At 71.9% G+C, this 115343-nt stretch carries 97 protein-coding genes and 2 pseudogenes (1 of these 99 running past the window's edge); 59 read left to right on the top strand and 40 right to left on the bottom strand.

What is annotated here, in order from left to right; translation table 11 throughout:
• The 4 genes from ACZ53N_RS19330 to ACZ53N_RS19315 all read left to right on the top strand — a co-directional run.
• Positions 1 to 519 carry the end of a glycoside hydrolase family 3 N-terminal domain-containing protein gene (locus tag ACZ53N_RS19330; RefSeq protein ID WP_469142040.1) on the top strand. Its footprint begins 1830 nt before the window's first position, so only the last 519 of its 2349 coding nucleotides appear in the window; its start codon lies off the left edge, out of view; its stop codon occupies positions 517 to 519.
• Positions 520 to 777: 258 nt separating this feature from the next.
• Positions 778 to 1302, top strand: a complete 525-nt coding sequence (locus tag ACZ53N_RS19325; protein WP_469142039.1) for a Clp protease N-terminal domain-containing protein — start codon at positions 778 to 780, stop codon at positions 1300 to 1302.
• Positions 1303 to 1398: 96 nt separating this feature from the next.
• Complete coding sequence (locus tag ACZ53N_RS19320) at positions 1399 to 2403, top strand: EamA family transporter (RefSeq protein WP_469142038.1); 1005 nt, start codon at positions 1399 to 1401, stop codon at positions 2401 to 2403.
• A gap of 157 nt (positions 2404 to 2560) precedes the next feature.
• Positions 2561 to 3604, top strand: coding sequence for a DMT family transporter (locus tag ACZ53N_RS19315; protein WP_469142037.1), 1044 nt, complete (start codon positions 2561 to 2563; stop codon positions 3602 to 3604).
• Here ACZ53N_RS19315 and ACZ53N_RS19310 read toward each other — a convergent pair.
• The gene (locus tag ACZ53N_RS19310) at positions 3586 to 4272 is read right to left on the bottom strand and encodes a pyridoxamine 5'-phosphate oxidase family protein (RefSeq protein ID WP_469142036.1); all 687 of its coding nucleotides are present in this window, start codon (positions 4270 to 4272) and stop codon (positions 3586 to 3588) included. The genes ACZ53N_RS19315 and ACZ53N_RS19310 overlap by 19 nt on opposite strands.
• Before the next feature lie 35 nt (positions 4273 to 4307).
• On the opposite strand from ACZ53N_RS19310, the gene ACZ53N_RS19305 reads away from it, so the two are divergent.
• The gene (locus ACZ53N_RS19305) at positions 4308 to 5639 is read left to right on the top strand and encodes an aminotransferase class I/II-fold pyridoxal phosphate-dependent enzyme (RefSeq protein WP_469142035.1); all 1332 of its coding nucleotides are present in this window, start codon (positions 4308 to 4310) and stop codon (positions 5637 to 5639) included.
• Between the two features lie 82 nt (positions 5640 to 5721).
• Here ACZ53N_RS19305 and ACZ53N_RS19300 read toward each other — a convergent pair whose 3' ends face one another.
• Entirely contained in the window at positions 5722 to 6801 is a 1080-nt protein-coding gene (locus ACZ53N_RS19300) for a DMT family transporter (RefSeq protein ID WP_469142034.1), read from the bottom strand.
• A 74-nt stretch (positions 6802 to 6875) separates the two neighbouring features.
• On the opposite strand from ACZ53N_RS19300, the gene ACZ53N_RS19295 reads away from it, so the two are divergent.
• Entirely contained in the window at positions 6876 to 7790 is a 915-nt protein-coding gene (locus ACZ53N_RS19295; protein ID WP_469142033.1) for a LysR family transcriptional regulator, read from the top strand.
• 223 nt (positions 7791 to 8013) lie between these two features.
• Here the strand turns inward: ACZ53N_RS19295 and ACZ53N_RS19290 are convergent, their stop codons facing one another.
• Positions 8014 to 8481, bottom strand: a complete 468-nt coding sequence (locus ACZ53N_RS19290; protein WP_469142032.1) for a pyridoxamine 5'-phosphate oxidase family protein — start codon at positions 8479 to 8481, stop codon at positions 8014 to 8016.
• Between the two features lie 147 nt (positions 8482 to 8628).
• Between ACZ53N_RS19290 and ACZ53N_RS19285 the strand changes: the two genes are divergently transcribed.
• Positions 8629 to 9273, top strand: coding sequence for a cysteine hydrolase family protein (locus ACZ53N_RS19285; protein WP_418098442.1), 645 nt, complete (start codon positions 8629 to 8631; stop codon positions 9271 to 9273).
• A gap of 27 nt (positions 9274 to 9300) precedes the next feature.
• Here ACZ53N_RS19285 and ACZ53N_RS19280 read toward each other — a convergent pair whose 3' ends face one another.
• Together ACZ53N_RS19280 and ACZ53N_RS19275 are read right to left on the bottom strand one after the other, a co-directional pair.
• The gene (locus ACZ53N_RS19280; RefSeq protein WP_469142031.1) at positions 9301 to 9801 is read right to left on the bottom strand and encodes a Rieske (2Fe-2S) protein; all 501 of its coding nucleotides are present in this window, start codon (positions 9799 to 9801) and stop codon (positions 9301 to 9303) included.
• A 141-nt stretch (positions 9802 to 9942) separates the two neighbouring features.
• Positions 9943 to 12060 carry a S9 family peptidase gene (locus tag ACZ53N_RS19275; protein ID WP_469142057.1) on the bottom strand — a complete coding sequence of 706 codons (2118 nt, stop codon included), beginning with the start codon at positions 12058 to 12060 and terminating at the stop codon, positions 9943 to 9945.
• Positions 12061 to 12156: 96 nt separating this feature from the next.
• Here ACZ53N_RS19275 and ACZ53N_RS19270 point away from each other — a divergent pair, with 96 nt between their 5' ends.
• The 5 genes from ACZ53N_RS19270 to ung all read left to right on the top strand — a co-directional run bounded on the left by ACZ53N_RS19270 (position 12157) and on the right by ung (position 15869).
• The gene (locus ACZ53N_RS19270; RefSeq protein ID WP_469142030.1) at positions 12157 to 12981 is read left to right on the top strand and encodes a HipA family kinase; all 825 of its coding nucleotides are present in this window, start codon (positions 12157 to 12159) and stop codon (positions 12979 to 12981) included.
• Positions 12978 to 13373 carry a DUF3037 domain-containing protein gene (locus tag ACZ53N_RS19265; protein WP_469142029.1) on the top strand — a complete coding sequence of 132 codons (396 nt, stop codon included), beginning with the start codon at positions 12978 to 12980 and terminating at the stop codon, positions 13371 to 13373. Before ACZ53N_RS19270 ends, ACZ53N_RS19265 begins: the two co-directional genes overlap by 4 nt.
• A gap of 167 nt (positions 13374 to 13540) precedes the next feature.
• A complete protein-coding gene (gene fabG / locus ACZ53N_RS19260) occupies positions 13541 to 14302 on the top strand; it encodes a 3-oxoacyl-ACP reductase FabG (RefSeq protein WP_469142028.1) in 762 nt (253 codons plus the stop codon).
• A gap of 17 nt (positions 14303 to 14319) precedes the next feature.
• On the top strand, positions 14320 to 15072 hold the full coding sequence (locus ACZ53N_RS19255) for an SDR family oxidoreductase (protein WP_469142027.1): 753 nt from the start codon (positions 14320 to 14322) through the stop codon (positions 15070 to 15072).
• 110 nt (positions 15073 to 15182) lie between these two features.
• Positions 15183 to 15869 (top strand): uracil-DNA glycosylase, encoded by a 687-nt coding sequence (gene ung, locus ACZ53N_RS19250; protein WP_469142026.1) that lies wholly within the window; start codon positions 15183 to 15185, stop codon positions 15867 to 15869.
• A gap of 60 nt (positions 15870 to 15929) precedes the next feature.
• Here ung and ACZ53N_RS19245 read toward each other — a convergent pair whose 3' ends face one another.
• The 3 genes from ACZ53N_RS19245 to ACZ53N_RS19235 form a co-directional block, all read right to left on the bottom strand.
• Complete coding sequence (locus tag ACZ53N_RS19245) at positions 15930 to 16589, bottom strand: hypothetical protein (RefSeq protein ID WP_469142025.1); 660 nt, start codon at positions 16587 to 16589, stop codon at positions 15930 to 15932.
• A gap of 97 nt (positions 16590 to 16686) precedes the next feature.
• On the bottom strand, positions 16687 to 17199 hold the full coding sequence (locus ACZ53N_RS19240; protein WP_469142056.1) for a DinB family protein: 513 nt from the start codon (positions 17197 to 17199) through the stop codon (positions 16687 to 16689).
• Positions 17200 to 17243: 44 nt separating this feature from the next.
• Positions 17244 to 17846 carry a TetR/AcrR family transcriptional regulator gene (locus ACZ53N_RS19235; RefSeq protein ID WP_469142024.1) on the bottom strand — a complete coding sequence of 201 codons (603 nt, stop codon included), beginning with the start codon at positions 17844 to 17846 and terminating at the stop codon, positions 17244 to 17246.
• A gap of 80 nt (positions 17847 to 17926) precedes the next feature.
• On the opposite strand from ACZ53N_RS19235, the gene ACZ53N_RS19230 reads away from it, so the two are divergent.
• Positions 17927 to 19117 (top strand): FAD-dependent monooxygenase, encoded by a 1191-nt coding sequence (locus tag ACZ53N_RS19230; protein WP_469142023.1) that lies wholly within the window; start codon positions 17927 to 17929, stop codon positions 19115 to 19117.
• A gap of 17 nt (positions 19118 to 19134) precedes the next feature.
• Positions 19135 to 20040, top strand: coding sequence for a Gfo/Idh/MocA family protein (locus ACZ53N_RS19225; RefSeq protein ID WP_469142022.1), 906 nt, complete (start codon positions 19135 to 19137; stop codon positions 20038 to 20040).
• On the opposite strand, the gene lnt is transcribed toward ACZ53N_RS19225, so the two are convergent.
• A complete protein-coding gene (gene lnt, locus ACZ53N_RS19220) occupies positions 20012 to 21565 on the bottom strand; it encodes an apolipoprotein N-acyltransferase (protein ID WP_469142021.1) in 1554 nt (517 codons plus the stop codon). The genes ACZ53N_RS19225 and lnt overlap by 29 nt on opposite strands.
• A gap of 616 nt (positions 21566 to 22181) precedes the next feature.
• Here lnt and ACZ53N_RS19215 point away from each other — a divergent pair.
• Positions 22182 to 23090 carry an SAM-dependent methyltransferase gene (locus tag ACZ53N_RS19215; protein WP_469142020.1) on the top strand — a complete coding sequence of 303 codons (909 nt, stop codon included), beginning with the start codon at positions 22182 to 22184 and terminating at the stop codon, positions 23088 to 23090.
• Positions 23091 to 23095: 5 nt separating this feature from the next.
• Positions 23096 to 24307 (top strand): terpene synthase family protein, encoded by a 1212-nt coding sequence (locus tag ACZ53N_RS19210; RefSeq protein WP_469142019.1) that lies wholly within the window; start codon positions 23096 to 23098, stop codon positions 24305 to 24307.
• Here ACZ53N_RS19210 and ACZ53N_RS19205 read toward each other — a convergent pair.
• From ACZ53N_RS19205 to ACZ53N_RS19185, 5 genes are read right to left on the bottom strand one after another with little or no spacing between them, the layout of a single operon-like run.
• Positions 24199 to 25653: a cytochrome P450 gene (locus ACZ53N_RS19205; RefSeq protein WP_469142018.1), complete on the bottom strand. Its 1455-nt coding sequence runs from the start codon at positions 25651 to 25653 to the stop codon at positions 24199 to 24201. The genes ACZ53N_RS19210 and ACZ53N_RS19205 overlap by 109 nt on opposite strands.
• Complete coding sequence (locus ACZ53N_RS19200) at positions 25650 to 26273, bottom strand: GTP-binding protein (protein WP_356457611.1); 624 nt, start codon at positions 26271 to 26273, stop codon at positions 25650 to 25652. The genes ACZ53N_RS19205 and ACZ53N_RS19200 overlap by 4 nt, the downstream gene beginning before the upstream one ends.
• A complete protein-coding gene (locus tag ACZ53N_RS19195; RefSeq protein ID WP_469142017.1) occupies positions 26254 to 26613 on the bottom strand; it encodes a DUF742 domain-containing protein in 360 nt (119 codons plus the stop codon). Before ACZ53N_RS19195 ends, ACZ53N_RS19200 begins: the two co-directional genes overlap by 20 nt.
• Positions 26610 to 26996 (bottom strand): roadblock/LC7 domain-containing protein, encoded by a 387-nt coding sequence (locus tag ACZ53N_RS19190; RefSeq protein ID WP_184737155.1) that lies wholly within the window; start codon positions 26994 to 26996, stop codon positions 26610 to 26612. The genes ACZ53N_RS19195 and ACZ53N_RS19190 overlap by 4 nt, the downstream gene beginning before the upstream one ends.
• A 25-nt stretch (positions 26997 to 27021) precedes the next feature.
• Positions 27022 to 28518: an ATP-binding protein gene (locus ACZ53N_RS19185; protein WP_469142016.1), complete on the bottom strand. Its 1497-nt coding sequence runs from the start codon at positions 28516 to 28518 to the stop codon at positions 27022 to 27024.
• Positions 28519 to 28919: 401 nt separating this feature from the next.
• On the opposite strand from ACZ53N_RS19185, the gene ACZ53N_RS19180 reads away from it, so the two are divergent.
• Complete coding sequence (locus ACZ53N_RS19180) at positions 28920 to 31625, top strand: ATP-binding protein (RefSeq protein ID WP_469142015.1); 2706 nt, start codon at positions 28920 to 28922, stop codon at positions 31623 to 31625.
• A gap of 4 nt (positions 31626 to 31629) precedes the next feature.
• Here the strand turns inward: ACZ53N_RS19180 and ku are convergent, their stop codons facing one another.
• Positions 31630 to 32667, bottom strand: a complete 1038-nt coding sequence (gene ku, locus ACZ53N_RS19175) for a non-homologous end joining protein Ku (protein WP_469142014.1) — start codon at positions 32665 to 32667, stop codon at positions 31630 to 31632.
• Between the two features lie 32 nt (positions 32668 to 32699).
• Here ku and ligD (ACZ53N_RS19170) point away from each other — a divergent pair, with 32 nt between their 5' ends.
• Positions 32700 to 33602, top strand: coding sequence for a non-homologous end-joining DNA ligase (gene ligD / locus ACZ53N_RS19170; RefSeq protein WP_469142013.1), 903 nt, complete (start codon positions 32700 to 32702; stop codon positions 33600 to 33602).
• Between the two features lie 222 nt (positions 33603 to 33824).
• On the opposite strand, the gene ligD (ACZ53N_RS19165) is transcribed toward ligD (ACZ53N_RS19170), so the two are convergent.
• Together ligD (ACZ53N_RS19165) and ACZ53N_RS19160 are read right to left on the bottom strand one after the other, a co-directional pair.
• Complete coding sequence (gene ligD / locus ACZ53N_RS19165) at positions 33825 to 34772, bottom strand: non-homologous end-joining DNA ligase (RefSeq protein ID WP_469142012.1); 948 nt, start codon at positions 34770 to 34772, stop codon at positions 33825 to 33827.
• 52 nt (positions 34773 to 34824) lie between these two features.
• Positions 34825 to 35832, bottom strand: coding sequence for a PHP domain-containing protein (locus ACZ53N_RS19160; RefSeq protein ID WP_469142055.1), 1008 nt, complete (start codon positions 35830 to 35832; stop codon positions 34825 to 34827).
• A 178-nt stretch (positions 35833 to 36010) separates the two neighbouring features.
• Between ACZ53N_RS19160 and ACZ53N_RS19155 the strand changes: the two genes are divergently transcribed.
• On the top strand, positions 36011 to 37450 hold the full coding sequence (locus ACZ53N_RS19155) for an NAD(P)/FAD-dependent oxidoreductase (RefSeq protein WP_469142011.1): 1440 nt from the start codon (positions 36011 to 36013) through the stop codon (positions 37448 to 37450).
• Positions 37451 to 37453: 3 nt separating this feature from the next.
• Here ACZ53N_RS19155 and ACZ53N_RS19150 read toward each other — a convergent pair whose 3' ends face one another.
• Complete coding sequence (locus ACZ53N_RS19150) at positions 37454 to 38884, bottom strand: lipase maturation factor family protein (protein ID WP_469142010.1); 1431 nt, start codon at positions 38882 to 38884, stop codon at positions 37454 to 37456.
• A 68-nt stretch (positions 38885 to 38952) separates the two neighbouring features.
• Here ACZ53N_RS19150 and ACZ53N_RS19145 point away from each other — a divergent pair, with 68 nt between their 5' ends.
• The 4 genes from ACZ53N_RS19145 (at position 38953) to meaB (ending at position 46384) form a co-directional block, all read left to right on the top strand.
• Complete coding sequence (locus tag ACZ53N_RS19145) at positions 38953 to 41040, top strand: SpoIIE family protein phosphatase (protein WP_469142009.1); 2088 nt, start codon at positions 38953 to 38955, stop codon at positions 41038 to 41040.
• A gap of 118 nt (positions 41041 to 41158) precedes the next feature.
• Positions 41159 to 43090 (top strand): methylmalonyl-CoA mutase family protein, encoded by a 1932-nt coding sequence (locus ACZ53N_RS19140; protein WP_469142008.1) that lies wholly within the window; start codon positions 41159 to 41161, stop codon positions 43088 to 43090.
• On the top strand, positions 43090 to 45297 hold the full coding sequence (gene scpA, locus ACZ53N_RS19135) for a methylmalonyl-CoA mutase (RefSeq protein WP_469142007.1): 2208 nt from the start codon (positions 43090 to 43092) through the stop codon (positions 45295 to 45297). The genes ACZ53N_RS19140 and scpA overlap by 1 nt, the downstream gene beginning before the upstream one ends.
• Positions 45298 to 45310: 13 nt before the next feature.
• On the top strand, positions 45311 to 46384 hold the full coding sequence (gene meaB, locus ACZ53N_RS19130) for a methylmalonyl Co-A mutase-associated GTPase MeaB (protein ID WP_469142006.1): 1074 nt from the start codon (positions 45311 to 45313) through the stop codon (positions 46382 to 46384).
• Positions 46385 to 46608: 224 nt separating this feature from the next.
• On the opposite strand, the gene ACZ53N_RS19125 is transcribed toward meaB, so the two are convergent.
• Positions 46609 to 47934 carry an aldehyde dehydrogenase family protein gene (locus ACZ53N_RS19125; protein WP_469142005.1) on the bottom strand — a complete coding sequence of 442 codons (1326 nt, stop codon included), beginning with the start codon at positions 47932 to 47934 and terminating at the stop codon, positions 46609 to 46611.
• Positions 47935 to 48221: 287 nt separating this feature from the next.
• Here ACZ53N_RS19125 and ACZ53N_RS19120 point away from each other — a divergent pair, with 287 nt between their 5' ends.
• The 10 genes from ACZ53N_RS19120 to ACZ53N_RS19075 all read left to right on the top strand — a co-directional run bounded on the left by ACZ53N_RS19120 (position 48222) and on the right by ACZ53N_RS19075 (position 70778).
• Positions 48222 to 49169, top strand: a complete 948-nt coding sequence (locus ACZ53N_RS19120; protein ID WP_469142004.1) for an ATP-grasp domain-containing protein — start codon at positions 48222 to 48224, stop codon at positions 49167 to 49169.
• Positions 49166 to 50029 (top strand): ATP-grasp domain-containing protein, encoded by an 864-nt coding sequence (locus tag ACZ53N_RS19115; protein WP_469142003.1) that lies wholly within the window; start codon positions 49166 to 49168, stop codon positions 50027 to 50029. The genes ACZ53N_RS19120 and ACZ53N_RS19115 overlap by 4 nt, the downstream gene beginning before the upstream one ends.
• A 239-nt stretch (positions 50030 to 50268) precedes the next feature.
• Positions 50269 to 54870 carry an acyltransferase domain-containing protein gene (locus ACZ53N_RS19110; RefSeq protein ID WP_469142002.1) on the top strand — a complete coding sequence of 1534 codons (4602 nt, stop codon included), beginning with the start codon at positions 50269 to 50271 and terminating at the stop codon, positions 54868 to 54870.
• 1 nt (position 54871) lies between these two features.
• A complete protein-coding gene (locus ACZ53N_RS19105) occupies positions 54872 to 58210 on the top strand; it encodes a type I polyketide synthase (protein WP_469142001.1) in 3339 nt (1112 codons plus the stop codon).
• Positions 58207 to 66522: a hybrid non-ribosomal peptide synthetase/type I polyketide synthase gene (locus tag ACZ53N_RS19100; protein WP_469142000.1), complete on the top strand. Its 8316-nt coding sequence runs from the start codon at positions 58207 to 58209 to the stop codon at positions 66520 to 66522. The genes ACZ53N_RS19105 and ACZ53N_RS19100 overlap by 4 nt, the downstream gene beginning before the upstream one ends.
• Positions 66523 to 66665: 143 nt before the next feature.
• Positions 66666 to 67229 (top strand): carboxymuconolactone decarboxylase family protein, encoded by a 564-nt coding sequence (locus tag ACZ53N_RS19095; protein ID WP_469141999.1) that lies wholly within the window; start codon positions 66666 to 66668, stop codon positions 67227 to 67229.
• Positions 67230 to 67384: 155 nt separating this feature from the next.
• Complete coding sequence (locus ACZ53N_RS19090; RefSeq protein ID WP_469141998.1) at positions 67385 to 68449, top strand: hypothetical protein; 1065 nt, start codon at positions 67385 to 67387, stop codon at positions 68447 to 68449.
• A gap of 160 nt (positions 68450 to 68609) precedes the next feature.
• The gene (locus ACZ53N_RS19085) at positions 68610 to 69167 is read left to right on the top strand and encodes a glycoside hydrolase family 25 protein (RefSeq protein WP_469141997.1); all 558 of its coding nucleotides are present in this window, start codon (positions 68610 to 68612) and stop codon (positions 69165 to 69167) included.
• A 232-nt stretch (positions 69168 to 69399) separates the two neighbouring features.
• Positions 69400 to 69834, top strand: a complete 435-nt coding sequence (locus ACZ53N_RS19080) for a hypothetical protein (RefSeq protein WP_469141996.1) — start codon at positions 69400 to 69402, stop codon at positions 69832 to 69834.
• 23 nt (positions 69835 to 69857) lie between these two features.
• Positions 69858 to 70778, top strand: a complete 921-nt coding sequence (locus ACZ53N_RS19075; RefSeq protein WP_469141995.1) for a hypothetical protein — start codon at positions 69858 to 69860, stop codon at positions 70776 to 70778.
• Between the two features lie 74 nt (positions 70779 to 70852).
• On the opposite strand, the gene ACZ53N_RS19070 is transcribed toward ACZ53N_RS19075, so the two are convergent.
• Both ACZ53N_RS19070 and ACZ53N_RS19065 read right to left on the bottom strand, forming a co-directional pair.
• On the bottom strand, positions 70853 to 71029 hold the full coding sequence (locus ACZ53N_RS19070) for a hypothetical protein (RefSeq protein WP_469141994.1): 177 nt from the start codon (positions 71027 to 71029) through the stop codon (positions 70853 to 70855).
• A gap of 105 nt (positions 71030 to 71134) precedes the next feature.
• Positions 71135 to 72007, bottom strand: a complete 873-nt coding sequence (locus ACZ53N_RS19065) for an undecaprenyl-diphosphate phosphatase (protein WP_469141993.1) — start codon at positions 72005 to 72007, stop codon at positions 71135 to 71137.
• Between the two features lie 309 nt (positions 72008 to 72316).
• Between ACZ53N_RS19065 and ACZ53N_RS19060 the strand changes: the two genes are divergently transcribed.
• Entirely contained in the window at positions 72317 to 73615 is a 1299-nt protein-coding gene (locus tag ACZ53N_RS19060; protein ID WP_469141992.1) for a helix-turn-helix transcriptional regulator, read from the top strand.
• 264 nt (positions 73616 to 73879) lie between these two features.
• On the opposite strand, the gene ACZ53N_RS19055 is transcribed toward ACZ53N_RS19060, so the two are convergent.
• The 9 genes from ACZ53N_RS19055 to ACZ53N_RS19015 all read right to left on the bottom strand — a co-directional run bounded on the left by ACZ53N_RS19055 (position 73880) and on the right by ACZ53N_RS19015 (position 82909).
• A complete protein-coding gene (locus ACZ53N_RS19055) occupies positions 73880 to 74812 on the bottom strand; it encodes an NADP-dependent oxidoreductase (protein WP_469141991.1) in 933 nt (310 codons plus the stop codon).
• 8 nt (positions 74813 to 74820) lie between these two features.
• Positions 74821 to 75216 (bottom strand): nuclear transport factor 2 family protein, encoded by a 396-nt coding sequence (locus ACZ53N_RS19050; RefSeq protein WP_469141990.1) that lies wholly within the window; start codon positions 75214 to 75216, stop codon positions 74821 to 74823.
• 152 nt (positions 75217 to 75368) lie between these two features.
• Positions 75369 to 76394, bottom strand: a complete 1026-nt coding sequence (locus ACZ53N_RS19045; protein ID WP_469141989.1) for a methyltransferase — start codon at positions 76392 to 76394, stop codon at positions 75369 to 75371.
• A 65-nt stretch (positions 76395 to 76459) separates the two neighbouring features.
• Entirely contained in the window at positions 76460 to 77611 is a 1152-nt protein-coding gene (locus ACZ53N_RS19040; protein WP_469141988.1) for an acyl-CoA dehydrogenase family protein, read from the bottom strand.
• Between the two features lie 44 nt (positions 77612 to 77655).
• Complete coding sequence (locus ACZ53N_RS19035) at positions 77656 to 79575, bottom strand: flavin-containing monooxygenase (protein ID WP_469141987.1); 1920 nt, start codon at positions 79573 to 79575, stop codon at positions 77656 to 77658.
• Positions 79576 to 79597: 22 nt separating this feature from the next.
• Entirely contained in the window at positions 79598 to 80074 is a 477-nt protein-coding gene (locus ACZ53N_RS19030; protein WP_469141986.1) for a flavin reductase family protein, read from the bottom strand.
• A 14-nt stretch (positions 80075 to 80088) separates the two neighbouring features.
• Positions 80089 to 80346 (bottom strand): acyl carrier protein, encoded by a 258-nt coding sequence (locus ACZ53N_RS19025; protein WP_466780731.1) that lies wholly within the window; start codon positions 80344 to 80346, stop codon positions 80089 to 80091.
• A gap of 2 nt (positions 80347 to 80348) precedes the next feature.
• Positions 80349 to 81644 (bottom strand): ketosynthase chain-length factor, encoded by a 1296-nt coding sequence (locus ACZ53N_RS19020; RefSeq protein WP_469141985.1) that lies wholly within the window; start codon positions 81642 to 81644, stop codon positions 80349 to 80351.
• Complete coding sequence (locus ACZ53N_RS19015; RefSeq protein WP_469141984.1) at positions 81641 to 82909, bottom strand: beta-ketoacyl-[acyl-carrier-protein] synthase family protein; 1269 nt, start codon at positions 82907 to 82909, stop codon at positions 81641 to 81643. The genes ACZ53N_RS19020 and ACZ53N_RS19015 overlap by 4 nt, the downstream gene beginning before the upstream one ends.
• Positions 82910 to 83254: 345 nt before the next feature.
• On the opposite strand from ACZ53N_RS19015, the gene ACZ53N_RS19010 reads away from it, so the two are divergent.
• From ACZ53N_RS19010 to ACZ53N_RS18980, 7 genes and pseudogenes are all read left to right on the top strand, one after another.
• Positions 83255 to 84400 carry an acyl-CoA dehydrogenase family protein gene (locus tag ACZ53N_RS19010; protein WP_469141983.1) on the top strand — a complete coding sequence of 382 codons (1146 nt, stop codon included), beginning with the start codon at positions 83255 to 83257 and terminating at the stop codon, positions 84398 to 84400.
• 54 nt (positions 84401 to 84454) lie between these two features.
• On the top strand, positions 84455 to 86170 hold the full coding sequence (gene accD / locus ACZ53N_RS19005; protein WP_469141982.1) for an acetyl-CoA carboxylase, carboxyltransferase subunit beta: 1716 nt from the start codon (positions 84455 to 84457) through the stop codon (positions 86168 to 86170).
• Positions 86171 to 86195: 25 nt separating this feature from the next.
• Positions 86196 to 86805, top strand: a pseudogene (locus ACZ53N_RS19000) (biotin carboxylase N-terminal domain-containing protein); the annotation flags it as partial.
• Between the two features lie 18 nt (positions 86806 to 86823).
• Positions 86824 to 87114 (top strand): annotated as a pseudogene (locus tag ACZ53N_RS18995) (acetyl-CoA carboxylase biotin carboxylase subunit); the annotation flags it as partial.
• A gap of 51 nt (positions 87115 to 87165) precedes the next feature.
• Complete coding sequence (locus ACZ53N_RS18990; protein ID WP_469141981.1) at positions 87166 to 88158, top strand: DUF6081 family protein; 993 nt, start codon at positions 87166 to 87168, stop codon at positions 88156 to 88158.
• Complete coding sequence (locus tag ACZ53N_RS18985) at positions 88155 to 88601, top strand: lipocalin-like domain-containing protein (RefSeq protein ID WP_469141980.1); 447 nt, start codon at positions 88155 to 88157, stop codon at positions 88599 to 88601. Before ACZ53N_RS18990 ends, ACZ53N_RS18985 begins: the two co-directional genes overlap by 4 nt.
• A complete protein-coding gene (locus tag ACZ53N_RS18980) occupies positions 88598 to 89524 on the top strand; it encodes an alpha/beta hydrolase (RefSeq protein ID WP_469141979.1) in 927 nt (308 codons plus the stop codon). The genes ACZ53N_RS18985 and ACZ53N_RS18980 overlap by 4 nt, the downstream gene beginning before the upstream one ends.
• Before the next feature lie 96 nt (positions 89525 to 89620).
• On the opposite strand, the gene ACZ53N_RS18975 is transcribed toward ACZ53N_RS18980, so the two are convergent.
• Entirely contained in the window at positions 89621 to 90199 is a 579-nt protein-coding gene (locus ACZ53N_RS18975) for a flavodoxin family protein (RefSeq protein ID WP_469141978.1), read from the bottom strand.
• Positions 90200 to 90730: 531 nt separating this feature from the next.
• Here ACZ53N_RS18975 and ACZ53N_RS18970 point away from each other — a divergent pair.
• Entirely contained in the window at positions 90731 to 91498 is a 768-nt protein-coding gene (locus ACZ53N_RS18970; RefSeq protein WP_469141977.1) for an AfsR/SARP family transcriptional regulator, read from the top strand.
• A gap of 181 nt (positions 91499 to 91679) precedes the next feature.
• Here the strand turns inward: ACZ53N_RS18970 and ACZ53N_RS18965 are convergent, their stop codons facing one another.
• On the bottom strand, positions 91680 to 92474 hold the full coding sequence (locus ACZ53N_RS18965; protein ID WP_469141976.1) for a cyclase family protein: 795 nt from the start codon (positions 92472 to 92474) through the stop codon (positions 91680 to 91682).
• A gap of 247 nt (positions 92475 to 92721) precedes the next feature.
• Here ACZ53N_RS18965 and ACZ53N_RS18960 point away from each other — a divergent pair, with 247 nt between their 5' ends.
• The gene (locus tag ACZ53N_RS18960) at positions 92722 to 94272 is read left to right on the top strand and encodes an FAD-binding oxidoreductase (protein ID WP_469141975.1); all 1551 of its coding nucleotides are present in this window, start codon (positions 92722 to 92724) and stop codon (positions 94270 to 94272) included.
• A gap of 150 nt (positions 94273 to 94422) precedes the next feature.
• Entirely contained in the window at positions 94423 to 95379 is a 957-nt protein-coding gene (locus ACZ53N_RS18955; protein WP_469141974.1) for an aromatase/cyclase, read from the top strand.
• 48 nt (positions 95380 to 95427) lie between these two features.
• On the opposite strand, the gene ACZ53N_RS18950 is transcribed toward ACZ53N_RS18955, so the two are convergent.
• A complete protein-coding gene (locus tag ACZ53N_RS18950) occupies positions 95428 to 95871 on the bottom strand; it encodes a nuclear transport factor 2 family protein (RefSeq protein WP_469141973.1) in 444 nt (147 codons plus the stop codon).
• Positions 95872 to 96082: 211 nt separating this feature from the next.
• On the opposite strand from ACZ53N_RS18950, the gene ACZ53N_RS18945 reads away from it, so the two are divergent.
• From ACZ53N_RS18945 to ACZ53N_RS18915, 7 genes are all read left to right on the top strand, one after another.
• Entirely contained in the window at positions 96083 to 96868 is a 786-nt protein-coding gene (locus tag ACZ53N_RS18945) for an SDR family NAD(P)-dependent oxidoreductase (protein ID WP_469141972.1), read from the top strand.
• Positions 96869 to 96916: 48 nt separating this feature from the next.
• Entirely contained in the window at positions 96917 to 97684 is a 768-nt protein-coding gene (locus tag ACZ53N_RS18940; protein WP_469141971.1) for an SDR family oxidoreductase, read from the top strand.
• Between the two features lie 270 nt (positions 97685 to 97954).
• Positions 97955 to 98797, top strand: coding sequence for a metallophosphoesterase family protein (locus tag ACZ53N_RS18935; protein WP_469142054.1), 843 nt, complete (start codon positions 97955 to 97957; stop codon positions 98795 to 98797).
• Positions 98794 to 99459 (top strand): 4'-phosphopantetheinyl transferase family protein, encoded by a 666-nt coding sequence (locus ACZ53N_RS18930; protein ID WP_469141970.1) that lies wholly within the window; start codon positions 98794 to 98796, stop codon positions 99457 to 99459. Before ACZ53N_RS18935 ends, ACZ53N_RS18930 begins: the two co-directional genes overlap by 4 nt.
• A gap of 89 nt (positions 99460 to 99548) precedes the next feature.
• A complete protein-coding gene (locus ACZ53N_RS18925; RefSeq protein ID WP_469141969.1) occupies positions 99549 to 99884 on the top strand; it encodes a hypothetical protein in 336 nt (111 codons plus the stop codon).
• Positions 99881 to 100465, top strand: a complete 585-nt coding sequence (locus tag ACZ53N_RS18920; RefSeq protein ID WP_469141968.1) for a hypothetical protein — start codon at positions 99881 to 99883, stop codon at positions 100463 to 100465. Before ACZ53N_RS18925 ends, ACZ53N_RS18920 begins: the two co-directional genes overlap by 4 nt.
• Before the next feature lie 161 nt (positions 100466 to 100626).
• Positions 100627 to 100995 (top strand): nuclear transport factor 2 family protein, encoded by a 369-nt coding sequence (locus ACZ53N_RS18915; RefSeq protein ID WP_469141967.1) that lies wholly within the window; start codon positions 100627 to 100629, stop codon positions 100993 to 100995.
• Between the two features lie 72 nt (positions 100996 to 101067).
• Here ACZ53N_RS18915 and ACZ53N_RS18910 read toward each other — a convergent pair whose 3' ends face one another.
• From ACZ53N_RS18910 to ACZ53N_RS18900, 3 genes are all read right to left on the bottom strand, one after another.
• Positions 101068 to 101412 (bottom strand): DUF1036 domain-containing protein, encoded by a 345-nt coding sequence (locus ACZ53N_RS18910; RefSeq protein ID WP_469141966.1) that lies wholly within the window; start codon positions 101410 to 101412, stop codon positions 101068 to 101070.
• Between the two features lie 11 nt (positions 101413 to 101423).
• Positions 101424 to 101651, bottom strand: a complete 228-nt coding sequence (locus ACZ53N_RS18905) for a hypothetical protein (RefSeq protein WP_469141965.1) — start codon at positions 101649 to 101651, stop codon at positions 101424 to 101426.
• 172 nt (positions 101652 to 101823) lie between these two features.
• A complete protein-coding gene (locus tag ACZ53N_RS18900; RefSeq protein ID WP_469141964.1) occupies positions 101824 to 102534 on the bottom strand; it encodes a TVP38/TMEM64 family protein in 711 nt (236 codons plus the stop codon).
• A gap of 220 nt (positions 102535 to 102754) precedes the next feature.
• Between ACZ53N_RS18900 and ACZ53N_RS18895 the strand changes: the two genes are divergently transcribed.
• Together ACZ53N_RS18895 and ACZ53N_RS18890 are read left to right on the top strand one after the other, a co-directional pair.
• A complete protein-coding gene (locus ACZ53N_RS18895; protein ID WP_469141963.1) occupies positions 102755 to 102970 on the top strand; it encodes a hypothetical protein in 216 nt (71 codons plus the stop codon).
• An 83-nt stretch (positions 102971 to 103053) separates the two neighbouring features.
• Positions 103054 to 103899, top strand: a complete 846-nt coding sequence (locus ACZ53N_RS18890; RefSeq protein ID WP_469141962.1) for a spermidine synthase — start codon at positions 103054 to 103056, stop codon at positions 103897 to 103899.
• Between the two features lie 87 nt (positions 103900 to 103986).
• On the opposite strand, the gene ACZ53N_RS18885 is transcribed toward ACZ53N_RS18890, so the two are convergent.
• Positions 103987 to 105012, bottom strand: a complete 1026-nt coding sequence (locus ACZ53N_RS18885; protein ID WP_469141961.1) for a DUF8017 domain-containing protein — start codon at positions 105010 to 105012, stop codon at positions 103987 to 103989.
• A gap of 83 nt (positions 105013 to 105095) precedes the next feature.
• Between ACZ53N_RS18885 and ACZ53N_RS18880 the strand changes: the two genes are divergently transcribed.
• Positions 105096 to 105548, top strand: a complete 453-nt coding sequence (locus ACZ53N_RS18880) for a DUF4442 domain-containing protein (protein ID WP_469141960.1) — start codon at positions 105096 to 105098, stop codon at positions 105546 to 105548.
• A gap of 372 nt (positions 105549 to 105920) precedes the next feature.
• Positions 105921 to 106604, top strand: a complete 684-nt coding sequence (locus ACZ53N_RS18875) for a DedA family protein (protein ID WP_469141959.1) — start codon at positions 105921 to 105923, stop codon at positions 106602 to 106604.
• Positions 106605 to 106847: 243 nt separating this feature from the next.
• Here the strand turns inward: ACZ53N_RS18875 and ACZ53N_RS18870 are convergent, their stop codons facing one another.
• Both ACZ53N_RS18870 and ACZ53N_RS18865 read right to left on the bottom strand, forming a co-directional pair.
• Positions 106848 to 107390: a gamma carbonic anhydrase family protein gene (locus tag ACZ53N_RS18870; RefSeq protein ID WP_469141958.1), complete on the bottom strand. Its 543-nt coding sequence runs from the start codon at positions 107388 to 107390 to the stop codon at positions 106848 to 106850.
• A gap of 278 nt (positions 107391 to 107668) precedes the next feature.
• Positions 107669 to 108109 carry a gamma-glutamylcyclotransferase family protein gene (locus tag ACZ53N_RS18865; protein ID WP_469141957.1) on the bottom strand — a complete coding sequence of 147 codons (441 nt, stop codon included), beginning with the start codon at positions 108107 to 108109 and terminating at the stop codon, positions 107669 to 107671.
• A gap of 80 nt (positions 108110 to 108189) precedes the next feature.
• Between ACZ53N_RS18865 and ACZ53N_RS18860 the strand changes: the two genes are divergently transcribed.
• Genes ACZ53N_RS18860 through ACZ53N_RS18850 form a run of 3 tightly spaced genes read left to right on the top strand, consistent with a single transcriptional unit; the run spans position 108190 to position 112205 of the window.
• Entirely contained in the window at positions 108190 to 110529 is a 2340-nt protein-coding gene (locus ACZ53N_RS18860) for an ABC transporter ATP-binding protein/permease (protein WP_469141956.1), read from the top strand.
• 15 nt (positions 110530 to 110544) lie between these two features.
• Entirely contained in the window at positions 110545 to 111171 is a 627-nt protein-coding gene (locus ACZ53N_RS18855) for an SH3 domain-containing protein (protein WP_469141955.1), read from the top strand.
• Positions 111171 to 112205 (top strand): serine/threonine-protein kinase, encoded by a 1035-nt coding sequence (locus tag ACZ53N_RS18850; RefSeq protein WP_469141954.1) that lies wholly within the window; start codon positions 111171 to 111173, stop codon positions 112203 to 112205. Before ACZ53N_RS18855 ends, ACZ53N_RS18850 begins: the two co-directional genes overlap by 1 nt.
• A gap of 159 nt (positions 112206 to 112364) precedes the next feature.
• Here the strand turns inward: ACZ53N_RS18850 and ACZ53N_RS18845 are convergent, their stop codons facing one another.
• Positions 112365 to 113645, bottom strand: a complete 1281-nt coding sequence (locus ACZ53N_RS18845) for a streptophobe family protein (protein ID WP_469141953.1) — start codon at positions 113643 to 113645, stop codon at positions 112365 to 112367.
• 315 nt (positions 113646 to 113960) lie between these two features.
• Here ACZ53N_RS18845 and ACZ53N_RS18840 point away from each other — a divergent pair, with 315 nt between their 5' ends.
• Entirely contained in the window at positions 113961 to 115130 is a 1170-nt protein-coding gene (locus ACZ53N_RS18840; protein ID WP_469141952.1) for a DUF6777 domain-containing protein, read from the top strand.
• Positions 115131 to 115343: the final 213 nt, after the last annotated feature.

Raw genomic sequence — 115343 nt, 5'->3', positions numbered from 1 at the left:
GTCGCGGACGTGCTGTTCGGCAAGGTGAACCCGGGCGGACGGCTGCCGGTGTCCTGGCCCCGGAGGACGGGGAACGAGCCGGTGCATTACCAGCAACTGCCCGGGACCAACGCGGGAGCCGAATCCGCGCACGACGTCGCGTACGGCTTCGGCGCCGGGCTCTCCTACACCGCCTACGACTTCGACAGGATCGCACTCGGCTCCTCCTCGGTGCCGGCCGGTGCGGACGTGCGGGTGAGCGTGCGGGTACGCAATACGGGCGCCCGGGACGGGGAGACGGTCGTGCCCGTTCACGTCTCCCGGCCGGTCAGTGCGGTGCTGGCCCCGCCGCGCAGGCTGGTGGCCTTCACCAAGGTATGGCTGGCGGCGGGTGAGGCGCGGACCGTCCGTCTCACGGTCCCGGCACGGGTGCTCGCGGTGACGCCGGGCGACCTCGACGGCTCGGGAAGCCCACGCGTCGAGCGCGGGGAGTACACGTTCACGGCCGGGGGGCGGCGGGCCACGTTGCACGTCACCTGAACGTCCCCCCCCGGCAGTCCCGGCGCGGCGGCCACGCCTGATCGTCCGATGACGGCCGGAGGAGTGAACGGGGCGTGCGGTGTGACGGTGTGCCGGTGCGTACGCGGCGTGCGGAGGGATGCCGTACGCCCCCGAGACGCATCCGGCCCCCTCCTCCTCAAGGATGAGAGCCTGATCGTCCGCACCCAACTGGCGTCGGAGGCGGGAATGCTCCCTTCCGGGGATGCCCCGTCAGGACGGGACTGATGGGGTGGGAGGGTGCAAAGCCGTACACCTGACACCGGACCGGCCGACGCCGCGAGCGAAGGCCCGCTCAGCGCGCAGTTGGCCTTCGCGGTCGTGGGAGCGCGCCGGCGCGCCCAGCGCGACGGCGACCGGCAGGTCGACACCGCCCATCTGCTGCACACCCTGCTGGAAGCCGATCCCGCGACATCCCGCGCCTTCGACGACGGACCGGCCCAGGTCGCCCGGCTGCTCGGCTACCTCGTCCAGCGCACCATCGGCTACGGACTGCGCTGGCGCGGCACCGTCGAGGGCACCTGTCTGCCGCCCGCGACCGGCGACGGGGGCATGCCCCGCTGGTCGCCCGCCGCCGCCACCGCGATGGAGGGCGCACGGGCCCGCGCACGCGCACGGGGAGCGGACCGGGTGGAAGGGCTCGATCTGCTGGCTGCCCTGACCCGCGACCGCCGGTGCCGGGCCGTCCATGTGCTGCGCCGGGCCGGGGTCGACCCCGACACCCTCACCGCACGCCTCGACGACCTTTTCGATCTGGAGCGGTAGCGCAGACCTGGAGGGGCAGCGCAGACCTGGAGCGGTAGCGCATTCGCCAGGAGCCAAAGGGGTGACGCTCCTGACATCGGCTGCCATGATGCAGCGATGCAATCGTCTCAACACAAGAGCACGGGCAGGATCGCGGGCCTCGGGCCCGCTCTGGTGTCCGCGCTCGCGTTCGGCGGCTCCGGCGTCGCGGCCAAACCACTGATCGAGGCGGGCCTGGACCCGCTCCACGTGGTGTGGCTCCGGGTGGCCGGGGCGGCGCTGGTGCTGCTGCCCGTCGCGTGGCGGCACCGCGCCCTGGTGATGCGCCGGCCCGCGCTCCTCGCGGGCTTCGGGCTGCTCGCCGTCGCGGGCGTACAGGCCTGCTACTTCGCGGCCATCGCCCGGATCCCCGTCGGGGTGGCCCTGCTGGTCGAGTACCTCGGGCCCGCCCTGTTGCTCGGCTGGGTGCGGTTCGTCCAGCGACGCTCCGTCAGCCGGGCCGCCGCCGTGGGGGTCGTGCTCGCCGTCGCCGGTCTCGCCTGCGTCGTGGAGGTGTGGGCCGGGCTCGGATTCGACGCCGTGGGCCTGCTGCTGGCCCTCGGCGCGGCCTGCTGCCAGGTCGGCTACTTCGTCCTGTCCGACCATGGCGGCGACGGTGACGAGCCCGTCGACCCGGTCGGGGTCGTCGCCTACGGACTGCTCGTCGGCGCCGGGCTCCTGACGGTGGTCGCGAGCCCCTGGACCATGGACTGGCAGGTGCTCGCCGGAGGGGCCGAGCTGGCCGGGACGGCCGTGCCGGCCGGGCTGCTGCTCGCCTGGATCGTGCTGGTCGCGACCGTGGCGGCGTACCTCACCGGGGTCCTTTCCGTGCGCCGTCTCTCGCCGCAAGTGGCCGGGGTGGTCGCCTGTCTGGAGGCGGTCGTCGCCACGGTGCTGGCCTGGGTGCTGCTCGGCGAGCACCTGTCCACACCGCAGATCGTGGGCGGCGCCGTGGTGCTGCTGGGTGCCTTCATCGCACAGACCTCCACGCCCAAGGCGGCCCCGGCCGCTCCGGTGGCCGGCGGCGGGGGCGCTCCGGTCGGTGCCGAGGGGGAGTTGTCGCGAGCGTCCCGCCCGGCTTAGTGTGCTGATCATGCCGATGACTGTTCTGCCGCCTCCCGCCGCGTAGCGCGGGCGGCCGCTCCCGGAGGGCCGGGCTCGGGGCGATGCCCCGGGCGGATCGCCGCTGCCCGCACAGGGGACCACGCGATCACCTCTTGTCTTCCGCGGGAGAACAGTCATGCAACGCTCCACCCTTTCCCCCTGCCCTGCGACGGGCGTCTCCTCTCCGCTGCCCCCGGGCGACCGGGCGGTCACGTCCGGCCCCTCGGTCGGGCGCGGGCTGCTCTACGTGGCCCTCGCGGCCGCCTCCTGGGGGACCACGGGCCCGACCGCCGCCCTGGTCCTCGACAGCAGCGGGCTCGGTCCCGTCGCGCTCACTTTCTGGCGCACGGCCGGAGGGCTCGTCCTCCTGCTCGCCGCATGGGCCGTGCGCTCGCGCCGAGCGCGGGTGCGCCCCGTGCGGGCGTACGAGCCGAGGCGGCGCCGGGTGCTCCGGACGCTGGTCACCGGCGTGGGGCTCACCGTGTTCCAGACCGCCTACTTCGGGGCGGTGGACGCGACGGGCATCGCGGTCGGCACCGTGGTCACCCTGGGGGCCGCGCCCGTGATGGTGGCGCTCGGCGGCAGGCCGCTGATGGGCGAACGGCTCGGCGCGGGCGGTCGGGTGGCCGTGTGCGGCGCGCTTCTCGGGCTGGCCGTGCTGATGCTGGGCAGCGACGGCACGGGCGCGGTGCGGCCGGTGGGCGTGGCCCTCGGGCTGCTGTCCGCCGCCGGATACGCGCTGCTCACCCTCGCTCAGCGGTTCCTGGGCCGGAAGGGCGCGGGCGGCGACCCGTTCACCACGACGCTGACGTCCTTCGCCGTCGGAACGGTCTGCCTGCTGCCGCTCGCGGCCGCCGAGGGGCTGTGGCCGCAGGCACGTGAGCTGGGCCGCACCCTGTGGCTGATGGGGTATCTGGTGACCGTGCCGACGGCGCTCGCCTACGGGCTGTTCTTCACCGGGTTGCTGGTGGTGCGCGGCACGACGGTCGCGGTCGTCACGCTCATCGAACCGGTCACGGCCGCGGTCATCGCCGTCGCCCTGCTCGGTGAGCACCTCACCGCCGCGACCGTGACGGGCACGGCGGTACTCCTGTGCGCGGTGGCGGCGCTGGCCGTCGTCGAGGCGCGCGGCGCGGCCGCCCCCCGCGGCCGGGGACCCGCTCAGCGAGCGGTGAGGTAGCCGGGCAGGGGGATGCCCGGTGCGAGGTCGTCCGCGGGGACCGGGGCGCCGTAGCCGGTGGTGAGGGGGACGACGCCGCTCCAGAAGGGGAGGGCGAGGTCCGCCTCGGAGTCCATCGGCCCGGCGTCGCGGACCTTGGCGGACACCTCGGTCAGATCGATGCCCAGCACGGCCGTCGCGGCCAGTTCCTTGGGCGACGCCGGGCGGGAGTCGGCCGCGCGGCCCGGCATCACCTGGTCCACGAGGGCGTCGAGGGCGGTCTTCGTCTCTTCCTCGTCCGTCACCGGCCGGGCTGTGCCGTGCACCACGACCGAGCGGTAGTTGAGGGTGTGGCTGAAGGCGGAGCGGGCGAGCACGAGCCCGTCGACGTGGGTGACGGTCACGCACACGGGCAGGCCGACCTCCGTCTGCCCGGCGGCGCGCAGCGGGCGGGAGCCGGTCGAACCGTGCACGTAGAGCCGGTCGCCGACGCGCCCGTAGAGCGTCGGCAGGACGACGGGCGCGCCGTCACGGACGAAGCCGAGGTGGCAGACATAGCCCGCGTCGAGTATCGAGTGGACCAGCTCGCGGTCGTAGTGACCGCGCTCGCGGTGGCGGGTGAGGGTGGTCCGCTCGGTCCGCCCGTACGCGGACGGCTCCTGCGAGGCGGAGGAGACGGGTGCCGGCATTGCGCTCTCCATTGCACTAGTGCATACTTGGCTTTGTGCTAGGAGACTATCGGATCGAAGGCCGCCGCGCAGCGGACATCTCGGCGAACGTGGAGCGTGCCGTCGGATCGGGCAAGCTCGCGCCGGGTGAACTGCTGCCACCCATGCGGGAGTTGGCGGTCGAGCTGGGGGTCAATCCCAATACGGTCGCCGCCGCCTACCGCATCCTGCGCGAGCGGGGGGTGATCGAGACATCGGGCCGCCGGGGCAGCCGGGTGCGTCACCGCCCGGCCAATACGCACCGCGAGCTGATCCGCGTGGAGGCGCCCGAAGGCGTGCGCGACGTCTCGACCGGCAACCCCGACCCGGCGCTGCTGCCCCCGCTCGGCGAGGCGCTCGCCGAGGCCGCCGCGCGCGCCGCCGAGGGCCCGGTGCTCTACGGCTCGTCCGCCGTCGACTCGGAGTTGGAGCGGATGGCCCGCGCCGCCTTCGACGCGGACCGGGTCCCGGCCGGGCCGCTGGCGGTCACCTCCGGGTCGCTCGACGCCATCGAGCGCGTGCTGAGCGCCCATCTGCGGCCCGGGGACGAGGTGGCGGTCGAGGACCCCGGCTGGGGCAGCCTCCTCGACCTGATCTCCGCGCTCGGCCTGCGCGCGGTCCCCGTCGCGCTCGACGACGACGGGCCGCTGCCCGAGGACACCGACCGGGCACTCCGGCAGGGCGCCCGGGCCCTGGTCGTCACCGACCGGGCGCAGAACCCCACCGGCGCGGCCGTCAGCGCGGCGCGCGCCCGCGAGCTGCGGGCCGTGCTCGCCGGCCACCCGCATGTGCTGCTCATCGAGGACGACCACGGCCACGGCATCGTCGACCTCCCCCTGCACCCGCTCGCCGGTGGTACCGATCACTGGGCACTCGTGCGCTCCGTCGCGAAGGCGTACGGGCCGGATCTGCGGCTCGCGGTGCTCACGGGCGACGCCGTCACCGTGGACCGGGTGCGCGGGCGGCAGCGCCTGGGGCCGGGCTGGGTCAGTCATGTCCTGCAGCGGGCCGTGGCGCACCTCTGGCGGACCGGCGTGGTGGACGCGGCGGCGGTCGCCGGCTCGTACGGACACCGCCGTGAGGCGCTTGTCCGGGCGCTGCGGGACCGGGGCGTCGTGGCACACGGGCGCAGCGGGATGAACGTATGGCTTCCGGTGCCGGACGAGACGGGCGCCGTGGCGCGATTGCTGCAGGCGGGGTGGGCGGTGGCGCCGGGTGCGCGCTTTCGGGTCTCCTCCCCGCCCGGTGTGCGGCTGACCGTCTCACCCCTGTCCATGGACGACATAGGGCCGGTCGCGGACGCGCTGGCGTCCGTGACCGGCCCGGATTCCACGGGGCGCTACGACTGAGACGGTTGCCGGATCTTTTGCCGGACCGCGTGCCGGTCAGCGCTGGATCGGTTGCCGGGGCAGTGCCGGGGTCGGTCGACGGTCACTTCCCCGGGCGCTGCGGAGCCGGTCGCCGGGTGGGCTCGGGGACCGCGTCGGCGGCGGGCCGGCGGGAGGCCTTCGCCCGGGACCTGCCCTGGGTGAGCGCCGCTCCGGCCAGCACGATCAGCGCGCCGACCGGGGTGTTCCAGGTGAGCCGCTCGTCGAGGAGGGCGACACCGGCCGCCGTCGCGATAACCGGGATGAAGTACGTGGTCATGGTCGCGGTCGTCGGACCGACCTCCGCGACCAGCCCGTACTGGAAGAGGAAGGCGAGCCCGGTGCCCAGCGCCCCGAGCGCGACTATCGACAGCACGGGCACGACGGGGAAGGAGGTGGGCAGCGGGCTGAACACCGGGGCGACCACGGCGAGCTGGGCTGTGGCGAGGAGCAGCTGGGCGCCCGACATCGACAGATGGGAGTTGCCGGTGTCGGACAGTGTGCGCCGGACGTAGATCCAGCCGACCGCGTAGCTGAGCGAGGCGATCAGGGCCAGCAGCGTGCCGGTGGGGTCCTGCCCGTCGAAGCCCTGCCAGGCGCCGAGGACGGTGAGCACCCCGATGAAGCCCAGGCCGAGACCGGCGAACCGGCGCCGGGTGGGGCGGTCCTCGGAGAGGGCGACGAGCGAGAGGACCATGCCCCACAGCGGGGTCGTGGCGTTGCAGATGCCGGCCAGGGTGGAGGAGATGGTCAGCTCGGCGTAGGCGAAGAGCGAGAAGGGGAGGGCGTTGAGCAGGAGCGCCGCGACGGCCAGGTGCCCCCAGGTGCGGGCGCCGCGCGGCAGCCGCTGCCGCTTGACGGCGAGGATGGCGACGAGCACCAGGGCGCCGAAGAACACGCGCCCCCAGGAGACGTAGAGCGGCGCGAAGCCGTCCGTGCCGAGCTTGATGAAGAGAAAGCTGAAGCCCCAGATGAGCGAGAGCACGCCGAAGCGGATACGCCAGTCCACGGCGGGCCGGGCCGGCCCGGAGTCCCCCGCGGTGCCGGTCGAGGGTCCGGTCGAAAGGCCGGGGGCGGAAGGGGCTGCGGTTGAGGGACGGGTGGTGGCTGTGGCGGAAGGTGATCCTGGTGCGACGACGCTCATGGAGATCACCATGCCGGGCCATACGTATTAGAACAAGCAAATAATTGTGTGTGGCATCGCGTAGCATCCCTTACATGTTGAACCTGGACCGCCTGCGTACCCTCAACGCCGTCGCCCGCCACGGTTCCGTCAGCGGCGCGGCGGACGGACTGCATGTGACGACCTCCGCCGTCTCGCAGCAGCTGGCCAAGCTGGAGCGGGAGACCGGCCAGCAGTTGCTGGCCAAGAACGGCCGGGGGGTGCGGCTCACCGACGCCGGCCGGCTGCTCGCCGAGCACGCCTCGCGCATCCTCTCCCAGGTGGAGCTGGCCCAGGCCGATCTGGAGGCGCAGCGCGGCCAGGCCGTCGGCGAGCTGCTGCTCGGCGCGTTCCCTACGGCGGCCCGCGGGCTGTTCCCGGCCGCGCTCGCGGAATTGCGTGACGCCCACCCGCAACTGCGCGCCCGGCTGGAGGAGATGGAGCCCGACGAGGCCGTGCCGCGCGTGGTGCGCGGCGACATCGATGTCGCGGTCGTCCTCGACTGGTACAACAAGCCGCTGCCGATGCCCGACGGCCTGGCCAAGGCCCCGATCCTCGACGACCCCGCCGACGTGGCGCTGCCCGCCGGCCACCCGCTCGCCGACCGGGGCGAGCTGGATCTCGAGGACCTCGCCGACGACGAATGGGTCTCCTGGCCCCGCGGCGAGTTCTGTCACGACTGGCTGATGCTCACCCTGCGCGGCAAGGGCATCGAGCCCCGCATCTCGCACATGGCCGAGGAGCACCACACCCAGCTCGCCCTCGTCGCCGCCGGGCTCGGGGTCGCCGTCGCCCCCCGCCTCGGCCGGGGCCCGGTGCCGGACGGGGTGCGGGTCGTGCCCGTACGGCACACCATGTGCCGCCATGTCTACGCGGTCTGGCGGGCGGACGCCGATCGCAGGCCGTCGATCCGGGCGGCGGTCGAAGCGCTGCGCACCGCGGGGGAAGCGGTCGGCGGCCGGACCGGCTGAGCGGACCCCCGCAAGACTGCTGCTTCCGCGCCCCCAGGGCCTGTCCGGCGGATCTTCGTGGACAGCGAGCGGCGTCCGGGGCGTGCGATCGCAAGGCGGAGGATCGCCCTCGTACCGGGCGTACTCGGGCGACTCCGACAACGCGGCGAGCTCCCCCAGCTACCGCTGGGAGGTGCCCCCAGTGCCGGGCGTCGGGAGCCCGCGAAGATCCGCCGGACAGGACCTACGCGCTGGGCAGCTTGCGGAAGTCCCAGGAGACGACGGCCTCCGGCGTCAGCCGCAGCCAGGCGTGCCGGCCGTCATGCGGCATCGCGTCCAGGCCGAAGTACTTGGCGGCGAACAGCGCCTCTGCCGCGTCGAGTCCGGGGCAGGGCTCACCGGTACGCGGGGCCTCGCCGACGAACGCGGCGGTGCCGGACAGCTCGGCGCCGCGCAGCTCCCCGTACTCCCGGCCGTCGTCGACGACCACCGCCACCCGCGGGTCCCGGCGCAGATCGGCCCACCGGCGGCTGCGGGTCAGGGAGTACAGCCACAGCGCGGCCCCGTCCCAGACGAACCACAGCGCGCCGACGTGCGGCCGGCCATCAGGGCCGACCGTGGCCACCCGACAGGTGCGCCGCTCGGTGAGGAAGGCGTCCAGTTCGGGTCGCGTCATCATGATCCGGCGGCCCCGCCGCTGTGTGGCGGTCATCTTCCGCATCACCCTCCCGGAACTGACGGTATGTCAGGAAGCATCGGGCAACTTCCCCCGTCGCGCAATGCCCGCTACCCTCACGCGATTCGGGTCCCGGGCCTTCGCGGTCCGCCCGGCCGTACCGAGAAGTCGACGAGGAGCGCCATGGCGCCGCAGGACCAGCCCGGCGAGCGGCTCGACCCGGCGACGACCGTGCTCCTGACCGTGGAGTGCCAGCGAGGCGTCGTCGGCCCCGACAGCGCGCTGCCCGAGCTCGCCGCCGTCGCCCGCGCCTCCGGCGCCCTGGGCAACGTCGCGCGGCTCGTCGAGGGCGCGCACGCGGCGGGCGTCCAGGTCGTGCACGCCATCGCCGAGCGCCGCCCCGACGGCCGCGGCGCGGGCCGCAACGCCCGCCTCTTCCGCGCCGCCGAACGACTGCCCGTACAGCAGCTCACCGGCACGCTGGCCGTTCGCGTCGCCGAGCCGATCCCGGTCGGCGAGGACGACCTCGTCGTACGGCGACTGCACGGGCTCTCACCGCTCGCCGGTACCGGCGTGGACGCGCTGCTGCGCAATCTCGGCTGCCGCACCCTGATCGTCACCGGGGTCTCGGCCAACGTCGCGATCCCCAACGCCGTCTTCGATGCCGTCAACCTCGGTTACACGGCCGTCGTCCCCGCCGACGCCATCGCCGGCGTGCCCGCCGACTACACCGCGGCGATGGTCCGCCACACCCTCGCCCTCGTCGCCACCATGACCACGACCGACGCCGTCCTGCGCGGTTGGCGGCGCCCGGGCGGGCCGCGCTGAACGCGGCCGCGCCCGGCCCCGGTGATCTCAGCCGAGCCCGATGGAGCCGTCCCGCACGGAGATCTTCATCTCCGGCAGCGGGAGCTTCGCCGGCTCGTGCCGGACGCTGCCGTCCTCGACGCTGAATTTACTGCCGTGGCAAGGGCAGTTGATCGTCCCGTCCGACACGTCCTTGACCACGCACTTCTGGTGGGTGCAGATCGCCGAGAACGCCTTGAACTCGCCCTTGGAGGGCTGCGTCACCACCACCCGCCGGTCCGCGAAGACCTTTCCGCCGCCCACCGGGATCTCCGACGTCCGGGCCAGCACCCGGTCTCCCGTGGCCCCGGCGTTCGAGGACTCCTGCCCGGGCCGGGAGGTCTGCTGCGTCGTACCGGACGTGGCATCCGCGTCGGGGTTGCCGGGCGTCGTCGACTTGTCGTCCGAACCGCCGCAGGCCGCGAGCGCGGCGGCGAGGCCGGTGGCCCCGACCGCCGCGACGACGCTGCGGCGGCTCGCGCCGCCCGGGGCGGGTGACATGTGCGTCATGTTCGCTCCTTGGTGCCGTTGTCGTGCTGAACAACGGGCCGGTGCTGCCCGGCCCGCTGCCGTGTGCGACCGGTGCGACGACGTGACGGGCACGCGACGCGACCGGTACAAGGAGATCTACGGGCCCGCCGCCGCCCGCGTTCAGCGCCCGAGTGCCTTTTTCAGGAAGTCCAGCTCGAACAGCAGGAGGTTCTCGGTGGTGCCCTCCGCAGCCATGTGCGTCGACCTCACCAGCGGCAGCACCGAGTGCGGCCGCCCCGCCGCCAGCAGCGCCGCTGACATCCGCAGCGTGTGGGCCACCGCCACGTTGTCGTCCGCCATGCCGTGGACCAGCAGCAGCGGGCGACGCAGCAGGGGTGCGTCGCCGATCGTCGACGAGCGCGCGTAGTTCTCCGGCTCCTCGTCCGGGTGGCCGAGGAAGCGTTCCTTCCAGTGTGTGTCGTACAGCCGCTGATCGGTCGGCGCCGCACCGGAGACCGCCGCGTGGAAGACCTCGGGCCGGCGCAGGACCGCGGCCGCCGCGAGGGTGCCGCCGAACGACCAGCCGCGGATCCCCACCCGCCCCGGGTCCAGGTCCGGGTACCGCTCGCACACCGCCCGCAGCGCGTCGATCTGGTCCTCCAGGACGGGCGTCAGCTGGTCGCCGCGCACCGCCTTCTCCCACGCGGGCCCCCGGCCGGGCGTGCCCCGGCCGTCCACGATCAGCACCGCGAAGCCCTGCTCGGCGAACCACCGTGCCACGCACGTCCACCATCCGCGCTCCCGCACCACGAGCCGCACCCCCGGCCCGCCGTACGGGCAGAGCAGCACCGGCAGCTTCCCCGCCCCCGGCTCGTGCCAGGAGGGCAGGAACAGCATGCCGGGCAGCTCCCGCCGGCCGAGCGTCAGGAACTTTGGCCGCGGCGCGAGCAGGGGGTCGGCGACGAACGAGGCGATCGAACCGGCCGGCTCGCCGTCGCGCAGGACCGTCACCGTGTGCCCGTCCACGGTCCGGCCGTCCAGCACCACCGTGGGGCCGCCCATGACCGCCGTGTGCCTGCCCGGCTCCCGGCTCAGCCGGGTGAGGCCGTGGCCCGGCTCGTACGACCAGACGTGACACGCGGTCGGGTCCTCCCAGGCCGTGAACAACACGCGCTCCCCGTCCGTGCCGAGCACCGCGTCCAGGTGCAGCCCCTCGGGGGTCACCGGACGGCCGTCGATCCCCAGCCGTCTGGTGTCCCGTGATTCGAGGGGCTCCACCAGGGCGCCGGAGCGGGTGCGGGCCGGGGTGCCGGGGACGAGCTCCACCCACGCGGGGTCGTGCCGCTCGCCGGCCACCGCGGTCGCGCCCGTGTCCGGGTCCACCGTCAGCACCCGCAGTTGACGCTGGTCGCGGCTCTGCACACCGATCAGCGGGCCGTGCGCGTCCCAGTCGGCCGTGGCCAGGTACTCGAACGCCGCGCGGTCCCAGGTCACCTCCGTGCGCCGGCCGTCGAGCGTCACGACGAACAGGGTGACGTCGGCGTTGGTGGTGCCCGCCGCCGGGTAGCGGACGGGGCGGGGCGCCTTCGCCGGATCGGCCGGATCGGCCAGGTGCCACAGCGGCACCCGTGCGGGGTCGACCCGGGCGACCAGCAGCGCCCGCCCGTCCGGCGCCCACCAGTAGCCCCGCGAGCGCCCCATCGACTCCATCGCCGTGAACTCCGCCAGACCGTAGGTGACCTCCGCCTCCTCCGGCACCAGTCGCAGCAGCTCCTCGCCCGCCATGGACATCACATGCAGCGCGCCGCCGCTGACGTACGCGACATGACGGCCGTCGGGCGAGGGCCGCGGGTCCACGGCGGGACCGGCCGTCGGCAGCCGGAAGGGCGCGGTGCCGTCCGTGCGGGCCGCCCGGAGCTCGCCGCCCACGGCGAACACGGCCAGCCGCACCTCGCGGTCGGTCGCGTACGACACGATGCCCGCCGACTGCTCGCGGGCCCGCTCCCGCCGTGCCCGCTCCGCGTCCGGTATGCCGGTGCCGTCCGCCGGCCCCGCCGGGTCGGCGAGCAGGCGCTCCCGCCCGTCCTCGTACAGCCACAGCCGGCTCAGCGGGTCCAGCCCGCCGCCCGTGCGCGTGAACAGCACCCGCCGCCCGTCGGGCGAGACCGTGAAGTGACGCGGCGCACCGAGGGAGAAGCGCCGGGAACGGGCGAACCGGCGTGGGAACCCGGCGACGTCCGTGGCGTTTCCGCCGAGGTCGAAGGGGTCGTCCGCGGTGTCGGTTCCCCTGGTGATCATGTTGTCCATGCGCGGCACCCTGACAGGAAAACGACCGTACCGGTACCGGGGACGGTCGTGGCCGGACGGCCCTGTGCGCCGCAGTAGCCTGGGGCAATGCTCCCCGAAGTCACCGCCACCCGCTATGTCACGCCCTTGCGTGAGGGTGGCTCGCTCCCCGGGATCGTCGAGGCCGACGATCTCGGTACGTACGTCATGAAGTTCACCGGTGCCGGCCAGGGCCGCAAGACGCTGGTCGCGGAGGTGATCTGCGGACAGCTGGGCCGTCGGCTCGGGCTGCGCGTCCCGGACCTGGCGGGCATCTGGCTGGACCCGGTGATCGGCCGGGCCGAGCCGGACCAGGAGGTGCAGGGCCTGCTGAAGGCGAGCGGCGGTCTCAACCTGGGGATGGACTTCCTTCCCGGGGCTCTCGGCTTCGACCCGCTCGCCTTCGAGATCGGTGCGGCCGAGGCCGGGCGCGTGATCTGGTTCGACGCGCTCATCAACAACGTCGACCGCTCGTGGCGCAACCCCAATCTGCTGGTCTGGCACGGCGAGCTGTGGCTCATCGACCACGGTGCCACGATGATCTGGCACCACAACTGGCCCACCGCGCGGGCCGCCGCCGACAAGGCCTACGACGCCTCCGACCACGTCCTGGCCACCTTCGGCCCGGCCGTCGTCGCCGCCGGGGCCGAACTCGCGCCGCAGGTCACCGAGGAACTGCTGACCGACGTCACCGCCGACGTGCCGGACGAATGGCTGGTGGACGAACCGGGCTTCGCCGACCCGGACGCGCTGCGGCGCGCCTACGTCGAGACGCTGCTGGCCCGCGCCGCGACCATCGGTGACCGCATCACGCTCGGCGAGCGCAGCAAGGACAAGCCCTCGCAGGCCCCGGAGTGGGTGCGGGTCAGGCTCGACGGAAGGGCCGGAAAATGACCGGGCGCCACAACGGACGCGACGTTTTCGAGTACGCGCTGCTGCGCGTCGTGCCGCGCGTGGAGCGCGGTGAGCTGATCAACGCGGGGGTGGTCGTCTACTGCCAGGCGAAGGCGTTCGTCGCGGCCCGCGTCCACCTGGACGAGGCCCGGCTGCTGGCGCTCGACCCGACGGCCGACGTGGCGGGCGTACGGGCCGCGCTGGGTGCTGTCGAAGGCGTCTGCTCCGGCGGGGAACGGGCCGGTCAGGCCGCCGGGGACGACCCCGGGCGGCGCTTTCGCTGGCTGATCGCGCCGCGCAGCACCATCGTCCAGCCCGGGCCGGTGCACACCGGACTGACCGCGGATCCCGAGCGGGAGTCGGAGCGCTTGCTGGACCTGCTGGTGCGATGAGGCCGGGCGGGCCGCCGGGAAGCGTTGACAGCGGGTGGCGGGGCTTCTAGCGTCTGTCTGCTGAAGCTACTAAGCGGTTGCTCACCCGAGAGGCCGGTCCCCGGACCCGGGGGCCGGACCGCTCGGCGAGCCGCCGTGCCCTGTCGTCCGAGGTGAGGAGAACCCGCATGTCCACCACCGAGCAGCGCGTAGCCGTCGTCACGGGCGCGGCCCGTGGCATCGGCGCCGCGACCGCCGTTCGCCTGGCCGGGGAGGGCCGCGCGGTCGCCGTTCTCGACCTCGACGAGGCGGCCTGCGCGGACACCGTGGAGAACATCACGGCGGCCGGCGGCAAGGCCCTCGCCGTCGGCTGCGACGTCTCCGACGCGGCACAGGTGGAGGCCGCCGTGGCCCGCGTCGCCGCCGAGCTGGGCGCGCCGGTGATCCTCGTCAACAACGCCGGGGTGCTCCGCGACAACCTGCTGTTCAAGATGAGCGAGGACGACTGGGACACCGTCCTCAACGTGCATCTGCGCGGCGCGTTCCTGATGTCGCGGGCCTGCCAGAAGCACATGGTGGACGCCGGGTTCGGCCGGATCGTCAACCTCTCCAGCAGCTCGGCGCTCGGCAACCGCGGCCAGGCCAACTACGCCGCCGCCAAGGCCGGGATGCAGGGCCTCACCAAGACCCTCGCCAAGGAGCTCGGCAAGTTCGGCGTCACCGCCAACTCCGTCGCCCCCGGCTTCATCGCCACCGACATGACCGCGGCCACCGCGGCCCGCGTCGGTATGGGCTTCGAGGACTTCAAGACCGCGGCCGCCTCCCAGATCCCGGTGCAGCGCGTCGGGGAGCCCGCGGACATCGCCAACGCCGTCGCCTTCTTCACCGGCGAGGAGGCCGGCTTCGTCTCCGGCCAGGTCCTGTACGTGGCCGGCGGACCGCTCAACTGACAGGGGTGCAGCACCACATGACCACACAGGACAGCGGAAAGGTCGCCCTCGTCACGGGCGCCAGCCGGGGCATCGGTTACGGCATCGCCGAGGCGCTCGTCGCCCGTGGCGACCGCGTCGTGATCACCGGCCGCACCGAGGAAGCGCTCAAGGAGGCCGTCGAGAGGCTCGGCGCCGACCGGGCGGTCGGCGTCGCCGGCAAGGCCCACGACGAGGCCCACCAGGCCGTCGCCGTCGAGCGGGCCATGGAGGCCTTCGGCCGCGTCGACTACCTGGTCAACAACGCCGGTACCAACCCGGTGTTCGGCCCGATCGCCGAGCTGGACCTCGCGGTCGCCCGGAAGGTCTTCGAGACCAACGTCATCTCGGCGCTCGGCTTCGCCCAGCAGACGTGGAAGGCGTGGCAGAAGGACAACGGCGGGGCGATCGTCAACATCGCCTCCGTCGCGGGCCTCGGGGCGTCCCCGTTCGTCGGTGCCTACGGGATCAGCAAGGCCGCCATGGTCAACCTCACGCTGCAACTCGCGCACGAGCTGGCGCCGGGGGTACGGGTCAACGCCATCGCCCCCGCCGTGGTGAAGACCAAGTTCGCCGCGGCGCTCTACGAAGGGCGCGAGGAGGAGGCCGTGGCGTCCTACCCGCTCGGCCGTCTCGGCGTCCCGGAGGACATCGGCGGCGCGGCGGCGTTCCTGCTCTCCGACGCCGCCGGGTGGGTCACCGGCCAGACGCTCGTCGTGGACGGCGGGCTCTTCCTCAACGCGGCGGTCTGACACGGTCGGCTGCCCGGGCCCCGGGCAGCCGACCGGCTTCGTGGCGGCGTTGTCAGTGGTCGCCGGTAAGTTCTCCGATGAGAACAGAACGAACCCCGGAGGTTGTTGACGTGACCTACACCGACATGCTGCCCGAGTCCTGGCGCGGAGTCCTCGGCGAGGAGCTGGAGAAGCCGTACTTCAAGGAGCTCGTCGACTTCGTCGAGGAGGAGCGGGCGGCCGGGCCGGTGTACCCACCGCGCGAGGAGGTCTTCGCGGCCCTGGAGGCGACCCCTTATGACCAGGTGAAGGTCCTGGTCCTCGGGCAGGACCCCTACCACGGCGCGGGGCAGGGCCACGGCCTGTGCTTCTCGGTCCGCCCCGGGGTGAAGACCCCGCCCTCGCTGCGCAACATCTACAAGGAGATGCACGAGGAGCTCGGCTACCCCGTGCCCGACAACGGCTATCTGATGCCGTGGGCGCAGCAGGGCGTCCTGCTGCTCAACGCGGTGCTGACCGTCAGGGCCGGCGAGGCCAACTCCCACAAGGGCAAGGGTTGGGAGAAGTTCACGGACGCCGTCATCCGCGCCGTCGCCTCCCGGCCGGACCCGGCCGTCTTCGTGCTGTGGGGCAACTACGCCCAGAAGAAGCTGCCCCTGATCGACGAGGAGCGCCATGTCGTCGTCAAGGGCGCGCACCCCTCGCCCCTGTCGGCGCGGAAGTTCTTCGGCAGCCGCCCCTTCACGCAGATCAACGAGGCGATCGCGGCCCAGGACCATCAGCCGATCGACTGGCGGATCCCCGACCTCGGCGCCTGACCGGCTCCACCGGGGCTGACCGTCCCGGCCGGCGCCGAGCGGCGGGGCCGGGGCGGCGGATCAGTGCCCGTACGCCTGGCGACAGATCCGCGACGCGTCGTCGTCCTTCTTCCAGCGCCCGTACGTTTCGCCCAGTGCGCACAGGTTCGAACCCGAGCGGGGCGGGGCCTGCTGGGCGGGGCGCGACTCGGAGCGCTGCGGTGGCGGAGGTGCCTGCTCGACGTGATGCCGGGACGGCGGGTCATAGCGGGGCGGCGGCGCCGGCGCCGATTCCGGCTCCCGGCCCGATGCCGAGCGCGCCGGGGGAGCGGCGCGCGGTGAGCGCACCTCGGAGTGGCCCGGGCCGTCCCACCGGTCCGGATCGGCCGCCCGCGACGAGGAGGGTCGTGAGTCCGCGGCGTCCTCCGCGCGGGCCTCCGCCTCGGTGCTCCGGTCCGGATCCTCATCCCCGTCCCGCTCCTGCCCCGCCCCGGACGCCGACGGCGCCTTCGCATCCGCCGCGGACGGAGACCGTGAGCCGTCCGATCCCTCCGGGCCGTCCGGCCCCACCAGGCCCAGGGATTCCCGGGCGGGGGCCGGTGACATCCTCGGTTCGGTGACGCGGGAGAAGCCGGACCGGTCGGACGCGGGGGAGGCGGCATGGGGGGAGAGGGCGACGCAGCCGACGGCGGCCGACATCGCCACCGCCGCCAGAGCCGCCGCCGCGGGCATTCGATGCATTCGCCCCACCCTGCTGCCTGACCCGGTGGGTTGGGTATTCCCCGCACGGGTGACGCGCGACGACCGGTCGGCCGCCGACGGTCACCGGGGGGGCGGGTCAGTAACCGGCCGCGCCGTCGATCCGTTCACGGACGAGGTCGGCGTGACCGTTGTGCCGCGCGTACTCCTCGATCATGTGGACGTAGATCCAGCGCAGATTGAACGCCTTGCCGCCGTGATGCGCGGCGTGGCCGACGTCGTCGAGCGAGCGCCCCCGCGCCGCCTCGCGTGCCGCCTCGATCTCCGCCTGCCAGGTGGCGTAGGCCTCTTCCCAGGTGTCCTCCGCCGGGGCCAGGAAGTCACCGTCGGGGTTGTCGTCGGTGCAGTAGATCGGCCCGGCCGTCTCCTCCCCGGCGAGCACCCGCCGGAACCAGGAGCGCTCGACCTCCGCCATGTGCCGGACGAGCCCGAGCAGGGAGAGAGCGGAGGGCGGCGCGCTCGCCTCGCGCAGTTGCTTGTCGTCGAGCCCGGCGCACTTGATGGCCAGCGTGGCCCGGTGATACTCGAGCCAACTCTCCAGCGAGGTACGTTCGTCGGCGAGGGTGGGCGTCTCGGGGCGCGCTGGTGTGATCATGCCCGCCATCCTCGCCGGGGGCCGGTTCCGCACGCCACGGGTTATTGCCCGAGCACGCCGCGCAGCAGCTCGCCGATCCTCTCGCGCAGCTCCTCCTGCCCCGGCACCTCCCCGTGGTACGCCCCTGCCGCGCACAAGAACATCAGCCCCTCGCCCCACGCGATCACGGACAGCGCGTGCCGCTCCGGGGTGGCGGACCCGGCGGCGGCCATCAGGGCGATCAGCGGCTCACGGAATGCCCGGCCCTCCTCGTCGTAGATCTTCCGCAGCTCCGGCCGCCGAGTGGTCTCCAGCGCCAACTCGTACCGTGCTACGAGCAGTTCGCGGTGGTCGGTGAGCGTGCGGTGCAGGGCCAGCGCGAGCGCGTCGGCCGGCGCGTCCAGCCCGTCGGCGGGGTCCGGCAGCTCCGTCAGTGTGAGCGCGCGCGCCTCGCGTGCCGCGTGCCGCCGCAGCGCCAGTTCCAGCAGTGCCGCGCGGGTACGGGCGTGATTCGAGGTCGAGCCCGGCGGCAGTCCGGCCGCCTCGTCCACCGCCCGGTGCGTCAGCCCCCGCATGCCGCGCCCAGCGAGCAGGGTGATGGCGGTGTCGGCGATCAGTTCGGCACGGGACACGCCCGTGGTGCGGGCGCTGCGATCGGTGGTCATGGCCCCAACCTAGCAATCCCACTACGGGCGTAGTAACGTCACCGCTGAAAGCACTACGGCTGTAGTAACGGGGAGGAATCATGCGGCAACCACACGCCGTCGTCATCGGAGCGGGGATCGGCGGGCTCACCGCGGCGGTGGCCCTGCGGCGACAGGGCTGGCGCGTCAGCGTTCTCGAACGCGCGGCCACCCTCGAACCCGTGGGCGCGGGCATTTCCCTCGCCCCCAACGGCCAGCGCTCCCTCGACGTCATCGGCCTCGGCGACGAGGTCCGGGCGCTGGCCGCCTGGCAGGGCGACGGCGGTCTGCGCGCCCCGGACGGCCGCTGGCTGTCGCGCACCAACAGTGCGGCCGCCGCCCGCCGCTTCGGCGGACCCCTGGTCCTCCTCCACCGGGCCACCCTCGCCGACCTGCTCGTCGGTCACCTGCCGGACGAAGCCGTCCGTACGGGCGCCGCCGCCACCCTCGCCGACCCCGGCGCCGCCGACCGGCCGGCCCGGGTCGCCACCCCCGACGGCGACATCGAGGCGGACCTCGTCGTGGCCGCCGACGGCATCAACTCGGCGACCCGCGCCGTGCTCTTCCCCACCCACCCCGGGCCCGTGTACTCCGGCTTCACGACCTGGCGCCTCGTCACCGACGCCCCCGGCCGGCCCTTCGCGGCGCACGAGACCTGGGGTCGCGCCGGGCTCTGGGGCACCCATCCGATGAAGGACGGCCGGATCTACGCCTACGCCGCCGCGGCGGCCCCCGCCGGTACCCGCGCCCCCGACGACGAGAAGGCCGAACTGCTGCGTCGCTTCGGCACCTGGCACCACCCGGTGCCCGACATCCTCGCGGCGGCCGTGCCCGACCGGATCCTCCGCCACGACGTCCGTTTCATGGCCGAACCGCTGCCCGCCTACCACCGCGGTCGCGTCGCGCTCCTCGGCGACGCGGCCCACGCGATGGCCCCCACCCTCGGGCAGGGCGGCAACCAGGCCATCGAGGACGCGATCGTCCTCGCCCACCACCTGACTCCCGGCGCGGCGGACCTCTCGCCCGCGCTCGCCGCCTACACCCGGGACCGGCTGCCCCGCACCATGGACGTCGTGCGCCGCTCGGCCCGGACCGCCCGGCTGTTCATGCTCTCCGGCGCCCCCGCCGTCGCCCTGCGGGACACGGCGATCGCCGCCGTCAGCCGGTTCGGCCCCGGGCTCCTGCTGCGCGGCTTCGACGGCATCGCCGACTGGGAGCCACCCGTACGGACGTATGCTTCTCAAACGGGATGACGCACCAGGGAGGCTCAGTGAAGGTCGGTTGCATCGGGCTCGGGGACATCGCACAGAAGGCCTATCTGCCGGTACTGGCCGCCCAGCCGGGACTCGAACCCCACCTCCACACCCGCACCCCGGCCACCCTCCACCGGGTCGCCGACACCTACCGCGTCCCCGAGGCCCAGCGTCACACCGACCTCGACTCCCTGATCGGGGCCGGGCTCGACGCGGCGTTCGTGCACGCGGCGACCGCCGCGCACCCCGAGATCGTCACCCGGCTCCTCGAAGCGGACGTGCCGGTCTACGTCGACAAGCCCCTCGCCTACGACCTCGCCGCGAGCGAGCGCCTGGTCCGCCTCGCCCAGGAACGCGGCGTGAGCCTGATGGTCGGCTTCAACCGCCGTTTCGCACCCGGCTACGCGCAGTGCCTGGGCCACCCGCGCGAGCTGATCCTGATGCAGAAGAACCGCGTCGGCCTCGCCGAGGAAGCGCGCTCCCTGGTCTTCGACGACTTCATCCACGTGGTCGACACCCTGCGCTTCCTCGCGCCCGGCACCATCGACCACGTCGACGTCCGGGCCCGGGTGCGCGACGGCCTGACGCACCACGTCGTCCTCCAGTTGTCGGGCGACGGCTTCACCGCCATCGGCACCATGAACCGGATGAGCGGCTCCACCGAGGAGATCCTCGAGGTCGCCGGCCAGGACACCAAGCGGCAGGTCCTCAACCTCGCCGAGGTGGTGGACCACAAGGGGCAGCCGACCGTCCGCCGACGCGGCGACTGGGTGCCGGTGGCCCGTCAGCGCGGCATCGAGCAGATCGTCCTCTTCTTCCTCGACGCGGTCCGCGCGGGCAAGGTCCTGGACGCCGAGGACGCCCTGCGCACACACGACCTGTGCGAGCGGATCGTCACCGCGGTGACCGAGCAGGCTTCCTGACCGCACGCCGCAGCCCGCGAGCGCCCTCGACGGCACAGAAGACACCGAGGGCGGCGAGCGAGCCGTACACCACCCAGTCCCCGTACCGGACGTACGGGCTGGTGCCCCGAGCGAGCGGCACATCGTAGACGGCGAAGTCGCTGCGGTCGGTGCCCAACTGCCCGCCGACCTGCCGCCCCCGGGCGTCCGCCACCGTGCTCACCCCCGTCAGCGTCGCGTGCGCCATCGGCCGCCAGGTCTCGGCGGCCCGCAGCGCGGCCAATGAGGCGTGCTGTCCGGGCGCCCAACTGTGCTGGAACGACGAGGTCGCGGACTGGGCGACAATCAACTGGGCCCCGTCGCGCACCAATCGGCGGCTCATGTCGGGGAACGCCGTCTCGAAGCACACCAGCGGCCCGATCAGCGGCCCGTCGCCCGGCAGCCGCATCACCACCGGGCCGTCGCCGCGCCGCCGGTCCTCGTCCGCCGCCTTGCCCACAGAGGTGGCCCACCCGAGCAGCGAACGCGCCGGGATGTACTCGCCGAACGGCACGAGCCGCGTCTTGTCGTAGCGGTCACCGGTCGGCCCGTCCGGCCCGATCAGCACCGAACTCTTGAAGATGCCCGGGCGGTCCGAGCGCCGCGCGTCGACGTTGACGAGCAGGGGCGCGCCCACCGCGCGGGACAGCGCGGCCAGCCGTTGCCGCAGGACGGGCCGCGCCCCCAGGTCCTGACCGACACTGCTCTCACCCCACACCACCAGATCCACCCGCCGCCCGGCCAGCCGGCGGGTGAGCAGCTCCTCGCGGTCGAAGCGCCGCTGCGGACTGAGACCGCCGGCGACCACCCCCGGTTGTACGAGCGCGATCCGTACCGTGCCGGCCCGCTCCGGCAGCGGTGCCCCCACCCACACCCCGGCCACCGCCACCGCGCACGCGAGCACCCCCGCCGCCCCGGCCGCCCGGGCCCGGGGAGCCGAAAGCAGCGCGGCCACCGCGGTGTTGACCGCCACCAGCAGGAAGCCCACGAGCCAGACCCCGCCGACCGAGGCGATCCGCAGGGCGGGCGCCACCTGCCACTGGCTCGCACCCAGCAGCCCCCACGGGCCGCCGAGGTACTCCCAGGAGCGGACCAGCTCGACCATCAGCCAACCGGACGGCACCAGGACCAGCGCCGCCGCCACCCGGCCCGGCCCCGGGTCCCCGCCCAGCAGCCGGCGCACCAGCAGCCCCCAGGGAGCCCACAACAGCCCCAGCAGCGCGGCCAGCACGAGGATGAAGACATGCAGGCTCGGCAGCAGCCAGTGGTGCACGGCGAGCAGGAAGCCGGCGCCGCCGAGCCACCCGTCCAGGGCGGCACGCCGGGGCGTGGCGGCCGACGCGACGATCAGCAGCCACGGGACGAGGGCCGCGTAGGCCAGCCACCACAGGGCGGGGGCCGGAAAGGCCAGCGCGGGCAGCGCGCCCGCGAGCAGGGCCGCCACCGCCCGCCACCAGGGCGAGGCGCCGAGCCCGGACCACCGTCGTACCGCCGACATCGCCGCCATGCCGCGCCTCCCTTGTCCCGGCCGGGTCACCAGTGTGCGGGAGCGGGGCGATCAAGGGCAGGGCGCGACGGCCGCGACACGCTGCGCGGCCGAGACCTTCGGGCGCGGGCAGCCGCCGACCGGGCCGGAAGTGTCCCAGATGCCCCCGGGTACGCGCGGCCGCGCTGCTTCCCCAACAGTCCAGGGGCGCATGCGCAGAAGCCGTGCCCCCCTTCGATCGCCCGCGCACCATATGAGTAAGAGGGTTCCGGCCATCCCCGGCCCGTCTGGATACTGGCCTGTCGGAAGGCCAAAACCCCGACAACAGTGCGCAATTTTCAGCCTTTCTGGTCGTGAAGCAAGCCAATGTCAGCTCAATTTGGTCTAAATTGAGCTGAAGTGATCCTGGCGCACTGCGTCAGAAAGGCGCACGACGGTACGTAATGTGGGTTATCGCTGACCCGCCATGGGCAGGTACCGGGCAAAACTGGACAGGCGTGCTGGTTGTGTGTCGCCGGGGGGCGGCGTGACATACATGCGAGACCGAACATGCGATTCAGTCACCAGAGAACGCTCCTCCCGTGGCCCATCTCCCTGTCCGCCTCTTCACCGACAGTCGATGTCTCGGAGGTATCCCATGGAGAACCTTGTCGCCGAAGTGACCGCTGCTCCCGACGCGGTGCGCGACGAGACCCAGGTGCCGCTGTACTACTCGAGGAAGACCGCCGACATTCTGCACAAGTACGGCCCCGGCCCCCGAGTCCACTTCCATGTCGGGCTGTTCGACTCCGGTGCGGCACCGAACACCACCGTCTCCCAGCGCGTCATCCGGCGTCGTCTCTTCGAGTCCCAGGAGGCGGCGCTCGATCACGCCGCCCGCTCCTGGGGGGTGACGGACGACCCGCCGGCCGCGCTCTTCGACATCGGCTGCGGCCTGGGCGGCGGTTCCATCTACTGGGCCCAGGAACACGGTTGCGCGGTCACCGCGATGACCGTGACCGCGAAACACGTACCCGTGATGGCGGACCTCGTCCGGCAGGCGGGCGTGGAGGACCTCGTCACCCCGGTCCTCGGCGACATCCACGACCTGTGCGAGGAGCACAAGTACGACGCCGCCGTGGCCATCGAGAGCTCGGGCTACATGGACCGCGAACGGCTCTTCTCCGTGGTGGCCAAGGCGCTCAAACCCGGCGGCTGGTTCGGGATCCAGGAGCACTTCCTGTGCCGGCCGGAGTGGACCAACTTCATCGACGGGTACTACAAGACCAGGCTGGGCACCCTGTCCGAATACATCGACGCCGCCCACGCGGCCGGCTTCGAACTGGAGCAGGACGAGGACGTCACCGACCAGGTCGCGGAGTTCTGGGTGCAGTCCATGGCCTGGACGACGGCCGAGCTGGACAGGATGGCGCGGACGGACGCCCAGTCCCCGATCGCGGCCGACCGGCTCGTCGAATCGGCCCTCACCCACGGGAAGTTGTTCCGGGTCTGGCGGGACCACGCGGTGGAGACCAGGCTCCTTCTCTTCCGTCTCGGAGGACACTGACCCCCATGACCGAGACCGCGACGCGCGCATCCGCCATCGGCTGGCGGCTGCCCCCCTTCTACTGCCCGATCGACGCCGCCATCCATCCACGGGCGGACCAACTGGAAGAACAAGCCATAGCCTGGCTCGACGCCATGGGCTTCTTCCACGACGGCACCGAGCGGGCCTGGAGCATCGCCACCCACAGCACCGACTTCAGCTGCCGGATGATCCCGTACGGGAGGGACGAACCGCTGCTGCTGTTCATCGAGTGGAATCACTGGGCGTTCGCTCTCGACGACTTCTGGCACGACACGGGCTCCGCGGACATTCGGACCTCCCGCATCGTCGACCTCAACGCCCGGATCTCCCGATGTCTCGAAGCGCCGGGCTCCGCCATGCTCGGCAACACCCCGTTCGCCGCCGCCCTGGAGGACCTCGCGGCCCGCACCCGGGCCCTGGCCACCCCCGTCCAGCTCCGCCGGGTGGCCGAGGGCCTGCGGGACTGGCTGTTCGGCGCCGCATGGCAGGTCAGCAATGTGGAACGCGGCGTCATGCCGACCCTGTCCGACTATGTCGCCTTACGCCCCTCGATCAACGGCACCCGCTTCTCGCTGGCCTGGAGCGAGATCGCGAGCGGCATCGAGATCCCGGACGGGGAGCTGTACTCCGCCCCCGTCCAGGCCCTCACCGACGCCGCGGGGTTCATCGTGAGCTGCGACAACGACCTTTTCTCCTATGCCAAGGAGGACAACCAGGAGACCACCGACCAGAACCTCGTGAACGTCCTGGCCCACCAGGACGGCAGCCCCCCGGACAAGGCCCTCGGCGAGGCCCTGGCCATACGCGACCGGGCCATGACACTCTTCCTGGAGCTGCGCGACCAGATCGCCCGGGACGCCGGCCCCGAGCTGCGCCGCTATCTCGAAGCCCTGGGCCACTACATCGCCGGCTGCATACGGTGGATGAACGCGGCCCCGCGCTACGCCAGCCCCCGCAACCGGCATGAACTCCCGGTGCCAGGGGCGACCTACGGCATAACGTGGCGGGACACGCCCAGCGACCCCGGCACCGGGCCGCTGCCCATAGCGTCGGCGGCCTGGTGGTGGGATCAGCTGGACAGCGTCATTCACCGCCGCCGGAACCACCCGGTCAGCGACTTCCACACGGACGTCCGGGGGCGGGGCGGCTTCGCCGGCGCGGGGATCGCCGGTGACCTGTCCGGCGTGGAGGTCTGAGGCTCCGGGGAAGCCGGCTCCGCCCGGTCCGCCGCGGACGGGACGGACAGCCCCGACTCCTCGGGCGGCTGCGGGCGCTGCGGGGTGAACTGCACCGGCAGCGCCACCAGGTGACGTGACATCAGGGAGGAGACCCAGCTCAGCTCGGACTCCGTGACGGCCAGCCGGATGTCCGGCAGCCGGTTCAGCAGCGCGTCGATACCCGTGTCGGCGATGGCCCGGCCGATGTCCTGGCCGGGGCATTCGTGAGCACCCCCACTGAAGGCCAGGTGGGAGCGGTTGCCGTGGACGGGCGCCGTCGGGTCGGGGCGGATGGCCGTGTCCACATTGGCCGCGGCCAGCCCCAGCACGAGGGCGTCCCCCGCCTTGATCTTCTGGCCGGCGAGCTCGGTGTCCTGGGTGGCCCAGCGGCCGAGGATCGTCGTGAATGGCGGTTCGTCCCACAGGACCTGCTCGACCGCGTCCGGCAGGGTCATATGGCCGCCGGCCAGATTGGCACGGCACCGCGGGTCGGACAGCACCATGCGTACCGTGTTCGCGATCAGGTTCGCCGTGGTCTCGAACGCGGCGATGAGCACCAGCCGCAGATGCTGCTGGACCTCCTCGTCGGAGAGCTTGGCGGGGTGCTCCAGCAGCCAGCTGGTGAAGTCGGGGCCGGGGTCGGCGTGCTTGCGCACCACCAGCTTGCGCAGCGTCTCCTGTACGTAGGCGTTGCTGGCGACGGCGGTCTCGGTGCCCTTGATCATGTCGCGGGCGGCCTTGACCAGCTGCGGCCCGTATTCCTCGGGCATCCCGAGCAATTGGGTCAGCACCAGCATGGGCAGGTGCTCGGCGAACTCGTGCACCAGGTCGGCCTTCCCGGTGGTGCAGAAGCCGTCGACGAGCTGGTTGGCGAAGCGGGTGATGTGACGGCGGACACCTCGCCGGTCGAAGCGGCCCATGGCGTCGTTGATGGCGCCGCGCCACCGCTCGTGCACCTGGCCGTCGGCGAACGCGCAGATGGGCTGCCAGGTGGAGATCGGAGCCAGCGGGTGGTCGGGGGTGAGCTTGCCCTCGCGCATGTCGCGCCAGTTCCGGGAGTCGCGCGAGAACCGCGACGGTGTCCGCGTGACGTCGAGGTTCTCGCGGTAGCCGAGGATCAGCCAGGCCGGGAGATCGCCGTGGAGCAGCACCGGTGCGACCGCGCCGTGCCGGTCGCGGAGCTGTTCGTACAGTCCCATCGGGTCTGCCTCGGCCGCGGGCCCGTACAGCCGCGCGATGCCGCCCTCGCCATAGGCATGGGCGGGGCACTGCGGGGGAGCGACCGTCGCGGAGTCGGCGCGGGAGTGTTCGTCACGGGGGGTCACTGTGGCTCCGGGGATTCGTTCGTGAGGGTGTAGAGGTAGCGCATGAGGGTCATCAGCGCGTCCCGACAGGAGGCGCGCTCACGGGCGTCGCAGGTGAACATGGGCACGGAATCAGGGAGGTCCATGGCCGCCCGCAGCTCCGACATGGCGTGGACGGGCGAGCCGGGGAAGGTGTTGACGGCGACGACGAAGGGCACGCCCCGCTCCTCCAGCAGGCCCATCACGTCGTAACTCACCTCCAGGCGGCGGGTGTCGAGGAGGACCACCGCGCCCAGTGCGCCTTCGAACAATCCGTCCCACAGGAACCAGAAGCGCTCCTGGCCGGGCGTGCCGAACAGATACAGCACCAGCTGTTCGTTGATGCTGATCCGACCGAAGTCCATCGCCACGGTCGTCTCGGTCTTGTGCTCGATGCCGGCCAGATCGTCCACGCCGACCCCGGCCTGGGTCATCGTCTCCTCGGTGGTCAGCGGTCTGATCTCGCTGACCGCGCCGACGAGGGTCGTCTTGCCGACCCCGAATCCACCGACGATCACCACCTTGACGGCCGCCGCGGTCGAGGCCGGGAGGATGTCCTCGGTCCTGGGTCCGGCGTGTGTGTCAAAGGTTCTGTAGTCCATGCATCACCGCCTCCAGGAGTCGCACATCGGGTAGTGCGGCGACCGGGACCGGGGGCCTGGCCTCCACTTGATCGTTCGTGAGCAGATCCGTGAGCAATACGGTCACGGTGCTGACGGGCAGGGTGAGATAGGCCGATATCTCGGCGACGGAGAGCGGGTAGTCACACATCCGCACAATGGCGGCGTGCTCGGGCTGGAGCCCGGGGTCGGGCTCGGCCCGGGCGACGATCAGCGTCACCAGATCGATCTTGAGATCCTGGTCGGTGCTGCTGCGCCCGGTGGTGAGGATGTATAACCGATCCGGATTTCCCTGGTCCCACGGATTTTTGGGCTTACTCACGTGACCGGCCCGCTGACGCGCGGCGGACTGGTGAGATGCTCACCGATCCGGGCCACCAGGTCCCGCATCCGCTGGCCCATGAGCCCGGCGTCGACGTCGTCGTCCGCCAGCACCGCCAGATACGCCCCGGCGCCGGCCGCCATCAGATAGAAGAAGCCGCCGTCGACCTCGATCACGACCAGTCGCATCTGCCCGTCACCGTGCGGGAACTCCGCGGCCACCGCCGTGGACAGGCTCTGCAGTCCCGCACAGGCGGCGGCCAGGCGATCCGCGGCGTCCGTGTCCGAACCGTGCTGCGCCATGCGCAGACCGTCCGAGGACAACACGATCACGTGGCGGGTCTGAGGAACGCTGGATGCCAGGTCCTTGAGCATCCAGTCCATGTTGAACCGCAGCTGCGTCACTTGGCTACTCTTCCTTGTCTGACGATTCATCACTGAACGGTCCCCGTGCGTCGGTCGTCGGCTCCTCACCGTTGACAGCGCTGGTGAAGGCGGCCAGCCACAGGCCCGGTTGCGGGGGAGGCTCGGCCGTCGGGGAGTGCCGCCGGGGGGTGCGGCCCGCCGCGGCGGCCGCTGCCTTCCGGGCGGCCCGCGAGGGGATGCCGGGAGCGCGCCGGCGGCGCTGCGGAAGGCCGCCCGAGCCGTCGGACTCCTCGGTCGGCTGGTCGAGCTCCGGAGGCGGCGGCAGCGGCCGGCCCGGCTTCTTCCTGGGCTTGGGGGGCGGGAGGGTGGCCGCACGGGCGATTTCGCCGCCCGGGGTGGCGCTCGCGGTGATCAGGTTCTCCGGCACGATCAGCACGGCCCGCACACCGCCGTACGCCGACGGCCGCAGCGAGACCCGGAACTGGTAGGTCTTGGCGAGCCGGCTGACGACGGCCAGCCCCAGTCGCGGCGTCTCGCCGAGGTCGTTGAGGTCGAGGCCGCGGTCGGCGAGCTCCAGCACCGCGTCGGTACGGCGGCGGGCCTCGTCGGTGAGGCCGACGCCGGCGTCCTCGATCTCGACCGCCACCCCCGACTGGACCTCCACGGCGGTCAGGTGCACCCGGGTCTGCGGGGGCGAGTAGCGGGTGGCGTTGTCCAGCAGCTCGGCCAGCGCGTGGATCAGCGGCTCCACCCCGGGACCGGTGACCGCGACGTCCGCCACCGAGTGCAGGTCCACCCGGCGGTAGTCCATGATCCGGGACATGGCGCCGCGCAGGACGTTGTAGAGGGGGATCGGGTTCTTCCACTGGCGTCCGGGGCGGGAGCCGCCGAGCACCGCGATGCTGTCCGCGAGCCGGCCGATCAGCGCGGTGCCGTGGTCCAGGTGCAGCAAGTCGCCGAAGACGTCCGGGTCGTTGCCGTGCCGGTCCTCCATCTCCCGGAGGTCGGTGGCCTGTTGGTGCACGATCGCCTGCACCCGGCGGGCGATGTTGACGAAGGCGCGGTGCGCGGAGTCGCGCAGCCCCTCCTCGGCCTGCACCGCCTCCACCACCGAGCGCAGCACCGAGCGGTGCGCGGCCTCGAACGACGGGTCGAGCGGGGTCAGCGGCCTGACCTCGCGGAGCACCTCATCGGCTGATGCCCCCTGCTGCAGCAGGTTCACCGCGGCGGGCAGCAGCTCGCGGGCCAGCCGCCGGGTCTCGATCTCCTGTTGGACGAGCCGGTGACGGAACGCGGCCTCCTGCTCGGCGCAGCGCCGGCGCAGCGTGTCGATGATGCGGCCCCGCCGCACCGCCTCCGACGAGGTGAGGGCCACCGCGACGGTCGCCACGGTCCCGCACCAGGCCACGGGGGAGCGGGCGCCGAGAGGTACGAGGACTGCGGCGGTCACCGTGCAGACCGCCAGCACGACAGGGGGGACCAGCCATATGAGAGCGGAGGCGGGCCGCCTGCCTTGGTGTGACGATCCAGTACCAACCATCGAGATCCTCGGTGCTCTTGGGAAAAGGCTTATGGGGCGCCGCGGGAATGGGCGACGCCGTACGCGGAATGCTGGGTGATGTTCTCCGGCCTGCGGTGGCACGGCGGTTGGGGCAGCGGGCTCGAGTCGCCTCGACCCGCTGCGCGACATGGAGCGTAGCCTGTCACGCGGTGCCGGGACCGCGAAGTTGTCATATTCGCGGATTGGGCTGACGGGCGAATTCGAAAGGCCTCACAATGACCCCGAACTCGGAATATCGAAGAGATTTCCGAGCGCAACGAATAAATGTTCGGCAGCGGGGGAGGGTCACGCGGGTGGGTGGTTCGCTGCGGTGAACCATGCCCCAAGGTCCGCCGACAGGGCTAGGCTCGGCCCACCACATCCCTACAGGAGACACTGCCATGACGGGGCATCAGCGTGATCGACGCCAGTACACCGCCCTGTTCGAGCGCGAGCAGGAGATCGCCGCCGCGGAACAGGCTGTAGACGGCCTGTGCGGCCGTATCGCCGGCGGGGAAGCTGTCCTCGGCGGACTGTTGCTGTACAGCGGGGAGGCGGGGGTCGGCAAGACGGCCCTGCTCGGCGAGCTGCGGAGGGTCGCCGCCGAGCGCGGCTGCACCGTGCTGGCCGGTCGGGGCAGCGAGTCGTCCCAGGCCGTTCCCTTCCACATCGTGCGCCAGCTCCTCCAGCCGGCCCTGGCGCCCATGTCACCGGCCCGGCGACAGGAGTTGCTGGGCGACTGGTACGACGTCGCGCTGCCGGTCCTCGGCATCGCGCCGCCGCTCGGGCCGCCGGCCGACCCGCAGGGCGTGCGCGACAGCCTCGACTGGGTGGTCACCCAATTGGCGATGACCACCTCGCCCTTGGTCGTCGTGATCGACGACGCCCAGTGGGGTGACGCCGAATCCCTGGCCTGGCTGGCCTCCTTCGCCGTGCGACTGCGGGAGCTGCCGCTGCTCGTGGCCGTGGCCTACCGGCCGGACGAACTGCCCGCGCACACCCCGGCGTTCAAGGAGCTGGTCGACGGCCGCGGCACCCGGCCCGTCAGCCTGCACGCCCTCACCCCGGCGGCGGTGACCGATCTCGTGCGGGCCACGCTCAGCAGTGAGGCGGACGACCCCTTCTGCCGTGAGGTCTGGGCCGTCACCGGCGGCAATCCCTACGAGGCCGTCGAGCTCATCGCCAAGGCGCAGGACCGGGGGCTGCGGCCGGCCGAGGAGTCCGCCTGTCTGCTGCGCGAACTCGGCGCCGCCGCCCGGGGCAGCGGCCTGGTCACCCGGCTGGAGCGGCTCGGCACCTCCGTCACCCGGTTCGCCTGGGCGGCGGCCGTCCTCGGTACGGAGATCTCACCGCGCGTCGCCGCGATGCTCGCCGGAATGAGCCCGTCGGAGGCCGCCGACTGCGCGGACCGGCTGCGCGAGGCCCGCATCCTCACCGGCGCCGGCGATCTCGAATTCGTCCACCCGCTGATCGCCACCTCCGTCTACCGGGCCGTGCCGCCCGCCACCCGCACCGCGATGCACGGCCTCGCCGCCTGGGCGATCACCAACGCGGGCCACGGCGCGGCCGCCGCCTCGCGGCACCTGCTGGAGGTCCACCCCGACGACGACCCCGATCTGGTGCGGCAACTGCGCGCCGCCGCCCACGAACACCTCGCCGTGGGCGCCCCCGAGGCCGCCCGCCGCTGTCTGGAGCGCGCGATGGCCGAGCCGCCGCCGGACGAGGACCGGGCCGCGGTGCTCTACGAGCTCGGCTGCGCGGCCCTGCTCACCTCGCCGTCCACCACCATCAACCATCTGCGCGCGGCCCTGGCCCTGCCGAGCCTGCCCAAGGAACTGCAGGTCGAGGCCACCTACCGGCTCTCGCAGGTGTACGCCCACAACGGCCAGCTCGGCGACGCGGCCGAAGTGGTGGCCGCCCGCGCGGCCGAGATGCCGACCGGTTCGGGACGGATGCGGCTGCAGGCCGCCCACTTCCTGTGGAAGGGCATTCAGTACGAAGAGGAGGGAGCCGAACAGCGGTCACGGCAGATCGCCGAGCTCGCCGACGGCCTCGAAGGGCGTAACAACTCCGAGCGTGCCCTGCTCGCGCTCCGCGCGTTCGACGGCATGGTCCGCGGTGAGGACGCCGTACGGGTGGCCGAGCTGAACGACCGCGCGCTCGACGACGGCCGGCTCGCCACGGGCATGTCCTGGACCAACACCGAATGGGGCTTCGAGATCCCCAGCGTCATCGGGATCACCTACGCCTACACCGACCGGCTCGACCGTGCCGAGCGGCTGTTCAGCGAGGCGGTGCGGGCGTTCGAGATCTCCGGCTGGAGCGGTGCCCACCTGGCCTTCGCCCACGACTTCCTCGGGCTCGTTCACCGACGGCGCGGCAATCTCGCCGTCGCCGAGGACTTCCTGCGCGAAGGGCTGCGGCTGGCGGGCCGGCTGGGTCCCGGACTGCCCATCCAGTGGGACGGCACCTGCCTGCTGGTGGAGACCCTGCTGGCCCGTGGTCACTTGGCGGAGGCCGAGGCCGTGGCGGAGAAGTACTCCTTCAGGCCGCCCTATCCTCCGGCGATGGTGATGCCCGACGCCCCCTCCGTGGTCGGTCGGCTGCTGCTCGCCCGTGGCCGCAGGAAGGAGGCCATCGCCGAACTCGAGGCCGTCGGTCGGATCATGGAGGAGCGCGGCCGGAACAACACGCTCTGGGCGCCGTGGGCGCTCGATCTGGCCTCGGCGGTCGCGGAGGACAACCCCGAGCGGGCCCGCGCGCTCGCCGACCAGGCGATCCGGCATGCCGGACGGTTCGGCACCGACACCGCGATGGGTGAGGCGCTGCGGCGGGCGGCGCACTTGACCGAAGGTGACGAAGCCCTGGACATGCTCGGCCGGGCCGTGACGCATCTGCGCAGATCTCCCTGCCGGCACGAGCTGGCGATGGCGCTGGTGGACCACGGCACCGCGCTCCGCGGCGTCGGCCTTGCCCACGAGGGCGTCGAGCTGCTCCGCGAGGGCCTCGCCCTCGCAAAGCGCTGTGGCGCGGACGGGCTCGTCGAGACCGCCCGTGGGGAACTCTCGGCGGCCGAAGGCGAAGGGGCGGCCCCCTCCGGCGGATAGCGGTTCAGGAGGCGCGGCTCGATTTCCGCGCGGCGGCCTTTTTCGTGGTCTTGGCGGCGGTCTTTCCGGCCGCCGCCGACTTCTTGGCGGTCGTGCGTTTGGCCGACCGGGCCTGGGACGAGCCGGCCCGGTCGGTTTTCTTCTCGGCACTCTGTGCCTTCGCCTTCGTCGGCTTGCGTTCCGCCGTCGACTTCTTGGCCGCTGTCTTCTTCGTGGCCCCCCGGGAGCGCCGCCCGGCGGGTTCTTCCTTCTGCTCGTCCGTGTCACCACGCTCGGCGGCCCGGTCGATGGAGGCCTGGAGCGCGGCCATGAGGTCGATGACGTTGTCGGGCGCCGGGGCGGTCTCCATCCTGGGCGCGGGCCTGTCCTCCAGATGGGCGGAGATCAGCTCGGCGAGGGCGACCTCGTACTCGTCCTCCAGGGCGTCGAGGTCGAAGTCCTCGGAGAGGGTGTCCATCAGGCTCGTGGCCATCTTCAACTCCTGCGGCCGCACGGTGACCGAGGAGGGCGGGGCGAGATCGCCGCTGTCGCGGACCTCGTCGGGCCAGTACATGGTGTGCAGGGTCAGCAGCTCGTCGTGGACGCGCAGGAGGGCCAGCGACTCCCGGGTCCGCAGTGCGATCTTGGTGACGGCGACCCGCTCGGTCTGCTTCAAGGTCTCCCGGAGCAGGACGTACGGCTTGTTGGCCGCGGCGCTCTCGGGGGCCAGGTAGTACGCACCGGAGAGCTGGAGCGGGTCGATGCGGTCGGCGTCGACGAAGGCCAGCACGTCGATGAGCCGCTTGCTGGGCAGCGGCAGTCCCGCCATCTCGTCCTTGGTGACGACGGCGACGTGCCCCTCGTCGTCCGCGTAGCCCTTGGCGATGTGTTCGTAGTCGACCTCCTCGGAGCAGACGTCGCAGACGCGCTTGAGGTGGATCCGCCCCCCGTCGGCGTCGTGGACCTGGTGCAGTTTGACGCCGTGCTCCTGTGTGGCGGCGTACAGCCGTACGGGCACGGACACCAGCCCGAAGCCGATCGCGCCTTTCCACATGGTCCGCATACTTTGATCCCTCCACGGGGAATTCCTACCTTATGCCCGCATCTTCGGACCGGCAGGTGGTGGAAGTCGACGGCCACCGGCTGTCCCTGTCCCATCTGGACCGGGTGCTGTTCCCCGCCACGGGCCACACCAAGGCGCAGTTGCTGCGGTATTACGCCGGGATCGCCCCGGTGATGCTGCCGCACGTCACCGGGCGGCCCGCGTCCTTCGTCCGCGCCCCCGAGGGCCCGGCCGGGGAGAGCTGGGTCGCCAAGAATCCGCCGCCCGGGGCACCCGGATGGGTGCCGGTGGTGCCGGTGGAGCACCGCGAGGGGGTCACCGAACAGGTCGTGATCGACTCCACCGCCGCGCTGGTGGCCATGGCGAACCTCGGTGCGTACGAGGTGCACGTCCCGCAGTGGAAGTCCGCCGCCGGGCGGGACGGCCACGACCGGCTGGTCCTCGATCTGGACCCCGGTCCGGGCGCCGACCTGGTGCTCTGCTGCCGCGTCGCCCAGCGGCTGCGCCAGCTCCTCGACGCCGACGGGCTCACCGCCCACGCCGTGGTCTCCGGTTCCAAGGGCCTGCACCTCTATGCGCCCATCCGGCCCGCCTCCGGCCGTGCCACCGCGGACTACGCCAAGGACCTGGCCGGCCGCATGATGGGCGAGCACCCCGGGCTGGTGGTCGTCTCCATGACCCGCTCGGAGCGCCCCGGCAAGGTGTTCATCGACTGGTCGCAGAACGCGAGCGCGAAGACCACCGCGGCCCCCTACACCGTGCGCCTGCGCGAGAGTCCCGGAGTCGCCGCCCCGGTCGGCTGGGACGAGGTCGCCGCCGTCCGTGAACCGGACGACCTCGCCTTCACCCCCGAACAGGTCCTCGACCGCGTTGCCGCGCACGGCGACCTCCTCGCGCCGCTCGCCGCCGACGCGGGACGCGGCGCGCTTCCATGACGGCCTGACCCTCGCCTACCCGGCGGTTCTTCGGCTGCGAGCCGGTTGTGCCGCCTGCGGCGGCGGGCGCCCTGCGGGCGCGTCCTCAATCGCCGGACGGGCTGGTTTCGGCTGAGCTCAGCCAATAGCAGCCCGCTGGGGGTACCTCCCAGCGGTAGCTGGGGGAGATTGAGGACACCGTCGCGCAGCGGTGGTGCGGCCCCATGATCCGCCGGACAGGCGCTAGTCGAGCCGCGTCAGGTCCGGGCGCAGCCGGTGCCAGGTGGGATGTCGCATCCGGCCGGCGGGCGTCCAGCCGGAGAAGGCGACCTCGGCGACCAGCCGGGGCTCGACCCAGTGCGCGCCCGGGACGTCGACCGGGTTCACGAACGGCGAAGCGGCGCGCCGCACCACCTCCAGATAGCGGGCGAGATCCCGGCGCTCGTATTCGGAGAGCCCCGACCCGACGGAGCCGATGTAGCGCAGCCCGGTCGGCTCCCACAGGCCCGCTAGGACCGCCCCGGGCAGCCCGGTGAGCCCGCCGCGGCCCTCCGCCCAGCCGCCGATGACCACATCGAGGGTCGACAGATGCTTGGTCTTGCGCCACTCGGGTGACCGGCCCCCCGGGGTGTAGACGGACGACAGGCGTTTCGCCATCACCCCCTCCAGCCCGTTGCGCGAGGTGGCGTCCCACGCCTCGCGTCCATGTCCCTCCAGATACCCCGGCACCGACCAGCCCGGTCCGCCGAGCCCCATCCCGGACAGCACCGCCCGCCGCTCCCGGTAGGTGGAGCCCAGCAGCGACCAGCCGTCCAGATACATCAGGTCGAACAGCATCAGATGAACCGGGTACTCCATGGCCAGGTGTGCCGCGCGGCGCGGATTGACCACGCCCATCCGACGCTGGAGCAGAGCGAAGTCGGGACGGCCCGAGGCGTCCAGGACCACGACCTCGCCGTCGAGGACCGCGGGCCGGCCGCGCAGTTGCTCCCCGAGCGCGGCGAGCTCGGGATAGGTCGCGGTCGCGTCGTTGTCCGCCCGGGTGGTGAGCCTCAGCGTGCCGTCGCCCGGTGCGCCGACGACGAGGCGCACCCCGTCCCACTTGGCCTCGAACGCCCAGCCCGCGTCCTCCCCCTCGGCCGGCAGCGGGCCGGGGATGGCCAGCATCGGCTGGATCACGGGCAGCGTCATTCTTCGATGATCAGGGGGGCCGCGGACGCTCGCAGGTCGGCCGCCGGCGCCGTCAGCGGGAGCGGGTCCACTTCAGCAGTTCCGGCGCGCTCCAGGTGTTGATGACCCGGTCGGCCGGCACCCCGCACTCCTCGGCGCGGGCGCAGCCGTGGATCTGCCAGTCCAGTTGGCCGGGCGCGTGGGCGTCGCTGTCGATGGAGAACAGCACCCCCGCGTCGAGGGCCTGCCGGAGCAGCCGGCGCGGCGGGTCGAGCCGCTCGGGGCGGCTGTTGATCTCCACGGCGGTACCGAAGCGGGCGCACGCGGCGAAGACCATCGCCGCGTCGAACTCCGACTCCGGGCGGCTGCCCAGCAGCCGCCCCGTGCAGTGCCCGAGGATGTCCGCGAGGGGATTGGCCACGGCCGATACCAGCCGACGGGTCATGCTCTCCGCGTCCATCCGCAGCTTCGAATGCACCGAGACGACCACCACGTCCAGTTGCTCCAGCAGCTCGGGTTCCTGGTCGAGCGAGCCGTCGGCGAGGATGTCGCACTCGATGCCGGTGAGCAGCCGGAAGTCCTTCCCCAGCCGGTCGTCGACCTCGGCGACCACGTCGAGCTGCGCCCGCAGCCGCTTGGGGGTGAGGCCCCGGGCGACCGTCAGCCGGGGGGAGTGGTCGGTGAGCACCGCGTACTCGTGCCCGATCGCCTTGGCCGTGGCGGCCATGACGTCGATCGGGCTGCCGCCGTCCGACCAGTCGGAATGCAGATGGCAGTCGCCGCGCAGGGCGGCCCGCAGCTCCTGCCCGCCCTCGGTCAGCGGGCCACCGGCCTCTTCCTCCAGCCGCTCCAGATATCCCGGCATCCGGCCCGCCGAGGCCTCGGCCACGACCGCCGCGGTCTTCGGTCCAATGCCCTTCTCCCGGGTGAGGGTCCCGTCCGCCGCCCGTCGGCGCACCTCTTCGGCGGGCAGCGCCGAGATCACCTCGGCGGCCGTACGGAACGCCTTCACCCGGTACGTCGGCGCCCCCGTCCGCTCCAACAGGAACGCGATCCGGTCCAGCGCGTCCACCGGTTCCACCACGCCACCGCCTCGCCTCGTCCCACGACCCGGACCCCACCCTCTACCGTGCGGCACCCCCCGGCCGGGCGCACGCCGTCCCGCCGGGCGGGGGTTCAAGGCTCACGCCGGATGGGCAGTGACCTCTCGTCACCGCCCGTCGCGCGCGCCCGCGCCCAGTCCGTCAGGAGAGCCGGTCATGAGCGATCCGAACGGCGTCAGCACCGCCCGACACCCCGGGACCGGCCGGTCCCGCCGGGCGGTGGTGCTCGGTGGCGGGATGGCCGGGATGCTGGCCGCGTCCGTCCTCGCGGACCGGGCCGACGAGGTCGTCGTCGTCGACCGGGACCGGCTGCCGGTCGGGGCCCGGTCGCGCAAGGGGCTGCCGCAGGCCCGCCACGCCCACCTGCTGATGGCCGGTGGCGCCCGGGCCGTCGAGACCCTGCTGCCCGGTACGACCGACCGGTGGGTGGCCGCCGGAGCCCGGCGGATCGCGGTGCCGACGCAGCTGGTGGTGCTGGGGCCGCACGGCTGGTTCCCCCGTCGGCCCGAGACGCACTTCATGATGGCGTGCACCCGCGACCTGCTGGACTCGGTCGTCCGGGAGCAGGTGCTGGCCCGCCCGGGGATCACCCTTCGGGAGGGCACCGAGGCGGTGGCCCTGGCCGGCGACGCCCGGCGGGTCACCGGGGTGCGGGTCCGTGACACCGGTGCGGACGCGGCGGCCGGGACGATCGAGGCCGACCTGGTCGTCGACGCCTGCGGCCGCGGCTCCCAGGCGGCACGCCGGCTCGCGGAGCTGGGGCTGCCCGGCGTCCGCGAGGAGACCGTCGACGCCGGGCTGGTCTACGCCACCCGGATCTTCCGGGCCCCTGCGGGCAGCGAGAACTTCCCCGTCGTCACCGTCCAGGCCGACACGAGCGTCCCCGTGCCCGGCCGGGGCGCGACGCTGGTCCCGATCGAGGGCGGCCGCTGGCTGGTCACCGCCTCCGGTACGCGCGGCGGCGAACCCTTGCGGGAAGCCGAGGCCTTCGAGCCGTTCCTGCGCAGCCTGCGCCACCCACTCGTCGCCGATCTGATCGCGGGCGCCGAGCCGCTCACCGAGGTGTACCTCACCCGCAGCACCGTCAACCGCCGCCGGTACTTCGAGCGGCTGCCCGCCTGGCCCGAGGGGTTCGTGGTGCTGGGCGACGCGCTCGCGCAGTTCAACCCCGTCTACGGGCAGGGCATGTCCGTGGCGGCCCAGAGCGCCGTGGCGTTGCGCGACCTCCTGGGCGAGCGGGAGCTGACCGCCCCCGGGCTGGCCCGGAGCGTGCAGCGGTCGGTCGCCCGGGTGGCGGGCGGCGCCTGGGACCTGGCGACGGGCGAGGACATCAACTACCCCGGAGCCATCGGGGCACGCCCCCCGGTCGCGGCCCGGCTGCTGCGGGGCTACTTCATGCGGCTGATGCGCACCTCGACCGTGAACCCGACGGTGCTGCGGCACCTGATGGCCGTCATGACGCTGTCCGCGCCGATGACCGATCTGGTGAGGCCGCAGGTGGTGCTCGGAGTGCTGCGCGGCCCCGGCCGCGCCGCCCAGGCCGGGCCGACGATCACCCCCGCCGAGCTGGCGCTGTGCGGACCGGGCCCGCGCTGAGGCTCAGGGGGACCGCAGGGCCACCGGTGGCAGGAACTCGCGCTCCAGCGTGCGGTGCCACCAGGCGCCGGTGGCCCGCCGCTCCTGACGGGTGGTGAAGCGGTAGAGGTAGACCCGGGCCCGGACATGGGTGGGCGGGGCGTCGGGGAAGGGGTTGTACCGCAGCAGGCGCAGGGTCGCCGGGTCGCCCTCCAGCAGCCGTTCGACGAACGGGCCGAACCAGGACTGCGCGTAGGTGGGTGAGATGCCGGCGAACCACATCAGCCAGTCGAGCCGCAGATGGTAGGGGGCGAATTGGCGCGGCGTCCGGCGGACGTCGCCGGGCTTCCCCTTGAAGCCGTACTCCTTCCACTTTGTCCCGGGCCCGAGCTGCGCCGCGTCGGTGCCCTCCACCACCACCTCATGCCGACGGCGGTTGATGCTGCCGAACGCCCCGTAGGTGTTGACCAGGTGAAACGCGTTGAAGGACATATTCATCCGCTGGTGCCGCGAGAGCATATTGCGCGCGGGCCACCAGCTCATGACGACCACGAGCACCGTGGCGGCGAGGACGAGGACCTCGTACCAGAGCGGGGGAGCGGGCAGAGCGCCGTGCGCCGGCAGCGACAGCAGCTCCGCTGCCGCCGCCCCGTCGACGGCGGCGAAGGCGAGGATGATCGTCAGCCAGTTGAGCCAGGCGAAATTGCCGGAGACGACGAGCCAGAGCTGAGTGCAGATGATCAGCCCCGCCGCGCAGCTCGCGACGGGTTGCGGGGTGAAGAGGAGGACGGGCACCACCAGCTGGGCGACGTGGTTGGCGGCCACCTCGACCCGGTGCAGGGGCCGCGGCAGTCGGTGGAAGAACCAGCTCAGCGGGCCGGGCATCGGCTGGGTCTCGTGGTGGTAGTACAGGCAGGTCAGATCCCGCCAGCAGCTGTCCCCGCGCATCTTGATCAGGCCCGCCCCGAACTCGACGCGGAAGAGCAGCCAGCGCATCAGCCACAGGATCAGCGCGGGCGGGTCGGTGCGCGCGTTGCCGAGGAAGACGGCGAGGAAGCCCGCCTCCAGCAGCAGGGACTCCCAACCGAACGCGTACCAGGTCTGACCCACGTTGACGATCGACAGATACATCACCCACAGGGCCGCCCACAGCACCATCGACGCCCACAGCGGCACCGCGTCCGCCGCCCCCGCCACCACCGCGCCCGACAACAGGGCACCCGCCCACGCCCAGCCGGCGAAGAAGCGGTCCGAGTAGTGCAACTGGAAGACCCCGGGGGCCCGCAGGAAGGGCACCCCGCGCAGGAACCGCGGCACCGGCAGCATGCCCCGCTCCCCGATGAGCGGGCGGAACTGCAGGGCCGCGCCCAGGAAGGCCACCAGGTAGACCGCGGCGAGCGTCCGCTGAAGCACCAGCCGGCTCAGCCAGTACCCGGACTCCGTGAACCACTCCATGGCGTATCCGTACCACCCGACTGCGCAGTCGCATCGAAGAAACGGATAAAAGATGACAGAGTGGCTCCATGGTTGATCGGGGAGCGACGCCTGCCGCCGGAGCGCAGCCGGACGACTGGCCCGCTCGCCCGGAGCTGAGCCTCGCCCTCAACCGCATCGGCACCTTCGACTGGGACCTCGACAGCGGACGGTTGCATCTGGACCCCGCCGCCCTGGAGATCCTCCATGTGCCGCCGGAGCACTTCGCGGGCCACATCACCGACATCGGCGGCCGGGTGCCGCGGTCCGACGTCGTCATGCTCGACTCCCTGGTGGCCACGGCGATGAAGGACGGCAGCGAGACCTACGGCGCGTACTACCACGTGCGGGACGACGGCGGCGCGCTGCACTGGACCTACACCCAAGGCCGGATCCTCCGCGACGAGCAGGGGCGCCCCTGCCGCATCGTCGGTGTCGTCCGCGACGCCGCCGAGGAGCTCAGCCACGCCGCCGAGCCGCGCGACGGAGCCGAGGAGCACCGCCACCAGACCACCGTCGTGGAGACGACCACCGCCGCCCTCGCCCACGCGAGAACGGTCGAGGACGTCATCGACTTCTTCAAGGACTCCCGGGCCGTGGAACACCTCGGCGCCGACCTCCTGGTCCTCGGGCTCGTCGAATCCGGCCGGATCCATCTCGTCGCCGAGGGCCCGGAGGAGCACTACATCCCCGGCACGCGCTACACCCGGATCGACGACAACTTCCCCATGAGCGAGGTCATCCGCACCCTGACCCCGCGCTTCATCGAATCCCGCGACGAATTCGCCACCTCCTACCCCTGGCTGTGGGAGCGCATCGAGGACATCGGCATCTCCTCCGCCGCCTACCTGCCGCTGATCGCCCAGGCCCGCCCCATCGGTGCCCTCGGCCTGCTCTACCGCGAGGGCCGCGGCTTCACCCAGCAGGAGCGCAACCTCTTCATCGCCCTCGGCAGCAGCCTCGCGCAGAGCCTGGCCCGGGCGATGCTCTTCGACCAGGAGCACGACCTCGCCGAAGGCCTGCAGCAGGCCATGCTGCCGCGCCGCATCCCCGACGTCCCCGGCGCGCAGATCGCCGTGCGCTACCGCTCCGCCCGGATGGGCCGGGACATCGGCGGCGACTGGTACGACGTGATCCCGCTGCCCGGCGGCCGGGTCGGGGCGGTCATCGGGGACGTCCAGGGCCACGACACCCACGCCGCCGCCGTCATGGGCCAGCTGCGGATCGTGCTACGGGCCTACGCCACCGAGGGGCACGCCCCCGCGACGGTGATGGCACGCGCCTCGTCGTTCCTGCACGAGCTGGACACCGACCGCTTCGCCACCTGCTCCTATGTCGAGGCCGACCCCTCCACCGGCATGCTGCAACTCGTCCGCGCCGGCCATATAGACCCCCTGCTGCGGCACCCCGACGGCACCTGCCGGCGGCTGCCGCTCGCGGGCGGGCTGCCGCTCGGGCTCTCCGCCGAGTTCGGCCGGCTCGACTACCCCGTGACGACCGTGGAGCTGGACCCGGGGGAGACCCTGCTGCTGTTCACCGACGGCCTGGTCGAACAGCCCGGTGCCGACCTCGACGACGGCATGCAGATCCTCTCCGGCATCGTCCGCGACGGCCCCTACGACCTCCAGGCCCTGGCCGACAAGCTGTGCGACGTGGTCGAGGACCATGTCGGAGAGGACGACATGGCCATCCTGCTGCTGCGCCGGGAGGGCGTCCCGGCCCGTGGTGGCGGCCGGCTCCAGCAGCACATCGCGCCCGCCGACCCCGAGGCGCTGTCCGCGGCCCGTCATATGATCCGGGCGGCGGTACGGGCCTGGGGCGCGCGGGAGCGTTCGGACGAGATCGAGCTGGTCGCCGACGAGTTGGTGACCAACGCCCTGCTGCACACCGACGGGGCGGCGGTGGTGACGATCCGTATGCTCGGCGGCCCCGAACGCCGGCTGCGACTCGAGGTCGAGGACAAGTCGAGCACGTTGCCGCGCCGCCGGGAGCCCGGCGAGTCGGGTGTCTCGGGCCGGGGCCTGCTGCTGGTGGACCGGCTGGCCGACGTCTGGGGCGTGGAATCGCGTGGCACCGGCAAATCCGTATGGTGTGAATTCGTCGTGCCCGAGCGGCACGAACGCCAGGAAACGGACTGACGCCCGGCGTTCGACGACAACGCCGAAGCAACCGACAGGTGCCCTCGCACCTGGAAGAGGCCAAGGTCACAGCGGTTGCCCCTGCTGCGGAACGCGTCCGCGCCCTAGCCTTCCCCCCATGACGGTCCAGCCTGATGACGGCTTCTCCCTGGCCGCCGAGTTCCCGGACGCGACCCGTGAGCAGTGGCAGCGCCTTGTCGAGGGCGTACTACGCAAAGCGGGCACGGTGGCCGAGGGCCCGGCGGCCGAGGAAGCGTTGTCCACCGCGCTCCTGGACGGGCTCACGACCCGCCCGCTCTACACCGCCGAGGACGCCGCGGCGGCCGGCCCCGACGGGGATCAGCCCATCGGCCCCGCCGGGCCCGGCTACCCCGGCTTCCCGCCGTTCGTCCGCGGCGGACGCGTGGCGGGCACCGCCGTCTCGGGGTGGGACGTCCGCCAGCGCCACGCCCACCCGGACCCCCGGCGCGCCAACGACGCCGTACTCGCCGACCTCGAGAACGGCGTCACCTCCCTCTGGCTGACCGTCGGCCCGGCGGGCCTGCCCACGGACGGCCTCGCGACCGCCCTGGAGGGCGTCTACCTGGACCTCGCGCCCGTCGTACTCGACGCGGGCACCGAGACCGGGCCCGCCGCCCGTGAACTGCTGCGCCTCTACGCCGAGCGCGGGGTCGCCCCGCACGCGGCGACGGGCAACCTCGGGGCCGACCCGCTGGGCACCCTGGCCCGCACGCGCACCGACGGCGACCCCGCCGAACACCTGGCGACCGCCGCCGAACTCGCCGCGCTGTGTGCCCGCGAGTACCCCGGTATCCGGGCCCTGACCGTCGACGCGCTGCCCTATCACGAGGCCGGTGGATCGGCCGCCCAGGAACTCGGCTGCTCCCTCGCCACCGGCGTCGCCTACCTCCGCGCGCTCACCGCGGCGGGGCTGGGCACCGAAGCGGCCTGCGCGCAACTGGAGTTCCGCTACGCGGCCACCGCCGACCAGTTCCTGACCATCGCCAAGCTGCGCGCCGCGCGCCGGCTTTGGGCCAGGGTCGCCGAAGTCTGCGGCGCGACCCCGGGCGCGGCGGCACAGCGCCAACACGCCGTCACCTCCTCGGTCATGATGACCCGTCGTGACCCGTGGGTGAACATGCTGCGCACCACCGTCGCCGCGCTGGGCGCCGGAGTCGGCGGCGCCGACTCCGTGACCGTGCTGCCCTTCGACGACGCCCTCGGCCTGCCGGACGCCTTCGCCCGCCGGATCGCCCGCAACACCTCCTCCATCCTGTTGGAGGAGTCCCACCTGGCCCGGGTCATCGACCCGGCCGGCGGCTCCTGGTACGTGGAGCGGCTGACCGACGAGCTGGCCCACGCGGCCTGGGCCTGGTTCCAGGAGATCGAGCGCGCCGGCGGCCACGCCGCGGCGCTCGGCTCCGGGCTCGTGGGGGAGCGGATCGCGGACACCTGGCGACAGCGGTCCGCGCGGCTCGCCACCCGCAAGGAACCCATCACGGGCGTCAGCGAGTTCCCGAACCTGGCCGAGGAGCCGGTACGCCGCGAGGCACCGGCCACCGCGCCGGCCCCGGGCGGCCTGCCGAGGGTCCGCCGCGACGAGGCCTTCGAGGCACTGCGGGCCCGCTCCGACGCGCACCTGGCGCGGACCGGGGCCCGGCCGCGGGTGTTTCTGGCCAATCTGGGCCCCGCCGCGGCCCACACCGGCCGCGCGACCTTCGCCGCGAACCTGTTCCAGGCAGGCGGCATCGAGGCCGTGCCCGGCGGCGGCCCCCTCGGCGTCGACGCGGAGTCCGCCGCCGCGGCCTTCGTCGCCAGCGGAGCCACCATCGCCTGTCTGTGCTCCAGCGACGCCCTCTACGCCGAACAGGCCGAGGCCGTGGCCACCGCGCTCAAGAAGGCCGGCGCCGACCGGGTGTTCCTCGCCGGGAAGCCGCGCGGCGAACAGCGGGAAGCCTTTGAGCGAGCCGGAGTCGACGACTTCGTCTTCGCCGGCGGTGACGCCGTCGCCGTCCTCTCCTCCGTCCTCGACCGCATGGGAGTGGTGTGATGTCGATCCCCGATTTCTCCGGCATCGACCTGGGGCCCGCGGCCGACGGCCCGGCCGACCCCGGCCAGTGGCGGGCGGCCCTGAAGGAGAGCACCGGCAAGAGCGCCGAGGACCTCGTCTGGGAGACCCCCGAGGGCATCGGCGTCAAGCCGCTCTACACCGCCGAGGACCTCGACGGGCTGGACTTCCTCGCCACCTACCCGGGCGTCGCGCCCTATCTGCGCGGCCCGTACCCGACGATGTACGTCAACCAGCCCTGGACCATCCGGCAGTACGCCGGATTCTCCACCGCCGAGGAGTCCAACGCCTTCTACCGCCGTAACCTGGCGGCAGGTCAGAAGGGCCTCTCCGTCGCCTTCGACCTGCCGACCCACCGCGGCTACGACAGCGACCACCCGCGCGTCACCGGCGACGTGGGCATGGCCGGCGTCGCCATCGACTCCATCTACGACATGCGTCAGCTCTTCGACGGCATCCCGCTGGACAGGATGAGCGTGTCGATGACGATGAACGGGGCCGTACTGCCCGTCCTCGCCCTCTACATCGTCGCCGCCGAGGAACAGGGCGTACCGCCCGAGAAGCTGGCCGGGACCATCCAGAACGACATCCTCAAGGAGTTCATGGTCCGCAACACCTACATCTATCCGCCCCGGCCCTCGATGCGGATCATCTCGGACATCTTCGCGTACACCTCGCAGAAGATGCCGCGCTACAACTCCATCTCCATCTCCGGCTACCACATCCAGGAAGCCGGGGCCACGGCCGACCTGGAGCTCGCCTACACCCTCGCCGACGGCGTGGAGTACCTGCGCGCCGGGCTCGGCGCCGGACTGGACGTGGACGCCTTCGCGCCCCGGCTGTCGTTCTTCTGGGCGATCGGCATGAACTTCTTCATGGAGATCGCCAAGCTGCGGGCGGCCCGGCTGCTGTGGGCCAGACTCGTCAAGCAGTTCGAGCCGCAGAACGCCAAGTCGCTGTCGCTGCGCACCCATTCGCAGACCTCCGGCTGGTCACTCACCGCGCAGGACGTCTTCAACAACGTGGCGCGCACCTGCGTCGAGGCCATGGCGGCGACCCAGGGACACACCCAGTCGCTGCACACCAACGCCCTCGACGAGGCCCTCGCCCTGCCCACCGACTTCTCCGCCCGCATCGCCCGCAACACCCAGCTGCTGCTGCAGCAGGAGTCCGGGACATGCCGGGTCATCGACCCCTGGGGCGGCAGCGCCTACGTCGAGCGGCTCACCCACGATCTCGCCCGCCGTGCCTGGCAGCACATCCAGGAGGTCGAGGCGGCCGGCGGCATGGCCCAGGCCATCGACGCGGGCATCCCCAAGCTGCGCGTCGAGGAGGCCGCGGCCCGCACCCAGGCCCGTATCGACTCCGGGCGCCAGCCGGTCATCGGCGTCAACAAGTACCGCGTCGACAGCGACGAGCAGATCGACGTCCTCAAGGTCGACAACTCCTCCGTGCGCGCCCAGCAGATCGACAAGCTGCGGCGCCTGCGCGCCGAGCGCGACGAGCAGGCCTGCCAGGACGCGCTGCGCGCGCTCACCGCCGCGGCCGGCGCCGGCCACCAGGAGGGCGGCGGTCTGGAGGGCAACCTCCTCGCGCTCGCCGTGAACGCGGCCCGCGCCAAGGCGACCGTCGGTGAGATCTCCGACGCCCTGGAGAAGGTGTACGGACGGCACGCCGGGCAGATCCGTACGATCTCCGGTGTGTACCGCGACGAAGCCGGACCCTCCTCGGGAGTGGAGCGCACCCGCGCCCTGGTGGAGGCATTCGAGCGGGAGGACGGCCGCCGCCCCCGCATCCTGGTCGCCAAGATGGGCCAGGACGGCCACGACCGCGGCCAGAAGGTGATCGCCACGGCCTTCGCCGACCTCGGCTTCGACGTCGACGTCGGCCCGCTCTTCCAGACGCCGGAGGAGGTCGCCCGGCAGGCGGTGGAGGCCGATGTGCACATCGTCGGCGTCTCCTCGCTCGCCGCCGGTCACCTCACGCTCGTCCCCGCGCTGCGCGAGTGCCTCGCGGAGGAGGGCCGGGAGGACATCATGATCGTCGTGGGCGGGGTCATCCCGCCGCAGGACATCGACACGCTGCGGGAGATGGGCGCCGCAGCGGTCTTCCCGCCCGGAACGGTCATCCCGGACGCGGCCCACGACCTGCTGAAGACCCTCGCCGGGGTCCTCGGCCACGAGCTGTGAGCCCGGAACGCTGATGGCACCCTTTTCCTCCGGGAGCGATCCCCGCGAAGCCGACGCCCGAGAGCCGGTGACCCGTCAGGCCGTCCCGCGTCGGGCGATCGATGTCGACGCCTACGTCAAGGGTGTGCTGGACGGCAAGCGGGCGACCATCGCCCGCGCCATCACCCTGGTCGAATCGGTACGGGCCGATCACCGGGAAGCCGCCCAGCGGATGCTCACCGCATTGCTGCCGCACGCCGGTACGGCACGCCGGATCGGTATCACCGGCGTGCCCGGCGTGGGCAAGTCCACCTTCATCGACGCCCTCGGGACCCTGCTCACCGGCCTCGGCCACCGGGTCGCGGTGCTGGCCGTCGACCCGTCCTCCACCCGCACGGGCGGCAGCATCCTCGGCGACAAGACCCGCATGGAGCGGCTCGCCGTCGACCCCGCCGCGTTCGTCCGGCCCTCACCCACGGCCGGCACCCTCGGCGGGGTGGCCAAGGCCACCCGCGAGACCATGGTCGTGATGGAGGCGGCGGGCTACGACGTCGTGCTGGTCGAGACCGTCGGCGTCGGCCAGTCGGAGACCGCCGTCGCCAATATGGTCGACACCTTCCTGCTGCTCACCCTCGCCCGTACGGGCGACCAGCTCCAGGGCATCAAGAAGGGCGTCCTGGAGCTGGCCGACATCGTCGCCGTCAACAAGGCCGACGGCCCGCACGAACGCGACGCCAAGTCCGCCGCCCGCGAACTGGCCGGCGCGCTGCGCCTGCTCCAAGCGCCCGACGCGGCCTGGAACCCGCCCGTGCTGACGTGCAGCGCTCGGGAGGGCACCGGCCTCGACACCCTCTGGGAGCGGCTGGAACAGCACCGGCGGGTCCTCGACGCCACGGGCGAGCTGGCCGCCCGGCGCCGGGAGCAGCAGGTCGACTGGACCTGGACCATGGTCCGTGAGCAACTCCTCGCCGAGCTCCGTGACCACCCCGAGGTGCGCCGCATGGGCCCCGACCTGGAACAGCGGGTGCGCGAGGGCACCCTGCCGGCGAGCCTTGCCGCCGAGCGGCTGCTGGAGGCGTTCCGCGTTTCGCGTTCCGCGCGAGGGTGAGGACAGGGCCTAGCCGCGTGGATCCAGGGCGGGTCTTCGGCCGCGGGCCGTCCGTGCCGCCTGCGGCGGCGAGCGCCCCTGCGGGCGCGTCCTCAAGCGCCGGACGGGCTTGATGTGGCTGGGCTCAGCCCAAACCAGCCCGTCCGGCGCTTGAGGACACAAGCACAGCAGCCCGTCCGGCGTTTGAGGACACCGCCGCGCAGCGGTGGTGCACCCCCGCGAGGTCACGCCGCAAGCGGCTTGTCCAGTACCGCCTTGCGGTGGCTGAACGTCTCGATCGAGTAGCGGCCGTGGTAACGGCCCATGCCGCTCTCGCCTACCCCGCCGAACGGCAGCTCCGGCACGGTCAGATGCGCCAGCGGCAGCCCGAACCCCAGGCCGCCCGAGGAGGTCTCCTCCGCCAGTCGCCGACGGGTGGTGTCGGAGTCGGTGAACGCGTACAGCGCCAGGGGCTTGTCCCGCTCGTTGACGAAGTCGATCGCCTCGTCGAGCCCCGGCACCTCGACGATCGGCAGGATGGGCCCGAAGATCTCCTCCCGCATGACGGGGGAGTCGGGGTGGACGTCGGCCAGGACGGTCGGCGCGATGTACTTCGCCGCCCGGTCGTGGCCGCCCCCGACGACGACCCGCCCGGAGTCCAGGAGCGCCGTCAGCCGCTCGAAGTGCCGGGAGTTGACGATCCGGCCGTATTCGCCGGACGTCGCGGGGTCGCTTCCGTACAGGGCGTCGACCGCCTCGGCCAGGGCGGGCTCCAGGGCACGGGCGGTCTCCGGGTCGGTCAGCACGTAGTCGGGCGCCACACAGGTCTGGCCCGCGTTGAGGAACTTGCCCGCCGCGAGCCGGGCGGCAACCGTCCGCACGTCCGTGCCCCGGTCGACGAAGACCGGTGACTTGCCGCCGAGTTCCAGCGTGACCGGGGTGAGATGACGGGCCGCGGCCGTCATGACGATCCGGCCCACCACGCCGTTGCCGGTGTAGAAGATGTGGTCGAAACGCTGCTCCAGCAGCGCCGTGGTCTCCGGAACGCCGCCTTCCACCACGGCCACCGCCCGTGCGTCGAGGTACTCGGGCAGATACCGGGCGAGGGCCGCCGACGTGGCGGGGGCCAGCTCGCTGGGCTTGGCCACCACACAGTCGCCCGCGGCGAGCGCCCCGACGACGGGGGCCAGCAGCAACTGCGCCGGATAGTTCCACGGCGCGATGACGAGGACGACGCCCAGCGGGTCGAGGACCGTCCACGCCGAGGCGTCCGCACCCAGGCGGGCCGGCACGGCGGCGGGCTCGGGGCGCAACCACTCCTCCAGGTGCTCCAGCGTGTGGTCGATCTCGCGCACCGTGAAGTCGATCTCGGTGCGGTACGCCTCGGCCCGGCTCTTGCCCAGGTCCGCGTGGAGCGCCTCGGCGAGGTCCTCACCCCGCTCGGTGAGCATGGCGCGCAGCGCGCGCAGCTGCCCGGTGCGCCAGGCCAAGGGCTTGCTGCCGCCGGTGCGGAAGAACGCGCGCAGCCGGGCGACGGCGTCGGCGGGCTGCTCGGACTCGTGGGGGCGCATGGTGCCTCGGTTTCCTTGCCGGTCGGAAGGTTTACATGGTCAAGCAATAATATATGTAAGCACCAATGATTGAGGTAGTCAAGCTTATCGGGTAAGGGGAGTGGGTGTCGTGCGGTCGAGGGGACGGGGGGACGGGGCGGGCCGGCGGGGCGCCGGTGGACGCCCCGGCCGGGCTCGGCGCAATACCGACAGCCCGGGAACTCCCATGCGAACGCACATGACATCCTGAGCCGGTCACAGTTCTGCCGGACGGGATCGGCGGACGTCCGGGATTCGAGGATGTACCAATGAGACTCTGCTTCCTGGTGGAGGAGCAGTACCGGCGCGACGGGATGCCGGTGGACGTGATCCGCCAACTGACCACTTGGGGTCACCGGGTGGACGTGGTGCGACCGGGCGGCTCGCTGCTGAGGCTCTCCGAGACCGTACGCGCGGGCGACCACGACGCCTGGGTGCTCAAAACGGTGTCCGGCGGACCGGGGCTGACGCTGCTGGAAGCCGCCGCCACCATCGGTCTGACCACGGTGAACGACGCCCGTGCGATCCGCGGGGTGCGCGACAAGGCGCTGGCCGCGGTCATCGCCGAACGCCATGGACTGCCCGTCCCGGTGACCTACGCGGCCACCCGGCCGGAGGAGTTCGCCGAGATACCCGCGGCCGAGTACCCACTGGTGGTCAAGCCCGCCGACGGCAGCTCGGGGCGGGCAGTCCGGCTGGTGCCGACCCCGGGGGAACTGGTGCCCCCCGGCCGGGAGGACACCGGTGAGGGCATGCTGATAGCCCAGCCGTACGTGCCCAACACGGGCGTGGACCTCAAGGTCTACTGCGTCGACGGCGAGTTCTTCGCGACCGAGCGCTGCTCCCCGCTGCACCCCGACCGGCCGCGTCGTGAGCGCCAGGTGCCGCTGACCGCCGAGGTGGCGGCGATCGCCGCCGAGGTCGGGGCGGCCTACGGCCTCGATCTCTACGGGGTGGACGTCGTCCTCGGTCCGGACGGTCCGGTGGTCGTGGACGTCAATGACTTTCCGAGCTTCCGTCAGGTGCCCGACGCCGTGGCCCGGGTGGCGTGGGCCATCCTGCGGCTGGCCCACGCCGGTTCGCAGGCGCCCGGAACGGCATCCGGGCCGTATGCCTCTTCCTATGCTTCCTCCCCTTATGGGTCGTCCGCCCTGGACCTCCCGGCCCTTCCGACCGAGCCGGCACCGGCCTCCGCCCGGGTCGGTGGCACCGCGTGAGGGTCTGTCTGCTGACGCCCGCTCCGGATCACCCGCTGCTGGCGGCGGCCACCGAGCTGCTGACGCCCCGCCACCGGGTCGAGACCCTGGACCCCGGCGCGGACCCCCGCACGGTGGATTCCTCCGCGCTCGCGGACGTCTATCTGATGAAGACACGGACGCCTCGGGCGCTGGCCCTCGCCCGTCGTCTGGAGGTGCACGGGGCCCCGGTCCTGAACTCCGCCGCGGCGACCGAGCTGTGCCAGGACCGGACGGCCATGGCGGATCTGGCCCTGCGCGCGGGGCTGCCCTTCGTCGCCACGACCACCGTGCCCCGTCTCGGGCACCTGGTGGAGGGGGACGCACCCCTGACCGGTCCCGTGGTGATCAAGAGCCGCCACAGCCGGCGCCATGACCTGGTGGCCCGCGTCGACGACGCCGCGCGACTGCGGTCACTGGCCGCCGAGTGGCGCGACGAGCCGGTGGTGGTCCAGCGGTTCACCCCGAACGACGGGTGGGACCACAAGCTCTGGGTGATCGGGGACGAGGCGTTCGCGGAGTTCCGCCGGTCGGAACTGGCCGCGCCCGCGGCCGCGCGGACCCGCCCGCTGCCGGTGCGCGACCTGCCCGCGGACTGGCTGGACGTGGTGCGGCGCGTCGGCGAGGTCTTCGCGCTCGACGTGTACGGCGTCGACCTCCTCGAGGTGGCGGGAGCGCCGCTGATCGTCGACATCAACGCCTTCCCCGGCGTCCGGGGACAGCGCGGCGCCCCCGAGGCGCTGGCGGACCTGGCGCTGCGCACGGCGGCCGGCCGGCACCGCCCGCGCACGCTCGCCCCCGCCGTCGCTGTCGCTGTCGCGGGAAGCCGCGTCGGCCAGTAGCAGGCGTGGCCGCCGTGGCTGGGGGATCGAGGTTGCCGAGGTGGCCAAACGGAATCGCCCCACGCTGATTGGTATCTGCCAATTCCGAATGTGAAGTCGTCCCAGACGAAAGTACTCCGTATTCACGGCTCCCTTTCCGATGGGGCGGCTTTGCTGCTGCTTTACTTTATTTACAAGGCCTTCATGTTAGGTTGCCTGCGTCGGCGGAGTTGATGTGCGCCGAAGTGTACGCATGGGGGATGCGAAATGATCATGATTCCGGTTCGGTGCCCGTGAGTGGCGCCGCGGAGAGCGACTGTCGCGATATACGCTCGGTCGCAGGATTATGTGCCTGGTTACGCGAGGAATTATCCGTCCTGCTCGAATGCCCCGCCGAGAGCATTCGTGATCATGAGACGTTCTCGCGCTACGGCGTCGACTCGCTGCGGGCCACCGCGCTGGCCTCGAAACTCTCCGATGCCCTCGGCAGAAGCGTGCCGGTGGCACTGCTGTGGGCCTACCCGTCGCTCGCCGCACTCTCGTCCCACCTCCTCGACCGGTCCGGCGGGGGAGCGGGCGCCCGCCACCGGGACCCCGAGGGCCCGGGCGGGCCGGCCGTCGTGGGGCACGAACCCGTCGCGGTCGTCGGAATGGCCTGCCGCTTCCCGATGGCCGACAATACGGCGGAATTCTGGAATCTGCTGCTTTCCGGTACGGACGCCGTGGGCGCCGTCCCGCCCGGTCGCTGGGACCCCGTCGATTTCGTGGACCCCGACCCGTCCGCCCCGGCGAAAATGATGACCGACCGGGCGGGATATCTTCGCGGCCGTCTCGATGAATTCGACCCGCTGTTCTTCGGGATATCCCCGCGCGAGGCCGCGGAAATGGACCCGCAGCAGCGCCTCTTTCTGGAAGTCGCCTGGGAAGCCCTGGAAAACGCGGGCATGGCGAATGACGCGCTGGCGGGCAGCCGTACCGGGGTGTTCGCCGGAGTGATCTGGCACGACTACGCCGATCTCGCCGCACCGGCCCTGCACGGCGTCGTGCCGCACTCCGCCACCGGACGTGCGCTCAATATGGTGGCGAATCGTCTCTCCTATGTTCTGGGCCTGCGCGGCCCGAGCGTCGCCGTCGACACCGCCTGTTCCGCCTCGCTCTACGCGCTGCACCTCGCCTGCCAGAGCCTGTGGCTCGGCGAGTCGACCGCGGCCCTGGCGGGCGGGGTGAACCTCCTGATCAGCCCGGGTACGAGCGTGGCGCTCAGCAAGTTCGGCGGGCTGTCCCCGGACGGCCGTTGCAAGTCCTTCGACGCCCGCGCCGACGGTTACGGCCGGGGTGAGGGGTGCGGGGTCGTGGTCCTCAAGAGGCTCTCCCGCGCACTGGCCGACGGCGATGACATCTGGTGCCTCGTCCCGGGCAGCGCCGCGAACAACGACGGCCTCAGCAATGGACTCACGGCTCCCAATCCCCTCGCCCAGGAGGAAGTCCTCCGGGACGCCTATCGACGGGCCGGGGTGCGCCCCGGCGACGTGCATTTCCTCGAAACCCACGGCACGGGCACCGCGCTCGGCGACCCGATCGAGGCCACCGCGCTGAGCGCCGTACTGTCCGAAGGCCGGCCCGCCGACGCACCGCTGATTCTCGGTGCCGTGAAGACGAATATCGGCCATCTCGAAGGCGCCGCGGGCATCGCGGGATTCATCAAGACCGCACTCGCCCTACGGCACCGCCGCATTCCACGGAACCTGCATTTCGAGCGGCCCAACCCGCACATCGACTTCGAGGGCCTCGGGCTGCGCGTGCCGCGCGACGCCGAGCCCTGGCCCGAGGGCCGCGCCCCGCTCGCGGGCGTCAGCTCCTTCGGCTGGGGAGGCACCAACGTCCATGTGGTCATGGAGGGTTGGCGGGAGCCCGCACCGCTGCCCATGACCGGCCCCGGTCGGCCACGCGGCACAAAGGAGACGGCCGCCCCACCGCCCCGAACGGTCTTCGTCTGCTCCCCGCACGGTCAGCAGTGGGCCGGCATGGGCCGACGGCTCTTCCGCACCGAACCCGTCTTCCGCCGGGCCGTGGAGCGCTGCGACGCGGCGCTCCTGCCTTACACGGGCTGGTCGGTCGTCGACGCCCTCTTCCCCGCCGGAGAGGCGGGCCGCCCCGACCGTACGGAAGGCAGTACGGAAGACGCGGACCGTACGGATTCCCTGGGCCCCAACGACGCGACGGACCGCCTCGACCGCGTCGACGTCGCCCAGCCCGTGCTGTTCGCCGTCCAGATCGGCATCGCCGCCTGGCTCGAAGCGGCGGGAGTCCGCCCCCACGCCGTGGTCGGCACCTGCTTCTCCGAGATCACCGCGGCCGTGATCGCCGGGATCCTCGACCTCCCCGACGGTGCGCGGCTCGTCCACCACTACAGCCGCGCCCAGAGCCGTGTCGCGGGCCGGGGCGGCGCGATGGCCGTCGTCGAACTGCCCGCCGAGGAGCTCGTGGAGTGCACCACGGACGCCCGGGGCCTGAGCGTCGCCGGACTGTACGGACCGCGCTCGACCGCACTGGCCGGGCACGTCGACGCCCTGCGGACCGCGCTCGACGCGTGGAAATCCCAGGGCGTGCTGTGCGGCATGGTGCGCATCGACGCGGCCGTGCACAGCCCGGCCATGGACCCCGTCCTCGCGGAACTGGAGAGCGGGGCGGCGGGCATCACCCCGCGCCCCGGCAGGATCCCGCTGGTCTCCGCCGTCACCGGCGCGCCCGTCGAGTGGCGGGAGATCACCCCCGGCTACTTCGCCCGCGGCCTGCGGCAGCCGGTGCGGCTGACCGACGCCGTGGCGCATCTCGCCACCACCGGCCACGGCCCGTTCGTCGAGATCAGCGCCCACCCCGTGCTGCTCCACGCCCTGCGGCAGCACGTCACGGCCATCGGCACGATGCGCCGCGGAAGGGACGACCGCGAGGGCCTCGGCGACGCGCTGGAGGAACTGGCCCGGGCGGGCGTACCCGTGACGGACCCGGGGGCCGGGGGCCGGAGCTGTGAGCTGTTCACGCTCTCCGCCGCGACACCGGAGGCACTGCGCGAACTGGCCCGCCGCACGGCTGCCCGCCCTGTCCAGGCCGCCCCGGCCGCCCCGGCCGCCCTGCGCGACCTCGCGCACACCGCCGCCCGCAGGACCCACCACGCCTGGCGGCTCTCGGTCGTCGCCCGCGACACCGACGAGCTCGACGCCGCGCTGAGCACCTTCGCACGCGGCGAGGAGCCGGCCGGACTGCACGCCTCGGCCGCACCCGTCGTCGACCCGCCCAAGGTGGCCTTCGTCTTCCCGGGCCAGGGCTCGCAATGGATCGGCATGGGCCGTGAACTCGCCGGTTGCGAACCGGAGTTCCACGCCGCCCTGCGGGCGTGCGACGACGCCGTAGGGGCATACGCGGGATGGTCCGTACTGGACGAACTCGTCGCCGACGAACGGGACTCGCGGCTGGCGCGCATCGACGTCGTGCAGCCGATGCTCTTCTCGGTCGAGGTCGCGCTCGCCGCGCTCTGGCGCTCCTGGGGCGTCCTGCCCGACGCCGTCATCGGCCACAGCATGGGCGAGATCGCCGCCGCACACGTCGCCGGCGCGCTCGGCCTGGAGGACGCCGTACGGATCATCTGCGGCCGCAGCGCCCTGCTGCGCCGGGTCAGCGGGCAGGGCGCGATGCTCGCCGCCGAACTCACCATGGAGGAGGCACTCGGCGCCGTCGAGGGGCACGAGGAGTCCGTCGCCGTCGCCGTGAGCAACAGCCCGCGCTCGACGGTCCTGTCCGGTGACGAGCGGGTCCTCACGGACATCTCGCGCGATCTCGACCGGGCCGATGTCTTCTGGCGGTGGGTGAAGGTCGACGTGGCCTCGCACAGCCCCCAGATGGACCCGCTGCGCGAGGACCTCCTCGCGAGCCTCCGCGGCATTTCACCGCGCTCCGGCACGGTGCCGCTCTACTCGACCGTCACCGGCGAGGTGGCCTCGGGCGAAAGCCTCGACCCGCACTACTGGGTGCGCAATCTGCGCGACCCGGTGCTCTTCTCGGACCAGATCGGGCGACTGCTGCGGGACGACGTGGGCGCCTTCGTGGAGATGAGCCCGCACCCCGTCCTCGTGCCGACCGTCGGCCAGTCCATCGCCCACGCGGGCGACGGCCGGGCGCAGGCCCTGCCCTCGCTCCGCCGCCACGAAGGAGAACGGGCGGTGCTGCTGGAGTCCCTGGGAAGACTCCACGTCCTGGGTTGCCGCGCCGACGTGGGCCGGGCCAACAGCCCCGGGCGGCACGGCGCGCCGCTGCCCGGCTACCCCTGGCAGCGCGACCGGCACTGGCCGGACCACCTCACCTTCGGCGCGCCTGCCGCGCCGCCCCCGCCTCCCGGGCCCCTGGGGCCCGCCGGCGGCCCCGGGCCGGGTGACGACCCCACGGCCGTTGCCCGTGCGACGGCCGGCGAACCGGCTCCGCCCGAGGAGACCGCGGAGGATCGGGTCCGTCGGCACGTGGCCCGGGTGGCGAAGATCGGCGCCGCCCGTATCGACGCGGCCGTGCCCCTGCGCTCGTACGGCATCGACTCCGTCATGTCCCTCGAACTGCGCAACCGGCTCGAAGGCGAGTTCGGGGTGAGCCTGTCCGCCACGGTCATCTGGAACCACCCGACCGTCGCCGGACTTGCGGACCACCTCGCCGCGCTGACCGCACCACTCGCACCGGGCGGACCCGCCGCGGTCGCTACCGGGGAACCGGGGAGCGAGGGCCCAGAGCCCCACGACGCGGGCCACGAGGGCCTGAGCCCCGAGGAGCTCCTCGACCGTGAACTCGCCGAACTCAACGCACGCTTGGAGACCCTCTGAGATGAGTACTTCCCGCGAGCCGGGCGCGGGGGCGCCCGACCCGCGCCTGGCCAAGGCGCTCACGGCAATCAAGGACCTGCGGGCGAAGATCGACGCGCTGGAGGACGCCCGGCGCGCACCGCTGGCCGTCGTCGGCATCGGCTGCCGGCTCCCCGGCGGTGTCACCTCCGCCGCCTCCTTCTGGCACATGCTCGTCAACGGCGTCGACGGGATCGGCGAAGTCCCCGCCTCCCGCTGGGACATGGACGCCTTCTACGACCCCGACCCCGAGGCGCCCGGCCGGACGGCCGTGCGCTACGGCGGCTTCCTCGACGACGTCGACGCCTTCGACCCGTACTTCTTCGGGATCTCGCCCCGCGAGGCGGAACGCATGGACCCGCAGCAGCGGCTCTTCCTCGAAGTGGCCTGGGAGGCCCTGGAGGAGGCGGGACTGACCAGGAAGCGGCTGAGCGGCAGCGCCACCGGGGTGTTCGTGGGCACCAACTGCTCCGACTACCTCCAGATGCAGCTCGCCGACCCGGCCGACATCGACACCTACACGGTCCTCGGCGGCCTCGCCTTCGCCATCCCCAACCGCCTCTCCTACCTCCTGGACCTGCGCGGTCCGAGCATGGCCATCGACACCGCCTGCTCCTCCTCGCTCGTCGCCGTGCACACCGCTGCCACCAGCCTGCGCACCGGGGAGTGCGACACGGCGGTCGTCGGCGGGATGAACCTGATCCTCTCGCCGCACGCCATGGTGGCCCACACCAAGGGCCTGCCGATCGCCGCCGACGGCCGGTGCAAGACCTTCGACGCGCGCGCCGACGGCTACGTCCGCGGCGAGGGCGTCTGCGCGGTCGTCCTGAAGCGGCTCCCCGACGCGGAGGCCGCCGGGGACCGGATCTGGGCCGTCATCCGCGGCACGGCGGTCAACCAGGACGGGCTGACCAACGGTCTCGCCGCACCCAACGGCCGGTCCCAGCGCGATGTCATCGAGCGGGCCCTCGCCAACGCCCGGCTGCGACCCTCGCAGATCACCCTGCTCGAAGCGCACGGCACCGGCACCGCCCTCGGCGACCCGATCGAGGTCGAGGCCCTGGACTCGGTGTACGGGCGGGTGGACGAGGACGGCGACAGCTGCGCCCTCGGCTCGGTCAAGACGAACGTGGGGCATGTCGAGGCGGGCGCGGGCCTCGTCGGAATGATCAAGACGGCGCTCTCCATCCACCACCGCCGGATCGTGCCCAACCTGCACTTCGAGACCATCAACCCGCACCTCTCCCTCGACGACAGCCGGCTCTACGTCCCCACCGCACCCCGGGACTGGGACGTACCCGACGAGCGATGTCATGGCGCGGTGAGTTCCTTCGGGGCGGGCGGCACCAACGCCCACGTCATCCTGGGCCCCGCGCCCGCCGAGCGGCCTGTGACCACGGAGGCCCAGGACGGCGGAACCGGCCCCGGGCCCTGGCTGATCCCGGTCTCGGCCCCCACACGGCGGGCCCTCGCCCCCATGGCCGAGGCCTACCGCGATTTCCTCCTCTCGGCCCCGGGCCGCGCCGTGCCGCTGCGGGACATCGCCTGGTCGGCGGCCCACCGCAGGACGCACCACGAACACCGCTGCGCCGTCGTCGCCCACTCCCACGAGGAGGCGGCCGAACAGCTCACACAGTGGCTCGAGGGCCGTGGCGGCACCGGCGTCGTGACCGGTTCCACCACCACCGCAGTCGACCGCGGTGTGGTCTTCGTCTTCCCCGGCCAGGGTGCCCCGCGCGCCGGCACCGGCCGTGAGCTGATGGACGCCTGCCCGGTCTTCCGCGACACCGTCACGGAGGCCGACGCGGCCCTGCGCCGGTGGACCGGCCGGTCGGTCGTCGAGGAGATCCACCGCACCGGCGACGCGGGGGACGACCGAGCCGAGCCCCGGGACCAGGGCCTCAGCCAGCCCGCCCTGTTCGCCGTCGGCGTGGGCCTCGCCGCCCACTGGCGCTCCCTGGGCGTCGAACCCGACGCCGTCATCGGCCACAGCATGGGCGAGGTCGCCGCGGCGTACGTCGCCGGGGTGCTGAGCCTGGACGACGCGGCGCGGATCGTCTGCCGACGCGCGGACCTGCTGAGCCGGGTCCGCGGCCAGGGCTCGATGCTGGCGGCGGCCCTGCCCCGGACGGAAGCCGAGGCGCTGCTGGACGGGCGCCGGGACCGGGTGTCGGTAGCCGTGTGCAACAGCGCCGTCTCCACGATGTTCTCGGGCGACCCCGGCACGCTGGACGAGATCGCCCACGAGCTGCGCGCGCGCAATGTCCTGTGCCGGCCGGTCGGGACGGACGTCGCCTGGCACAGCCCACAGATGGACCCGCTGCGCGCGGACCTGCTCGCCGGACTGGCCGGCATCACCCCGAGGACGGCGAAGATCCCCGTCCTGTCGGGCGTGACCGGCCACATCTGCGACGGAACGGGCTTCGACGCCGCGTACTGGGCACGCCACCTGCGCGAACCCGTGCTGTTCGGGGACGGCGTCGGCACGCTGCTGGAGGGCGGCCACGGTGTCTTCGTCGAGATGAGCCCGCACCCCACCCTGCTGTCCGCCGTCGAGCAGGTACTCGAACCCGCCGGGAAGGAAGGCCTGTTGCTGCCCTTCGCGCGGAGCGGTGAAGGGGAGCGCCGGGCCATGGCCGCGTCGCTGGGGGCGCTGCACGCCCACGGCTTCCCCGTGCCCGCCGACGCGGTGTTCCCGGCCGAGGGGCGTGCGGTGGCGTTGCCGTCCTACGCCTGGCAGCGGGAGCGGTTCTGGTTCCGGAGCGGGCCCGGGGCCGGAAGCCCCCGCCCGGCCCCGGCGACGCCGCCCGCGTCGTCTCCCGTGCCGTCTCCCGCGTCGGGAACGCGGCACCAGGCGCCACCGGACACCGGACAAGACCGGGACGGCGTCTTCGCCGCGGTGCTCGACGCGGTGAGCGATCTCCTCCACATCGACCGCGACCGGGTCGACCCCGACAGCGGCTTCTTCCAGATGGGGATGGACTCCCTGCTCGCCACCCAGGTGCGGCGGCGGGTCGAAGCACGGCTCGGGCGCAAGCTGCCCGCGACGGTCATGTTCGAACACCCCACCGTCAACGGCCTCACCGACCACCTGGCCGAAGCGGCCGGAGCGGCCCGAGCAGCCGGAGCGGCCCGAGCAGCCGGAGCAGCCCGAGCAGCCGGAGCAGCCGCACCGGATGCTCCGCGGCACCCGGGACATCAGCGGCCGTACGCCGAGCAAGCCGCCCAGGAACCCGTCGAGGAATCCGTCGAGGGCCTCTCCGAGGACCGGCTCCTCGCGATCCTGGCCGACGAAATACGTGCAACGGGGAGCACACGATGACCACGATCACCGAGCCCGGTGACATCACCGGTGACAACGCCTCCCGGCCCGAGGGCCGGGAGACCGACCGCAACGCCGTGCTCGTCCGGAGCATCCAGGAGATCCGCCGGCTCCGCGCCGAGGTGGCCGCCCAGACGCGGGCCAGGACGGAACCCATCGCGATCGTCGGCATGGCCTGCCGGATGCCCGGTGGCGCCGACGGGCCGGAGGCCTTCTGGGAGTTCCTGCGCGACGGCGGGGACGGCATCTGCGAGATCCCCGACTCCCGCTGGGACACCGGACGCTTCCACGACCCCGACCCCCGGGCGCCCGGCCGGACCTACACCCGGCGGGCCGGGCTGCTGGCCGACGTGGACCGCTTCGACGCGTCCTTCTTCGGCATCGCGCCGCGCGAGGCCGCCACCCTCGACCCGCAGCAGCGACTGCTGCTGGAGACCGGCTGGGAGGCGCTGGAGCACGCGGGCCGGCGCCCCGACGGCCTGGCGGGCAGCGCCACCGGCGTCTTCCTCGGCATCACCAACAACGACTACGGCCAGCAGCAGCTGTACCAGGTGGCCCCCGAGCGGCTGGAGGCCCACGCCCTCACCAGCAACGCCTCGACGTTCGCCGCGGGCCGGCTGTCGTACTGGCTCGGCCTCAACGGGCCCAGCCTGTCCGTCGACACGGCCTGCTCCTCCTCGCTCGTCGCGGTCCACCTGGCCGTGCAGAGCCTGCGCTCCGGCGAGTCCTCGACCGCCCTGGCCGGCGGGGTCAACGTCCTGCTCTCCCCGGAGTGGTTCGTGGTGCTGTCCAAGGCCCGCATGCTGGCCCCCGACGGCCGCTGCAAGACCTTCGACGCCGCCGCCGACGGCTATGTGCGCAGCGAGGGCTGCGGCATGGTCGTCCTGAAGCGGCTGTCCGACGCGGAGGCCGACGGCGACCGCGTATGGGCGGTGATCCGGGGCTCGGCGGTGAACCAGGACGGCCGCAGCAGCGGCGTCACCGTGCCCAATGCCAGTGCGCAGAAGGACGTCATCCGGCGGGCGATGGCCATCGCCGCCGTACCCGCCCGTCGCATCGGCTACGTCGAGGCGCACGGCACGGGCACCCCGCTCGGCGACCCCATCGAGATGCGGGCGCTGCGTTCCGCGCTCGGCGAGCACGAGGGCACCGAGCCGCTCCTGGTCGGGTCGGTGAAGACCAACGTCGGCCATCTGGAGCCCGCCGCCGGGATCGCGGGACTCATCAAGGTCGTCATGTCCCTGCACCACAAGGAGATCCCGCCGCATCTGCACCTGCGCGAGGTCAACCCCGAGATCCCGCTCGACGAACTGCGCCTGCGCGTGCCCACGGTCCGCACGCCGTGGCCCGCGCCGGACGACGGCCCCCGCGCCGGTTCTGTCAGTTCCTTCGGCGCCAGCGGCACCAACGCGCACATCGTGCTGGAGGAGGCACCACCCGTCCCCACCGTCGTCCCCACGGAAGCGGGCGACGGCCGGGGGGACCGGACGACCCATGTACTGGCGCTCTCGGCGAAGAGCCCTGCCGCCCTGACGGCCCTCGCGGAGCGCTACCACGACCACCTGGGCGCGCTGGAGGAGACCGCCGCGGACAGCGCCGCCGATCTCTGCTTCACGGCCAACACCGCGCGGGCGCACTTCCCGCACCGCCTCGCCGTCACCGGCGCCACCGCCGCCGAGTTGCGCGAACGGCTCGCGGGCGGCGCCCAGGGCGAGGCGCGGCGGGGGTACGTCCCCGCCGGCAGCCGCACCCGGCCGGTGTTCCTCTTCACCGGCCAGGGGGCCCAGTACCCCGGCATGGCCCAGGAGGCCGACGCCACCGAACCCGTCTTCCGCGCCGCCTTGGACCGGTGCGACGAGGAGCTGCGGCCGCTGCTCGGCCGCCCGCTGCGCGAGATGCTCCACCCGCGCCCGGAGGACGCGGGGCTCGTCCACGAGACCCGGTTCACCCAGCCCGCGCTCTTCGCGGTCGAGTTCGCGCTCGCCGAGCTGTGGCGCTCCTGGGGGGTGACCCCGGCCGCCGTGCTCGGGCACAGCGTCGGCGAGCTGGTCGCGGCCACCGTCGCGGGCGTGCTCAGCCCCGAGGACGGGCTGCGGCTGGCCGCGCACCGCGGCCGGCTGATGCACGACCTCGGCGGGGAAGGCGCCATGGCCGCGGTCCTCGCCGGGGAGGAGCGGGTGCGCGAGGCCCTCGCGCCGTACGCGGCCGAGGTGTCCCTCGCCGCGGTGAACGGCCCGGACAGCGTCGTGGTCTCGGGGGCGTCCGCCGCGGTCGGACGGCTGCGCGAGGCGCTCGCCGAACAGGGCGTCCGCACCAAGGAGATCAGGGTCACCCGCGCCTTCCACTCCCCGCTCATGGACCCCGTCCTCGACGCGTTCGAGGCGGAGGCCGCGCGGATCCCCTACGGTCCGGCACGGATCCCGCTGATCTCCAACCTCACCGGTGAGGCCCTCCTCGGCGAGGGCGTCTACGACGCCGCCTATCTGCGTGACCACATCCGGCGTCCGGTGGACTTCCACGCGGGCATGCGCACCTTGTACGGCCAAGGTCACCGCGTCTTCCTGGAGGCGGGACCCAGCCCGACCCTGCTGGGGATGGCGGACTGCTTCGCCCCGGAGGCGGCCGAGGGCACCGAGGAGCCGGAGGGGGGCGGGTGTCTGTTCCTGCCCTCGCTGCGGCCCCGCCACGGCGACGGGCGGGTGCTGGCCGACAGCCTCGCCGCGCTGTACACGGCCGGGGCTGCCGTGGACTGGGACGCCTTCGACAGCGGGCGCGGCCGTCGGCGCACCACCGCACCCCTCTACCCCTTCCAGCGCACCCGCCACTGGTTCGAACCGAGCCCGCCGGCTGCCGCGCCCGCGTCGGCACCGGCCGCTCAGCCCGTCGACCAGCCCGTCGACCAGGCCGGGAGCGACGCCGCCCGGCCGCTCCTCGGCCGTCGGGTGTCCTCGCCGCTGGAGGTGGTCCAGTACGAGTCCCGGCTGAGCCCCCTGACCCACCGCTGCCTGGGCGACTGCGTCGTCGACGGCCTGCCCGTCGTCAACATCGGCGTCTATCTGGAGGCGGTCTTCGCGGCCGTGCACGACCTCCGGCGCCCCGGCCCGGTGACGGTGCGGGACCTGCTGGTCCTGCAGAGCCTGGTCATCGACCAGGGCGAGACGAGGAACGCCCAGCTCCTCGTCGAACCGGCCGCTGACGGACGGCACTCCTTCGGCTACTACGCCGAACACCAGGGCGACGACGGCCCGCACTGGCTGCAGCACGCCCGGGGCACGGCCGCCCCCGGCCCCGAGACCCCGCCCGGCGCCGTCGACACGGCCGCCGTCCGCGCCCGCCTCGGTGGCGTGACGACCGGCGAGGAGTTCTACCACCGCATGTGGCAGCGCCGCGTGTACCTCGGGACATCGGCCCAGTGGGTGGAGGAGGTCCGGCACGCCCCCGGCGAGGCCCTCGCCCGGATGCGCGCGCCGCGGCCCGAGGAGTCCGCGTCCTATCTGCTGCACCCCGGGCTCACCGACGCCATGTTCCAGACCCTCTTCGCCTGCCCGCCCGAAGGGACCCCGCGCGACGCGGTGTTCATGCTCGTGGGCGTGGACCGATTCGTGCTGCACGACTACGACCGGACCCGGCCGCTGCTGTGCCACGCGACGGCCCTGCCGTCCGCGGACCCCGCCTCGACGATCGCCGCGACCGTACGGCTGCTGACCGAGGACGGGCACCCGGTGGCCGAGGCCGAGGGCGTCTACCTCAAACGGGCCGAGCGCGCCCGGCTGCTGCCCGCGGCCCAGGGCCGGCCCGCGGAGACCGCGGTCCGCAAGGCACCGACGCCGCCCCCGGCCGTCCGTACTCCCGCACCACGCCCCGCCGCCGGGCCCGCCGAGCCCGTACGGGACGTTCTCACGCGCATCGTCGGCCGGGCGCTCGGCGCCGACCCGGCCGAGCTCGACCTGCACGAGCCGCTGCCCGGCCTCGGCCTGGACTCGCTCATGGCCCTGGAGGTCAAGGACGCGCTCGCGAGGGAACTCGGCATCTCCCTGCCCCTGGTCGCCTTCCTCGAAGGGCGCAGCATCACGCAACTCGGCGACGAGGCACGGGCCCTGCGCGGCGAGGAGGACCCGGAGCCGAGCCACGACGTGGATCCGGACGCCGGGACGGGGCCCACGGCGGCCGCCACCACGGGCACGGGTTCCGCGCTCCCCGCCCTGCTCCGCGACGAGGCGGGCCGCTACGAGCCCTTCGGGCTCACCGACCTCCAGCAGGCCTATCTGGTGGGCCGGACCAGCGCCTTCGAACTCGGAGCCGTCTCCACCTACTTCTTCCTCGAAGTCGACGTCGAGGCCGACGTGGACCGGCTCGCCGCCGCCCTGCGCACCCTGATCGCGCGGCACGACATGCTCCGCGCGGTCGTCAGCCCCGACGGCTACCAGCGGGTGCTCGACCGTGTGCCGGACTACGAGCTGCGCACCCTCGACCTGCGCGACCACCCGGAGGACGCGCGCGAGGAGCGCCTCACCGCCGTCCACGAGGAGATGAAGCACCAGGTCTTCGACACCTCCGTCTGGCCACTGTTCGACATCCGGGCCACACGCCTGGACGAACGCCGAACCCGCTTGCACATCGGTCTCGATGCCCTCATCATCGACGCCTGGAGCACCTCCCTTCTCTTCGAGGAATGGGCGACCGTGTACCGCGAGGGTGCCGACGCGCTGGCCGAACTGTCGCTCACCTACCGGGACTACGTCCGCACGGCCCGGACGATCGAAGGCACGCCCCCGCACACGGCGGCGGAAGCGTACTGGGACGAGCGGCTGCCCACGCTGCCGTCGGCCCCCGAGCTGCCCCTGGCCAAGAATCCGGCCACCGTCGAGCACCCCCGGTTCACCCACCGCTCCATCCGGCTCGACGCGTCGGCGTGGGCCGCGTTCAAGCGGCGGGCGACGGTCGCCGGCGTCACCCCGTCGGCAGCGCTGTGCACGGCCTACTCCCAAGTCCTCGCCGCCTGGAGCAAGTCGGGCCGCTTCACCCTCAACGTGCTGTTCTTCAACCGGCTGCCCCTGCACCCCGACGTCGGCAAGGTCGTCGGCAACTTCAGCGCCACCACCCTGCTGGAGGTGGACGCCGCGGCGTCCGAGGGCTTCGCCGTCCGCGCCGAGCGGGTACAGAAACAGCTGTGGACCGACCTCGAGCACAGCCAGGTCTCCGGTGTCGACGTGCTGCGCCGGCTCAACCGACGGCGGGGCACGGCCGCCATGGCCACCATGCCGGTCGTCTTCGCGAGCATGGTGAACTTCGCCGCGGGCCAGGACTCGGCCGCCTCCACCGGGGTCGCCCAGCATCTGGTCGGGCTCGGGGAATCCGGCCGGGAGGTCAGCAGTTCCATCCGCACCCCCCAGGTGTGGCTCGACCACCAGGTCGTGGAGGACGCGGGCGAACTGGTCGTCAACTGGGACGTCATCGAGGAGATCTTCCCCGCGGGAATGATCGACGCGATGTTCACCGCGTACATCGCGACCCTGCGCGAACTGTGCGCGGACGACGAGGCGTGGCGGCGCCCGGCCCCGGCCCTGGTGCCCGCCGCCGACCTCGACGTTCGGGCCGGGTCCAACGCCACGGCCGGCCCCGTCCCCGACGGGCTGCTGCACGAGCCCTTCGTCGCCCGCGCGGCCCTCGCACCGGACGCGCCGGCCGTTCTCACGGCGGAGCGGACGATCACCTACGGGGAACTGGACCGCCACGCCAACCGCCTCGACCACGCGCTGCGCGCCCAGGGGGTGGGGCCCGGCGACCTCGTCGGCATCGTCATGGACAAGGGCTGGGAGCAGCTCGCCGCGGCCATCGGCATCCTCAAGTCCGGCGCGGCGTACGTCCCGATCGACGCGGCCGTACCGGCCGAGCGGCTGCGGAGGCTGCTGGACATCGCCGGGATCTTTGTGGTCCTCACCCAGCCGTGGGTCGAGGTCGCCACGGACTGGCCGGCGGACACCGTGCGGCTGCCCGTCGACGAGGCCTCCGCGGCGGGTGTCGCTCCCGAGGACAGCGCGCTGCCCGCGCCCGACATCTCGCCCGGTGATCTGGCCTACGTCATCTTCACCTCGGGCTCGACCGGACTGCCCAAGGGCGTGATGATCGAGCACGGCGCCGCGCTCAACACCGTCCGCGACGTCAACGACACCTACGGCATCACCGAACACGACAGGGTCCTCGCGCTCTCGGCGCTCAACTTCGACCTGTCGGTGTACGACGTCTTCGGACTGCTGGCCGCGGGCGGTGCCGTCGTCCTGCCCGAGCCCGGCGCGCACCGCGAACCGGCCCGCTGGGCGGAACTCATGGTCGCGCACGACGTCACGGTGTGGAACAGCGTTCCCACCCTGATGGAGATGTTCACCGAGCACGCCCTCGCCGAGGGCCTCGGCGAACTGCTGTCACTGCGCGTGGTCATGATGAGCGGCGACTGGATCCCCGTCACCCTCCCCGACCGGATCCGCGCCCTCGTGCCCGGCGCCGAGATCTGGAGCCTGGGCGGGGCCACTGAGGCCGCCATCTGGTCGATCCGCTACCGCGTCGAGGACGTCGACCCGTCCTGGACGGCCATCCCCTACGGCAAGCCCATGCGCAACCAACGCTTCCACGTCCTGGACGACGCCCTCCGGCCCTGCCCGGTCTGGGTGCCCGGTCACCTCTACATCGCCGGCACCGGACTGGCACGCGGCTATCTCGGGGACGAGACGAAGACCCGCACGAGCTTCCCGCGCCACCCGGTGACCGGCGAGCGGCTCTACCGGACCGGCGACCTGGGCCGCTGGCTGCCCGACGGGAACATCGAGTTCCTGGGCCGCGAGGACTTCCAGGTCAAGATCAACGGCTATCGCGTCGAGCTCGGCGAGGTCGAGGCCGCGCTGCTCCGGCGGCCCGAGGTGCGCGCGGCGGTCGCGGCGGCCACGGGCGAACGGCACGAGGCGAAGCGACTCGTCGCCTACGTCGTCCTCGACGACGAGCCGGGCGGCGCCGTCACGACCGACGCGCCCGCCACCACGGGCGCGCTCGACCGGGCCCTGCGCGCCGAGCTTCCCGACTACCTCGTGCCCCACCGGATCGTGATCCTCGACCACCTGCCGCTGAGCGCCAACGGCAAGGTCGACCGGGCGGCGCTGCCCGCGCCCGACGCGCACCCGCGCGGCGCGGAAGGGGCCGTCCGGCCCCGGGACGCGATGGAGCGGGAACTGGCCGACATCTGGGGAGAGTTCTTCGACGAACGACCGGTCGGCGTCACCGCGAGCTTCTTCGACCTCGGCGGCAACTCCCTGCTCGCCGTCCGGCTGATGGGCCGCATCCAGAGCCGCACGGGCCGCTCACTGCCCCTGTCGACGCTCTTCGCCCGGCCCACCATCGAACTGCTGGCCGAGACCCTGCGCGAATCCGGCGACGGCTCCGCCGACCGGCGCGCCGCGCTGGTGCCGATCCGGCCGGAGGGAACGGCGGTCCCCTTGATCTTCGTCCACCCGGTGGGAGGCGACGTCCTGTGCTACTCCGAACTCGCCTCCCTGCTGGACGACGACCAGCCCTTCTACGGGCTCCAGGTCCCCGACCTCGACGAGCCGCCGACCACCGTGCCGGCGATGGCCGCCCACTACGCGCGGGCGATCACCGAACGGTTCCCCGACGGCCCGTACCGCCTCGGCGGCTGGTCCATGGGCGGCGTCCTCGCGCTGGAGATATCGGCCCTGCTCACCGAGGAGGGCAAGGACGTCGAACTGATCGCCCTGATCGACCTCCTGGAACCCCCGGGGCAGGCGGCCCCGGGCGGCCGTGCCCCCGAGGACGTCGACGACGCGGCGCTGCTCGCGTGGTTCGCCCGCGACCTCGCGGGACTCGCGGGACACCGCTGGGACCCCGAGCCCGGGCTGTTCCGGGCGGCCGACGGCATGGCCTCCGTCGAGGCGCTCCATGACCACGCCTGCCGGGAGGGCGTCCTGCCCGATGACATCGACCCGGACACCCTGAAGCGGATCGTCGAACGCTTCTGCCGCAACTCCCGTGCCCTGATGAGGCATCAACCGCGCCATCACCCGACCTTCGCCGGCCGGACCCTCCTCTGCCGCGCCAAGGACGGCGGCGCCACCCGGGAGACGACCGCGGCGTGGGCGGCCCTGCTTCCCGGCGACCACGGGATCACCCAGATCACCGAGGTCCCGGGGGACCACTACACCGCGATGGCCCGGCCGCACCTCGCCGCCCTGGCGGGCGAGCTGCGCGCCGCACTGGCCGCCGCACAGGGAGAGGGGGTGGTCGCCGGAGCGGACACCCGGCCGTGACCGGCCGTACGGTTCGCGCCGCCGCCCGGCAGCCCGATCGGGCGGGCCCGCGCGAGCCCACACGGGACGAACGACGCACCGACCGGCGGACGCCGAAGCGCCGTCCGCCGCATCCCTTGCCGAAAGCACAAAGGAGACACACCATGACCGACTCCCCCTTCACGCTCCACACACCCGAGACCGCTCCGGAGGCCTCGCGCCCGATGGTCGAGGGTGCCCAGAAGAACTTCGGATTCGTGCCCGGGCCGGTGGCTGCGATGGCGGAGTCGCCCGAGCTGCTCGGCACGTTCATGAAGGCCGTGGGCACCTTCGACCAGACCTCGCTCGAGATGCTGGAGCGTGAGGTGGTCGTGCTGACCGTGGCCACCTACGTCGAGTGTCACTACTGCGTGGCCATGCACTCGGCCACGCTCACCCGCCAGAAGGCACCGGCCGAGCTGCTGGCCGCCCTGCGCGAGAAGGCGCCGCTCGCCGACGCCCGCCTGGAGGCCATCCGCCAGTTCACCCTGACCGTGCTCACCAAGCACGGGCAGGTCGGCAAGGAGGAGTTCGACGCCTTCTTCGCCGCCGGCTACACCCGGCGCAACGCCCTCGAGGTGGTCATGGGCGTCGGCACGTACACGATGTCCACCTTCGCGAACCGCATGACGGCCGTCGAGCTCGACCCGCCGTTCGTGCCCTTCGCCTGGGAGGCCCCGGCCGAGTAGGGCCGAGCACGGAGCGCCACACGGAACGAGGAGCGGCCGGCAGCCCCGAACTGGCGCTGACGGCCGCTTCTCCCTTACCGCACCCCCACACCACCGACCGACTGCGAGCGACCGAGCACTCTGCGACACACTCTGAACCACGAACGGGGAAGCACGTGAACGGAACGAAGAGGAACCGGACCACAAGAAGGCCACGCACGTCCCTGCTGCTCTTCATGGCACTGCTGTTGACGGCACTCGGCGCCTCCGCGCTGGCCGTCGGGAACATCACCGCGAGCACCGCCTCGGCGGAGCAGAGCGGATCCGGACGATCGGGCCCGGACACCACCCGGAGCGCGTCCGATCCCGGCCCCGACAAGGCCGGTGATCTCATCGTGGAGAACCGGACCTCGCTGGGCAACGGCCATGTCGAGACGGTCTACTCCCGTAAGCCCGACGGCTCACCGAAGGTGATCGGCGTCGCGGTCAGCGAGGCGGCCGCCGATTCGCTGCCCACGACCCCCCGGCACGACGGGAACACCTGCTTCGACAAGAACAACGACGGCAGAGTCGACCCGAACACCGAATGCGGCGGCGGCCACGAGCGGGTGCTGTGGTTCCCCAAGCTCAAGGGGCTGCCCTTCAAGTGGATGATGTTCAACTGGCAGTCGGTGGGCCACGGCCCGGAACACGTCTTCGACAAGCCGCACTTCGACGTCCACTACTTCATGATGGATTACGAGGCGCGTAACGCCATCCGCACCGGCCCCTGTGGTGCCATTTTCGTCAACTGCGCGGACAACGAGAAAGCGGCCAAGCCCCTGCCCGCCCCGTACCACCCGGAAGGCTTCGGACTGCCCGGAGCGGCCGGCCGTATGGGCAATCACATCGTCGACCTCAGCGCCGCCCCCGCCAACGGCGGGCCGTTCACGCAGGCATTCGTGTACGGGACGTACGACTCCCACATCACCTTCTGGGAGAACGTCCTCTCCACCGACTGGCTCAAGAGCACAAAGCCGAAGCGCAGCTGCCTGACCCTGAAATGGGCACCCGAGGTGGAGATCAGCGGCTCCTACCCGAAGAAGTCGTGCACCAGCTATCGGGCCAAGGAGAAGGACTACCTGATGACCTTCGAGGACTTCGCCTACCGCAAGGCCCCGGCCGGGGCGAAGGCCCCGAACTGGACTCAGTCGCCCGCTTCCGCGGGCACACCGGCGGTCGGCAGCGGGCACGGCCACTGATCGGATCCGGGCCTTTCCACTGCGCAGGTCGGCTTTCCTGACCTGCGCAGTTCCGCCGTGCCACGGGAATCACCCGAGGAAGCTCTCGCCAGCGCGCCGATCCGGATCGATACTGCGGACACGTTCTCAGGTGAGATGTCCGCATTCCGGAGGAGGCGGCATGATTCACGGCATCGATGTCAGCAGTTATCAGAGCGAGAAGTACCCGGTGGACGGGTACGACTTCGTCTTCGTCAAGGTCACCGAAGGTGTTTCCTACACCAACCCGAAATGGGTGGCCCAGCGTGACCGGGCCCGTGCGGCGGGACTCGTGGTCGGCTACTACCACTACGTCACGGCCGGGTCGATGTCCGCGCAGGGGAACTACTTCCTCGGCAAGATTAAATTGCAGCCGGGGGACGTCCTGGCCCTCGACTGGGAAGAGCCGAAGGTCCCGTGCAGAGACAAGGACCGCTGGCTGAACCATGTGCGCTCCAAGGCGCCCGGCCATCAAGTGGTGCTCTACTGCAACCGCGACTACTGGCTCAACCGCGACACGACCAGCGAGGCGGGCGACGGGCTGTGGATCGCGGATCCCGACCACCCGGCCGGCCGCCCGGCCGTCCAGCACCCCTGGACGTTTCACCAGTACAGCTCGGCGGGCAATCTGGACCGCGATGTCGCCCGGTTCGACGACCGGGCGGCGCTGCGGGCCTGGGCGCACGAGAAGGCGGAGTAGGGGGAATCAGGTCACCGCCGCTTGCCCGCGGGGCGGTTTGGGGTGGTACGCGGGACCTTCGTACGGGCATACCCCGCCATTCGGGATGGATGCCATGGATACGCTCTTTGCCGGTGGGCTAGGTTCGCCCTGCTCGAAAGCCGGGCTTTTCCTTTCCGAGGTCACGCCCGGGCGCCCGCAACGTACGTGCCCACTTTTCGCCCGGACGTGAATGCCCAGGCGTCCGCCCAGAATGGCAGGTGGTTCGATGCGACTGAAGCATGCCCTCATCGCGGCCTCGTTGACGGGAGTTGCGACCCTCGCTCTCGCTCCCACGGCGCAGGCGGCGGCACCGCCGGACCCGAATTGCCTCGGGGCCAGGGCATTCTGCCTCTGGTACAACTCCAACCAGCAGGGCTCGGTGGCCGGCTGGGACCTCAGCACCGGATTCCAGGGATTTCCCAATCTGAAGGACGCGGGCAGGTTCCTCACTCCCGGCCCGGGTCAGGGCGTGCCGGTGAAGAACAATGCCGCCTCCGCCACCTATCAGTTCCCCGGCCAGTGTCGCGGCGATGTGAAGGTGTTCGTCAACAGCGGATGGAGCGGCCCGTACGACACGGTGCCGGCGTGCAGCGCGATCAATCTGGTGAAGACCAAGAATGACAATGCCTCCTTCCTGGTGAACTGAACCCCACCGGAAGGCAGGAGCACATGACGCGTCCGACTCGCCCCCACGTCGGCAGGGCCCGGCTCTCGATCGCACTGCTCGTGTGCGGTGCCTGCCTGACCACGGCGTCCTGCACCACGGGTGGCGAGGAGGACGCACCGGCCGCGGGGCCGTCCGTACCCCCGGCCGTGCACACCACCCCGTCGGCCGGTACCGGGCCGGGCCCGCTGCCCCTGGACGGCCATTTCCTCTCGCACGAGGACCACCAGAAGCTCCGGTCGGCCTTGGACCTGCTCGTCGCGGCATGCATGAAACGGGCGGGAGTGCCGCTGCCACCCGCGCCGGCGGTCGCCGCCGATGCGCCGCGGCACGAGCGGCGATACGGAATCAGCTCCCCGGAGCAAGCGGCCCGCTACGGGTACCACCTGGCACAGCGCACGACACCGCCGACGCCCCCGCAGGTCACCGCGCGCCAGCAACAGGCGCTGTCGGGCACCCCCGACGGAAAGCCGGGGCCGGGCGGCAGCCCGCCGAAGGGCTGCAACGCGGCGGCCGCAGGGAAGATCACCGGCACGGATTCCTTCCCGGCCGACGCTCTCGTCGTACGGCAGCTGAACATGGACTCGTTCGAACAGTCGAAGAACGACGCACGCGTGCGCACCGTGCTGCGGAAGTGGTCGGACTGCATGAAGGCCGACGGATTCTCCTACGCCGGCCCGCTGGACGCCCCTCGGTCCATGGCGGCCGGCCCCCGCGCCTCGGCCCGGGAGATCGCCACCGCCCGGGCGGATGTCGCCTGCAAGGACAAGACGCGTCTGGTCGGTGTGTGGAGCGCGGTGGAATCCGCCTACCAGCACCGGCTCATCAAGGAGCGCGCGAAGGAACTCGCCGCCGCACGGCGGGAGCGCGACGACCGACTACGACGCGCCGCCGAGGTCCTGCGCTCCTCGGCCCCCTCTTCCTGACGACGTCCTTCCCGTCTTCCCCGTCTTCCTGACGTCCTTCCCGGCCCCCGCCCGGTCCCTCGTCCCGCGGCCCGTCATGCCGCCGTCTCGAACCCCGCCCGCCCGGCCGCCACCCACCGCGCCCGCAGTGCTTCGTACTCGGACCGCTCGGATCCCGACAACGCCCGACCGCGCCGCGCCGACAGGAACGCCCGTATCGCGGCGTTCAAGGCGGTGGCGTCCGGGTGCGGGGGAGCGGCGGTAGTTGACACGGCAACAGATTAAGGGAGGCCACTGACAAAGGAGCCGGTATCGCGGCAGCCGTTCCGTCGGCGGCGGCCCCCGGCCCGACCCGCAGAGGGAGCCGGCCGTCGCTCTCAGCCCGCGTTCTCGCCCGCGTGCGGGCTCAGCACATCCGCGCCCACCAGCGCGAACAGCAGCAGACCGAGCAGGACGCGGTAGATCACGAAGGGCATGAAGCTCCTGGACGAAATGAACCGCATGAACCACGCGATGACGGCGTAGCCGACCACGAAGGCGATGAGCGTGGCGAAAATAGTCGGCCCCCACGCCGTGTGGCCCTCACCCGCGTCCTTCAGTTCGAAGAGGCCCGAGGCGAGGACCGCGGGGATGGCCAGCAGGAAGGAATAGCGGGCGGCGGACTCCCGGGTGTAGCCGATGAGCAGCCCGCCACTGATCGTCGCGCCGGACCGCGAGACCCCCGGGATCAGCGCCATCGCCTGGCAGGCCCCGAAGATGAGCCCGTCCCGCGTATTGAGCTGCTCCAGGCTCTTGCGCTCCCTGACGGCCCTGTGCCGCCCGCCCTGCTCGTCGCGCGCCGCGAGCCGGTCGGCGAAACCCAGCACGAGGCCCATGACGACGAGCGTGGTGGCGATCAGCCGCAGATCACGGAACGGGCCCTCGATGGCGTCCTTGAGCAGCAGGCCCAGCACACCGATGGGAATCGAGCCGATGATCACCAGCCAGCCCATCTTGGCGTCGTGGTCATGACGCATCCGACGGTCGAACAGGGAGCGGAACCAGGCGGAGACGATGCGCGCGATGTCCTTGCGGAAATAGATGATGACGGCGGTCTCGGTGCCGATCTGCGTGATCGCGGTGAATGCCGCTCCGGGGTCCTGCCAGTCCGCGAACGCGGCGGTCAGCCGAAGGTGGGCGCTGGACGAGATCGGCAGGAACTCCGTCAAGCCCTGGACGAGCCCGAGGATAAGAGATTCGAACCAGGTCATGGAGTCAGCGCCATCCCAAAAATGATCACGGCCCGACCGGTGCAGACGGTGTCAGGCGGGCTCTACGGGTTTCCGAGGGAGCCAGTCGATGCGGATCATCCACCGGGCAGGAGGCAGATTAGCGTCATCGAAGTGAACGTTCACTGAAGTCACGGCCGTCCGGGGCGAGGTGTTCCCACGTTGTCCTGAACCGCTGTCCTGAACCTATGTCCTGAACCTATGTCCTGAACTCTCGGCCTAGCCTTCCGGCTGGGTAGGACTAGCCGGAAGACCGGTAGGCGGAGGTGGGGTGTCCACTACCATCGACATATGGTGTATGCGGACTGGGGGGACCCGCAGCGCACGCTGGCTGTGGCGAAAGCTTTGATGCGGGCGCCCCTCAAGGAAATCCTGTCCACGCTGTCGGGGGCCATGGCCGACCTCGTACAGCACCACGCCCTGGTCATGCTCACCGGCGACTGTCCCAAGTCGGCGACGTGGAACCACGGTGACGCCGAGTTGACGCAGGACGTCACCAGCACCGAGCTGGCGGCCCTCGCCACGCACGTCGACGTCGGCAAACCATGGTTCGGCGAGGCACGCCTCGCGGGCTCACCCCGCCCGGTGCTGGCCGTGGCCTCCGCACCACCCGGCTCGGCCGGGGCCATGCTGGCGGTGCTGCCCACCGACGGCGGCGCGCCCGAACCGCGGGTGCTCGCGGTGCTCCAGCAGCTGTGGGACCTCGCGACCGTACGGGTGATCGATCTGATGCCCCAGGCGGTGCCGGTCGACATGGCCGGCCCCTGGATCGCCAACAGCGAGCGGGCCCGGGTCGTCGCCAATCTGACCGACGCCCACGCCACCACGCTCACCACGCTGCTCGGCGTCCTGCGCACCCGCACCCTCGACGCCGAGGCCGCCCGCCGGACCGCCACCGACATCGCGGTCTCCGCCCTGGTCGAGCTGCGGGCGACCGGAGAGGACGAGGAACTGCCGCCCGAGGAGACGGTCGGCGGTGCCTTCGGACGGCTGTCCGACATGCTGGGTCTGCTCTCCCGGTACAGCAATGTGGAGCTGGAGTTCTCCCCGCCCGACTGCCGGCAGCGGCTGCTGCCCGCGGACATCGCCCGGGCCGCGCTCACCACGGCCCGCGGCACCGTGCTGACCATGCTCGAACAGGGCGGCGTCAGCCGGATCCGGGTGAGCTGGCAGGTCGAGGACACCGAACTCCGCACGACCATCCGTGACGACGGCCCGGGGACGCTCGCCGCCGAGGCACTCGCCGTGCACCGGCTCACCGACCGCGTCGCGGCGCTCAACGGCGCCCTGCACGTCGACGCCGTCCCGGAATGGGGCACCATCGTGACGGCCCGGCTGCCGCTGACGGCGCCCGACCGCCCGCACAGCGATCCCCTGGGCGGCCTCAACCCCCGAGAGCTGGACGTCCTCGAGCGGCTGGTCCACGGTCACCGCAACCGCACGATCGCCCAGCAGCTCCAGATCAGCGAACACACCGTCAAATTCCATGTGGCCAAGATCCTCAAGAAACTCGGCGTCAACTCCCGAGGCGAAGCCGCGGCGCTGGCCCGCGCCTCGGGATTCCCCACGGCGCTTTCGCTGGTGACTTAGGCCGTGTCCGGCGGGTCGGGTGGACGGGCGCCGCGGCCCGTGCCGCCCCGCACCACCGCTGCGCGGCGGTGTCCTCAAGCTCCCCCAGCTACCGCTGGGAGGTGCCCCCAGCGGGCTGTTTCGACGGAGGTCAGCCGAATCCAGCCCGTCCGGCGCTTGAGGACGCGCCCGCAGGGCGCTCGCCGCCGCAGGCGGCAACGACGGCCCGCAGCCAGGATCCGCCGGACAGGCTGGCGGGGGTGCGCTGCGCCCCCTGATCCGGTGTCACGGGGTGAGCACCACCTTGCCCGTGGTGGACCCGGAGTCGATCAGCCGATGCGCCTCGACGGCCTCGGCGAGCGGCAGCACCCGGTCGATGCGGGGCCGCAGTCTGCCCGTGTCGACGAGCTCCCCGAGCGCCGCCAGCCCCACCTGGTCCGGCTCGGCGGTCACCCCGATGACCCGCAGACCACGCTCCGCCGCCCGGCCGGCGAGCCCGGTATCGCGCATATCGACGATCGTGACCAAGGAACCACCGGGCCTGAGCACCTCCAGCGAACGTATCGCGGTGTCACCGCCCACACCGTCGAGCACGACGTCCACCTTGCCGACCGCGGCCGCGAAGTCGACCGCGCGGTAGTCGACGACCTCGTCGGCGCCCAGCCGGCGGACGAAGTCGTGCTTGGCCGCGCTCGCGGTCGTCACCACCTCGGCCCCCCGGGCCTTGGCGATCTGGATCGCCAGATGACCCACACCGCCACCGCCGGCGTGGATCAGCACTCGCTGACCGCTTCCGACCGCCGCCGCGTCCACCAGCGCCTGCCAGGCGGTCAGCCCGGCCAGCGGCAGCGCGGCCGCCGACGGATGGTCGAGGGCGGCCGGCTTACGGGCCAACTGCCGGGAGGGGGCCGTGAGGTATTCGGCGTATCCACCCGCGGCGCGCGGGATGAGCGGCATGCCGTACACCTCGTCGCCGACGGCGAAGCGGGTGACGCCCGGAGCCACCTCCTCGACCACGCCGGAGACGTCCCAGCCGAGGGTGAACGGCGGCGGACCGAGAAAGGGGACGGCGCCGGAGCGGACATGCGCGTCGATCGGGTTCACTCCGGCTGCGTGGATCCGGACGAGGACCTCGTTCAGCGACGGACGCGGACGGTCCACCTCGGTCAGCTCCAACACCTCCGGCCCGCCGAAGGACCGTTGGGTGATCGCTCGCATCCTGGCCGTCATCGGGCGTCCGAGACCATCTCGTCCAGGGTGGTGCCCTCGGGAACGGCCTGCCCCACGTCCCAGTGCTCGGCCAGCCTGCCGTCCTCGACGCGCCAGATGTCGACCACGACGGCCGGCGGCGCGTCCGGGGCGATCCTGGCCACGCTGTGGGTCCAGACGAACTCGCCCTCGGCGATCATGCGCAGCACCGTCAGCGAGAACGCCGGGAACGGCCCGGCGGCCAGCTCCCGGAAGGTCTCGACCGTCCGGTCCCGGCCCGCGCCGACCCCGGGGTGGTGGTTGGCGAAATCCTCGGTGAGCAGCGACTTCGCACGATCGAAGTCCTTGGCGTTGTAGAACGCCTCGATGTACTCGGAGACGAGGTCCTTGTTCGCCTTCAGGGAATCGGGCATCCGGTGCTCCTCTTGTCGTCCTGTCGAAGGTCTGTCGTGTGTGCGGGGTGTGTGCAAAGGGGTACGTGTCCAGGCGCCGGGCCGTGTACACCTGCGGGCTGTGTTCCCCCGGGTGGGGGCGGCCACCGGCAAGGCCGGGACCGCGTGTCATGTCATTCCTTGATTCCCACCACGATCGAATCGGGCCCGACGAGGTGCTCCGTCCGGGTACGGGTGAATCCGGCTTCGGTCATCCAGTCCACGCACTCGGCCGCGGTGTAACCGAATCCGCCGTCGGTCACCGCCCGCATGGTCAGGCTCATCAGCAGCGCGAACGCGTTCTCGGACCGGTCGTCGTCGATGAGCGAGTCATAGACGATCACCGCACCGCCCTTGGGCAGCGCGTGCCATGCCTTCTCCAGAAGGAGCTTCTTCTTCTCCAGGTCCCAGTTGTGCAGGATGTGCCCGAAGGTGATGACGTCGGCCGACGGGAGCTCCTCGGCGAAGAAGTCGCCGCCCACGAAGTGCAGCCGGTCCCGCAGCCCGTTCTCCTCGACGTACTCGTCGAAGACGGGGGCGGCGGCCGGCAGGTCGAAGCCGATCCCGGTCAGATGCGGATTCGCCAGCAGGACCTGCACCGCCAGGTCGCCCTGGGCGGTGCCCATGTCGGCCAGGGTCCGGTAGTCCCCCCACGGCACCTGCTCGGCGATCTTGAGGTTGGCCGCGTGGCTGATGCTGGTCATCGACGAGAGGAACTGCTTGAGGCGAAGGGGATCGGCGTAGAGCGCGTCGTAGGTGTCCAGGTCGCTGGACTTCGACTCGTCCTGTGACTCACCCGTGCGCAAGGTGTCGGTCAGATGGTTCCAGATGCCGAAGAGCCGCGCGTTCGCCATCTCCAGCATGCCGCCGACGTGCGCGTAGGACGGCTTGGCCCGGTCCAGGAACGCGTCCGTGTCCCCCGCGTTGTGGTAGACGCCGTCGATCCGCCGGAGGAAGCCCAACGCCACCAGCGTGTCGAAGAAGTCACCCGCCGCGCGCGGGTGCAGGCCCAGCCGGTCGCGCAGGGCCGGGGCGTCCGCCGGGCTCTTGGCCAGCTCGGTGAAGACACCCACCTCGACGGCGCTCAGCAGGGTCTTCGACGCTTCGAAACCCAGGCCGGTCTGCATGATGCGGTCCGGGGAGGGCTGGGGTCGGGTCACGATGTGCTCCTTCGCGTTCCGGTCGTGCTCTGATGCGGTTTCGGGGGCGGTCGGGTGTCGGGTCATCAGGCCTTGGCAAACAGTGACCGCGTGTAGTTCCGGGCCGTCGGTTCGAATTGCAGTGCCTGATGGGTGGCCATGGAATTGACGTCACGCCAGAGCCGCTGCAAGGGACCGTCGGCCGCCTGCCCGTTCGTCCCCGCGGCACGGAAGATCCGGTTGACCGCGGTGACCAGCACCTCGATGGCGAACGCGCTGTCCCGCGCGTTCCTGGCGACCTCCATGGGAGTGATCTCCTCCTGGCGGTCGGCCAGGTCCGCGATGCGCTCCAACAACAGCTGCACGGCGTCTATCTCGGCGGCGGAGCGGGCCAGCACGGTCTCGTAGGTCGCCAGATTGCCCGCCACCCCCGGCATCCCCGGCAGCGCGGGCGTGTCACGGATCTTCTTCCCGAGGTAATCGGACAGCAGAGCCAGCGCGCCACGGGCCGCGCCGAGGGCGGGGACCACGAACGTCAGGCCGTTCACGGCGGCCAGCGGAGCCAGCGGGGCGGCCGGGGGCTCGGCGCCCGGGTCCGCCGGACGGCCGGCGAACACCGCCGTCCGGTCCCCGATCCGGTGGGCCGGGACGAAGACGTCGTCGAGCACGACGGTATTGCTGCCGGTCGCCCGCATCCCCACGCTGAACCAGGTGTCCTCCACCTGGCATTCGGCCCGGGGCACGACGACCAGCCGCAGCTCCGGCTCGCCGTCGCCGAGCACCTTCGGGCACACGATCACCCAGTCGGCGAACTCGATGGCGCTGATGTAGGGCCACCGCCCGGACACCCGCAGGCCGTCCTTCTCGGCGACGGCCTCGCCGAAGGGAAGAACCGAGCAGACCACACCGGCGTCAGGTCCCTCGGCCCACACCTCCCCGCGGCCCTCCGGCGGGAAGAACGACACGAGCCGGGGCGTGCTCGCGAACAGCGAGGCACACCACGCGGACGCCGCGCACTTCTCGCCGATGGCGGTCACGGCACCCAGCAACTCCCGGAACGTACCGACCCGCCCGCCGAACTCCGCCGGCACGAAGTGCCGCATGAACCCCGCGTCGGTCATGGCCTTGACCACGTCCGCGCTGAGCCGGCGCTCACCGTCCATGCCGTCGGCAAGGCCGGCGGCGACCTGGGCGATGTCCCGTGCGGCCGCCGACAGCGGCCCGCTGGTTTCGTTCATCTCTCGACACCCTCGCTTGCCTCGGAAGCGGTTTGTGGAGCGGTTCATCGCAGCTCGTATTCGGCGGGATCGACGGCGTGGGTAAGCCGCCAGTAATCACCGGCCGAATAAGGCCAGTTGGTGGCGGAACGGCCGCCCTCGTTGTACCAACCGCCCACCTTCGACCAGCCCCACGCGCGGTCGCGGTTGCCCGCGTCCACCCACGCGTTGTAGGCGTCGTGCACCTCCGCGCGGACCGACAGGGAGCGGCTGCCGCTCGCCAGCAGGAGCCGGATCGCATCGAGTATGTACGTGGCCGCGCACTCGGAGAAGTACGCGATGCTGCCGCCCTGTCCCACGAGATTGGTGTTCGGGCCGTACATGCAGAACAGATTGGGGAACTCCGGGACGGTGATCCCGAGGTACGCCCGGGGCGCACCGTTCCAGGAGTCGTGGAGATCGACGCCGTCGCGGCCGGTCACCCTCATCGGGGTGAGGAAGCGGGAGGCCTCGAAACCGGTGGCGTAGACGATCACGTCCACGTCGAATTCCTCGCCGCCGGCCCGGGGCCCGGACGGGGTCATCCGCTCGATGGGGGCGGTCACCACCCGGACGTCGTCCCGCTTGAGCGTGGCGAGCCAGCGTCCGTCGTCCCGCAGGACCCGCTTCGCGCCGACCGGGTACGCCGGGATCACCAGCTCGCGCAGCTCCGGGGCGTCGGCCAGCTGGGCCTCCATCGCCTGGAGCAGCGTGGCGCGCAAGCGCTCGTTGAGCGCCGACACCGCCCGCTCGGTGGGCGGGTGGTCGTGGTCGACGATCCACCCTTCGAGGATGCCCCGCAGACCGGGCGCGAACAGCCAGAACCGGTACCACCGGTCGTAGTAGGGCACGTGCTCGAACAGCCAGCGGGCGCTGTCCGGCACCGGCTGGTGGTAGTGCGGGGTGGGCCGCAGCCACGGCGGATTGCGCTGGAAGACGACGACCTCGGAGGCGGCCTCGGCGATCTCCGGGATGATCTGGTAGGCGCTGGCGCCGGTACCGACGACGGCGACGCGCTTGCCCGACAGATCGGCCCCGTGGTCCCAGGCGGCGGAGTGGAACGCCCGGCCGGCGAAGACGTCCCGGCCGGGGATGTCCGGCAGCCGGGGTCGGTTCAACTGCCCGACGGCGCTGATGACGGCGTGGTGCCGGGCCGTCCTCTCGCCGGCCGGCCCGTCCAGCGTCAGGTGCCAGAGCGACCGTTCGTCGTCCCATCGCATGGCGGAGACCTCGGTGCCGAAGCGGATCCGGTCGCCGACGCCGGAGTCCTTCGCGAACGCCCGGAGGTATTCCAGGACGACGTCCTGGCCGCAGAAGTGATCGGGCCAGTCGTACTTCGGGGCGAAGGAGTAGTTGTAGAGATGGCTGGCCACATCGGTCCGACAGCCCGGGTAGGTGTTCTCGAACCAGGTGCCCCCCACATCGGGGTTCTTCTCGTAGACGACGAAGGGGACGCCGGCCTGGGCGAGGCGGTGGGCGGCCAGCAGGCCGCTGAACCCGGCCCCGATGACGGCGACCCGGAAATCACTGCCGGGACTCAGCCCGGCCCTGGTCCAGCCGGGCGCCTTCGGGTCGTCGCCGGGGCCCACGAGCTCCTCGGCGAGCAACGGCAGCAGATCCTCGGTGTCCGAGCCCATGGCCCACGTCGTGATCGCATGCAGCAGGTCGCGGCCCGGCGGCCGCGGGAGCGCCTCCGGGCCCCTCTCACCCAGCCGGAGAAGCACCTCCAGCGCGCTCTCGCGGACCTCGGCCTGCTGCTCGGCGGTCAGCCCGCCTTGCGGCGCGAACAGCCAGCCCGGTGCCCGGAGGTCCTCGCGCAGCACCGATACGTCACCGGTCAGATGGGCGATCGTCATCAGCAGCGCGGGAATCTCCGCGCCCGTCAGATGGCCGCGCAGCGTTTCCTCGTCGACGGCGACCGGCCGGACCGGGGGGCTGAACCCCATGGACAACAACCACCTTCCGGGTTCATCGCGCCGAGTCGAGCGCCGCGAACTTCCGATTGAAATAGACGGCGGGGCCTCCGGCGTCGGAGAGCAGTTGGTCGACGACCTCGCCGACGAGAATGACGTGGTCACCGGCGTCGTGCCGACGGTCCACCTTGCATTCGACCGTCGCCAGCGCGTTGTCGACGACCACGCCGCCTCGGGAGGTCCGGACGAATCCGCCGTCACCGAACTTCCGGGCCCTGCTGTTCGCGAACCTCAGCGCCAGCTCCACATGGCGCTCGCGCAGAATGCTGACCGCGAACTCGCCGGTCCGCGCGAACACCGGAAAGCACCTGGCGGACTTGGCCACACAGATCAGCACCAGCGGCGGTTCCAGGGAAACCGAGCAGAACGAGCTGACCGTCAGCCCATGAGGATCGCCGTCCTCGTCACAGGTCGTGGCGATGGCTACCCCGGTCGGAAACCGGGCCATCACTTCCTTGAAGTCGTCGGCCATCTGATACCGCCCGGTCAACTCGGCTGGGCAAGCGTGTCGTTGACGAGGTCGAGCACCTCGCGTGGCGTGCGCAGCTCGGCGATCCGCTCGTCCGGGATCTGCACCCCGAACTCCGCGGTGATGCGCGCGGCGGTCTCCATGAGCGCCAGCGAGTCATAGCCGAGCGACGCGAAGTCCTGGTCCTGGATATCGCCGGAGAGGCTGCCGTCGTCCGTCTCGCCCGCGCATTCGATCAGCACGCGACGGAGGTCGTCGATGGTCATCTTGCTCATGGTCAACTCCTCGAAGGTGATGTGTTCACGGAAGGGGAAGCGGCAGGGGGAGGGGAAGCGGGAGGGGAAGCGGGCTCGCCGGGCACCGCCCGGACGACGACCGCCGAGTTGAACCCCCACTTGCCCCGGGCCAGCACCAGCGCCGAGCGCACCCGGCCCGGTCGCGGCGCGCCGCGCACCAGGTCGATCCCGTACTCCGGCGGCACGTCGGTCGTGCCGCCGGAGGGCGGGATGACGCCGTCCCGGATGGCCAGCAGGGCGCCGGCCACGTCCACCGGCCCGCCCCCGGAGTAGAGCCGGCCGGTCAGGGCCTTGGGCGCGGTGACGGGCACGGCTCCCGGCCCGAACAGCCCGCTGATCGCCGCCGCCTCGGCGCGGTCCAGTTCCCGCACCCCGGAGGCGTCGGCGAACACCACGTCGATCTCCGCCGGGGCGAGCCCGGCGTCGGCGAGGGCCAGCTCCGCGGCCCTGCGCAGCCCGGGCGGCCGGGACGAACCCGCCGGCGGGTCGAAGGTGGTGGCGTACCCGGCGATCTCGCCGTAGACGTGCTGGGCGGCGCGGGAGCGGGCCGCCCCGGCGGCTTCGAGGACGAGCATGGCACCGCCCTCACCCGGCACATAGCCACAGGCCTGGGCGTCGAAGGGCAGATAGGCGCGGTGCGGGTCGGTCGCCGGGCTCAGCCGCCCGCTGGAGATCTGCGCCACCCAACCCCAGGGATCCAGTGCCGAGTCGACGCCACCGGTGACCACCATCGGCGTGCCGCGCAGCACCGTCCGCCGCGCGTGACCGAGGGCGTCCAGACCGCCCGCCTGTTCGGCGACCAGCGCGCTGCTCGGCCCCCGCAGCTGATGGCGAATGGAGATCTGGCCGGTGTTCACGGCATAGAACCAGGCGAAGGACTCATAGACGCTGACCGACCCCGGCCCCTGCGACCAGAGCTTCTTGAACTCGCGGTGGGTGAACTCGAAGCCGCCCGAGGCGTTGGAGGTCACCACGCCCATCTCGTAGTCGGCGAAGGTGCCCTGCTCGATCTTGGCGTCGGCCAGTGCCCAGTCCGCGGCCACCAGGGCGAACCGCGTGGAGGCGTCGGTCTGTGGCAGGAGCCTGCTGGGCAGGTGACCGGCGGCATCGAAGTCGTCGATCTGCCCGGCCAGCCGGATCGGATAGCCCGAGACGTCGAAGCGGGTGAGGGTGCCGATCCCCGTGCGCCCTTCGAGGGCCGCCTCCCAGTACCGCTCGAGGCCCACACCGTTGGGAGCGAGCAGACCGATGCCGGTGACGTAGACCTTCTCCGTCATGCCGCCGCACCCCCGGCGTCGCGCAGGATCATCGCGCTCTGGAATCCGCCGAAACCACTGCCGACCGTGAGCACGCTGCGCAGCCGCTTCTCCCGGGCCGTCAGCGGGACGTAGTCCAGGTCGCATTCCGGGTCCGCCTGCCGCAGATTGGCCGTCGGCGGAATGACCCCGTTCTCGATCGCCAGCGCGCAGGCGGCGATCTCGATCGACCCGATCGCGCCGAGGGAATGCCCGACCATCGACTTGATGGAGCTGATGGGTACCCGATAGGCGTGCCCGCCGAGGCTGCGCTTGTACGCGGCGGTCTCGTGGCGGTCGTTCTGCTTGGTCCCGGAGCCGTGTGCGTTGATGTAGTCGATTGCGGTGCCGTCGATCCGGGCCTCGTCCAGCGCCACCCGGATGGCTTCCGCCATTTCGCGGCCGTCGGGCTTCAGCCCCGTCATGTGATAGGCGTTGCACCGCGTGGCATAGCCCGAGATCTCCGCGTAGATGTGCGCGTCCCGCCGCTTCGCGTGCTCGTATTCCTCGAGCACGAACATGGCGGCGCCCTCGGCGAGGACGAATCCGTTACGCGATCCGTCGAAGGGCCGTGAGGCGTGCTCGGGGTCGTCGTTGCGGGTGCTCGTCGCTTTGATGGCGTCGAAGCAGGCGACGACGATCGGCGTGACCGGGGTGTCCGACGCGCCGGCCAGCATCACGTCCGCGGAGCCCTCACGGATCAACTGGCAGGCGTGCCCCACCGAGTCGATGCCCGAGGTGCACCCGTTGGACACCATGGCCACCGGTCCCTCCGCCGCGACGGTCCAGGCCACCTCCGCCGCCATCACGCTCGGCACCAGGTAGTCGAACATGTGCGGCGACAGACTGGTGTGGTCGACCAGCCAGTTCCGCCCGCTGTCGGACAGGACGAGATATTCCTGTTCGAGACTGGTCGCGGCGGCCACCGCGCTGCCCAGACTCACCCCGACCCGGCCCGGGTCGAAATCCTCGAATTCCAGGCCGCTGTCGGAGATCGCGTCCCGTGCACAGGTGACGGCGAATTGCGACGCACGGTCCATCCGGCGGATCTCCAGCGGGGAGAGCCCCTCGTGCACCGGGTCGAAATCGGCCTCCGCGGCGACCTGGGAGCGATAGGGCGACGGATCGAAATGGGAGATGCGGCGGGTGGCGGACTCCCCGGAAGTCAGCAGCTCCCAGAACCCCTTGACCCCGTTTCCCCCCGGCGTCCGCACGCCGATTCCGGTGATCACCACTCGACGCGTCATCGCCTACCGCCTATTGCCGTCGCACCTGCTGAGCCGGTCATGGTGTTGCCCCTTTCGCCAGAAGCGCGCGACATCAGCGCGGAAGAGAACGCGCGCCGCAACGAAGACGATCGTCAGCGTCCGGGGAGTTACTCGAGCGTCGCTCGAAGCCCGGTCGTACGGGCGCCATCGATCACCGGAAACCTTTTCCGAACCCCGGGGCGCGACGGGGGAGCCGCTCGCGGGCTCAAGCGAGGATCGAGCGATCTGCGAACCGGGGCGACGAACTTGGGCCGTAGTGGTCGGCCGGGCCCGCGGGGGCCGGGTGCCACGAGCCGACGCACCCGAGCCGAGGAGCGAATCAGGATGGACCTGACGTCAACCACGCTGTCGTCCGCGGCGCGCGAGGTCGCGGAGGCCGCGGCCCGGAGCGCGGCCGCCGCGGAGGCCAATCGCAGGCTCGATCCCGATGTGGTCAAGTCCGTCGTCGCCGCGGGCTTCCCCCGTCACTTCGTCCCGGCCGACCAGGGCGGGACCGTCGGCACCTTCCTGGAGCTGAACCGGGCGGTGAGCGCGGTCGGTGAGGGGTGCACCGCCACCGCCTGGTGCGCGTCACTGGCCGCGCACGTGTCCCGGATGGCCGCGCACCTGCCCGCCGAGGGGTACCGGGAGGTCTGGGCCGACGGCCCGGACGCCTTCCTGGTGGCGGCCCTGACCCCGATCGGCAGGGCCGAGCCCGTCCCCGGCGGCTACCGCCTCACCGGGACCTGGCCGTTCGTCAGCGCGATCGACCACGCGGACTGGGCCCTGCTGGCCGCGATGACCGACCGGGACGGCCGGCCGGAGCCCAGGATGTTCGCCGTGCCGCGTACGGCCTGGCGGACCGTCGACACCTGGGAGAACGTGGGCATGGCCGCCACCGGCAGCAATACGGTGATCGTCGAGAACGTCATGGTCCCCGCGGCCCGCACGGTCAGCCGGGACGACCTGTTCACCGGCCGGGCACCCGACTCGGACGCGCCGTGCCACGCCCTACCGATGCAGGCCACCACGATGATGTTCGCGACGCCCGCACTGGGCGCCGCCAAGGGAGCCCTCAAGGCCTGGGCCGGCTATGTCACCCCGAAGATCCGGGCCGCCGCGCAGCAGCCCAAGCCCGCACTGCCCGGGATGCCGACATTCCACCGCACGTCCTACGACGTGATCCTGACCCGCAGCGCCACCGAGATCGACGCCGCCGAAATGCTCCTCGAGCGCGCGGCGGCAACGGCCGACTCCGGCCCCGGCATCACGCCGTTGGACACCATGCGGAGCTGGCGGGACTGCGCGATGGCCACCGACATCCTCGTCGGCGTCGTCAACCGGCTGTTCCGCAGCGTGGGCACCACCGGCCAGGCCACGAGCAATCCCGTCCAGCGCTTCTGGCGCGACGCCAACTCCATCGCCGGACACCAGGGGCTGCAGGTCGAGTCCGCCGCCACCGCCTACGCCCACCAAGTGATCACGATCTGACCGGGATCCGCCCTCGACACCCGCGTGCACCAGACGGTTATCAGGAGACCAAGGATGACTGAGACGATCGAAGAGGCCGCCGAGGTCGAGTGGGTGCTGTGCCACGGCTGTCAGGTGCCGGTCTACGGCAAGCGCCTGATCCGCAACCTCCACGTCTGCCCCGAGTGCGGCCTGCACCTCCCGGTGACCGCCCGGCAACGCCTGGCCCAGCTCGCCGACGACGGCCGCTTCGAACCGCTGCCCTTCACCGTGAGCAACTCCGATCCGCTCGACTTCGTGGACACCGTCGCCTACACCGACCGGCTCTCCCGCGCCCAGGAACGCACCGGGATGCGCGAGGCGGTGCTCTGCGTCAGGACGACCATCGAGGGCCATCCCGCGATCGTCGCCGTGATGGACTTCCGGTTCCTCGGCGGCAGCCTCGGCACCGCGGTCGGCGAGCTGATCACGCTCGCCATCGAGACCGCGCAGGAGGAGCGGGTCCCGCTGATCATGGTGACCGCCTCCGGCGGCGCCCGGATGCAGGAGGGCGTGCTCTCCCTGATGCAGATGGCCAAGACCAGCGCGGCACTCGGCGAGCTGGACAAGGCCGGCATCCTGTCGGTCTCCGTGATCACGGACCCCACCTTCGGCGGTGTCGCGGCCTCCTTCGCCACCCTGGGCGACGTCATCATCGCCGAGCCGCGCGCCCGCCTCGGCTTCGCCGGGCGGCGAGTGATCGAGCAGACCATCCATCAGCGGCTGCCGGAGGGCTTCCAGACCGCGGAGTTCCTCCTCGAGCGCGGATTCGTCGACATGATCGTGGAGCGGTCCGCGCTCCGCGCCGAGCTCGGCAAGCTGCTGCGGATCGGCGGGTCCAAGGTCTGCGGGCGGTACGCCAGCACGGCACGGCCGGCCGCACCGGTGGTCACCGACCCGAACCTGCTCCCGGAGGCCGACCCCTGGGAGCAGGTGGGCAGGGCCCGGTCCCTCGACCGCCCCACGGCACTCGACTACCTCGGGCTCGCCTTCGACGACTTCCAGGAGCTGCACGGCGACCGGGCGTCCGGCGAATGCCCGGCCCTCATCGGCGGCACCGCCTGGATCGACGCGATACCGGTGATGGTCCTCGCCCACCAGAAGGGACACACCGCCGCCGAACTCGCCCGGCGCAATTACGGCATGGCCTCGCCGGCCGGATATCGCAAGGCCGCCCGGCTGATGCGCCTCGCCGACAAGCTCGGGCTGCCCATCGTCACCCTCATCGACACTCCCGGCGCCCACCCGGGCGCCGACGCGGAGGAACAGGGCCAGTCGGTGGCCATCGCGGAGAACCTCCGGCTGATGTCCACCCTGTCCGTGCCGGTCGTGAGCGTGATCATCGGCGAGGGCGGCAGCGGCGGCGCGCTGGCGCTGGCCGTGGCCAATCGGGTGCTCATGTACTCCGACAGCATCTATTCCGTGATCAGCCCCGAGGGGTGCGCCGCGATCATCTGGAAGGACCCCTCGGCCGCGCCCACCGCAGCCCGGGCCCTTCGGCTGAACGCCCGGGAGCTCCTGCGCCTCGGCGTGGTGGACGCGGTGCTGCCCGAGCCGGACGGGGGCACGGGCGCCGCGCCGTGGGCGGCGGCCGAGCGGCTCCGCGCCGCTCTGAGCAGCGAGCTGCACGAGCTGGCCGGGCTCGGGGAGGCCGCGCTGCGGGTGGGCAGGCGGGCCCGGTTCCGGCAGTTCGGCTCGGCGATCACGGTCGAGGCGGAGCTGCTGCAGATCAACGACGGCAGGCTCGCCTGACATGAAGCCCGAAAGGGAACGCGCGATGTTCAAGAAGGTGCTGATCGCGAACCGGGGCGAGATCGCGGTGCGGGTGGCCCGTGCCTGCCGGGAGCTCGGCGTCCGTTCGGTCGCCGTCTGCTCCACCCCGGACCGGGACTCGGCCGTCGTCCATCTCGCCGACGAGGCGATCCGGATCGGCCCGGCAGCCCCGGCGAAGAGCTATCTGAACGCCGCGGCGGTGCTGGAGGCGGCCGCGCAGAGCGGCGCGGACGCGATCCACCCCGGTTACGGCTTCCTCTCGGAGTCCCCCGACTTCGCCGACGCGTGCCTGGACCGGGGCATCACCCTGACCGGCCCGCCGCCGTCGCATGGGCCGCTCGGCCGTCGAGGGTGCGCTCGCCGTCGGCTATGCCGGCGTGGGCACCTTCGAATTCCTTCTCGCCCCGGACGGCAGCTACTACTTCATGGAGGTGAACTGCCGGATCCAGGTCGAGCACCCCGTCACGGAAATGGTCACCGGCATCGACCTCGTACAGCAACAGCTGAAGGTCGCCGCCGGGAACGAACTGGAATGGTCCCAGGCGGATATCGTGCTTCGCGGCGTGGCCATCGAATGCCGTATCAACGCCGAGGACCCGTCCGTCGGCTTTGTCCCCGCCCCGGGGCCCGTCGCACGCCTTGCGCTGCCGGGCGGACCGTTCGTGCGGGTCGACACCCATGTCCGGCAAGGGGATGTGATCCCGCCCCACTACGACTCGCTGCTGGCCAAACTCGTCGTTCGGGCCCCCCGACGCGACGAGGCAATCGCCCGAATGCACCGCGCGCTCGATGAATTCGAGGTGTCCGGACCGGGTATCAAGACGACTCGGACATTTCTCGCCGAGGTGCTCTCCCATCCCCGGTTCCGGGCCGCGGAGCATTCCACCTCGCTGGTCGACGACCTGCTGTCGGGGAAAGCCTGAAAATCGGTTCGCATGGCAAAAACGGGTTCGCATTTCCAGGAAAGGAAAAATATGACAGCGCATCACATGGTCTGGGACGACGACTTCTCGGGCGGCTTCAGCACCGAGGGACCCGACGCGAGGTACACGTTCCTGCCGTTCGGCACGGAAGTGGGCCACGACGGCGTGGCCAGCACGTCCCGGCAGGGGCTGCGGGTCGTCGCCTCCGGGACGAATCCGACGACCGGCGAGCCCGCGTTCACGATGTCCCTGGGCCAGAGCGACCCCAGCGGGCTGCCGGGCACCCTCGACCACGTGAAGTGGCTGGTCTACGCGAACAAGCAGTCGTCCGGCGGCGTCCTCGGTTTCGACACCGGCCCGGGACACGAACTGACCTGTGAGGCCCGGATGTCGGGCGCGGCGTACGGCGTGGCGGCCCATCCCTTCGGAGCCGGCGTGCCCGACCCGGGCACCGACCCCAGGCTGGCCTCGGCCTGTCTGGCTCTCCAAGACCCGGAGTCCGACGTCGCCTTCGAGTTCTCCCTCACCAACGAGGCGGTCTACGTCTACTACGAACGGCTGCCGAACGCCCGCGCGCAGCTGGGCGACTACGCCTCCTTCCTCCACACCGTCCCGGTCGCCCGCCGTACCCCCTACGACGAGCACCACCTCAAGATCTCCTACAACGGCTCCCGCGGTGTGGTCACCTGGTTCCTGGACGGCCGGGAGGTCTTCCGGCTCGACCGGATCGGCTATCGGCTGACATCGCGCGATCACCTGGTGGTCGACCACGGCGGTATCGAGGAGCGGGTGGCACCACGCCAGCTGGCCTGCGGTATGGGCCTGTTCAACTTCCTCGACGGAGGACTGCCCGACCGGGCCGGCTCCGGCCTCGTACGGCTGACCACCACACCGAAGTACTACTACGATCCGGTGACGGGCGAGCCCACCCCGCAGCGGTTCCTCGACGACGCGAGCCTCGCGTCCAACCGCCTGTTCGGCCAGGGCGCGGGATTCCGGATGAGCAGGTTCACGGTGTCGAGCAAGCCCGTCGGGTCCGCATGACGAACACGAACACGAACACAGCGAGCGACGCGGTCTCCCCGGCCGACCTGATCGGAGCCTGGCAGCTGGAGTCCTACGTCGGCGTCGACGAGGACGGCGGCGTCAGCGAGGGCCCGCTGGGCCCCGAGCCCGAGGGCGTGCTGATCTACAGCGCCGACCGCCATATGACGGTGAGCATGATGCGCGCCGGTCAGGAGCCGTCCCCGGGCGCCGGCCCGGTCACCCGCTTCATGGGCTACGCGGGCACGTGGCAGTTGTCCGAACGGCAGATCGTCCATGAGGTCGCCGTCAGCTCGCACCGTCATATGGTCGGCACCCGGCAGGTCCGTGGACTCACCCTCAAGGGTGATCTGCTCATCCTCTCCGGTGCGGCGCGTACCACGGACGGGCGGCAGGAGCGGCGCGTCCTGAACTGGCGGCGGGTTTCCGGAGGACGACCGTGAGCTATGACTTCGACCCCGAGCTGAAACCCTTCGTCCCCCGGATGAGACCCCTCGACTACACCGAGCCCCAGGCCGCCCGGGCCACGATGCGGGAGGTCATGGCCCGCCAGCCCGCCTACGAGCCGATATCGCGGGTGCGGGTGGAGGACCGGCGCATCCCCGTGCCCGGCGGCCCGGAGATGACCGTACGGCTCTACCGGCCCATGGACCGGCCCGGTCCGCGGCCGGCCCTGGTCTTCCCGCACTGGGGCGGCTTCGTCACCGGCGACCTGGACACCTCACTGACCGCCGCCACCCGCATCGCCGACCTGGTGGGCGCGGTGGTGGTCTCACCGGACTACCGCCTCGCGCCGGAGCACCCCTTCCCCGCGGGGCTCCAGGACTGCTACGCGGCTCTGGAGTGGACCGTCGACCGCGCCGCGGAGCTGCGGATCGACACCGACCGGATCGGCGTGGGCGGCTTCAGCGCCGGCGGCGGGCTGGCCACGGGGATCGCCCTGCTCGCCCGGGACCGCGAGGGACCGCCGCTGCGCTGTCTGTATCTGCTCTTCCCCCAACTGGACGACCGGCTCGAGACCCTCTCGGCCCGGGACTTCGTGGACACGCCCATGCTCGACCGGGCCAATCTGGCAGTGAGTTGGCAGCACTACCTCGGCGGCGGCAACGCCACGCACTATGCCGCGCCCGCCCGTGCCGAGGACCTGTCCGGGCTGCCGCCGGCCTTCGTGGGCGTGTGCGAGTTCGACCCACTGCGGGACGAGGGCATCACCTTCGCCCACCGGCTGATCCAAGCGGGGGTGAAGACCGAACTGAGGCACTACCAAGGAGCGTTCCACGCATCCATCGGTCTCGCCCACGCGGCCGTCTCACAGCGGATGGTGACCGACCAGGTCGACGCGCTGTGCCACTACCTGGCCCCCTGACGGGACCGGCCTGCCGCCGGTCCCGTCAGGGGCGCTGTGGAAGAGGGAAGCCCCCGAGCCCCCGTGCCCGGGGGCTTCCGCGTCCCCGTAGCGGTGTCACGCCCCCGATCTGGCCAGCTGGAGCAGTTGCGCGTGCCGGGCGACGCGCTCCCCGAGGTGGGCCGCGGTGAGCAGGTCGGACTTCTTCATGGACTCCGGCCCCTCGTCCCCCGCGCACTGCCCCATGGCGCCCAACCAGCCGCCGAGCCGGTTGAGCTCGTCCTCGGACGTCCCGGGCAGCAGGTCGAGATTCACCCAGTGCATCCCGTGCTGAGCGGCCAGGACGGTGAAGTACTGAAGCGTGTTCACCTTGTCGCCGCTCATCGATCCCGATGTGGTGAAGCCGGCGGCGACCTTGTCCTTCCATGCCTGTGCGTACCACCGACCGCTGGAGTCGTGCGCGAAGGTGTGGAACGCGGGGCTGGCCGAGCCCATATAGGTGGGCGAACCGAAGATGATCGCGTCCGCTGAGTCCAGCGCGGCCCACTGCTCGTCGGTGAGCGCTTCGACGGAGATCAGCTGGACGACGGCACCCTTGACCGATGCCGCGCCGTCGCGCGTCGCCTCGGCCATCCTGGTCGTATGTCCGTAGCCGCTGTGGTACGCGATGACGACGGACACCGAACGATCGGACATGTGCATCCCCTTTGTGATCTCAAGTAAAGGTCCTGCGGCCCAGACTGACAATCATTCCGGTGCAGGTGTACTGACCTTTCGGGCTGTCGGACCTGCTCGAAGGGAGGGGTGGCGCTCCCCGGCTGCCGCCTGCCAAGATCACCCCTGAGGCAACATCAGCCCGTGGGGATCGAAACCACCCCGTCGGGTGGTGTGAATATGAAAATCCGACCTTAATGCTTGGGTAAATTTTTCGGGCAGTTACTCAACCATCAATTGGAGCAGCGGGATTCGCCGTTCCCCAGCAATTTGATCAGTGTGATGCGGCGCACAGATAAACATGTGGCGGGGCGGGTTCCCGTCGGATATCTTGCGAGTGGCACCAAAAGCGCATCGCCGTACCCACTTGGGGGTGAATGGGTCTCGGCGACGGGGGTTGTAGCGCTTGGCGGATCCGACAACGTCGTTGATCCACTTTCGAAATGAATGAATTTCGAACGATGCTGGATCACTCTCTTGCCGGAGTTCGCTGATCAACTACGGGGGAGTACGGTGAAATTCAAGCTGCTCGGACAATTCGAGATCGTGGTCACCGAGGACCGTTCGTTCTTCCTGAGCCGGTCGAAGGTCAGCCAGCTCATCGGCCTGCTGCTGGTCCAGAACGGCGAAACGGTCAGTGTGGACACTCTGATCGAAGAACTATGGGGAGAGAACGCGCCACGCAGCGCGCTCACCACTCTCCAGACGTACATCTACCACGCGCGGAAGATCTTCGCGGGCATGCCCGGCGGCGAGCATGTGCTGGTCACCAGGCCTGCCGGCTATGTCATCCAGGTGCCCGACGACGCGATCGACGTCGTGGTCTTCGAGCGACTCGTCATGCGGGCGAGGCGGCTGCTGGACGACGACCGGCCGGAGGAGGCCATGGGCTGTCTCGACGAGGCGCGGGCGCTCTGGAGGGGCCCTGTCCTCGTCGGCATGATGACCGGGAGCGTCCTCGAGGCGCACCTCACGTACATCAACGAACTCCGGTTCTCCGCCACTCATCTCCATATCGAGGCCAGTCAGCGCCTCGGCCGGCACCAGGAGATCATTCCGCAGCTACGGCTGCTGGTCGCCGAGAACCCGCTCAACGAAAGCCTGCACGCACAACTGATCAAGGCGCTCGACAAGTGCGGGCGGCGGGCCGAGGCCCTGCAGGCCTATCGGACTCTCTGGCGCATCCTCGACGCTGAGCTGGGCGTCGAACCTGCCCCTGAACTGCAGCTGCTGCAACATGAGCTGCTGTCCAGGGGCAGTGTCGTGCACGGCCGGAGCTGACAGCCGTCCGGCGCGAGCCGGGCTCGACCGGACCAGCCCGGGCCGGATGGGATCGGCCCGGGCCGGTTCGACGGGTGCCGGGCCCGACCGAAATCGGTCGGGCCCGGCACCGCGCGTTCCCCGGCCGCTTCGGGCCGGGGCCCCCTGCCCTTCATCCCTCTCGTGCCGTGGTCCGTCCATGTCAGCCGACGAGGCCGACGACCCGCGTCCACCCGGCGCCCGCCCCGGCCACCGACACGGGGAAGCAGGCGACGGTGAATCCCGTCGCGGAGGGGAGGTCGCCCAGATGGGCGAGCTTCTCCAACTGGAGGTACTCCTGGGTGCGGCCGTAGATGTGCGCCGGCCACAGGTATCCCCGGTCTCCGGTGCGGCGGTAGTCCTCGATCATCGACCGCATCGGCCGGTCCAGGCCCCACGCGTCGATACCGATGACCCGCACCCCGCGCTCCACGAGGAAGGCCGTGCCCTCGCCGGTCAGACCGGCGTATTCGGTGAGGTACTTCGCCGATCCCCAGAGCGCGTCGGCTCCGGTCCACAGCAGAACGATGTCGCCGGGGCGCAGTTCGTGCCGTGCCGCGGCCAGGGCGCCGCGGAGATGGTCGACCGTGATGCCGTCGCCGGCGGGCACCTCCCGCAGGTCGAGGCGGACTCCGGGGCCGAAGCACCAGTCGAGCGGCACCTGGTCGATGCTTTTCGCCGGAAGGCCGCCGCTGAACGGGCCATAGTGCAAGGGGGCGTCCATATGGGTGCCGGTGTGCGTGGTGAGCGTGACGGTCTCATTGGAAATGGCCATCCCGTCCGGGAAGTCGTCCGGCGCGAGTCCGAGGACGGCCGCCGCCGCCTCGTGGCCGAGCACCTCCACCGTCACCGGCGTGGCTTCACTGTCGGTGTCGCGGGTGGCCACACTGAGGTCGACGAAACGGGTCACTCCGCTTGCCTTCCCGTCAGCGAACAACGTCCGTTCGATGTTTCGCATGACTTGTCTCCTCTCCATGCCGCCGCTTGGCCGCCCGCTCATCGTCCGCGGACGGGATCCAATAACGCTCGAGAACGACCCGGATCGCGCTAAGTGGAACGCGGTGAACTATTCGTGGGGACTGCTTGGAAAGCCTCTGGCCGTATGGAAGGATGCGTGCCGTTCGCACGCGACACGGGGTTCGGGGCGGCGAGCGCCGCCCGTGCCCGATCACAGGGGAAAGTGAACTACGGGGGGATGTATCGCCATGCCGGTCGAACGAGAAGACGTTTCGGCGAAAGAACCGGAATTCGGTCCGGTGTCCATCGGTCCGGACGACCGTCGCTATCCGGAACTTGTTTCCGGATTCAATCGCCGATGGTCCGCCGCGCCTGAGTCCGTACGCATGGCCGGAAAATCCGAACATGTGTCGAAGGCGGTCCAGGAAGCGGTCAGCACCGGAAAGCGGCTCTCCATCCGCAGTGGTGGACATTCGTACGCCGACTTCACCTACAACAAGGACGTCGAAGTCATCGTCGACCTGTCGATGATGAATGACATCTCCTACGACCCGCGCCGCAAGGCCTTCGCCATCGAGAGCGGCGCGCAGCTCGGGCACATCTACGAAACGCTTTTCCGTGGTTGGGGCGTGACCCTGCCCGGTGGGGTCTGCCCCGCGGTCGGTATCGGCGGCCATGCCACCGGGGGTGGCCACGGCCTGCTGTCGCGGCAGTTCGGCAACGTCTGCGATCTCATCGAGGCCGTGGAGATCGTGGTCGCCGACCGTCCGAACAGGGTCCGCACGGTGATCGCCTCGCGGGAGGACACCGGCGACCTCAAGGATCTCTGGTGGGCGTGTTCCGGAGGGGGTGGCGGCAGTTTCGGCGTCATCACGAAGTTCTGGTTCCGCAGCCGCGGGGCGACGGGCAGCCGCCCGGCCCAGCAACTCCCGCAGCCGCCCCGAGAGGTGCTGATCAGCACGGCCTTCGCGCCCTGGCAGCAGATGGACGAGACCACCTTCACCCGTCTGCTGCGCAACCAGTGCCAGTGGTACGTGGAGAACAGCGACCCCGCCTCACCGGCCTCGGCGCTGTGCGGACTGCTGTTCGTCCAGCATGTGTCGAGCGGCGGGATCGGCATGCTCACCCAGGTCGATGCCTCCGCGCCGAACGCGGAGAAGCTGCTCGAGGAGTACCTCGGCGCGGTCACGGCCAACACCGGCATCACGCCGTTCCCGTTCCGGCGGCTGCCCTGGATGGCCTCGACCGTGACGATCGACACCAGCAACCCCACGGTGATGACCAACGCGACCCTGCGCGGCGCCGTCAAGCACGCGTATCTGCGGCAGTCGCTGACCGAGGAGCAGTGCGCGGTCATCTACCGCCACATGACGCGCCCGGACTACACGAACACCAGCCCCGGTACGGCCATGATCCAGCTCGGCGCGATGGCCGGCGGCAGGATGAACGCGCTCGCCCCCGGGGACACCGCCCTGCCCCAGCGCAGGTCGGCGCTCGTGGCGATGTTCGAGAACTTCTGGGTCGAGGCGGCCGAGGACGCCCAGCACCTCGGCTGGGTGCGTGACATCTACGGCCAGACCTTCGCGTCGACCGGCGGCTACCCCGTGCCCGGCGACCGCTACGAGGGCTGCAACATCAACGCGCCCGACCTCGACATCACGAACCCGAAGTTCAACAAGTCGGGGGTTCCCTGGCACACGTTCTACTTCGGCGACAACTACCGCCGACTGCAGCGGACGAAGGCGCGCTGGGACCCGAAGAACGTCTTCCGCCACTCGCTCTCGATCAGCGCTCACTGACGTTCACCGCTGTCAGCGACCCTCGACGTCGTGCGGGCCCGGGTGTGCCGACCCGGGCCCGCACCCGTGTGTGCGCGTGGCCGGTCGCGGTCCCGGTTGCCCCTACGCGGCCTCGAGTGGTCTTCGAGCCGGTTGCAGCAGCTTGGGGCCATGGAAACCACCCATGAGCATCGCACCGAGCACACCCGGGTCGTCGCGGCGCCGCCCCGGGTGCTCTACGGCCTGGTGGCCGACGTGACCGTGTGGCCGGCTCTCTTCGGCCCCAGCGTCCATGTCCGCCATCTGGAGCGCTCCGAGCGCGCGGAGCGCTTCGAGCTGTGGGCGACCGTGAACGGAGAGGTCAGCAGCTGGGTGTCCCGGCGGACGCTGGACCCGGACCGGCTGCGGGTGACCTTCAGGCAGGAGGTGAGCCGACCGCCGATCGCCTCGATGGGAGGGGAGTGGCTCTTCCGCGAGCTGCCCGGCGGGCACACCGAGGTGGTGCTGAGGCACTCCTTCTCGGCCGTCGACGACAGCCCCGAAACGGTGGCGCGGGTCAACGCGGCGCTCGACCGCAACAGCCCCGAGGAACTGGCCGCCCTGGGACGCATCGCGGAGTGCGGCCATGCCCCGGAGGACATGGTCCTCACGTTCACCGACACCGTCGAGCTGTCCGGTTCTGCCGCTGATGCCTACGCGTTCGTGGCGCGGGCGGATCTGTGGGCCGACCGGCTGCCGCATGTCGACCGGGTCCGGTTCAGCGAGCCCGCTCCAGGCGTCCAGGACCTGGAGATGGACACGGTGACGGCGGACGGGGCGCGCCACACCACCCGGTCGGTGCGGGTGTGCCGGGCGCCGGAGTGGATCGCCTACAAGCAGTTGGTGCCGCCGAAGCTGCTCCTCGGCCACAGTGGACTGTGGACCTTCACGGAGGGGGCCGGGGGCACGGCCGGCGCGATTCTGACGTCGCGGCACACGGTCGTGATCGACCCGGAAGCGGTGGAGGCGGTGCTCGGCGCGGGCCGGGACCTGGCTGACGCGCGGACGTTCATCCGCGAGGCGCTCGGCCGTAACAGCGCGACGACCATGGCGTACGCCGCACAGTACGCGGCCGGTACCGAGCGATAGACACCCCGCCCGGCGCGAGCCGGACGGGGCGGGCTGATCCGAGGGCCCTCACGGCTCCAGGAGAAGCCGGTCCTGCCGGACGTGCCGGGAGCGGTTCAACAGCACGCCGTCGACGCGCACCAGCACATCGGTGACCACACAGACGGGGCCCTGCTGCGGCTCGCTGCCGGGCCTGGTGTTGATCACATAGGCGTAGTAGGTGGCGCGCAGCGATCCGTCCTCCTGCGGATCGAGGACGATCATGTTGAACCAGTGCCTGCGGACGACGGGGTCGTCGTCGAACCGCCGGTGGAACTCCAGCAGCTCGGTCACGATGCCCGGCCGGGTCCGGGCCAGCTGCCCCGGCGAGTGGCTGAACTCGCCGTCCTCGGTGAAGGTGGCCGCGAACGCCTCGAAGTCACGGCGGTCCATCAGCTGCATCTGCCGGGCGTAGAAGTGCTGGACCTCGGCGTAGAGCGCGGTGACGTCGGTGCGGGTGTCGATCGCTGTCATGGGGATCCTCCGGGAAGACGGCAGCAACTGCCGTCACCGTGGCCGCGCCGGATCGCGATTGACTCGAGGATCGGCCGGATCGGCCGGGCCGGCCGGGGCGCGGGGCCTGCGGCCCGGCGCCGGATCAAGGCTCGTCCGACCGAGCTTCGAGTGGCCCCGGCCACGCTGACGCCCAATTGCCTGTGCTGCGGCGTGAGTGGGAGGAACGGAAATGGCACGAACCGGCAGGCCGGTCGCGATCGTCACCGGTGCCACCAGCGGAATGGGCCTTGTCATCACCGAGCGGCTGGCTCAGCAGGGTCTTCGGGTCTATGTGTGTGCGCGGGGAGAGGGCGTCCTCGCCGAGAACGTCAAATCGCTCCAGGACCGGGGCTTCGACGTGGACGGAAGCCCCTGTGACGTCTCCTCGCCCGACCAGGTGCGGCAGTTCGTCCAGGCGGCCGTCGACCGGTTCGGCCCCGTCGACATCCTGGTCAACAACGCCGGGCGCAGTGGTGGCGGCGCCACCGCCGAGATCCCCGACGAACTGTGGTTCGACGTCATCAACACCAATCTGAACAGCGTGTTCCTGATGACCAAGGCCGTGCTCACCATCGGCGGGCTGCGGGAGAAGGACTGGGGGCGCATCATCAACATCGCCTCGACGGGCGGAAAGCAGGGCGTGGTCCACGCCGCCCCCTATTCGGCGTCCAAGCACGGTGTCGTGGGCTTCACCAAGGCCCTCGGGCTGGAGCTGGCGCCGACGGGCATCACGGTGAACGCGGTGTGCCCCGGCTTCGTCGAGACCCCCATGGCGGAGCGCGTCCGTGAGCACTACGCCGAGATCTGGGGCGTGTCCACCGACGAGGCGTTCGACCGGATCACGACCCGGGTCCCGATCCACCGTTACGTGGAGTCGGACGAGGTCGCGGCCATGGTCGAGTACCTGATCAGCGACCGGGCCGGCGCGGTGACGGCACAGGCGCTGAACGTGTGCGGGGGCCTCGGAAATTACTAGGCTGACCACCAGAACCGACCGGGACCACCCACTGCGGAAGGCTTCACGATGACCGACGGACAGCACCACGGCGAGGTAGCGCTGGTGACCGGCGCCAACAAGGGCATCGGCAAGCACATCGCCCGGCGCCTGGCCCGTGAGGGAATGACCGTCTACCTCGGTGCCCGTGACGAACAGCGCGGTCGCGAGACGACGCGTGAGCTCACGGATGAGGGACTGGACGTCCGCTTCCTCCAGCTCGATGTGACCGACCAGGGCCAGGTCGATGCCGCCGCCCGGCAGATCGAGACGGAATCCGGACGGCTCGACGTCCTCGTCAACAACGCCGGGGTGGTCGTCGAATGGGGAGTCACGGTGCCGGAGGTCACCAGGGAGCACATGCGCACGGCCTTCGAGGTCAACGTCTTCGGCACCGTCGCCGTGACGCAGGCCTGCATCCCGCTGCTGCGCAAGTCGGGTGCGGGCCGAGTGGTGAACATGTCCAGCCCACTCGGGTCGCTCACCCTGCTCAGCGACGCCGACAACCCGATCTCCACCCGCAATCTGCTGCCCTACAGCTCCTCCAAGGCCGCGCTCAACGCCATCACCATCGTCTATGCCAACGCCTTGCGCGAGGCCGGCATCCGGGTCAATGTGGCCAACCCCGGGCTGGTCGCCACCGACCTCAATGCCGGCTCCCCCTTCAGCCGGGGGACCCGCACCCCCGAGGAGGGCGCCGAAGTGCCCGTACGCCTCGCCCTCATGGGTGCTGACGGACCGACGGGAAGCTTCCGCGGCAGCATGGACGGCTCGGTGGACGAGACCGTGCCGTGGTGAGCGCCCCATAGGGACCCTTGGGGAGCCGCCCGTAGAGGTCACAGGCCGGTGCGCCAGCCTGTGACATGGGCAACAGGCCACCCAACATCATCGGGGCGATATGGCAGTATCTGGACCACACGTGCCGGAAATTGTCTGTGGATGAACGAGCGGAGCCGACACCGCAGTTGAGGGACCGGGTCGGCCGGCAGCGAGCCCGGCCGGTGGCCGGCCGCGAGGCAGTCGGGCGTGGGCTCCGTCGAGAAGGATGCCACTGTGCCCCAGAGGAAAATGCTCGCCGTCAGTGATCTGCATGTGGCGTACCAGGAGAACCGCGCCATCATCGAGTCGCTGCGCCCGGAGTCGGACGACGACTGGCTCATCCTGGCGGGAGACGTCGCCGAGCTGTACGCGGACATCGAATGGGCGCTGCGGCTGCTCAGCGGTCGTTTCGCCAAAGTGATCTGGGCGCCGGGCAATCACGAGCTGTGGACCCACCCCAAGGACCCCGTCGACCTGCGGGGCGAGCGGCGCTATCTGCACCTGGTGGAGCTGTGCCGCTCCCTCGGCGTCGCCACCCCCGAGGACCCCTATCCGGTGTGGCAGGGCGAGGACGGCCCGGTGACGGTCGCCCCGCTCTTCGTGCTCTACGACTACACCTTCCGGGCCCCCGGCGCGACGACGAAGGAGGAGTCGCTGCGCATCGCCTACGACTCGGGCATCGTCTGCACGGACGAGCACTTCCTGCACCCCGACCCCTACCCCACGCGGGACGCCTGGTGCCGGGCCCGGGTGGCCGCGACCGAGCGCCGCCTCGCGGCCGTGGACCCCGAGCACCGCACCGTCCTCGTCAATCACTTCCCCCTGACCCGCGACCCCACGAGGATCCTGCGCTACCCCGAGTTCGCCCAGTGGTGCGGCACGGAGCTGACGGCGGACTGGCATGTGCGGTTCCGCGCCACCGCCGTCGTCTACGGACACCTCCACATCCCAAGGGTGACGTGGAGCGACGGGGTGCGCTTCGAGGAGGTCTCGATCGGCTATCCGCGCGAATGGCGCACCCGTACGCCGCGCGACCCGCTGCGGCAGATCCTGCCCCAGCGCAGCGCCGTCGGTGCGGGGGGAGCGCGGTGATCGAGGAGATACTGCCGACCGCCGTGGTCGGCGTGGAGACCTTCGCCGATCTGCCGGACGACGCGAGGGGCCTCTTCCCGGAGGAGGAGGCGGTGGTGGCCAGGGCCGTGCCGAAGCGGCAGCGCGAGTTCGCCGCTGTACGGTCGTGTGCCCGGCAGGCGCTCGGACGGTTCGGACTGGCGCCCGTGCCCTTGGTCCCCACCCCGCGCGGTGCGCCCCGGTGGCCCGAGGGGATGGTCGGCAGCATGACGCACTGCGACGGTTACCGGGCGGCGGCCGTGGCCAGAGCGGGTGACGCGGTCTCGGTCGGCATCGACGCCGAGCCGAACGGGCCGTTGCCGGACGGCGTTCTCGACCTCATCGCGCTGCCGAGCGAACTCCGGTGGATCCAGGCCCACGCCACGACCGGCCCAAAGGTGCACTGGGACCGGCTGCTGTTCAGCATGAAGGAGAGCGTCTTCAAGACGTGGTACCCACTGACCGGCCAGGAGTTGGACTTCTCGGAGGCGGAGATCGACGTCGACCCCGACGCGCGGACCTTCTCGGCCCGTCTGCTGGTGCCCGGCCCCGTGGTGGCCGGGCGGCGCGTGGACGGCTTCTCCGGCCGCTGGACGGCCGGTGCCGGGCTGATCGTGACGGCCATCGTGCTGCCGGGCAGCTGATCGGCCGACTCGACCGGGAGGCGGGTCACGTCGATCGAGTGTCAAGAAAAAGTTGACAGAGGGTGTGGTGTCAAGGAAGCATTGACGCCATGATCACTTCGACGCGGCCCGCGTCCGCCGCCAAGCCCGCCGCAGCGCTCCTCCCCACCGTGCTCGGCCTGCTCACCGTCGCTGTCTGCCTCATCAGCGTGGCGGTGACCTCCGCGGACGACCTCGGCGACGGCCCCTTCGCCATTCTCCTCGGCACCCAAATCCTGCTGGTCGCCGTGATGGGGGCGATCGCCGGCGCGATGCGGATGCAGGCGGTCGCCGACGTGGCGGGGGCCGAGGAGGCGCGTATGCGGCGGGACCGGGAGACGCTGGACGCGCTCGAACCCCTGCGGTCGGCCGACCACGCGGAGCCCCGCGCCGACGAGCGCCGATGAGCGCCGCCGAACCGCTCAGCGTCGAAGAGACCACCAGGATCCGCGAAGGGATCGCCGGGGCCGTCCTCGGGGCGCCCGACGGGCTGGCCGAGTCGCTGGAGCACGACCCCGACGGGTTTCTGCGCCTGGTCGCCGCCACCCGGGTCGGCGCTGAGGAGTCCAGTCGGCTCCTGCGCGAGGCGGTGCGGGGCGCCCGGGCCGCAGGTCACAGCTGGGACACCGTGGGCCGCATCCTGGGGGTGAGCCGACAGGCCGCCCAACAGCGGTTCTCCGCCAAGGGCGACTCGGCCCCCTCCGTCACGGGCGAGGGGACGGGCGAACGTCGGGTGCTGACTCCACTGACCGCCTTCGACGAGATGCAGGCGCTCGCGGAAGCGGGCCTGGAGCGCTGGGAACTGGTCGACTACGGGCCGCTGTACCACGTGGTGGAGGCGTCCGACCGCCCCTGGGAGCACCGCCGGGTTCCGTTCGCGGTCGGCGGCCGGCACCGGCGGATGGAAGCCGAGGGCTGGACCCAGGTCGGCACCGGCTCCTTCCCCTGGCGCTATTACAAGCGCCCCCTGCGGAACCCCGGGCACTGACAGCCGTAGCCCGCAGGCCGGGCTGTTCCCCTTACCAGCAAGGTAATCGCGCGTCTTCCGTCGCCTCGGCATGCTGAGGGCAGCGGATTTCGGGCCGGCGCCCTCCGGCTCGAAATCCGCGCCCCACCCCCTTATTCAGCACCGAACGAGGAGAACTCGCCATGTCGCAGTACGAGATCGCCGTCGCCCGCTACTTCGAGGCCTGGAACGCCACCGACCCCGCCGCACGCGCCAAGGCGGTCGCCACCGCGTGGACGGAGGACGGGTCCTACACCGACCCGCTTGCCGATGTCCGTGGGCACGAGCAGCTCGCCGAGGTCATCGCGGGCGCCCACGGGCAGTTTCCCGGCTTCGAGTTCCGGCACACCGGGACGGTCGACGGACACCACGACACCGCGCGGTTCGGCTGGGAGCTCGTGTCCGCCGCCGATGGCTCCGCGCCCGTCGCGGGATTCGATGTGATCACGCTGGCCGAGGACGGCCGGATCCGTAGTGTCCTCGGGTTTCTCGACCGGGTGCCCACGGCCTGAGTCCTCGATCGCCCGAAGGCCGCGGCTGGTTCGGAGGGGGGTATCTCCAGGGAGTCTCCCCTCCGGCGGTCGTCAGGCCGTCAGATTGACCGTGAAGTTCGTGAATCCATTGACGTCGACCTCGCGGAACCCCTCATTGCGGGTGGGCGGGTCACACCGGTTGAGGCACCATTCGAAGGCGTTGTTCGTGACGCAGGTGACGATCGGGCCCGCCCACACCGCCCCGTCCGTGGCCTCGGCGTGGAAGTACCAGAAGCGGTTGACGGCCGATACGTTCGCGCCGTCCACGGTCACCGTCGCGCCCGGCTGGATGTTCCACCAGCCGCGCTTCAGCCAGCCTTCCGGGCAGTTCGGGAAGCGCTTGATGTACGCCACCGAGACGAGGGTGCGGTAGCTGTTGCGGAATGACAGCGACATCGGATTCCCCCTCAGCTCTCGGACGGTGCGAGTCGGAAGCTCGGGCCCGCGCCGGCCTGCGGCGCGTGCTCCTCGGTCACCAAGAGGCCCGGCCGATGACGGACGACCCCCTCGGATTCGACCTCCACGGCTTCCTCGGCGGTAACGGGTGCGGCGCCCGTCCGGACGGCGTTCGCCACCTGTGGATCTAGGTCCGCACGAGCTTCCGCGCCCGCGTCGTCCGCTTGCTGTTCCGTCATGTGCGACCACCTCCAGCGCTGCGCCCGGTTCGGTTACCGGGATGAATGCCGAGAGTAATCGAATGACTTCATGGCGTGACAGGGCGTGTGGTGGTGTGCCCGCCGGATCGTTCTGCGGGCATCGCACGCCGGCGCGCGGGCCGGTCGGGAGCCCCGCGTCAACCGGCCAAGGTCATGACGAGGCGTGCTCGCGCATCCGGCCCCGCTTGCGCCAGGCCACGACGACCGCCGCGAGCCCGGTGAGCGCGATGAAGGCCATCGCGGCGATGAACGCCGGCGACGTGGGAGCCGACGCGTGGCTGCCCGCGATCACATAGGCCGCGGTATTGGGCACGCTCCCGAGGCCGGTCGCCAGCAGGAAGGGGAGCCAGCCCATCCGGGAGACGGCCGCGCAGTAATTGGCGGCCGCGAACGGCACGCCCGGGAAGAGGCGGATCGCCATCATCGAGCGGAAGCCGTGCAGGCTGAGCTGCCGGTCCGCGGCCCGCAGCCACCGCCCGCGCACCAGTGGACGCAGCGCGTCCTGGCCCAGCAGCCGTCCCAGACCGAAGGCGATTCCCGAGCCGAGGACGGTGCCGGCCAGTGCGGCGGCGGTACCGAAGGGCGCGCCGAAGAGCGCGCCCGCGGCGAGGTTCAGGATCGGGCGCGGTACGAACGCCGCGGTGCACAGACCGTACGCGACCGCGAACAGGACGACCGCGGCGCCGCCGGACAACTGCGGCGGCCAGCCGTCGGCCAGCAGCCGCTCCGGGCGGCACGCCAGCACGGTCACCGCGGCGGCGGCGAGCAGTGCGGCGAGCAGGCCCAGCCGGGACCACGGGGACAGCAGCACGCGGGTGCAGCGCGTGCCGAAACCGGGGGAGGGCGCGGCGGACTCGAGCATCGATGGAGCGTAACTGACGCGGGCGTAAGGCGGGTGTGATGTCGCGGAGCCGGGACAGAACCGGGACGGCCCGTCACACGCTGTCGGCCCCGCCGACACCGGGTGTCCGCAGCGGCCGCGGGGCCCGCCACTGCCCCCGGGGCTGTGGGAACGGCCCGGCCTGCTGCCGGGGGATTCATAATCGCGTGCCCCCGGGCGGGACCGAGCCTAGGGTGCAGCCATGGAAGAACGGCGGGAAGGGGCACTGGAAAGGGCTGAGCAGATGGTGTTGTTCATCGCGGCGGAACGGCGGGCCAGGCTCGCCCTGCGGCAAGGGCAGTTGGAGAAAGTGCTCACGGCCCTGCAGCTCAAGATGGTGATCCGGCAGATGACGCAGATGTGGATGGACGGGTTCACCGTCGGCACCGCGCACCGGGCCCGGGGCGAGCGGCTCTAGGGGGCGCCGGTGTGCCCTGACCGCGGTGCCGTGTCGCGGGGGTGGCCGAGCGGACGAGCCGGGCGCATCGGCACAATGGGGGAGTGGACGAACCGATACCCGTGACCCGGGACGTGGATGGGGGCATCGCCAAGCTGATGCCCGACGTGGACCGGGCGCGGGCCTGGCTGCTGACGGTGAACGGCGCACCCCAGTCCTATGTGGATCTGGACGATCCCACCCACCTCGAATTCGAGTACGCGCGGCGGCTCGCCCACGCCGTGGACGCCGCCACCGAGCCGCGCCGGGCCCTCGATGTGCTGCACCTGGGCGGGGGCGCGCTGACCCTGCCGCGCTACGTCGCGGCCACCCGGCCCGGCTCGCGCCAGCGGGTCGTCGAGGCGGACCGCGGCCTCATCGCGCTCGTCGCCGAATATCTGCCGCTGCGGGACGGGTCGGGGATCGAGGTGCGCGCGGCGGACGCCCGTACGGCGCTGGAGGCCGAGCCCGACGCCTCCGCCGACGTGATCATCGCGGATGTCTTCGGCGGCTCCCGGGTGCCCGCGCATCTGACCTCGGTGGAGTACGCGCGCCGCGCGGCCCGGGTGTTGCGCCCGCAGGGCCGGTACGCGGCGAATCTCGCCGACGGCGCGCCCTTCACCTTCCTGCGCTCGCAGGTGGCGACGTTCGCGGCAGTCTTCGCGCATGTCTGTCTGATCGCCGAGCCGTCGATGCTGCGGGGCCGCCGCTTCGGCAACGCGGTGCTCGTCGCCTCGCACGCCGAGCTGCCCGTCACGGCACTCGCCCGCCGTGCCGCCGGCGACGCCTTCCCGGCGCGGGTCGAGCACGGACCGATGCTGGAGCGCTTCACCGCCGGGGCGGCGCCCGTGCACGACGTGGACGCGGCGCCGTCGCCCGAGCCGCCGGGCGGCTCGTTCAGCATCGGCTGACACCGGCAGGGTGTCCGGGCCGCCGTGGTGGCGGCCCGGAACCCACAGGGCCGGGCGGATCGTTCGCGGGGGCGGTTCCGGAACCGGTCAGGAGGACTGGAGCGGCCGGAGCGAACTCATGATCTTCTTGATGGTGTCGTCGGGGAGCTCACCGTCGAAGCCGGTGCCCGCGTAGAGGATCCAGGTCGCCAGGTCGCCCGAAGTGTCCTTGTACGTCACGGCGAACGCCTTGCCGTCCGTCACGCACTTGTCGGTCTTCTTCACGCCCGTCACCGTCGCCGAGGCGGTGTAGCCGGTGATGCCGTGGTCGCTCTTGAACGGCTTGGCCTTGGTGGTGTCGAAGCGGCCCGTCTTCTTCTGGTCGAACGCAGCGAAGACCCAGTTGAGCGACTCGATCTCGGCGGCCGAGCCCTCACTCTTGGCGCCCTGCGCGCCCTTGGTGCCGGCGCCGGCCCGGTGGTCGTTCTTCGCGCACTCCCCGTCCTTGTAGACGGCGTTGCCCGACATCGTGACCAGGGGCTTGCCGTCCTCGTCCTCGAAGCCGGTCGACATCGTCGGCGAACGGACCGTCCAGTCCGCCGGGACGTCGAAGGCGTTGTGCCGCTTGCCGTTGACGACGACCTTCCATCCGTCGATCACCGGCTTGACCGCTTCGCCGTCGCGCGGATTGTCGTCCGGCGCCCCGCTCTGGCCCTGGCTCTGGCTCGGTGAGGGGGCTGCCGGGGCGGACGACGCCGGCTTCGGGTCGCCGCCCTTCGCGGCGGTCTTCTCGTCGTCGTCCTTCAGCACGACGACCCCGGTGACCACGGCCGCGGCCACGACCGCCACCGCCGCCCCGATGGCGATCATCGTGGTGCGCTTGCGGTTGTCACGCGGCGGCTGCGGACCGCCGGGCGCGCCCGGCGGGGTCCACTGCGGGACGCCCGGCTGTCCGGGATGGCCCGGCGCCCCGGGCATCCCGGCGGGCTGCTGGTAGGGATTGGGCTGCTGGTAACCCGGCTGCTGATACGGGTTGGGTTGGTACCCCGGCTGCTGGTACGGGTTCTCGTTCGGCTTCTGCATCGGGTCCTGCGGGTTCTGCTCGCCCCCGGGCGGCTGCTGTCCTGGCCACATGGCCGATAACCATAGAGGGCGTGGGTGATGTCGCCGACCGGCGCCCCTTCCCGATCCTTGCTACCGGCTGGTAACTTGCGGGTATGTCTCAGACCACGCCCTCGATCGGCGACATGCTCGCGGCCACTGTGCCCATGGCCCGCACGCTCAACCTCGTCTTCGACGAGACGACCGCCGAGCGTGCCGTCGTCCGGCTGCCCGACCAGCCCGACTACCACAACCACGTCGGGGGCCCGCACGCCGGCGCGATGTTCACCCTCGCCGAGTCCGCCAGTGGCGCGATCGTGCTCGCCGCCTTCGGCGACCAGCTCTCCCGTGCCGTGCCGCTGGCCGTGCGCGCCGAGATCGGCTACAAGAAGCTCGCCATGGGCGAGGTCACCGCCACCGCCGAGCTGGGCCGCCCGGCCGCCGAGGTCGTCGCGGAGCTGGAAGCGGGGGAGCGCCCGGAGTTCCCCGTCAACGTCGCGATCACGCGCGCGGACGGCTCGGTGACGGGCGAGATGACCGTGGTCTGGACCCTGCGGCCGAATTCCTGACCCCTGGCCCTGCGGGAACCCGGTCCCAGTACGGAAAGCCCCGAAACGCGTCGGCGTTTCGGGGCTTTCCCTGTTGGCCGGATCAGTGACCTCGCACGGCCGCCAGGACCTCCGTGGCGCTGCGCCCCGGCCACGGCGGAGCGGTCGGCGCCGCGTCGGCCGATCCGTGCCCGCACGGGCCGGACGGCCGCCGCTTCGATGTCGTCGGGCGGCCTGCCCCACGGCCGTTGGGCCGGTCCCTTGTCCCAGTCGTGACCCTCGCCCGAGCAACCGGCGGCCCCGCGAAGGAGTCCTCTCCTCCAGTAGGCTGCCCGGCGTGTGCCCTCGTGGCGCACGCCGGGCATTTGATCACCAACCGGGGAGGAACCGGCGTTGCACATCCAGGAGTGGCTCGAAACAGTACCGGCGGTAGCCGTCTACCTGCTGGTGGGCGGGGTCATCGGACTGGAGAGCCTCGGCATCCCGCTTCCCGGAGAGATCGTCCTGGTCAGCGCCACGCTGCTGGCCGCCACACAGGATCACATCAACCCGTACGTGCTGGGCGCGTGCGCCATCGCGGGCGCGATCGTCGGTGACTCCATCGGCTACATGATCGGCCGCAAGGGCGGCCAGCCGCTGCTGGACTGGCTCGGCCGCAAGTTCCCCAAGCACTTCGGGCCCGACCACGTGGCCACCGCCGAGCGGTCCTTCCACAAGTGGGGCATGTGGGCCGTCTTCTTCGGCCGCTTCATCGCGTTCCTGCGGATCTTCGCCGGTCCGCTCGCGGGCGTGCTGAAGATGCCGTACTGGAAGTTCCTGATCGCCAATGTGCTGGGTGGCATCGTCTGGGCCGGTGGCACGGTCGCGGTGATCTACACCGTCGGCAAGGTCGCCGAGGACTGGATCAAGAAGTTCTCCTACGTCGGCCTGGCCGCCGCCGTGGTGTTCGGCCTCGGTTCCCTGCTGGTGATGCGTCTGCGGGCCAAGAAGGCCGCCGCCAAGCGTGCCGAGGCCGAAGCGGCCGGTGGCCCGGGTGCCGATCGGTCCTCCGCCGAGCCCGTCGCGGTCAACGACTGAACGAGGGCGGCCGGGGCCACGCCCTACCTGTATGCGGCCCGTCCGGGTGTACGTCCGGACGGGCCGTTGCCGTTCGACTGCGGGCCGTCGTCGCCGCCTGCGGCGGCGAGCACCCTGCGGGTGCGTCCTCAAACGCCGGACGGGCTGCATTGGCTGAGCTCAGCCGCCAAGCCCGTCCGGCGCTTGAGGACACCGCCGCGCAGCGGTGGTGCTGGTGCGCCCCCGCGATCCGCCGGACAGGCCCTACGCGCCCGCGCCGCCCGTCGCCACGTCGCGGTGCTGCTTGGCCAGCTCCAGATACATCGTGGCGTTGAGCCTGATGTGTTCGCGCTCCTGGTCGGTCAGCTCCCGCCTGACCTTGGCCGGGACGCCCGCGACCAGGGAACCCGGGGGGATCCGCATGCCCTGGGGGACGAGGGCCTGGGCGGCGACCAGCGAACCGGCCCCGATCACCGCGCCGTTGAGGACCGTGGCCCCCATCCCGACCAGCACGTCGTCCTCGACCGTGCAGCCGTGCAGAACGGCGTTGTGGCCGACGGTCACCCGCTCGCCGACGCTGACCGGGAACCCCGGATCCACGTGGACCGTGCAATTGTCCTGGATGTTGCTGTCCGCGCCCAGCGTGATGGGACCGCAGTCCGCCCGCAGCACGGCGTGGTACCAGACGCTCGCGCCCGCCGCCAGCGTCACCTCGCCGATCACCACCGACGTCGGCGCGGTGAACGCCCCCGGGTCGACCCTCGGCTCGTGGCCGCCCACACCCGCGATCAACGCTCGCTCCGCCACCGTCTCTCCTTCTGCCTCACCCGTCATGATCGTTACGTCCAGTGGGCACCGTAAGCCACGGGTCCGGAACCCCACCAGGGCCTGTCCGGCGGATCTTCGCGGGCTCCCAGTGGTGCCCGGCACGCGCGCACGCCGCGTTGTCGAAAGTCCCCGAGTGCGCCCGGTACGAGGGCGATCCCCCGCCTTGCGATCGCACGCTCCACCGGCGACCGCCGGGAGGTGACCCAACGCCGCTCGCTGATCCACGACGAAGATCCGCCGGACAGACCCCGGGTATCTCAGCAGAGCCAGTCGCCGCCGGGCAGTGGGGTGCCGATGTCGCGCAGCCGCCCGGCCAGGCGGTCCGCGGCGAGGTAGACCCAGGCGCGGACCGTGCCACCGCTGTCCGGGAGGGCCTCGCGGGCGACCCGCTCGTAGAGATTGCGCGGATCGCCGGGAGCGTAGCCCTCCAACTCGTCCAGCGCCGCCAGCAGCTCCGCGTACCGCGCCGGGGCCAAAGTGATCAGGTCGCCCCGGATCACGTTCCCGTCGGGCCCCTCCGGGGCGCTCACCGCGTACGGGTAGCCCGGGCCCGGGTACAGGACCGCGCCGCGCAGCCGGGCGGGCTCCTCGGCCGTGGTGCGGCCGACGAGCAGACGAGCGTGGTTGCCCTGTCCGGGGCGGAGCGTCCCGTAGACGAAGACGGGCAGCCGCTCGGCGGCCCCGGGCTGCGACGACACCACTGGGCTTCCCTTCGAAGGGCGGGCCGGGGCGCCCCCTTGAACAGGCGAGGCCGGACGGTCCGCCGTAGAATCCAAACATGGGAGAGCGGTCGGTCGCGCCCCCCGCCCCCGAACTCGTCGTCGAAGCCGACGGCGGCTCGCAGGTGATGAGTCCGACCCGGACCTACCACGTGGGGCGCGATCCGTTGAGTGACATCGTGCTGCACGACCTTCGGGTCTCATGGCACCACGCGGTGCTGCGCCCTGTCGGGGACCACTGGACGCTCGAGGACAGCGACAGCACCAACGGCACCTACACCGAGGGCCACCGGGTGCGTGCGGAGGACGTGGGGCCGGGCAGCGTCATCCGGTTCGGCAACCCCGACGACGGCCCGGCCGCGCGGCTCAAAGGCGTGGCCCACTCGGCGGGGCGCCCCTCGTCCGTCTCGCTGCCGTCCGCCACGGGCACGTTCCGCAGCCCCACCTCCGTACGCCCCCTGCCCACCCGGACCGTCCGGATCGGCCGCGGCGGCGACAACGACTTCGTCGTCGACGACCTCGTCGTCTCCCGCCGGCACGCCGAACTGCGCGCCACCGCCGACGGCGGCCACGAGATCGTGGACCTCGGCAGCCACAACGGCACGTATCTCAACGGCCGGTCCGTGCAGCGGGCCCCGGTGGCCCAGGGCGACATCGTCGGCATCGGCCACTCCGCGTTCTGCCTGGTCGGCGACGAACTCCAGGAGTTCGTCGACACCGGTGAGATCTCGCTCGACGTCCAGGACCTGCTCGTGCAGGTCGACAAGGGCCGTAAGACCCTGCTGGAGGATGTGTCGTTCCCCGTCGGCGAGAAGAGCCTGCTCGCGGTCGTCGGCCCGAGCGGCGCGGGCAAATCGACGCTGCTCAACGCGCTCACCGGACAGCGCCCCGCCGATCGGGGCACCGTGGTCTACGACGGCCGTGACCTCTACCGGGACTACGCCGAGCTGCGGGCGCGCATCGGGCTGGTGCCGCAGGACGACATCCTGCACGCCCAGCTGACCGTGCGCCGCGCCCTCGGCTACGCCGCCGAGCTGCGCTTCCCCGGCGACACCGCACAGGCCGAACGGCAGGCCAGGGTGGAGGAGGTGATCGGCGAACTGGGCCTTCAACAGCGCGCCGACCAGCCCATCCACAGCCTCTCCGGCGGCCAGCGCAAGCGCGTCAGCGTCGCCCTGGAACTGCTGACCAAGCCGTCGCTGCTCTTCCTCGACGAGCCGACCTCCGGCCTCGACCCGGGCATGGACCGCTCCGTGATGCACATGCTCCGCACCCTCGCCGACGACGGCCGCACCGTCATCGTCGTCACACACAGCGTCCTCAGCCTGGACGTGTGCGACCGGCTGCTGGTCCTCGCCCCCGGCGGGCGGATCGCCTTCTACGGACCGCCCGACGAGACCCTCGACTTCTTCGGCTACGCGCAATGGCCGGAGGCCTTCGAAGCGTTCGAGGCCGAAGCCGGGCGCGACTGGGCGGGGCAGTACCGCGCCTCCTCGCACTACCGCCAGTACATCGCGGCGGCCACCGAACAGCCCCGGCTGGACGGGGTCCACGCGCCGGAGGCGGCCGCCGAGCCGCCGAAGGCACAGAGCTGGGGCGCCCAACTGCGCACCCTGGTACGCCGGTACGCGGCGGCGCTCACCGCCGACCGGACCTTCCTCGCCATCATGATCGCGCTGCCGTTCGTGATGGGCGCGATGGCCCGGGCGCTCGCGGGCAGCAAACTGACCCCGGACTCGGCGATGAACGCACTGCTCATCCTGTGCGTGGGCGGCGTGCTGACCGGGGCCGCCAACGCGGTGCGCGAGCTGGTGAAGGAACGGGTGATCTACCAGCGGGAGAGAGCCGTCGGCCTGTCCAGATCCGCGTATCTGATGTCCAAAGTGGTGGTGCTGGGGCTGATCACGGTGGTGCAGGCCGTCGTGCTGACCCTGGTCGGGCTGTTCGGCGTGAACATCAACGCGCCCGGCGGCAAGGGCGTGTTCTTCCCACCACTCGTCGAGATCGCGCTGGCCGTGGCGCTGTTGTCGTTCACCGCCATGATGCTGGGCCTGGTGGTGTCGGCACTGGTACGCAAGGAGGAGGTCACCATGCCGCTGCTGGTCCTCCTCGCCATCGTCCAGGTCGTCTTCTGCGGGGCGCTGCTGAAGCTGGCCGGGGTGCCCGGCCTGGAACAGCTGGCATGGCTGGTGCCCTCGCGCTGGGCGCTCGGCGCGATGGCCGGCACGGTCGGGCTGGAGCGGATCGTGCCGGGCAAACTGACCTCGGATCCGCTCTTCGACCACTCGGCGGGCACCTGGCTGATGAACATGGGCATGCTCGTGGTGCTCTCGGTCGCCTTCGGCGTCATCGTCGCGCGACTGCTGCGCCGCCACGAGCCCGCCATCATGCGCAAGTAGCAGGCGGGAGCCTTGATGAACGCAGCGTATCCACCCCAGTCCGTCGTCGCGGCCGCCGTGGGCCCGGCCGCCGGCTTCCGTCCCACGCACGTGGTGCCCGGGGACGGCATGCCGACCTGGACGGCCCCGGACGGGCTGGTGGCGACCGAGCCGCTCGACGCGCTGCTGCCGGTGCGGCTGCTGGAGCGGCGGGGCGACTGGGGGCAGGTGCTCTGCCTCAACGGATGGTCGGCGTGGGTCGACGCCCGGCTGCTGATACCGGTGCCGCAGGGCCCGCCGTCCGCCGGGCAGCAGCTCGCCCGCACGGCCGACGCGCGGGCGCTGCTGGCCCGGGTCGAGGAAACGGTCGGCCGCTATCGCCGGGCGGTGGAGGATCTGGCGGCGGGCCGGATGGACGGGGAGACGTTCCGCCACACCACCCAGGGGCTGCGGATCGGGGCCGTCGTCGACGGCGAGGCGATGTGGGTCTACGACGCGGAGCACGACCGCTGGTGCTACTGCGACGGGACGGCGATGGCCGCGTTCGCGGTGCCGGAGGCCGCCTCGGACGCCGCCTCGCGGACAGGGGGTGAGCCGGGCGCCGGTGCGGAAGAGGCCGACGAGCCCGGAGCGCCGCCGACCACCGTGCTCGGTGACCGCTGATGGCGGGCCCCGACGACCGTACGCGCGGGGACGTGCCGATCGGTCGGCAGTCCGACCTCATCGGCCGTCAGATCGCCGCCTACCGCGTGCAGGGCGAGATCGGGCGCGGCGGCATGGCCGTCGTCTACCGCGCCCAGGACCTGCGGCTCGGGCGGACGGTCGCCCTCAAGCTGCTGGCTCCGGAGCTGGCGCGCAACGACACCTTCCGGCAGCGCTTCGCCCATGAGTCGCGGGTCGCGGCGGCCATCGACCACCCCAACATCGTGCCGGTGTTCGAGGCCGGGGAGACCGAGGGCGTCCTCTTCATCGCCATGCGCTACGTGGCGGGCCAGGACCTGCGGGCCATGCTCGACCGGACCGGTCGGCTCCCCGTCGTCGACGCCTGCCGCATCGGCCTTCAGGTCGCCTCCGCCCTGGACGCCGCCCACGCGCACGACCTGGTGCACCGGGACGTCAAACCGGGCAACATCCTCGTCGCGGAGGGCACCGACAGCGACCATCCCGAGCATGTGTATCTCACCGACTTCGGGCTGACGAAGAAGTCGCTGTCGCTGACCGGCTTCACCACGGTGGGCCAGTTCGTCGGCACCCTCGACTACGTCGCACCCGAGCAGATCTCGGGCAAGCCGGTCGACGGCCGCTGCGACGTCTACAGCCTGGCCTGCGTGGTGTACGAGATGCTGACCGGCGGCCCGCCCTTCCAGCGCGACGACGACATGGCGTTGCTGTGGGCGCACCAGAACGACCCGCCGCCCCCGGTATCCGAGCGCCGCCCCGACCTCACCCCGGCCGTCGACCAAGTGCTGATGAAAGCCCTCGCCAAGGCACCCGAGGACCGTTACGACTCCTGCCTGCTGTTCGTCAGCGCCCTGCGCCGGGCCGGTACGGGCGCGGTCCCCGAGGAGCCCCCGCGCGGGCGCGGGCACGAGCAGACCCGCGTCGATCCGCGGCCCGCGGGGCTGCCCCCGGAGCGGAAACCCCCGCCGCCCCCGCCGCGCTGGGCGGCGCCTGTCTTCCCGGGACAACACATCTAGGGGGTGCCTGACGGGTCCTCGGCTGCGGGCCGTCGTTGCCGTCTGCGGCGGCGAGCGCCCTGCGGGCGCGTCCTCAATCGCCGGACGGGCTGTTTCGGCTGAGCTCAGCCGAATCCAGCCGTGCAGCGTGGTGCGGCGCCCCTGAACCGCCGGACAGGGCTACGTCACCTTGCCGCGCCGCCGGACCCGGGTGGTGAACAGGCCGCCCAGGAAGCCCGCGATCAGCCCCCACAGCAGGCCGGCGCCCACCAGCAGCCACAGCCGGGGCCGCAGCAGCACCTCACCGCCGAAGGCGTCGAGGTCGCCGATGCCGAACAGGGACAGACCGAAGCGGGCCGAGACGCGGGTCAGCACTCCCACGACGAGCAGGGTGATCGTCACGGCGATCCCGAGCCGCACGGCGTGCTGCCACGGCCGGGTGTCGGCCGGTGACCGTACGGCCATGAGCAACCCGGCGGCCAGCAGCGCGACCGCCGCGAGGACCACCAACAGCCAGGCGCGGCCGTCCTGTTCCGCGAGCGCGCCCAGATCCACCGTGGCCGTCGCCTCACCGTCGCGCTGACGCAGCACCGCGGCCAGGGCCCTGGGCATGGGCAGACCGATGGGATTCGGCACCCTGCCCTCCCACGCGCCGCCGAGCCCCACACCGAAGGCGAGCCAGACCAGGTTCGGCAGCCCGAGCAGCAGGACGGCCGCGGTCTGGTCCGGGTGCCCGCGGGTGAAGAGCATGACCACCCCGATGACCAGGCCGAGGACGACGTAGGCCAGCAGAACGACCAGCATCGCGAAGGCGGCGGGCCGCACCGAGCCCTGGAACGGCAGCAGCCGCGGCGGGAGCGGCGTCCTGCGGGACACCGCCGACGCCACGGCGAGCAGCACCAGCAGCCAGAGCAGCCCGAACCCCAGGGTGGAGCCCACAGCCGCCTGGAAACCGACGGACGGGGTGGCGCCGAGGAGGTCGCCGATGTCATCGAGGGCCGCGTCGCCCAGGCTGATCCGGAAGGTGTGTTTCGCGCAGAGCGCGACGATCAGCAGGGCCAGCAGCCACAGCACGGCCGTACGGGCGATCCGCGCGAGCAGTTGGGGCCCGCTCACCACCGCGTGGTGGCGCAGCGGCAGCAGGAAGACCACGGCGATCGCCAGGGCACCGGCCAGGGTCACCGAGAGGGGGACGACGTCCAGCCCCCCGCCCGATTGGGCGATCGGGCCCGCACCACCCGACAGCCGCACCGTGCCTCCGACGGCGGTGACCACGGTGGCGGCGACCACACGGGGGAACGCGCCGCCCGGCAGGGTCGCCGCGCCCGCCGCCCACAGCCCGAGTGCGGCGACGACGAAGAGGGCGAGGATCCCGGCGGCCACGGTGGCGAGGGCGTCCCGCCAGGCGCGTACCTCGCCGAGCGCCCTGCCCGGCGCGGACCTTGGCGGCTGGCTGCTCAACGCTGACTCCGGGGGGCTCGACGGGTCTCGACGGGTCTCGGTGGGGCTGTGCGGCTCGCGGTGTCTCCCAACGTACGCACGGGGGCGCCGAGCCGCCCGCCCGCGAGGGCGGGCGGGGGACCCGCACCCCCGGGTGCGCGCTCCCGCTTGCGGGCGGCGCGGGTTCCGGACACACAATGAGCGGAGCGAAAACAGATGAAACAGACCGATATGCGGAACTCGGCGGAACAGTGCGGGACGGAGAGCGTCTTCGGTCCTTCAAGCCGATCCGGTCCGACTCGATCCGCGTCACCGTCAATGCCTGGGAGAAGGGCCGTGACTTCCGAACCGCCGTCAGGAAAACGCCCCACCGGCCCGCCGTCCGGACCGCTGTCCGGTCAGGGCTCCGAGCCCGGGTCCTACGGGTCGTCGCACCGGCCGACGGAGCCGGGCCGGCCCGCGGCGCCGCCGCCCGGCGGCTCGGGCGGCGGATACGGCCCGTCCGGCCCATCCGGCCCCTCTGGCCCCTCTGGCCCGTCCGGTCCCGGGCAGCCGCCGGGTCCACCCTCCGACGGTCGTGGGGGGACCGGCGGCGGCCGCCGGCCCTGGTGGCGGTCCGCTCCACGGGTCGCCCTCGTCGCCGGCGCCCTGGTCGCGGCCGTCGCGCTCGTCATCTTCTTCACCCGGCCGGGTGGCGGGGGAGGTGAGGTCTTCCTCCAGGCGGCGTCCGCGGAGGGGCCCGACCCCTACTCCAAGTCGACGGCGAAGCAGTCCGACACGGGCGGGGCCAAACCCCCGGATCCGCCCGCTGACGGAGGGCGGAACCCGTCGTTCTCGGGGTCGACCCAGGGCCTCTACGGCGGCACCCAGAACGTCGCCGCCTGCGATGTCGAGAAACAGATCAACTACCTGACGGAAAATCAGGACAAGGGGCGTGCCTGGGCGCAGGCCGCGGGCATCGAGCAGAGCCGGATCCCGGAGTATCTGCGCGGGCTGACGCCCGTACAACTGCGCTACGACACCCGGGTCACCAACCACGGCTACCGCGACGGCGCCGCCACCAGCCGACAGGACGTCCTCCAGGCGGGTACGGCCGTGCTGGTCGACGACCGCGGTGTGCCGCGGGTGCGCTGTGCGTGCGGAAACCCGCTGAAGGAGCCGGTGGCCGTCAAGGGCGACGTCAAGCCCAAGGGCCAGGCGTGGCCCTCCTACCAGGAGAAGAAGTCGGTGGTGGTCCAGCGGTCCACCACGGTCATCAACATCTTCTGGATCTACGACCCCCGCACCGGTGAGTGGATCAAGCGGCACCGCGGGGACTCGACGGGAGCCAATGACCAGAGTGCCCCGCCGCCCGGCGGCGGCGGCGAGTCGCCGGGGACGTCCAGCGACTACGGGAGCGACACACCGTCGTCCGACGAGTCGTCGCCCGCACCGGGCTCCTCGCCCCCGACGGGCGGCACGACCGACGGCCCCGGGGGCCCGCCCTCGGAGGGCCCGGCGTACTAGGCCGTGTCCGGCGGGTCGGGTGAACGGGCGCCACGGCCCGCGTTGTCCGCACCACCGCTGCGCAGGGCGCTCGCCGCCGCAGGCGGCAACGACGGCCCGCAGCCGAAGATCCGCCGGACAGGCCCTAGGTGTGTTGTTCGGACAGGTTGGTGACGCGGCTGGCTGGTGGGTGGCCGTCGATGCCGGTGTGGGGTCGGTGGTAGTTGTACCAGT

The sequence above is a fragment of the Streptomyces sp. NPDC033229 genome, from assembly GCF_055576875.1.
Note: the sequence above shows the minus strand (reverse complement) of the source record. Positions and strands in the feature narration are given on the sequence as shown.

Coding starts and splice junctions, on each gene's coding strand:
- ACZ53N_RS19035 (WP_469141987.1), bottom strand. CDS start 79,575: ATGGGGTTCAGCCCCCCGGTCCGGCCGGTCGCCGTCGACGAGGAAACG.
- ligD (WP_469142012.1), bottom strand. CDS start 34,772: ATGACGCTGCCCGTGATCCAGCCGATGCTGGCCATCCCCGGCCCGCTG.
- ACZ53N_RS19190 (WP_184737155.1), bottom strand. CDS start 26,996: ATGGACTGGATGCTCAAGGACCTGGCATCCAGCGTTCCTCAGACCCGC.
- ACZ53N_RS18915 (WP_469141967.1), top strand. CDS start 100,627: ATGTCGCAGTACGAGATCGCCGTCGCCCGCTACTTCGAGGCCTGGAAC.
- ACZ53N_RS19235 (WP_469142024.1), bottom strand. CDS start 17,846: ATGACCACCGATCGCAGCGCCCGCACCACGGGCGTGTCCCGTGCCGAA.
- ACZ53N_RS19040 (WP_469141988.1), bottom strand. CDS start 77,611: ATGAACGAAACCAGCGGGCCGCTGTCGGCGGCCGCACGGGACATCGCC.
- ACZ53N_RS19150 (WP_469142010.1), bottom strand. CDS start 38,884: ATGGAGTGGTTCACGGAGTCCGGGTACTGGCTGAGCCGGCTGGTGCTT.
- scpA (WP_469142007.1), top strand. CDS start 43,090: ATGTCGATCCCCGATTTCTCCGGCATCGACCTGGGGCCCGCGGCCGAC.
- ACZ53N_RS19050 (WP_469141990.1), bottom strand. CDS start 75,216: ATGCCCGATTCCCTGAAGGCGAACAAGGACCTCGTCTCCGAGTACATC.
- ACZ53N_RS18925 (WP_469141969.1), top strand. CDS start 99,549: ATGATCACTTCGACGCGGCCCGCGTCCGCCGCCAAGCCCGCCGCAGCG.
- ACZ53N_RS19095 (WP_469141999.1), top strand. CDS start 66,666: ATGACCGACTCCCCCTTCACGCTCCACACACCCGAGACCGCTCCGGAG.
- ACZ53N_RS18860 (WP_469141956.1), top strand. CDS start 108,190: ATGGGAGAGCGGTCGGTCGCGCCCCCCGCCCCCGAACTCGTCGTCGAA.
- ACZ53N_RS19155 (WP_469142011.1), top strand. CDS start 36,011: ATGAGCGATCCGAACGGCGTCAGCACCGCCCGACACCCCGGGACCGGC.
- ACZ53N_RS19255 (WP_469142027.1), top strand. CDS start 14,320: ATGACCACACAGGACAGCGGAAAGGTCGCCCTCGTCACGGGCGCCAGC.
- ACZ53N_RS19200 (WP_356457611.1), bottom strand. CDS start 26,273: ATGGACTACAGAACCTTTGACACACACGCCGGACCCAGGACCGAGGAC.
- ACZ53N_RS18910 (WP_469141966.1), bottom strand. CDS start 101,412: ATGTCGCTGTCATTCCGCAACAGCTACCGCACCCTCGTCTCGGTGGCG.
- lnt (WP_469142021.1), bottom strand. CDS start 21,565: ATGGCGGCGATGTCGGCGGTACGACGGTGGTCCGGGCTCGGCGCCTCG.
- ACZ53N_RS19125 (WP_469142005.1), bottom strand. CDS start 47,934: ATGCGCCCCCACGAGTCCGAGCAGCCCGCCGACGCCGTCGCCCGGCTG.
- ACZ53N_RS18985 (WP_469141980.1), top strand. CDS start 88,155: ATGACGAACACGAACACGAACACAGCGAGCGACGCGGTCTCCCCGGCC.
- ACZ53N_RS19065 (WP_469141993.1), bottom strand. CDS start 72,007: ATGACCTGGTTCGAATCTCTTATCCTCGGGCTCGTCCAGGGCTTGACG.
- ACZ53N_RS19280 (WP_469142031.1), bottom strand. CDS start 9,801: ATGACGCACATGTCACCCGCCCCGGGCGGCGCGAGCCGCCGCAGCGTC.
- ACZ53N_RS19100 (WP_469142000.1), top strand. CDS start 58,207: ATGACCACGATCACCGAGCCCGGTGACATCACCGGTGACAACGCCTCC.
- ACZ53N_RS19315 (WP_469142037.1), top strand. CDS start 2,561: ATGCAACGCTCCACCCTTTCCCCCTGCCCTGCGACGGGCGTCTCCTCT.
- ACZ53N_RS19140 (WP_469142008.1), top strand. CDS start 41,159: ATGACGGTCCAGCCTGATGACGGCTTCTCCCTGGCCGCCGAGTTCCCG.
- ku (WP_469142014.1), bottom strand. CDS start 32,667: ATGCGGACCATGTGGAAAGGCGCGATCGGCTTCGGGCTGGTGTCCGTG.
- ACZ53N_RS19060 (WP_469141992.1), top strand. CDS start 72,317: ATGGTGTATGCGGACTGGGGGGACCCGCAGCGCACGCTGGCTGTGGCG.
- ACZ53N_RS18965 (WP_469141976.1), bottom strand. CDS start 92,474: ATGCGAAACATCGAACGGACGTTGTTCGCTGACGGGAAGGCAAGCGGA.
- ACZ53N_RS19300 (WP_469142034.1), bottom strand. CDS start 6,801: ATGAGCGTCGTCGCACCAGGATCACCTTCCGCCACAGCCACCACCCGT.
- ACZ53N_RS19210 (WP_469142019.1), top strand. CDS start 23,096: ATGACCGAGACCGCGACGCGCGCATCCGCCATCGGCTGGCGGCTGCCC.
- meaB (WP_469142006.1), top strand. CDS start 45,311: ATGGCACCCTTTTCCTCCGGGAGCGATCCCCGCGAAGCCGACGCCCGA.
- ACZ53N_RS18885 (WP_469141961.1), bottom strand. CDS start 105,012: ATGTGGCCAGGACAGCAGCCGCCCGGGGGCGAGCAGAACCCGCAGGAC.
- ACZ53N_RS19105 (WP_469142001.1), top strand. CDS start 54,872: ATGAGTACTTCCCGCGAGCCGGGCGCGGGGGCGCCCGACCCGCGCCTG.
- ACZ53N_RS19245 (WP_469142025.1), bottom strand. CDS start 16,589: ATGCATCGAATGCCCGCGGCGGCGGCTCTGGCGGCGGTGGCGATGTCG.
- ACZ53N_RS18895 (WP_469141963.1), top strand. CDS start 102,755: ATGGAAGAACGGCGGGAAGGGGCACTGGAAAGGGCTGAGCAGATGGTG.
- ACZ53N_RS19145 (WP_469142009.1), top strand. CDS start 38,953: ATGGTTGATCGGGGAGCGACGCCTGCCGCCGGAGCGCAGCCGGACGAC.
- ACZ53N_RS19265 (WP_469142029.1), top strand. CDS start 12,978: ATGACCGGGCGCCACAACGGACGCGACGTTTTCGAGTACGCGCTGCTG.
- ACZ53N_RS18975 (WP_469141978.1), bottom strand. CDS start 90,199: ATGTCCGATCGTTCGGTGTCCGTCGTCATCGCGTACCACAGCGGCTAC.
- ligD (WP_469142013.1), top strand. CDS start 32,700: ATGCCCGCATCTTCGGACCGGCAGGTGGTGGAAGTCGACGGCCACCGG.
- ACZ53N_RS18850 (WP_469141954.1), top strand. CDS start 111,171: ATGGCGGGCCCCGACGACCGTACGCGCGGGGACGTGCCGATCGGTCGG.
- ACZ53N_RS18990 (WP_469141981.1), top strand. CDS start 87,166: ATGACAGCGCATCACATGGTCTGGGACGACGACTTCTCGGGCGGCTTC.
- ACZ53N_RS18905 (WP_469141965.1), bottom strand. CDS start 101,651: ATGACGGAACAGCAAGCGGACGACGCGGGCGCGGAAGCTCGTGCGGAC.
- ACZ53N_RS19085 (WP_469141997.1), top strand. CDS start 68,610: ATGATTCACGGCATCGATGTCAGCAGTTATCAGAGCGAGAAGTACCCG.
- ACZ53N_RS19230 (WP_469142023.1), top strand. CDS start 17,927: ATGCGGCAACCACACGCCGTCGTCATCGGAGCGGGGATCGGCGGGCTC.
- ACZ53N_RS18960 (WP_469141975.1), top strand. CDS start 92,722: ATGCCGGTCGAACGAGAAGACGTTTCGGCGAAAGAACCGGAATTCGGT.
- ACZ53N_RS18945 (WP_469141972.1), top strand. CDS start 96,083: ATGGCACGAACCGGCAGGCCGGTCGCGATCGTCACCGGTGCCACCAGC.
- ACZ53N_RS18880 (WP_469141960.1), top strand. CDS start 105,096: ATGTCTCAGACCACGCCCTCGATCGGCGACATGCTCGCGGCCACTGTG.
- ACZ53N_RS19215 (WP_469142020.1), top strand. CDS start 22,182: ATGGAGAACCTTGTCGCCGAAGTGACCGCTGCTCCCGACGCGGTGCGC.
- ACZ53N_RS19285 (WP_418098442.1), top strand. CDS start 8,629: ATGGCGCCGCAGGACCAGCCCGGCGAGCGGCTCGACCCGGCGACGACC.
- ACZ53N_RS19180 (WP_469142015.1), top strand. CDS start 28,920: ATGACGGGGCATCAGCGTGATCGACGCCAGTACACCGCCCTGTTCGAG.
- ACZ53N_RS19295 (WP_469142033.1), top strand. CDS start 6,876: ATGTTGAACCTGGACCGCCTGCGTACCCTCAACGCCGTCGCCCGCCAC.
- ACZ53N_RS18940 (WP_469141971.1), top strand. CDS start 96,917: ATGACCGACGGACAGCACCACGGCGAGGTAGCGCTGGTGACCGGCGCC.
- ACZ53N_RS19020 (WP_469141985.1), bottom strand. CDS start 81,644: ATGACGGAGAAGGTCTACGTCACCGGCATCGGTCTGCTCGCTCCCAAC.
- ACZ53N_RS19010 (WP_469141983.1), top strand. CDS start 83,255: ATGGACCTGACGTCAACCACGCTGTCGTCCGCGGCGCGCGAGGTCGCG.
- ACZ53N_RS18900 (WP_469141964.1), bottom strand. CDS start 102,534: ATGCTCGAGTCCGCCGCGCCCTCCCCCGGTTTCGGCACGCGCTGCACC.
- ACZ53N_RS19120 (WP_469142004.1), top strand. CDS start 48,222: ATGAGACTCTGCTTCCTGGTGGAGGAGCAGTACCGGCGCGACGGGATG.
- ACZ53N_RS19055 (WP_469141991.1), bottom strand. CDS start 74,812: ATGCGAGCGATCACCCAACGGTCCTTCGGCGGGCCGGAGGTGTTGGAG.
- ACZ53N_RS18855 (WP_469141955.1), top strand. CDS start 110,545: ATGAACGCAGCGTATCCACCCCAGTCCGTCGTCGCGGCCGCCGTGGGC.
- ACZ53N_RS19030 (WP_469141986.1), bottom strand. CDS start 80,074: ATGGCCGACGACTTCAAGGAAGTGATGGCCCGGTTTCCGACCGGGGTA.
- ACZ53N_RS19185 (WP_469142016.1), bottom strand. CDS start 28,518: ATGGTTGGTACTGGATCGTCACACCAAGGCAGGCGGCCCGCCTCCGCT.
- ACZ53N_RS18935 (WP_469142054.1), top strand. CDS start 97,955: ATGCTCGCCGTCAGTGATCTGCATGTGGCGTACCAGGAGAACCGCGCC.
- accD (WP_469141982.1), top strand. CDS start 84,455: ATGACTGAGACGATCGAAGAGGCCGCCGAGGTCGAGTGGGTGCTGTGC.
- ACZ53N_RS19110 (WP_469142002.1), top strand. CDS start 50,269: ATGCGAAATGATCATGATTCCGGTTCGGTGCCCGTGAGTGGCGCCGCG.
- ACZ53N_RS19320 (WP_469142038.1), top strand. CDS start 1,399: ATGCAATCGTCTCAACACAAGAGCACGGGCAGGATCGCGGGCCTCGGG.
- ACZ53N_RS19275 (WP_469142057.1), bottom strand. CDS start 12,060: ATGATCACCAGGGGAACCGACACCGCGGACGACCCCTTCGACCTCGGC.
- ACZ53N_RS19290 (WP_469142032.1), bottom strand. CDS start 8,481: ATGACCGCCACACAGCGGCGGGGCCGCCGGATCATGATGACGCGACCC.
- fabG (WP_469142028.1), top strand. CDS start 13,541: ATGTCCACCACCGAGCAGCGCGTAGCCGTCGTCACGGGCGCGGCCCGT.
- ACZ53N_RS19270 (WP_469142030.1), top strand. CDS start 12,157: ATGCTCCCCGAAGTCACCGCCACCCGCTATGTCACGCCCTTGCGTGAG.
- ACZ53N_RS18950 (WP_469141973.1), bottom strand. CDS start 95,871: ATGACAGCGATCGACACCCGCACCGACGTCACCGCGCTCTACGCCGAG.
- ACZ53N_RS19025 (WP_466780731.1), bottom strand. CDS start 80,346: ATGAGCAAGATGACCATCGACGACCTCCGTCGCGTGCTGATCGAATGC.
- ACZ53N_RS19310 (WP_469142036.1), bottom strand. CDS start 4,272: ATGCCGGCACCCGTCTCCTCCGCCTCGCAGGAGCCGTCCGCGTACGGG.
- ACZ53N_RS19080 (WP_469141996.1), top strand. CDS start 69,400: ATGGCAGGTGGTTCGATGCGACTGAAGCATGCCCTCATCGCGGCCTCG.
- ACZ53N_RS18955 (WP_469141974.1), top strand. CDS start 94,423: ATGGAAACCACCCATGAGCATCGCACCGAGCACACCCGGGTCGTCGCG.
- ACZ53N_RS19075 (WP_469141995.1), top strand. CDS start 69,858: ATGACGCGTCCGACTCGCCCCCACGTCGGCAGGGCCCGGCTCTCGATC.
- ACZ53N_RS19015 (WP_469141984.1), bottom strand. CDS start 82,909: ATGACGCGTCGAGTGGTGATCACCGGAATCGGCGTGCGGACGCCGGGG.
- ACZ53N_RS18920 (WP_469141968.1), top strand. CDS start 99,881: ATGAGCGCCGCCGAACCGCTCAGCGTCGAAGAGACCACCAGGATCCGC.